Annotated in this window: 71 protein-coding genes; 16 read left to right on the forward strand and 55 right to left on the reverse strand. The window is 67.9% G+C overall.

The window, feature by feature from the left end:
• The 4 genes from AX018_RS11530 to AX018_RS24775 form a co-directional block, all read right to left on the reverse strand.
• On the reverse strand, positions 1-239 hold a 239-nt coding region (locus tag AX018_RS11530), incomplete at its 3' end, for a transposase domain-containing protein (RefSeq protein ID WP_211322416.1).
• Positions 240-273: 34 nt separating this feature from the next.
• Positions 274-1,203 (reverse strand): ATP-grasp domain-containing protein, encoded by a 930-nt coding sequence (locus AX018_RS11535; protein ID WP_111877430.1) that lies wholly within the window; start codon positions 1,201-1,203, stop codon positions 274-276.
• A gap of 6 nt (positions 1,204-1,209) precedes the next feature.
• Positions 1,210-2,436: an MFS transporter gene (locus AX018_RS11540; protein ID WP_111877431.1), complete on the reverse strand. Its 1,227-nt coding sequence runs from the start codon at positions 2,434-2,436 to the stop codon at positions 1,210-1,212.
• 194 nt (positions 2,437-2,630) lie between these two features.
• Positions 2,631-3,512, reverse strand: coding sequence for a LysR family transcriptional regulator (locus tag AX018_RS24775; protein WP_146749292.1), 882 nt, complete (start codon positions 3,510-3,512; stop codon positions 2,631-2,633).
• A 192-nt stretch (positions 3,513-3,704) separates the two neighbouring features.
• Here AX018_RS24775 and AX018_RS11545 point away from each other — a divergent pair, with 192 nt between their 5' ends.
• From AX018_RS11545 to AX018_RS11565, 5 genes are all read left to right on the forward strand, one after another.
• Positions 3,705-4,889, forward strand: coding sequence for a sulfotransferase (locus tag AX018_RS11545; protein WP_170146233.1), 1,185 nt, complete (start codon positions 3,705-3,707; stop codon positions 4,887-4,889).
• Between the two features lie 78 nt (positions 4,890-4,967).
• A complete protein-coding gene (locus AX018_RS11550; RefSeq protein WP_211322417.1) occupies positions 4,968-5,948 on the forward strand; it encodes an SGNH/GDSL hydrolase family protein in 981 nt (326 codons plus the stop codon).
• A gap of 118 nt (positions 5,949-6,066) precedes the next feature.
• Positions 6,067-8,232: an iron-containing redox enzyme family protein gene (locus tag AX018_RS11555; protein WP_170146234.1), complete on the forward strand. Its 2,166-nt coding sequence runs from the start codon at positions 6,067-6,069 to the stop codon at positions 8,230-8,232.
• Entirely contained in the window at positions 8,233-10,056 is a 1,824-nt protein-coding gene (locus AX018_RS11560) for a carbamoyltransferase family protein (protein WP_111877435.1), read from the forward strand.
• A gap of 221 nt (positions 10,057-10,277) precedes the next feature.
• Positions 10,278-11,516, forward strand: a complete 1,239-nt coding sequence (locus tag AX018_RS11565) for a cystathionine gamma-synthase family protein (RefSeq protein ID WP_111877436.1) — start codon at positions 10,278-10,280, stop codon at positions 11,514-11,516.
• A gap of 63 nt (positions 11,517-11,579) precedes the next feature.
• Here AX018_RS11565 and AX018_RS11570 read toward each other — a convergent pair whose 3' ends face one another.
• Positions 11,580-13,412 carry an ABCB family ABC transporter ATP-binding protein/permease gene (locus AX018_RS11570; protein WP_111877437.1) on the reverse strand — a complete coding sequence of 611 codons (1,833 nt, stop codon included), beginning with the start codon at positions 13,410-13,412 and terminating at the stop codon, positions 11,580-11,582.
• A 41-nt stretch (positions 13,413-13,453) separates the two neighbouring features.
• Here AX018_RS11570 and AX018_RS11575 point away from each other — a divergent pair, with 41 nt between their 5' ends.
• Positions 13,454-13,918, forward strand: a complete 465-nt coding sequence (locus tag AX018_RS11575; RefSeq protein WP_111877438.1) for an acyl-CoA thioesterase — start codon at positions 13,454-13,456, stop codon at positions 13,916-13,918.
• Between the two features lie 61 nt (positions 13,919-13,979).
• Here AX018_RS11575 and AX018_RS11580 read toward each other — a convergent pair whose 3' ends face one another.
• The 15 genes from AX018_RS11580 to AX018_RS11650 all read right to left on the reverse strand — a co-directional run bounded on the left by AX018_RS11580 (position 13,980) and on the right by AX018_RS11650 (position 30,665).
• Positions 13,980-14,555, reverse strand: a complete 576-nt coding sequence (locus AX018_RS11580; protein WP_111877492.1) for a bactofilin family protein — start codon at positions 14,553-14,555, stop codon at positions 13,980-13,982.
• Between the two features lie 169 nt (positions 14,556-14,724).
• Positions 14,725-15,726: a tripartite tricarboxylate transporter substrate-binding protein gene (locus tag AX018_RS11585; protein ID WP_245951522.1), complete on the reverse strand. Its 1,002-nt coding sequence runs from the start codon at positions 15,724-15,726 to the stop codon at positions 14,725-14,727.
• Positions 15,727-15,895: 169 nt separating this feature from the next.
• On the reverse strand, positions 15,896-16,669 hold the full coding sequence (locus AX018_RS11590; protein ID WP_111877440.1) for an enoyl-CoA hydratase: 774 nt from the start codon (positions 16,667-16,669) through the stop codon (positions 15,896-15,898).
• A 75-nt stretch (positions 16,670-16,744) separates the two neighbouring features.
• Positions 16,745-17,587: an acyl-CoA thioesterase gene (locus AX018_RS11595; protein ID WP_111877441.1), complete on the reverse strand. Its 843-nt coding sequence runs from the start codon at positions 17,585-17,587 to the stop codon at positions 16,745-16,747.
• Positions 17,588-17,676: 89 nt separating this feature from the next.
• Entirely contained in the window at positions 17,677-18,873 is a 1,197-nt protein-coding gene (locus AX018_RS11600) for an acetyl-CoA C-acyltransferase (protein WP_111877442.1), read from the reverse strand.
• Positions 18,874-18,887: 14 nt separating this feature from the next.
• Positions 18,888-21,287: a 3-hydroxyacyl-CoA dehydrogenase/enoyl-CoA hydratase family protein gene (locus AX018_RS11605; RefSeq protein WP_111877443.1), complete on the reverse strand. Its 2,400-nt coding sequence runs from the start codon at positions 21,285-21,287 to the stop codon at positions 18,888-18,890.
• Positions 21,288-21,309: 22 nt separating this feature from the next.
• The gene (locus tag AX018_RS11610; protein WP_111877444.1) at positions 21,310-21,744 is read right to left on the reverse strand and encodes a DUF2147 domain-containing protein; all 435 of its coding nucleotides are present in this window, start codon (positions 21,742-21,744) and stop codon (positions 21,310-21,312) included.
• 51 nt (positions 21,745-21,795) lie between these two features.
• Positions 21,796-23,592: an acyl-CoA dehydrogenase C-terminal domain-containing protein gene (locus AX018_RS11615; protein WP_111877445.1), complete on the reverse strand. Its 1,797-nt coding sequence runs from the start codon at positions 23,590-23,592 to the stop codon at positions 21,796-21,798.
• A 54-nt stretch (positions 23,593-23,646) separates the two neighbouring features.
• Positions 23,647-24,303, reverse strand: coding sequence for a TetR/AcrR family transcriptional regulator (locus AX018_RS11620; protein ID WP_415842036.1), 657 nt, complete (start codon positions 24,301-24,303; stop codon positions 23,647-23,649).
• 186 nt (positions 24,304-24,489) lie between these two features.
• A complete protein-coding gene (gene slmA, locus AX018_RS11625) occupies positions 24,490-25,161 on the reverse strand; it encodes a nucleoid occlusion factor SlmA (protein ID WP_111877447.1) in 672 nt (223 codons plus the stop codon).
• A gap of 51 nt (positions 25,162-25,212) precedes the next feature.
• Complete coding sequence (locus tag AX018_RS11630) at positions 25,213-26,673, reverse strand: sensor histidine kinase (protein ID WP_111877448.1); 1,461 nt, start codon at positions 26,671-26,673, stop codon at positions 25,213-25,215.
• Between the two features lie 12 nt (positions 26,674-26,685).
• Complete coding sequence (locus AX018_RS11635) at positions 26,686-27,405, reverse strand: response regulator (protein WP_111877449.1); 720 nt, start codon at positions 27,403-27,405, stop codon at positions 26,686-26,688.
• A gap of 120 nt (positions 27,406-27,525) precedes the next feature.
• The gene (gene argB / locus AX018_RS11640; protein ID WP_111877450.1) at positions 27,526-28,416 is read right to left on the reverse strand and encodes an acetylglutamate kinase; all 891 of its coding nucleotides are present in this window, start codon (positions 28,414-28,416) and stop codon (positions 27,526-27,528) included.
• A 363-nt stretch (positions 28,417-28,779) separates the two neighbouring features.
• Positions 28,780-29,883, reverse strand: a complete 1,104-nt coding sequence (locus tag AX018_RS11645) for a glycosyltransferase family 4 protein (protein ID WP_111877451.1) — start codon at positions 29,881-29,883, stop codon at positions 28,780-28,782.
• Complete coding sequence (locus AX018_RS11650) at positions 29,880-30,665, reverse strand: NTP transferase domain-containing protein (protein WP_245951523.1); 786 nt, start codon at positions 30,663-30,665, stop codon at positions 29,880-29,882. The genes AX018_RS11645 and AX018_RS11650 overlap by 4 nt, the downstream gene beginning before the upstream one ends.
• Before the next feature lie 95 nt (positions 30,666-30,760).
• On the opposite strand from AX018_RS11650, the gene AX018_RS11655 reads away from it, so the two are divergent.
• Positions 30,761-34,567 carry a methyltransferase domain-containing protein gene (locus tag AX018_RS11655; protein ID WP_111877453.1) on the forward strand — a complete coding sequence of 1,269 codons (3,807 nt, stop codon included), beginning with the start codon at positions 30,761-30,763 and terminating at the stop codon, positions 34,565-34,567.
• A 54-nt stretch (positions 34,568-34,621) separates the two neighbouring features.
• Here AX018_RS11655 and AX018_RS11660 read toward each other — a convergent pair whose 3' ends face one another.
• From AX018_RS11660 to gspE, 17 genes are all read right to left on the reverse strand, one after another.
• The gene (locus AX018_RS11660) at positions 34,622-35,479 is read right to left on the reverse strand and encodes a methyltransferase domain-containing protein (protein ID WP_415842037.1); all 858 of its coding nucleotides are present in this window, start codon (positions 35,477-35,479) and stop codon (positions 34,622-34,624) included.
• Positions 35,480-35,605: 126 nt separating this feature from the next.
• Positions 35,606-36,493, reverse strand: a complete 888-nt coding sequence (locus tag AX018_RS11665; RefSeq protein WP_111877454.1) for a class I SAM-dependent methyltransferase — start codon at positions 36,491-36,493, stop codon at positions 35,606-35,608.
• A 151-nt stretch (positions 36,494-36,644) separates the two neighbouring features.
• The gene (locus AX018_RS11670; RefSeq protein WP_245951524.1) at positions 36,645-37,997 is read right to left on the reverse strand and encodes an ABC transporter ATP-binding protein; all 1,353 of its coding nucleotides are present in this window, start codon (positions 37,995-37,997) and stop codon (positions 36,645-36,647) included.
• Positions 37,994-38,794 (reverse strand): ABC transporter permease, encoded by an 801-nt coding sequence (locus AX018_RS11675; protein ID WP_111877455.1) that lies wholly within the window; start codon positions 38,792-38,794, stop codon positions 37,994-37,996. The genes AX018_RS11670 and AX018_RS11675 overlap by 4 nt, the downstream gene beginning before the upstream one ends.
• A gap of 210 nt (positions 38,795-39,004) precedes the next feature.
• A complete protein-coding gene (locus tag AX018_RS11680) occupies positions 39,005-39,919 on the reverse strand; it encodes a peptidylprolyl isomerase (protein WP_111877456.1) in 915 nt (304 codons plus the stop codon).
• A gap of 92 nt (positions 39,920-40,011) precedes the next feature.
• Positions 40,012-41,772 (reverse strand): cell surface protein, encoded by a 1,761-nt coding sequence (locus AX018_RS11685; protein WP_111877457.1) that lies wholly within the window; start codon positions 41,770-41,772, stop codon positions 40,012-40,014.
• A 573-nt stretch (positions 41,773-42,345) separates the two neighbouring features.
• Positions 42,346-42,768, reverse strand: a complete 423-nt coding sequence (locus tag AX018_RS11690; RefSeq protein ID WP_111877458.1) for a hypothetical protein — start codon at positions 42,766-42,768, stop codon at positions 42,346-42,348.
• 28 nt (positions 42,769-42,796) lie between these two features.
• Complete coding sequence (gspD, locus tag AX018_RS11695; protein WP_111877459.1) at positions 42,797-45,247, reverse strand: type II secretion system secretin GspD; 2,451 nt, start codon at positions 45,245-45,247, stop codon at positions 42,797-42,799.
• A gap of 668 nt (positions 45,248-45,915) precedes the next feature.
• Entirely contained in the window at positions 45,916-46,467 is a 552-nt protein-coding gene (gene gspM, locus AX018_RS11705) for a type II secretion system protein GspM (RefSeq protein ID WP_245951525.1), read from the reverse strand.
• A gap of 8 nt (positions 46,468-46,475) precedes the next feature.
• Positions 46,476-47,783 carry a PilN domain-containing protein gene (locus AX018_RS11710; protein ID WP_111877461.1) on the reverse strand — a complete coding sequence of 436 codons (1,308 nt, stop codon included), beginning with the start codon at positions 47,781-47,783 and terminating at the stop codon, positions 46,476-46,478.
• Between the two features lie 6 nt (positions 47,784-47,789).
• A complete protein-coding gene (locus tag AX018_RS11715; protein ID WP_170146235.1) occupies positions 47,790-48,605 on the reverse strand; it encodes a type II secretion system protein GspK in 816 nt (271 codons plus the stop codon).
• Between the two features lie 50 nt (positions 48,606-48,655).
• Positions 48,656-49,306 carry a prepilin-type N-terminal cleavage/methylation domain-containing protein gene (locus tag AX018_RS11720; RefSeq protein WP_245951526.1) on the reverse strand — a complete coding sequence of 217 codons (651 nt, stop codon included), beginning with the start codon at positions 49,304-49,306 and terminating at the stop codon, positions 48,656-48,658.
• A 20-nt stretch (positions 49,307-49,326) separates the two neighbouring features.
• A complete protein-coding gene (locus AX018_RS11725; RefSeq protein WP_111877464.1) occupies positions 49,327-49,734 on the reverse strand; it encodes a type IV pilus modification PilV family protein in 408 nt (135 codons plus the stop codon).
• Positions 49,731-50,177: a GspH/FimT family pseudopilin gene (locus AX018_RS11730; protein ID WP_111877465.1), complete on the reverse strand. Its 447-nt coding sequence runs from the start codon at positions 50,175-50,177 to the stop codon at positions 49,731-49,733. The genes AX018_RS11725 and AX018_RS11730 overlap by 4 nt, the downstream gene beginning before the upstream one ends.
• A 26-nt stretch (positions 50,178-50,203) precedes the next feature.
• Positions 50,204-50,659 (reverse strand): type II secretion system major pseudopilin GspG, encoded by a 456-nt coding sequence (gspG, locus tag AX018_RS11735; protein ID WP_111877466.1) that lies wholly within the window; start codon positions 50,657-50,659, stop codon positions 50,204-50,206.
• 28 nt (positions 50,660-50,687) lie between these two features.
• Positions 50,688-51,953 carry a type II secretion system F family protein gene (locus tag AX018_RS11740; protein WP_111877467.1) on the reverse strand — a complete coding sequence of 422 codons (1,266 nt, stop codon included), beginning with the start codon at positions 51,951-51,953 and terminating at the stop codon, positions 50,688-50,690.
• Positions 51,946-53,682 (reverse strand): type II secretion system ATPase GspE, encoded by a 1,737-nt coding sequence (gspE, locus tag AX018_RS11745; protein WP_111877468.1) that lies wholly within the window; start codon positions 53,680-53,682, stop codon positions 51,946-51,948. The genes AX018_RS11740 and gspE overlap by 8 nt, the downstream gene beginning before the upstream one ends.
• Positions 53,683-53,865: 183 nt before the next feature.
• On the opposite strand from gspE, the gene AX018_RS11750 reads away from it, so the two are divergent.
• Positions 53,866-55,752 (forward strand): hypothetical protein, encoded by a 1,887-nt coding sequence (locus AX018_RS11750; RefSeq protein ID WP_245951527.1) that lies wholly within the window; start codon positions 53,866-53,868, stop codon positions 55,750-55,752.
• A 298-nt stretch (positions 55,753-56,050) separates the two neighbouring features.
• Here AX018_RS11750 and rfbC read toward each other — a convergent pair whose 3' ends face one another.
• From rfbC to rfbB, 5 genes are read right to left on the reverse strand one after another with little or no spacing between them, the layout of a single operon-like run.
• On the reverse strand, positions 56,051-56,596 hold the full coding sequence (rfbC, locus tag AX018_RS11755; protein ID WP_111877470.1) for a dTDP-4-dehydrorhamnose 3,5-epimerase: 546 nt from the start codon (positions 56,594-56,596) through the stop codon (positions 56,051-56,053).
• Positions 56,597-56,645: 49 nt separating this feature from the next.
• Positions 56,646-58,457: an O-linked N-acetylglucosamine transferase, SPINDLY family protein gene (locus AX018_RS11760; RefSeq protein ID WP_111877471.1), complete on the reverse strand. Its 1,812-nt coding sequence runs from the start codon at positions 58,455-58,457 to the stop codon at positions 56,646-56,648.
• 6 nt (positions 58,458-58,463) lie between these two features.
• Positions 58,464-59,339: a glucose-1-phosphate thymidylyltransferase RfbA gene (gene rfbA, locus AX018_RS11765; protein ID WP_111877472.1), complete on the reverse strand. Its 876-nt coding sequence runs from the start codon at positions 59,337-59,339 to the stop codon at positions 58,464-58,466.
• Between the two features lie 22 nt (positions 59,340-59,361).
• A complete protein-coding gene (rfbD, locus tag AX018_RS11770) occupies positions 59,362-60,252 on the reverse strand; it encodes a dTDP-4-dehydrorhamnose reductase (protein ID WP_111877473.1) in 891 nt (296 codons plus the stop codon).
• The gene (rfbB, locus tag AX018_RS11775) at positions 60,249-61,331 is read right to left on the reverse strand and encodes a dTDP-glucose 4,6-dehydratase (protein WP_111877474.1); all 1,083 of its coding nucleotides are present in this window, start codon (positions 61,329-61,331) and stop codon (positions 60,249-60,251) included. The genes rfbD and rfbB overlap by 4 nt, the downstream gene beginning before the upstream one ends.
• Before the next feature lie 147 nt (positions 61,332-61,478).
• Here rfbB and AX018_RS11780 point away from each other — a divergent pair, with 147 nt between their 5' ends.
• From AX018_RS11780 to AX018_RS11790, 3 genes are all read left to right on the forward strand, one after another.
• Positions 61,479-62,027 (forward strand): phasin family protein, encoded by a 549-nt coding sequence (locus tag AX018_RS11780; RefSeq protein WP_111877475.1) that lies wholly within the window; start codon positions 61,479-61,481, stop codon positions 62,025-62,027.
• Positions 62,028-62,203: 176 nt separating this feature from the next.
• Positions 62,204-62,869 carry a TetR/AcrR family transcriptional regulator gene (locus tag AX018_RS11785; RefSeq protein ID WP_111877476.1) on the forward strand — a complete coding sequence of 222 codons (666 nt, stop codon included), beginning with the start codon at positions 62,204-62,206 and terminating at the stop codon, positions 62,867-62,869.
• Positions 62,870-62,915: 46 nt separating this feature from the next.
• Positions 62,916-63,692 (forward strand): tetratricopeptide repeat protein, encoded by a 777-nt coding sequence (locus AX018_RS11790; protein WP_111877477.1) that lies wholly within the window; start codon positions 62,916-62,918, stop codon positions 63,690-63,692.
• Positions 63,693-63,838: 146 nt separating this feature from the next.
• On the opposite strand, the gene AX018_RS11795 is transcribed toward AX018_RS11790, so the two are convergent.
• Entirely contained in the window at positions 63,839-64,633 is a 795-nt protein-coding gene (locus AX018_RS11795) for a type III pantothenate kinase (RefSeq protein WP_111877478.1), read from the reverse strand.
• 180 nt (positions 64,634-64,813) lie between these two features.
• Here AX018_RS11795 and lysM point away from each other — a divergent pair, with 180 nt between their 5' ends.
• Positions 64,814-65,299: a peptidoglycan-binding protein LysM gene (gene lysM, locus AX018_RS11800; RefSeq protein ID WP_111877479.1), complete on the forward strand. Its 486-nt coding sequence runs from the start codon at positions 64,814-64,816 to the stop codon at positions 65,297-65,299.
• A 155-nt stretch (positions 65,300-65,454) separates the two neighbouring features.
• Positions 65,455-67,557 (forward strand): OmpA family protein, encoded by a 2,103-nt coding sequence (locus AX018_RS11805; RefSeq protein WP_146749294.1) that lies wholly within the window; start codon positions 65,455-65,457, stop codon positions 67,555-67,557.
• Positions 67,558-67,566: 9 nt separating this feature from the next.
• On the opposite strand, the gene AX018_RS11810 is transcribed toward AX018_RS11805, so the two are convergent.
• The 7 genes from AX018_RS11810 to glyQ form a co-directional block, all read right to left on the reverse strand.
• Positions 67,567-68,013: a rhodanese-like domain-containing protein gene (locus AX018_RS11810; protein ID WP_111877495.1), complete on the reverse strand. Its 447-nt coding sequence runs from the start codon at positions 68,011-68,013 to the stop codon at positions 67,567-67,569.
• 97 nt (positions 68,014-68,110) lie between these two features.
• On the reverse strand, positions 68,111-69,064 hold the full coding sequence (locus AX018_RS11815; protein ID WP_111877496.1) for a M48 family metallopeptidase: 954 nt from the start codon (positions 69,062-69,064) through the stop codon (positions 68,111-68,113).
• The gene (locus AX018_RS11820; protein ID WP_111877481.1) at positions 69,064-69,819 is read right to left on the reverse strand and encodes a lysophospholipid acyltransferase family protein; all 756 of its coding nucleotides are present in this window, start codon (positions 69,817-69,819) and stop codon (positions 69,064-69,066) included. Before AX018_RS11820 ends, AX018_RS11815 begins: the two co-directional genes overlap by 1 nt.
• 99 nt (positions 69,820-69,918) lie before the next feature.
• Positions 69,919-70,476: a D-glycero-beta-D-manno-heptose 1,7-bisphosphate 7-phosphatase gene (gene gmhB, locus AX018_RS11825; protein ID WP_111877482.1), complete on the reverse strand. Its 558-nt coding sequence runs from the start codon at positions 70,474-70,476 to the stop codon at positions 69,919-69,921.
• An 8-nt stretch (positions 70,477-70,484) separates the two neighbouring features.
• Complete coding sequence (locus AX018_RS11830; RefSeq protein ID WP_245951528.1) at positions 70,485-71,144, reverse strand: hypothetical protein; 660 nt, start codon at positions 71,142-71,144, stop codon at positions 70,485-70,487.
• Between the two features lie 6 nt (positions 71,145-71,150).
• Entirely contained in the window at positions 71,151-73,277 is a 2,127-nt protein-coding gene (gene glyS / locus AX018_RS11835) for a glycine--tRNA ligase subunit beta (protein ID WP_111877483.1), read from the reverse strand.
• 39 nt (positions 73,278-73,316) lie between these two features.
• A complete protein-coding gene (gene glyQ, locus AX018_RS11840; protein WP_111877484.1) occupies positions 73,317-74,261 on the reverse strand; it encodes a glycine--tRNA ligase subunit alpha in 945 nt (314 codons plus the stop codon).
• A 304-nt stretch (positions 74,262-74,565) separates the two neighbouring features.
• On the opposite strand from glyQ, the gene AX018_RS11845 reads away from it, so the two are divergent.
• Entirely contained in the window at positions 74,566-75,603 is a 1,038-nt protein-coding gene (locus AX018_RS11845; protein WP_111877485.1) for a c-type cytochrome, read from the forward strand.
• A gap of 109 nt (positions 75,604-75,712) precedes the next feature.
• Here AX018_RS11845 and fabB read toward each other — a convergent pair whose 3' ends face one another.
• From fabB to AX018_RS11860, 3 genes are all read right to left on the reverse strand, one after another.
• Positions 75,713-76,936, reverse strand: a complete 1,224-nt coding sequence (gene fabB, locus AX018_RS11850; RefSeq protein WP_111877486.1) for a beta-ketoacyl-ACP synthase I — start codon at positions 76,934-76,936, stop codon at positions 75,713-75,715.
• A complete protein-coding gene (fabA, locus tag AX018_RS11855; protein WP_111877487.1) occupies positions 76,933-77,478 on the reverse strand; it encodes a 3-hydroxyacyl-[acyl-carrier-protein] dehydratase FabA in 546 nt (181 codons plus the stop codon). The genes fabB and fabA overlap by 4 nt, the downstream gene beginning before the upstream one ends.
• 266 nt (positions 77,479-77,744) lie before the next feature.
• Positions 77,745-78,827: a type II asparaginase gene (locus tag AX018_RS11860; protein WP_111877488.1), complete on the reverse strand. Its 1,083-nt coding sequence runs from the start codon at positions 78,825-78,827 to the stop codon at positions 77,745-77,747.
• 143 nt (positions 78,828-78,970) lie between these two features.
• Here AX018_RS11860 and AX018_RS11865 point away from each other — a divergent pair, with 143 nt between their 5' ends.
• Positions 78,971-79,909, forward strand: coding sequence for a LysR family transcriptional regulator (locus AX018_RS11865; RefSeq protein ID WP_111877489.1), 939 nt, complete (start codon positions 78,971-78,973; stop codon positions 79,907-79,909).
• 9 nt (positions 79,910-79,918) lie between these two features.
• Here the strand turns inward: AX018_RS11865 and lnt are convergent, their stop codons facing one another.
• Together lnt and AX018_RS11875 are read right to left on the reverse strand one after the other, a co-directional pair.
• On the reverse strand, positions 79,919-81,526 hold the full coding sequence (gene lnt / locus AX018_RS11870; protein ID WP_111877490.1) for an apolipoprotein N-acyltransferase: 1,608 nt from the start codon (positions 81,524-81,526) through the stop codon (positions 79,919-79,921).
• 2 nt (positions 81,527-81,528) lie between these two features.
• Complete coding sequence (locus tag AX018_RS11875; protein WP_111877491.1) at positions 81,529-82,419, reverse strand: CorC family transporter; 891 nt, start codon at positions 82,417-82,419, stop codon at positions 81,529-81,531.
• Between the two features lie 214 nt (positions 82,420-82,633).
• On the opposite strand from AX018_RS11875, the gene AX018_RS11880 reads away from it, so the two are divergent.
• Positions 82,634-83,138 (forward strand): type VI secretion system Vgr family protein (locus AX018_RS11880; protein WP_146749295.1); only part of this gene is annotated, 505 nt, incomplete at its 3' end.

The raw sequence follows: 83,138 nt of genomic DNA on the forward strand, positions 1-83,138 counted from the left end.
AGACTTAAGGACAGCTGCTGCACCACCTGCCACATCGGCAGTTGCCGATATAGCGACAAACCGATGACCAGCCAGATGGCGTGCTCGGCTGGAAGCTTGCGCCTGCGGATGCTGGCCTTGCCGCTGGCGGCAAGGGCTTGGGTGATCCACTCGTTGTCGATCAACTGCGCCAGCTCCCCCAGGCTATCGTTGGGGGCTTGTTGCAGGGTTTGGGTCAGGGTGTTTTCGAGCAGGCGCAAAGCAAAAAGGGAACGTGTTGCACACGTTCCCTTTTTAGCTCCCATCAGACTTCCAAGGGCTTATCTGACTGGCATTGCCCATGATCCGGGGGTTCACCTCCACCAGCACCGGGCCGTGCTCCCCCTGGATCAGCTCCACATGGAAGATGCCCAGGTCCAGCCCCAGGCTGCGCACCACGGTCAGCGCATAGTCCTTCAGGCTCTCGGCGGTGGCCTCCCCCACCGGGGCCGGAATCGTCGTGCCCAGTTCGACCGAGGGGTCCACGCTGCAGCGCTTGCGCCAGGACAAAGCCATGGCCCTGTAATCGCCGCCAGCGGCCGCGATCTCCACCGAAAACAGCGGCCCGGTCGCATACCCCTCGATCAGGGTCTGTTCCGACAGGGTCTCGATCACTCCCTCCGGCACGTCCAGATCGCGGTCGAGCGAAGCGAAATAGGCGCGCATCTGTTCCGGCGCCTCGATCTTCGCGGTCAGCAGGCTGGCCGCGCCGCGTTTGGGCTTGGCGATCACCGGGTAGCCGATTTCCGAGGCACGGGCCAGGGCGCTCTCCAGATCGCCGACCAGCGCAAAGGGAACGGAGCGGATGCCCCGCTCGGCGATGTGGGCACGGCAGGCGGCCTTGTCCTGGGCCAACGCCACGGCATCGGGACGGGTGCCCGGTACACCGAGGCGGGCGGCGCAACGCGCCACCACATGCGTGCAGAAATCCAGCACCGTGATCACCGCATCCAGCTGGCCGTTGCGCTTCAACTGCGACAGGGCCCCCATCAGCTCCTCCTCGTCCAGCGACGATTCGATCTGGACCACCTGATCGCAATACTGCGGGTCACCAGTCATCTCGACCCCCTGGATGAACGCAGCGAACCGATTCGAACGCACGAAGGTCACGAAATGCCCCGCCTGCCTGGCTGCGCGCAGCGCCCCCAGGCCGACCATGTTGCTATCGACGAAAACAATGTGCATGGAGTCTCATCCTTCCTGAGGTCTTTCACTGGCTCGCGGCGTGTGCAAACGCAGATTCATCAGATGCACCCATCCGGGCACGGCAAGGGCAGCCACGATGGCAATGGCCACGACGGTGCCAAGGCCCGTGCGATCCACCAGCCAGCTGCCCAGCAACGAGAAAACAACCATGGAACCCACGGCCCATGCATTGGCATCTGCCACGATCCGGGCCATGCGCTCCGAAGGGGCGGCGGTGATGATGTGGCGCAGATGGACGCAGAACGCGATCTCGAACAGGCACGCGAACAGCGCGTAGAGCGCCAGCCCGGGCACCTGTGCCGACATGAAAGGCAGGGGGATCAGGCTGACCAGCACCAGCAGGTGCAGAAACGGGCCGGCGGCGGCATAACGCCCACCGGAGATCACGATCCGCGCGGCCACGAATGCACCTGCAATGTAGGCAAGGTTGGTTAGCATCTGTACCAGGGCAATGCCGGATTCGCGCATTCCCAGTTGCGACACCGGAAAGGCCGATCTGGCAATGTTGTGAAAGCCCTGGTAGAGGCAGACTGCCGCGACGAAGTACACGATGGCCGCGCGTAAGCCCGGATCCAGAGGAAAGGCCCTGCCCTTGGAGCCCTGGGTGGCCGCAGGCTTCGCCCCCGCCGGCAAGGAAAGATAGACCCCCGCCGCCGCCAATTGCATCAGGCCGCACATGAGCAGCACGCCAGGCAAGGACAACCGCTCAAGCAGCAAGGCACCGCAAAGCGCCCCCATCCCTCCGCCCGCCAATGCCGCCGTGTTGTAGTACGAAGCGGCGCGGTCCAACGCCCGCCCCTGGAAATAGCCCTTGAGCGCCACGGTGCGCGAAACCTTGGACAACGCATCGAAGGCGCCCTTGACCAGCAACAGACCGATCAACCACCCCACCTGTTCGAGCCACACGGACACAAGCGGCAGCAGCAGCGTGCCGCCCACCTCACAGAACACCAGCAGCGCGCGTGCGGAGTGGCGTGCCACCGCCGCCTTGATGAGCGGCAAGGCCAGCACCGCCGGCAGCCATTGGGTCAGTACCACCGTGTTGGCCGCAAACGCGGAGCCCGTGCTGGCGAACACTTTCGCCGACAAGGTCATGAGCAGAAAGAACGTGGCCGACGCCGCCAGGAAAATGGCGACCCAGATACGCAGGAACAGCAAGCTGCCCTGGGTCAGGTCCGCGATGCGTGCGTCGTCTGCGCTCGGGTCGTTCATAAGCCATCCATGCAGCCTTGGCGCCGAAGAGGATGGCGCGGCCTGCTGTTTCTTTTGTCATGCGGCACCCGGCAAGTGCTGCCTCCCCCGGCCCGGCCAGCGCCGAACCCCGAGTCCGCTGGAACCAGCGCGAGCGGAACGGAAAAAAGAATAGCACCAGGTCACACGGGAACAGCCCGCAAAAAAGCAGAACCTCAACCGCACATTTGAGACAAGGAACGCTCCTGGACCTGCGCGCCCTCCGGCGTGATGTCGGCGCACACCTGCACCACCCAGTCCATGACCACCCGCACGCGGTCGAGCCTGCGAAGGTCCGAGTGCACCACCAGCCACAGTTCACGGACCAGGGGAGGCCGGTCCACATCGGTGCGCACCAGACCGTCGATACGGTCCCCGACCACGGTGGGCAGCAGCGCACGCCCCAGACCCGCCAGAGCCCCTGCCAGCAGGCCTTCGCCATCGTTGACCCGCACCACGGATCGCGGCGATCCCTCCTGCATCAGGCGCTGCGTCCACTCCACTTGCGGCAGCATGTCCATGCCGGTGCCATAGGTGAGCCAGGGCAAGCTGCGCGCATCGGCGCCCCGCAGGCTATAGACCGCATAGTGCAATTCGCCCACCTTGCGCGTGACGGCCCGGACGCCATCCATGGGCCGCGCCAGCCGCAATGCAATGTCGGTCTCGCGCCGGGCCAGACTCAGCACCCGGGCATCCGCCACGAGATCCACCTCCAGATGCGGGTGCCGCCGCACCAGATCAGGCAGCAAAGGAATGAGCACTCTGTTGACCATGAGCGGCACGGACGTCAGGCGCACCGTGCCTGCGATGCGGCTGTCGGCATCCCGGATGCAGTCGGTAGCGTCCTGAACCACCGACTCGATGCGCTCGGCGCGCTGCACCAGCGCATGCCCTGCCTCGGTCGGCGTGACTCTCCCGTGCTTGCGATCGAAAAGACGCGCACGCAGACGCTGCTCGGCGCAACCCACCTTGCGCACCACGGTGCTTTCGTTGACATGCAGCAGGCGCGCGGCTTGGGCGAAAGAGCCGGCACGGGCCACAGCCAGGACGATTCTCATGTCGTCCCAATCCTCTTTGTTCACCGATCCCTCCTGTCCCGCAAAGCTCCTCTATGCGAATGCATTTTTGCACACCCACTTCCGCAAATCCACAGAGTGGAAAATCAAACAATTCTTCCTATCATCCCGGACCTTCCGGCCTGCATCACTGCAGGGCCGAACGTCAACCGTCTATGGACAGGGAGAAGCAGTTTGGTCACCTTGGTCATTGCCCTGCTGGTTTTCGCGCTGTTGTGCGCCTGTAGCCCCTTCCTCGTCTGGCGCTCTTACTTCGCCGTCGTGAAGGCCGTGGTCACGAGCCCGCACCTCGACGCGCGCAGCCGGTTCAGCATGTTCAGGCATCTGGTTGCAGAACTGCTGGTCCAGCCCCTCTTCACGCTGCTGTGGATTGGCGACGAAATGCTCTGGCATGGCTACCGCAAGGCCCGCGTGGCGCCTCCGGTCTTCGTCATGAGCCAGCCACGCAGCGGCACGACGTTTCTGCTGCGCACGCTGGCCTCCGACGAACAATCGTTCTTCGTGCTCAAGCACCTGGACTGGCGGGCGCCCTTCATCGGTTTCTGGAAACTGATCGATGCACTGGGATTGCGCGAACGCCTGGAGCGCATCGATTACTGGCCCGACACCGAGATCGGTCGCCTCGCATCAAGGATGCACTTCCACAACCTGGGCAGCGTGGAAGGGCATGGCGTCTTCTTCGAGGAGAGGATGTACCACCACTACTTCACCTTCCGGCGCTTCCCCCTGCCCGAAGTGCTGCAGCAAGTCGATGGCGTGGATGCACTGACGGAAGGAGAGCGGCGCAAGCTGGTCCGCGCCCTGAGACAGGCCGTGCAGAAAGCGGCCTACTACCGCGGGGCAGGCCGCTTCTGGCTGACGAAGGAAAACGAGAACGTGGACCTCTTTCGCCTGGTGTACGAGGCCTTTCCCGATGCGCGTTTCCTGACGATCGTGCGCGAGCCCCAGGCCTTCGTCAGCTCCTATATCCGCATGTCCGACTCCTGTACCACGCCCAAGCATGGCCAGGACCCCAACACCATTCCGGGCTGGTACAGCGCCAACATGGCATTTCGCAGAAACCAGTGCGACAAGCACATGCAGTTCTGCCGCGAACTGGAAGCCCGTGGCGCTATCACCTACGTCACGTTCGATCAATTCACGAGCGACGTCGGAAAGGCTGCAGCCGACATCTACGAGCGGCTGCAGATACCGATGGGGGACGCATTCGCGGCACACCTGCAGGAGCTGCAGAAGAAGCAAAACGCTCGGGACCGGGGCTATCTCAACCCCCAGGCCGACGACCGGGATTTCGACGCCTATGCGGACTTCGTCGTGCGGGTGCAGCAGCAGTCCCAGCGCACTGCCTACACCCCTTGAATCATCCAGCCCCTCTCGATCCGCAACGCTTTTCACGTCCCGATACCGATGAGTGCACGTTCCCGACTCACGCCCCAGATGGCCGCCTATGCCGAGAAATTCGCCGACAGCGGCGATGTGCGCTGGATGCCCTACCTGATGTATTTCCACCCGGCCAGCCATCGCAGTCCCGTGGTCAATACCGATGCCAGCGGCTTTCGCCACGCCCCGCAGAAAGGCGAGAACCTGTCGGTGCATGGCTTCGATCGATCCCGGCCGGTGCGCCTCATCGCGGGCAGTTCCACGGTCTTCGGCATCGGCGCCAGTTCGGACCACTGGACGCTGGCCTCCCGGCTCGGGGAAAACGATCACAGGGCCGAGCCATGGCTGAACTTCGGGGGACGCAGCTTCAACTCCACGCAGGAGTTGCTGCTGTTGGTCCTGAATCGCCACCAACTACCTCCGGTCCGGGAAATCGTGCTGTTCTCCGGGTTCAACAACCTCGGGCTGGCGCGGCTGCCCGGGCGGCTGCGCGGCGAGCACGGTGCATTCTTCAATTGCGGCGAGTTCTTCGAGGCACTGCCCCCCGCCAAAACCCCGGGTCTGCGGGGCCTGGGCCAACGCCTCTTCGGAACCCAGCCGGCAGGAGCTGAGGACGACGAAGCCCCTCCATCCCTCGAAGCGCAAGTGGCCTATGCCGCAGAACTCACGGTCCGCCATCTGCACATCTGGAACCTGATCGCGCGTGAACTGCAGGCCCGGCTGACCTATGTCCTGCAGCCGCTGTCGGGTTGGGTGCGATCGCAGGGCTGCACGGAGGAAGAGGCGCTGTTCGCGGAACTGGACGAGGTCGGCCGCTTCACGGAGGTCTATGGAGACATTCTGACTTCCGACGTATGCCACCGTTACGCAGATGCACTCGCAGCCGCCATGGCACCACTCGATGTGCGCTTCATCAACCTCAGCCCCGAACTGTCGAAGAGACTGCCCCCCGACCAGTGGCAGTTCGTGGACCGCATCCATTTCACCGACGAAGGGCACGACATCGTTGCCAGGCTCCTGCTGGAGCTGCTTCACTGACTCCCACCAGAAAGGACCGACACCATGAAGCTACTGAAAAAGCTGTTCTCCCGTTTCCTGCGCCGCAAAACCAAGAAGCGGGATGCATCCATCTACCCCATGTTCTGAGGTCGGATGCATGCCTGAGTTTCGCGAGTGGTATCGCTTGGCTTCCCACTGCGAAGCATTTCTGGAAGAGCACGAGATCATTCGTGTCATGCAGGCGGTCGCACCACCCGCCCCGGGCAGCGGCTCCGTGGAAGTGGCAACGCTGCAGGCATGGAGGCTCGAACGCACTCAGGCCTGGAACGATGCCTGGGCAACGCTGACGCCTCCGTCAGCGCGCGAGCGCTTCGTCCAGGCCCTGCTCCTGCAGTCCGCCCCACTGGGATTGATCCTGGGCGCGTGGCTGCAAGGCATGAGCGCACCGGGCGTCTGCGAAGACCCCGGCCAGTTGGCATTGCTTTCGCTGCTGGCCGACGATCTGGGCGTGGGACGACCGCACGGCGCACGCCGTGATGCGTTCCGCAGTCTGCTGGAAGTCGGCCATCAACCACTTCACGGTGGCTCGGCAGGTGCGCTCCTCCAATGCCATGGCATCGACGACGCCATGTTCGCGTGGCCGGCATCGCTGCTTGCGATGAGCCGGCGCAGCGACGTGTTCCATGCCGAGCTCTGCGCCGTGGACTGGGTGCTGCGCAACGTTGGCATGCTGCCCGCCTGGAGCCCGTTGCGCGCGCACTGGCCCCATCGGATCGACTGGGAGCGGCTGGACCTGGCGTGTTCCGGAGATGGCCGGGTGGTGGCCGATCCGCTCGCCTGCTCGGATCGCGTGGCAGTCGCCATCCAGGCCTCCAGCGACACGGCGGCACGATCCTTCCAGCGAGGAGCGCACTGGACGCTCCAGGCGCTTCAGGCCTGGGACGCGGCCTTGCTGGCCTGGAGCGTGGCCTCGGCGGACATCCACCAATCCATGGCCCGGCTGGTGCAGTGCAAATCCCGCGAGGCAGCGGTTTATCACCAGACCCGCCCCCTGGGGGGCTGTCCGCTGTCGCAGCGCTTCCAGCAGGCCCAGGCCAATCCGTTCCCATTGGTGGAGGATCTGGCCCAAAGCCGTTTCGTGCGACCGGGCCAGCCCGCCAGAAGTCCGCTTGTCACGGGGCTGGTCAGTCCGCGCGGCCCCATGTTCGGTATTTTTCCGCAGCATGAACTGGATCTGCTGCGCGAGTGGGTCAGCAATCTGCCTGCGGCAGCCATATCGGGCACTGCGGATTCTCCGTTGGTGCGCTCCACGCAGCGGGGGCCGGCCCCGCCCTGCCCGGTCGGACCCGATCGCCCACCCCAGGCATTGCGCCTGCACCTGCGCGAGGCCTACTTCCTGCTGCAAGGACGGGCAATGGAGCCAGCCCTTCGCGAATGGGCCGTCGCCTGCGTGCGGGAACGCCTGCACCAGGCCACGCGCAGCCCGCGCCCCGGTGAGAGGGACCTGCCGGCCGCATGGCAGCCCGGCACCCTGCGCCCCTGGCTGCTCGACCAGCATGACCTGCACGGCCGGGCCTATGAGCAATCCAGCAGCAAGGCGGTCACCGTCACCCGGGAGGACGTCATCGAATCCACGCTCCAATTGGCACCGTTGATACTGATCGACGGCGCCTGGCTGCAAGGCTTCACCGACACCGCCCTGGCATGCAGCGAGACCGGAGCGCCGCTGTTCGCCACCTATTGGGACGAATTGGGCAACGGCCAGGTCGCCCTCAATCACCCTCGCATCTACCGCGATTTGCTGGCATCGATGGATGTCCGCCTGGCCCCCACCGGCTCCTGGGAATTCGCCACCGACCCACGCCTGGCCGAGGCGTCCTTCGAACTGCCCGTCTACTGGCTGTGCCTGGGCAAGCTGCCCGCCATGTTCCTTCCCGAGATCCTGGGCATGAACCTGGCAATGGAGTTGTCCGGCGTCGGCGACGGCTATCGCGATGCGCGGCGGTTTCTGGCCGCACATGGCTTCAGCACACAGTTCGTGGACCTGCACAACACCATCGACAACGTCGCCACGGGCCACTCGGCATGGGCCGCGGAAGCCATCGAGCACCATATGCGCAACGCCATGCACACGGGCGACAGCGCATGGATCGCCGCACAGTGGCAACGCGTGCGCGCGGGATATGCCTCGCTGGCGAAGATGCCCGAGTCGCGCAGCCAGCGCCTGCTCCGGGGCCTGGGCTCGCTGTGGGGCCGCTCCAGGCCTCCCATGCAGCCCACCCGGCCGCACCACCACCCGGCCCCCTCTCTGGAGAACGCATAGATGAGCAAGTATGTCCTGGGCGTCTCCGCCTACTACCACGACAGCGCTGCCGCGCTGGTCCGGGATGGCCGCATCGTTGCGGCGGCGCAGGAGGAGCGCTTCACGCGCGTGCGGCACGATGCGGCCTTCCCGGCCCATGCGGTCCGCTACTGTCTGCAGGAGGCGGGCATTTCCCTGGAGGAAGTGGATGAAATCGCCTATTACGAAGATCCCAAGGTCAAGTTCTCGCGGATGCTGGCCTCGTTCGCGGATGGAGGAATGGCGGGGCTCAACGCCTTCATGCGGGTGTTTCCCGAATGGATGCGCTGGAAACGCGACGCGCTCTCGCAGGTACGGCAGGAACTCGATGCCCTCGACCTGGGGTCCGTGGGCCCGCTGACGGCATCGCCCCACCATCGTTCGCACGCGGCCAGCGCGTTCTATCCCTCGCCGTACCCTCATGCTGCGGTGCTCTGCATCGACGGCGTGGGGGAATGGCAGACCACATCGATCTGGCACGGCCGGGACCGGTCGCTGGAGCTCGTCAACTCCATCTCGTATCCGCATTCCCTGGGGCTTCTCTACTCCGCCTTCACCTACTACTGCGGCTTCAAGGTCGACTCCGGCGAATACAAGCTCATGGGCCTCGCGCCCTACGGCCAACCCATTTATGCCGGGCTGATCCGCGACCATCTGATCGACCTGAAGGCCGATGGCTCGTTCTCGCTCAACCTGCGCTACTTCGAATTCCTGCGTGGCCAGCGCATGGTGGGCCATGCCTTCGAGGAACTGTTCGGCATGCCGGTGCGCGACCCGGAAGCACCGCTCGAACAGAGGCACTGCGACCTCGCGGCGTCCGTGCAGAAGATCACCGAAGAGGCCGTGCTCCGGCTGGCGCGCGCCGCAGCCCGCCACACGGGAGAGCGCAGGCTGTGCCTGGCCGGCGGCGTGGCCCTGAACTGCGTGGCCAACGGCGTGCTGAGCCGCAGCGGGTTGTTCGATTCACTGTGGATCCAGCCCGCCGCCGGCGACGCTGGCGGCGCGCTGGGTGCCGCGCTCGACGTCGCCGTCCGCACCTCCGGGCGGCCCCACCTGGCCCAGGGCACCGACGCCATGCACGGAGCGCTCCTCGGCCCGGAGTTCTCCCCCGAGACCATCGGCCGCTATCTGCAAGACCAGGGCTACCCCTTCGAAAAGCTGGAGGGCGATGCGCTCCACGACGCGGTTGCCCGGGAACTGGCCGCCGGTGCCGTGGTCGGCTGGTTCCAGGGGCGCATGGAGTTCGGGCCGCGCGCGCTCGGCGCGCGCTCCATCATCGGAGATCCACGCAACGCACAGATGCAGCGCACGATGAACCTGAAGATCAAGTTCCGCGAGTCGTTCCGCCCGTTCGCGCCCGCCGTGCTGCAGGAAGACGCCGCCACGTACTTCGAAATCGACCAGGAGAGCCCGTACATGCTCCTGGTGGCGCCTGTCTCGCAGCAGATACGCACCGCAGGAGCATCCGACGGAGGCCTGGGCTCCATCAACGAAGTGCGTTCCCAGTTGCCGGCGGTCACGCACGTGGATTTTTCCGCACGCGTGCAGACGGTCACCGATGATGCCAACCCGGTCTTCGCGCGGCTGCTGCGCAGCTTCAAGAAGCGCACGGGTTGCCCCGTGCTGGTGAACACCTCATTCAACGTACGCGGCGAGCCCATCGTCTGTACGCCCGCGCAGGCCTATGCCTGCTTCATGCGCACCGCCATCGATATCCTGGTGCTCGGCCCCTATCTGCTGCGCCGCGGCGAGCAGCCCGAGTTCATCGAGGAAGCCGACTGGCGAGAAGCCATTCCGCTGGACTGAGAAAGCACCGCTCCATCATGCCCCTGAAGATATACGCCCTCATCGTTTTCATTTTCGTGCTGTGGCCGCTGGGCTGGGTACGGAGGACCACCGGTCGGTCTCCCTTCGTCGCGCGCCGGGACCCCCAGTCGGCCTGGGACCAGAGCTTCGGCCCGGACTCCCGCGGTCGATGACCTCCTTCCCGGCCCCATCCCCCCGTTTCACATCTCTGTCTAGCCTCCATGGAACAACAACAAGGCCTCACCACCCGCATCGTCCACGCAGACCGGCATTTCGGCGTGGAACACAGCGCCATCCGGAAGCCCATCCACACCTCCGTTCAGTACGGCTTTGACCGTGTGGAAGACCTGATCGGCGTCTTCCAGGGCACGGTGAAGAATGCCTTCAATTACGCGCGCACCGGAACACCGACCACGGCAGCGCTCGAATCCAAGCTGACCCGGCTGGAGCAAGGTTTCGGCTCGATCTGTTTCGCCTCGGGCATGGGCGCCATCGCAGCCGTTTTTCTGACCCTGCTGCGGGCCGGCGACCACCTGGTATCCAGCCGCTATGTCTTCGCGGGCACGAACAGCCTGTTCGGCACCCTGCGCGACCTGGGGGTTGCCGTCACGACGGTGGACAGTTGCGCGGCCGCCAACGTGGAAGCCGCGCTGCAGCCCACCACGCGCATGGTGTTCGTGGAAACCATCGCCAACCCCGGCACGGAGGTTCCCGATCTGCAGGCCATCGGGGAGCTGTGCCGCCGGCGCGGACTGCTGCTGGTGGTGGACAACACCATCACCTCGCCAGCGCTTTTTCTCCCGCGCAGTATCGGAGCGGGTCTGTCGATCAACTCGCTGAGCAAGACCATCGGCGGCCATGGCGCGGCCTTGGGCGGCGTCGTGACCGATACCGGCGAGTTCAACTGGGAAACCTATCCGAACATCGCGCAGGACTACCGGCGCGGCGACCCCCGCCAGTGGGGCCTGCAGCAGATGCGCAAGAAGGCGCTGCGGGACATGGGGGCCTCGATGTCCTCGGAGGCTGCGCACCAGATCGGCATCGGTGCCGAGACTCTGGCGCTGCGGGTGTCCCAGACCAGCGCCACGGCCTTGACCCTGGCGCGCTATCTGCAGGCCCACCCCGCCGTCAAATGCGTCAAATACCCCTGGCTGGAAGACCATCCGCAGCACGCCATCGCCAAGCGCCATTTCAGCGCGGGCTCCTGGCTCCTGTCCTTCGAGCTGCACGACCTGGACGCCATGCTGCCGGCGCTGAACCGGCTGCAGGTGATCACGCGGGCCACGGGCATGGGAGACACGCGCACGCTGGTCATCCCGGTGGCGCCCACGATCTACTGGGAAGCCGGCCCCGAGGTGCGGGCCTCCATGAACATCGGCGAAGGCCTGGTGCGCATGTCGGTCGGACTGGAGGAGCCGCAGGATCTTCTGGCCGATTTCGAGCAGGCACTACCCCGCTGACGGGCAGCGGCCGGGGACAATTCCACCCAGTGGCGGGAAGCCGAAAAGCGCCGGAGCATTGCTCTACGCGTCCCGCGCGTCTGCGCTTTGCTGAAGCGCCCACATGCCGGCATAGCGGCCGCCCATCGCCAGCAACTGCGCGTGGGTGCCGCGCTCGACGATCCGGCCCGCATCCATGACCAGGATTTCGTGCGCATCCACCACGGTGGACAGGCGGTGCGCTATCACGAGCGCCGTCTTGTTGCGCGCGATGCCTTTCAGCTCGGCCTGGATGGCGCGCTCATTCGCCGAGTCGAGTGCCGAGGTGGCCTCATCGAAAACCAGGATGGGCGGATTCTTGAGCAGGGCGCGCGCAATGGCCACACGCTGCTTTTCCCCGCCCGAGAGCTTCAGGCCGCGCTCTCCCACCTGCGTGGCGTAGCCCTGGGGGCTGCTGGCGATGAAATCGTGGATGCGCGCAGCCTGCGCCGCCGCTTCCACCTCGTCCTGCCCGGCCCCGGGCCGGCCATAGGCGATGTTGTAGGCCATGGTGTCGTTGAACAGCACCGTGTCCTGCGGCACGATGGCGATGGCTTTGCGAACGCTGTCCTGCGTGACGTCGCGCAGGTCTTGCCCCCCGATGGTGATGCGCCCCCGCTGCACGTCGTAGAAGCGGAACAGCAGCCGCGCCAGCGTGGACTTTCCGGAGCCCGATGCGCCCACGATGGCCACGGTCTTTCCGGCGGGGATTTCGAAGTCCACCCCATGCAGAACCGGACGGGCAGGCTCGTAGGCAAAGTGCACGTCCTCGAACCGCACGGCGGGCGGCAGCTCGCGCAGGGCCAGCGCAGGCGCCTGCGGGGCGTCGCGCACTTCGCGCTCGCGGTCCATCAGCGCGAACATCCGGTCCAGGTCCGTCAGGCTCTGCTTGATCTCGCGGTAGATCACGCCGAGGAAATTGAGCGGGATATAGAGCTGGATCATGAAGGCATTGACCATGACCAGATCGCCCAGCGTCATGCGCCCATCGGCCACGCCCTGCGCCGCACGCCACAGCATGGCCACCAGGGCCGTGGCGATGATGAGTTGCTGCCCCGCATTCAGCAGCGACAGGGATGTCTGGCTTTTCACGCGGGCGTGGCGCAGGCGCTCCAGGCTCTCGCCGTAGCGCCGGGCCTCGAAGGCTTCATTGTTGAAGTACTTGACGGTCTCGTAGTTGAGCAATGAATCCACCGCCCGGGTGTGGGCGGCGGAATCGAAGGCGTTGGCTTCGCGGCGGAAGTGCGTGCGCCACTCCGTCAGCAGGACCGTGAAAAGAATGTAGAGCGCCAGGGCGGCCAGGGTGATCCAGGCGAAGCCCATGTCGAAGCGCGTGCCCAGGACGCCCAGCACGAGGAACACTTCGACCAGCGTCGCGCCGATGTTGAACAACGTGAACGAGATCAACGACTCGATGCCGCGCACGCCGCGTTCGATGTCGCGCGTCATGCCCCCGGTCTGCCGCTCCAGGTGGAAGCGCAGACTCAGCGCATGCAGGTGCTCGAACGTCTGCAGGGCGATCCGGCGCGCGGCGCCCTGCGTCGCCTTGGCGAAGACGAGCTCCCGCAGTTCCGTGAATACCGAGGTGCACAGGCGCAACAGGCCATAGGCCGCCAGCAGCGCGACGGGCACCACGATGGCGGTGGATGCATGGCCGGGCGGGAGCGCCATGGAATCGACGATGCGCTTGAGCAGCAGCGGCACCCCGACATTGGACAGCTTGGCGACCACCACGAAGGCCAGGGCCGCGAAGACCCGCCAGCGGTAGTGCAGAAGATAGGGGATGAGACGGCCCAGCGCGGCCCTGTCGCCGCGCGCACTGGCGGCATTTCCGGCGGGATTCGGTGCAATGGAGGGGACATCGCCGTGGGGGCGCATGGGGGAGAATCCCGGTCGTTGTTCTTACCGAGATTGTGCCAATGACCTCCGCTCACGCCGCCCAAAACGCATTGCCCGACGACAAGGAACTGGTCCTGAAGGTGATTCCGATGCCGGCGGACTGCAATGCCAACGGCGACATCTTCGGGGGGTGGGTGATGGCCCAGGTGGATCTGGCGGGCTCGGTCCTGCCCGCACGCCATGTCCAGGGGCGCATGGCCACCGTGGCGGTGAACGAATTCGTCTTCAAGCAACCCGTGCGGGTGGGAGACATCCTGTCGTTCTTCTCCACCATCGCCCGCATCGGGCGCACCTCCGTGACCGTGGAAGTGGAGGTTTACGCTGAACGCTTCGCGGCCCAGGGCCGGTATGTGAAGGTGACGGAAGCGCGGCTGACCTATGTGGCGATCGATGCCTCGGGCCGCCCCCGGCCCATACCGCGCCCCACCGAAGCGCTCCTGCAGGACGCCTCGTCTGCGGCAGCAAGCAGCAGCGCAGCCTCCTGACACCGCAGACAGGGCTGGGCCCCTGCAGGGCCCGGGGCAAATCGCTCTGCCCCGTCTGCTTTCAAGCCGCCAGGGGCTGGGCCTCGCTGCGCGACAGGTTGGCGGCACTGTGCGAACGGGCCGCTCCCGTGGTGCCGGACTCGATTTCGCCCGCCAGTTGGCCGCCTTCTTCGATCACCACCTTGCCGTAGCGGATCTTGCCGTTGACCTTGCCGGTGCTGTAGATCACCAGCTTCTGCCGCACCGTCAGCGTGCCGTCGAACTCGCCATGGATCTCCGCGATGTCGATCTCCGCAGAGCCCCGGAAAGCCCCCTGCTCGGCGATCTGGATGACACGGGAATCCATGGTGGCCTCCACGGTGCCTTCGACCACCAGCGTGTCGCAGTCGGTGATCTCCACGCCCTTGAGTTTGATGTTCGGCCCCACGGTGAGCTTGCTGCCCACGCCGTCGGCGACCGCATTCGCCGTAGCGGCACCGGCCGTGGCCACGGGCTTGCTGCTGCCCAGGGGACTTGCTGCGGTGGTGCTGGAAGCGTTCCCCGCACCCGCCGAGCCTCCACCGAGCACCGAGGCGGGCTGGCGAGGCTGGAAGGATTCGGTTTCACGCTTGCCAAAGAAGGGGTTTTGCACGGCCATCAGTTCTCCTTGGAAAAAGTTCATTGATGCTAGAAGCCGTGCGGCGGCAAAACTCCGCGCGTTACGCAAGAACGGTAACGAAACCCTTCTCTCGTTGCATGCGCTTGCATGGATTGCAGCGTCATACAGCCTCGCCGCGCGGGCAGGCCCGTGCCGGGGCCGATCGCCGTCAGGGCCGGAAGCCGGAGCGCCGGACCACGGGCGCCCACTGGGCACGGTAGGCCGCCAGCATCTTGACCGTCTGCTCGCGCGTACTCACCACGGGCACCATGTCGGCCGTCACGAAGCGGGCCTGCAGCTCCTTGTCGGCCATGGCCTGGGTGGTCGCTTCCGCGATTTGGCGCACACGTGCCACCGGCAGCCACGCCGGTGCATAGAGGACGTTCCAGGCCAGCGCGGAGAGCGGCAACCCGGCTTCCTTGAACGTGGGCACCGCGGGCAGGCGGGGGGAGCGCTGATCGTCCGAGATGGCCAGGATGCGCAGCTTGCCCGCCTTGTGGAGGGGCTCCAGGGTTTCAAGGGTGTCGATGGCCAGGGGCACGTGCCCGCCCATGAGGTCGTTGAGCAGGGGCGCCGATCCGCGGTAGCCCACGACGGGCAGCTTGAGGCCGAGCTGCTCGGCCAGCATCAGCGCGAAGAAATGGGGCAGGCTGCCCGTGGCCGGAACGCCCGCGGCCAGCTTGTCCTGGTTCGCGACCATCCAGGCATGCAGGTGCGCGAACTCCTTGACCGGCACGCCCGAGGACACCGCCACGCCGAAGGCGTAGCGCGTGATCTCGGAGAGCGCCACATAGTCCTTGTCGGGGTCATAGCCGCCTTCCGAGAAAACGAGGGGCGCGACCAGCATCACGGCCGGATTGGCCAGCATCACGACGTTCTGCCCGGGGCCCTCGCGGTGCACCTGCTGCGCGGCCAGCCGGCCGCCCGCGCCGACGCGGTTGTCCACGATCACCGGCACGCCCAGCCGGGGCCCGAGGGCCTCGGCCAGCAACCGGGCCGCCCGGTCGGAGGAGCCACCCGCCGGGTACGGCACCACGATGCGCAACGGGCCGCCATCGAGCGGCGACGTCGAGGCCCGGGCGGTCAGGGCGAAGGCCCCGGCGCTGGCCAGCGACCATTGCAGCCACATCCTGCGGCGAAGGGAGGAAGCGGGGAAGGAGGTACGGGTCATGGCGGCAGGACTCGGCAATGGGACTGTGGCGACTACTGTAGCGCCCACCGGCCCTGCTTGGCACGTAGCGTTATTCCCGAGTGCCCCCCTGCATCTACCGCAGGTTCGTTCGCGTATTCCGCGATCCGGTCGCGCGCGCCGACCCCGGGGCGACCGTCCTGCCCGGGTTTCAGCGCGCGCTGAAATCAGGGCGGCGCTTCTCCATGAACGCGGCGAAAGCCTCCCGGGCGGCGGGCTCCTGGAGCATGCGGCCGAAGCTGGCGCCCTCTTCCGCCATGCGCTCGAGCACCGCGGCGGTCTGGTCCTTATTCATGAGGCGCTTGATCTCGATGAGGGACGGCAGCGGCTTGGCCGCGAGCTTGCGGGCCTGGGTCTGGGCCACCATGTTGCACTCCGTGGGAGGCACGACGCGGTTGACCAGCCCCACTTCGAGCGCGGCCTCGGCCATGAAGGGCTCGCCCAGCAGCAGCGCCTCGGCCGCGCGGTGGTAGCCCATCATGCGCGGCACGAGCAGGCTGGACGCCGCCTCGGGGCACAGTCCCAGGTTGACGAAGGGCATGGAGAAGGCCGCGTTGTCGCCTGCATAGACCAGGTCGCAGTGGAACAGCAGGGTGGTGCCGATGCCCACGGCGGGGCCGCACACGGCCGCGACGACCGGCTTGGGGAAGGTCGCGATGCCGCGCAGGAAGCGGAACACGGGCGAATCCTGCGTGGACGGCGGGTTGTTCAGGAAATCCCCGATGTCGTTGCCGGCGCTGAAGATCGCCACGTCGCCCTGGAGCACCACCACGCGCACGGCGGCATCCTGCGCCGCGGCCTTGAAGGCGTCCGCCAGCGCCGCGTACATGGCGCGGGTGATGGAGTTCTTCTTTTCCACGCGGTTGAAGGTGATGGTCATCACGCCGGATTCGGCGTGCACGAGGATGTCCTGGGATTCGGTCATGGGAAGGCTCCTGCGGGGCGGGAACAAAGAAAAAGAGGAATGGGGCCTGAATAGAGCACGGGAGCACTGCCCCGTTCATTCCTTGTAATAGACGATCTGGTGGCTGCTGGCCAGCATGGTTCCGCCCTGGTTCCAGAGCTGCACCGTCTGGTCGAAGAAGCCGTTGCGGAACTCCTGCGCCCGGGCCTGCCCGAGCAGATGGCCGGTACCCGTCTCCGCGAGCGGGTCCCGGCCGGCATGGAAATACACGGTGAGCGACACGGTTCCGGCCGGCACCTGGCGCGCGCGGCGCAGCCACACGCGCGGGAAGAATACATCCGCCAGCGCCGCGAGCGCGCAGAAATCGAGCGGGCGCTGCGGCTCGTCGCGCATCCAGACCTGGCTCAGGCTGTTGTCGCCGCCGCCATCCCAGCGCTGGGGAATGCCCCCTTTCACCAGGCGCAGGTCATAGCGGTCCAGCCACCGCACGGGCAGGCCGCGGGTGATGCGCTCCAGGCCCTCGGGGCCGGGGGTTTCGGGCATGGGGGTGTCGGGCAGGCTCCAGGTCTCGCGCCGCGCGGCGGTGACGGCCGTCGCGGTCGTGGTCACCACCGGCGCGCCGTCGGGGCCGGCCTGGAGCACCGAGAGCGTCCAGTGCTGGGTGGAGCGGTTGGTGCGCACGGGGTCGGCCTGCACGGTGAATTCGCCCTCGGCGATGGCCCCCGCGTAGTTCACGGTGAGCGAGAGCGGATCGCCGAGCCGGTCCGGATGCCGCATCACGGCCTGCAGCAGGACGGCGGCGGTGACGCCCCCGAACGGCCCGACCATATTCCAGTAAGCCGGCGAGGTGCGCGCGGTGTACCGGCCCGGGGCCGTGACCGAAAGCGCCAGCGCATCGTCCAGCGGATGGAGGGCAGAGGCATGGACAGCAGCGGTCATGGGGTCTCCAATGTGTCGAGGAACGCCGGGAGGCGCCGTCGTGCGCGCGGCGCCCCGCCCGCACACCGGCGGGCGGGCGGGCCGGGCCGTCAGACGCGCTCGAAGATGCCCGCGGCGCCCTGCCCCATGCCCACGCACATGGTGACCATGCCGCGCCGGAGGTTGTGGCGCTTGAGGGCATGCACCACGGTGGCCGCGCGGATGGCACCCGTGGCGCCCAGCGGGTGGCCCAGCGCGATGGCGCCGCCCATGGGATTGACCTTGGCCGGGTCCAGGCCGAGCTGGCGCACCACGGCGAGCGACTGCGCGGCGAAGGCCTCGTTCAGCTCGAACCAGTCGATGTCGTCCTGCTTCAGGCCCGCATAGCGCAGCGCGGCGGGAATGGCTTCGATGGGGCCGATGCCCATGATGGCCGGCGGCACGCCCTTGCTGGCATAGCTCACGAAGCGCGCCAGCGGGGTGAGGCCGAAGCGCTTGACCGCGGCCTCGCTCGCCAGGATCAGCGCACCGGCGCCGTCGCTGGTCTGCGAGCTGTTGCCGGCCGTCACCGTGCCGCGCGCGGCGAACACGGTCTTGAGCTTGGCGAGGCCCTCCAGGCTGGTGTCGGGGCGCGCGCCCTCGTCGAGCGACACGGTGCGCGTCTTCGCCACCGATTCGCCCGTCGCCAGGTCGGCCGTGCGGTCGGTCACTTCGATGGGCGTGATCTCGTCGGTGAATTCGCCGGCCTGCTGCGCCTTGAGCGCCCGCTGGTGCGACTGCAGCGCAAAGGCGTCCTGGTCCTCGCGGCTCACCTTCCACTGCTGCGCCACCTTCTCGGCCGTGAGGCCCATGCCGTAGGCGATGCCCACGTCGCCGTCCCGCGCGAAGATGCTGGGCGAGAGGCTGGGGCTGTTGCCCATCATGGGCACCATGCTCATGCTCTCCACGCCGGCGGCGATCATCACCTCGGCCTCGCCCACGCGGATGCGGTCGGCCGCCATCTGCACGGCCGAGAGGCCCGAGGCGCAGAAGCGGTTCACGGTGATGCCGCCCACGCCCGTAGGCAGGCCCGCCAGCACGGCGGCGATGCGCGCCACGTTCAGGCCCTGCTGGGCCTCGGGGATGGCGCAGCCGCAGACGATGTCCTCGATGGCGGCCGGGTCCAGGCCGGGCACCTGCGCCAGCGCGCTTTTCAGCGTGGTGGCCAGCAGGTCGTCGGGCCGATAGTTGCGGAAGTAGCCGCGGTGCGACTTGCCGATGGGCGTGCGCGTGGCGGCGACGATGTAGGCGTCTTGCAGTTGCTTCATGGTCGTAGCTTCTTTCAATTGCGCAGCGGTTTACCGGTGTTGAGCATGCCCAGGATGCGCTCCTGCGTCTTGGGGTGCTGGATCAGGCTGCAGAACGCCTTGCGCTCCAGCGCCATCAGGTATTCCTCGCTCACCAGCGTGCCGGCATCGACGTCGCCGCCGCAGACGATCTCGGCGATCAGCGTGGCGATGTGCTGGTCGTGGTCGCTGATGAAGCCGCCGTCGCGCATGTTCACCAGTTGCCCGCGGATGGTGGCGATGCCGCTGCGCCCGGCCACGGGAAAGAGCCGCTTGTGCGGCGCGCGCCAGCCGCTGGCGGCCAGGGCGCGGGCTTCGTTGAGCGCGACGAAGAGCACTTCGTCCTTGTGCGGCACGACGATGTCGCTCTCCAGCAGGTAGCCGAGCTTTTTCGATTCGAGCGCGCTGGTGCCCACCTTGGCCATGGCCGCGGCGGTGAAGCCTTCGGTCAGGAAGGGCAGCAGGTCCTTGCCCGTGGAGGCCGCGGCGTTCTCGGCCGCGCGGCGCGCGATGTAGGTCAGGCCCCCGGCGCCCGGCACCAGGCCCACGCCCACTTCGACGAGGCCGATGTAGCTCTCCATGTGGGCCACGCGGCGCGCCGAATACACGGCCAGCTCGCAGCCGCCGCCCAGCGCCATGCCGTGGATGGCCGAGACCACCGGCACCTGGGCGTAGCGCAGGCGCAGCATGAGGTTCTGCAGCTCCTGCTCCACGCTCTCGATGGCCGAGATACCGGCGACCACGAAGGCGGGCATGGTGGCCGCCAGATCGGCCCCCACGCTGAAGGGCGCGTCGCCGGACCAGATCACGAGGCCGTCGTATTCGCGCTCGGCGGTGTCGATGGCCTCGATCAGGCCTTCCATCACGTCGGGGCTGATCGCGTGCATCTTGCTCTGGATGCTGGCGATGAGCACCTTGCCGTCCAGCGTCCAGGTGCGCAGCGCATCGGACTCGCTGACGGTGGTGCCGGCCGTGCGCCAGTCGGGCAGGCTCTCGCCCAGCAGTTTTTCGGGGAAGTGCTGGCGCTCATAGACGGGCAGCTGGCGGCGCGGCACGAACGCCCCCTTCGATGCGCTCCACGAGCCCTCGGCCGTGTGCACGCCGCCGGCCTCGGCCACCGGGCCCTGGAAGACCCACCCGGGCAGCGGCGCCTTGCTGAGGGCCTTGCCGGCATCGATGTCCTCCTGGACCATCTTCGCCACCTCCAGCCAGCCGGCCTCCTGCCAGAGCTCGAAGGGGCCCTGCTTCATGCCGAAGCCCCAGCGCATGGCCTGGTCCACGTCGCGCGCGTTGTCGGCGATGGTGGCGAGGTGCACGGCGGCGTAGTGGAAGCTGTTGCGCAGGATGGCCCAGAGGAACCGGCCCTGCGCGCCCTCGGCATTGCGCAGCAGCTTCAGGCGCTCGGCGGCGGGCTTCTTGAGCATGCGGCCGTACACCTCGTCGCCCTTCTGGCCGCCGGGCACGTAGTCGCCTTCGGCCAGGTCGAAGCGCAGGATGTCGCGGCCCACCTTCTTGTAGAAGCCGGCCTTGGACTTCTGGCCGAGATTCTTCATCTCGATCAGCTTCGTTAAAACTTCCGGCGTGCCGAAGCTGCCGTAGAACGGATCGGTCTCTTCGGTCAGGTTGTCCTGCAGCGTCTTGATGACGTGGGCCATGGTGTCCAGGCCCACCACGTCGGCAGTGCGGAAAGTGCCGCTGGAGGCGCGGCCGAGCTTCTTGCCCGTGAGGTCGTCCACCACGTCGTAGGTGAGGCCGAAGTTCTCCACCTCCTTCATCGTCGCCAGCATGCCGGCGATGCCGACGCGGTTGGCGATGAAGTTGGGCGTGTCGTGCGCGCGCACCACGCCCTTGCCCAGGCCGCTGGTCACGAAGGCTTCGAGTTGGTCGAGCACCTCGGGCTTCGTGGTGGGCGTGTCGATCAGTTCCACCAGCGCCATGTAGCGCGGCGGGTTGAAGAAGTGGATGCCGCAAAAGCGCGGCTTGATCGCGTCGGGCAGCGCTTCACTGAGCTTCGTGATCGACAGGCCCGAGGTGTTCGACGCCACGATGGCGCCCGGCGCGACGAACGGCGCGATCTTCCTGTAGAGGTCGAGCTTCCAGTCCATGCGCTCGGCGATGGCCTCGATGATGAGGTCGCAGCCGCGCAGCTGCTCCAGGTGCTCTTCGTAGTTGGCCTGGCCGATGAGCGCGGCATCCTCGGCCACGCCCAGGGGAGCGGGCTTGAGCTTCTTGAGCCCTTCGATGGCCTGGGTGACGATACCGTTCTTCGGTCCTTCCTTGGCGGGAAGATCGAACAGCACCACGGGCACCTTCACGTTGGCGAGGTGGGCGGCGATCTGCGCGCCCATCACGCCCGCGCCGAGCACGGCGACTTTCTTCACTTGGAATCGGGACATGGTGGATTTCTTGTCGAATGGGTTACTGCACGCGCTGCCAGACCTGGGTGCGCCAGAAGGGGCCGAGGTAGCCGCGCACCTCCAGCTTCTGGCCGCCCTCGATGGGCGTGAAGCTGGCGCGGTATTCCTTGCCGTTCTCGGGGTCGAGGATCTTGCCGCCCTCCCAGACGTCCTTGCCCTCGGCCTTTTTGCCGCCCCGGATGATCTCCAGCCCGGCGATGGGCTGGCCCTTGCGGTCGTCCGTGCATTCGATGCAGGTGGCGCCGGGCTGGGTGTCCTTCTTGAGCGACTTCTCGATGCGGCCCGTCAGCGCGCCCTCCGCCTCGGCGATGCGGATCTCGGCCTTGGCCTCGCCGCTCTTGTCGTCGATGCTGCGCCAGGTTCCCACGGGGGACACCTGGGCCCAGGAAGGCAGCGCAGACGCTACCAGAACAATAGCAAACAACGTAGATTTCATGGCGACTTCCTTCCGTTCCGGGTCAGAAAATGGCGGGGGAGCGCACGGCGCTCAGGCCAGGGCCGCGTCGGTGTCCATGAGCGACCTGGCGCCGGCGCGCGCGGTGCGCATCAGCGTGGCCGTCTCGGGGAACAGCTTGGCGAAGTAGAAACGCGCCGTCTGCAGCTTGGCCTGGTAGAACGGGTCCGCGTTGCCCGCCGCGATCTGGCGCAGCGCCACCTGGGCCATGCGCGCGAACATGTAGCCGAACACGAGGTGGCCCGCCACGCGCAGGTAGTCCACGGCTGCAGCGCCCACTTCGTCAGGGTTCTGGAAACCCTTGAAGCCGATCTCGGTGGTGAACTTAGGTAACTGGTCGCCCAGATAGGCGATGGGGTTGATGAACTCGGCCATCTTCTCGTTCACGCCCTCTTCTTCCACCAGCTTGCCCACCAGCTTGCCGAACTTCTTGAGCGTGGCGCCGTTGTTGCCCAGGATCTTGCGGCCCAGCAGGTCCAGCGACTGGATGGTGTTGGTGCCCTCGTAGATCATGTTGATGCGGTTGTCCCGCACGAACTGCTCCATGCCCCATTCCTTGATGAAGCCGTGGCCGCCGAAGACCTGCATGCAGGCGTTGGTGGCGACGTGGCCGTTGTCGGTGATGAAGGCCTTGACGATGGGCGTGAGCAGCGCGACGAGTTCGTCGCTGTCCTTGCGCACCTTTTCGTCGGGGTGGCTGTGCGCCTTGTCCAGCAGCAGCGTGCAGTAGATCTGCAGGGCGCGCGCGCCCTCGGCATAGGCCTTGGCGGTGAGCAGCATCTTGCGCACGTCGGGGTGCACGATGATGGGGTCGGCATCCTTGTCCTTGGCCTTGGTGCCCGAGAGACTGCGCATCTGCACGCGGTCCTTGGCATAGGCCAGCGCATTCTGGAAGGCGACTTCCGTGAGGCCCAGCGACTGGTTGCCCACGCCCAGACGCGCGGCGTTCATCATCACGAACATGGCCTGCAGGCCCTTGTGCGGCTGGCCCACCAGCGTGCCGATGGCGCCGTCGATGGCGATCTGCGCGGTGGCGTTGCCGTGGATGCCCATCTTGTGCTCCAGGCCCGCGCAGTAGATCGGGTTGCGCTCGCCCAGGGAGCCGTCGGCGTTCACCTTGAACTTGGGCACCACGAACAGGCTGATGCCCTTGCTGCCCTTAGGCGCATCGGGCAGGCGCGCGAGCACCAGGTGCACGATGTTCTCGGTGAAGTCGTGCTCGCCCGCGCTGATGAAGATCTTGTTGCCGGTGATCTTGTAGCTGCCGTCCGCCTGCGGCTCGGCCTTGGTGCGCAGCAGGCCCAGGTCGGTGCCGCAGTGGGGTTCGGTCAGGCACATGGTGCCGGTCCACTCGCCGCTCGTGAGCTTGGGCAGGTAGAGCTTCTTCTGCTCCTCGGTGCCGTGCGCGTGCAGGGCCTCGTAGGCGCCGTGCGAGAGGCCGGGGTACATGGTCCAGGCCTGGTTGGCGCTGTTGAGCATCTCGTAGAGGCACTGGTTGAGCACGAAGGGCAGGCCCTGGCCGCCGTACTCGGGCTCGCACGACAGGGCCGCCCAGCCGCCCTCCACGTACTGCGCGTAGGCCTCCTTGAAGCCCTTGGGCGTGGCGACCTCGTGGGTGGCCTTGTCGAGCGTGCAGCCTTCCTCGTCGCCGCTGATGTTGAGCGGGAACGCCACGCCGGCCGCGAACTTGCCGGCCTCTTCGAGCACCGCGTTGACCGTGTCGGCATCCACCTCGGCGTGGCGCGGAATCGCCTTGAACTCTTCCGTGACCTGGAAGACCTCATGGAGGACGAATTGCATGTCGCGCAGGGGGGGCGTGTAGGTCGGCATGAAGGCTCCTTGGAACGGTGCTTGGTATGGGTGGAAAAACGGATGTCGTGGAAATCAACCCGCCGGCGGGACGGCATGGCGGGCGAGCAGGTTGTCGAAGCCGGCATTGGCCCGGTCAATGGAGCCGGGCGAGCGCAGGAAGCGCGCCTCGTAGTGCAGCGCGAGGATGAGGCCGTGGATCTCGAACAGCATCTGCTCGGCATCCACTCCGGCGCGCACCTCGCCCAGTTCCTTGCATTGCTCGATGGCGCGCTTCATCGCCGCGTGCCAGGTGAGCACCGAGCTGGCGAGCGCGTCGCGCACCGGGCCCGTGCGGTCGTCGAACTCCACGGCGCCGCTGATGTAGATGCAGCCGGAGTCGATTTCGATGGAGGTGCGCTTCATCCAGTTATCGAACAGCGCGCGCAGGCGGTCCAGCCCGCGCGGCGCGGACATGGCGGGATAGAACACTTCCTGCTCGAAGCGCGCGTGGTATTCGCGGATCACCGAGATCTGCAGCTCCTCGCGCGAACCGAAGTGCGCGAAGACGCCGGACTTGCTCATCCCCGTCACGTCGGCCAGCGCGCCGATGGACAACCCCTCCAGCCCGATGTGCGTGGCCAGCCCGAGCGCCGCATCGACGATGGCGGCCTTGGTCTGCTGCCCCTTCTGGAGCGCGCGGCCCTCCCGGGCGGCGATCGCACGGGATGTCTTGGGGGAAATGGTGGGCACGGATGGCAAGAAATAAAACGAACGATCGTTCTATTTTGCAGCAAAAGCGCCGCCGCGCGCCAGCCCGTCCGGGCCATGGAAGGAACATTCAGGGTAAACCCCGAGCGCGCACGGGGCCGCGCCGCCACGAGGGCGACGGGGTACTCAAGCCGGTGGAAGAGGCCCGCCGCGCGGGCCGGGCGGGACCTACAGCAGCAGCGCCAGGGTGGCCTCGACGTGCTCGGTGGGCGGGCGGCGCAGGCCGCTGCGCGCGCAGCGCTGGAGCCGTCCGCGCACGAGGTCGCAGAGGGCCGCGGCCCGCACCTGCGCGTCGGCCGAGGGGGTGGCCGATCCGGCCGCCTCGGCGGCGGGCCGCAGGCACTGGCGCAGCGTGGCCTCGATCTTGTCGAAGAACTGGTTCATGCGCTGCTGCAGGCGCTCGTGCTCCAGGACGAGGGCATCGCCCACCATCACGCGCACCATGCCCGGATTGCGCTCGCCGAACTGCAGCACCATGGCGACCACGCGGGCGGCGCGGCGCGCGCCCTCCATGGCGGGGTCGGCCGCATCGCCGCCCGCGCCTTCGCGGTCCATGATCTGGTTCACGAGGGAGAAGACCGACTGCTCGATGAACTCGATCAGGCCCTCGAACATCTGCGCCTTGCTGGCGAAGTGGCGGTAGAGCGCCGCCTCGCTCACCTCCAGGCGGGCCGCCAGCGCGGCCGTGGTGACGCGCTCCCCGCCGGGCTGCTCCAGCATGGAGGCCAGCGTCTGCAGGATCTGCACGCGCCGCTCCCCGGGCTTGGGCCTGCGCCGCACGGCCGGAGCGGCCTCGGCCACGGCGCCGTTGTCTGAAGAGGGGGGAACGGTGTCTTGCATGGCGCAACAGCTGTGTGCAATTGATTCTCGCACACGGCCATGACGCCCCTTCTACCCCTGCCCGGCGGGAATCGCCACGGCCACCAGCAGCCCCCGCCCCCGGGCGCCGGCGCCGAGCTGCAGCGACGCGCCATGCACGCGCGCGATTTCGTCGGCGATGGCCAGCCCCAGGCCCGTGCCCTCGCCGGCCGCGCCCGGCACGCGGTAGAAGCGCTGCAGCACCCGCGCCCGCTCGGACTCCGCGATGCCCGGCCCGTCGTCCTCCACCTGCAGGAAGGCCTGCGCCCCGGCGCCGCTGGCCGCCATGCCGCAGCGCAGCGTCACGCTGCCGCCCTCGGGCGTGTACTTGATGGCGTTGTCCACGAGGTTGGAGAGCAGCTCGCGCAGCAGCCACCCATGGCCCAGGGCCTGGGCGGGGCCCACCTCCAGGCCCAGGTCCAGGCCCTTGACGGTGGCCGCGTCCAGGAAGGCCTCCAGCAGGCTCTCGCACAGGGCCTTGAGGTCCACGCGCTGCATGGGCTGGCCGTCGAGGCTGCCGGCATCGGCGCGCGACAGCGCCAGGAGCTGGTGCGCGAGCTTGGAGGTGCGGCGCGCGGCGTGGCGGAGCTTTTCGATTTCTTCCGCTCCCAAAAGAATAGCACTCCGCCCAATATCGACGACGACACGGAGCGGATTCTTCCCCACATCTCCCATGGGATGGCCCGGAGCGCGCCCCGTGGCGCGCGCCGAGAGCGCCCAGGCCTCCACCTGCGCCTGCAGGCCCGCGAGCGGCGTGCGCAGCTGGTGGGCGGCGTCGGCCACGAAGCGCCGCTGCCCCTCCGCCTGCGCATTCACCAGGCCGAACAGGCGGTTGAGCGATCGCACGAGCGGCCGCACCTCGGCGGGAGAGGCCGCCTCCGGGATCGGGCTCAGGTCGCGCGGCGAGCGGCGCTCCACGGCCTCGGCCAGGTCCACCAGCGGCTTGAAGGCGCGCCGCACGGCCCAGTGGATCGCCAGCCCGGCCGCCGCCACCAGCACCAGGTTGGGCAGCAGCACGCGCACCAGCATCTGCCGGCCCCACTGCTGCCGGGGGTCGGAGCCGTCGGCCAGTGCCACCACCAGCTCGCCCGCGCCGGTGTAGCTCCGGTTCACCGCGATGCGGTAGGTGGCGCCGTCGTGCTCGATGCTGTGGAACTCGGGCTCGTGCGTGGCGGGCACGGCGCCGCGCACCCACGGGTCGCCCAGCAGCACGCGGCCCGAGAGATCCTGCACGCTGTAGCCCGCGAAGCCGGCGTTCTGCCGCAGGAATTCCTCCACCGGCGGGGCGAGCAGCAACAGGGGCGGATCGCCGTCGCGCAAGGGCGGCGCCACCACCGAGTCCGCCAGCGCGGGCAGCAGGCGCATCAGGCGCTGGTCGTGGTGGCCCGCGGCCTCGTCGGCCGAGCGGTAGTCCAGCCACGCGCCGACCAGCGCGAGCACGCACAGCGGCAGCACCAGCAGCAGCAGCAGGCGGTTGCGCAGCGCGGAGGTCATCGCGCGGCGGCGTCAGCCCGGCGCCGGCGGGCGCAGCTCCAGCCGGTAGCCGAAGCCCCGGATGGAGCGCAGCGCCACGCCGCCGGGCTCCAGCTTGCCGCGCAGGCGGGACACATACACCTCCACCGCATTGGGCGTGATCTCCTTGTCCCAGCCGGTGAGGGCCTGCACCAGCTTGTCCTTGCTGGTGGGCTTGGGGGCGTGGATGAGCAGGTATTCGAGCACCGTCCACTCCCGCGGGCCCAGCTCGATCGTGTGGCGCACGGGCAGCCCGCCGCCGGCCGGCGGCATCTGCAGGCTCGCGCAGCGGCCGGCCGTGTCCAGCTCCAGCGGCCCGAAGCTCAGCACCGCCGTGGTGGCGGCCTGGGAGCGGCGCAGCAGCGCGCGCAGGCGCGCGAGCAGCTCGGGCAGTTCGTAGGGCTTGACCATGTAGTCGTCGGCCCCCAGGTCCAGCCCCTGCACGCGGTCGTGCAGCGCATCGCGGGCCGTGAGGATCAGCACCGGCATGGCGGGGTGGGCCATGCCCGGGCGGCGCAGGCAGCGCGTGAGTTCGAGCCCGTCCATGCCGGGCAGGCCGATGTCGATGATCGCGGCGTCGAACGACTCCCCGCGCAGCACCTCCTCCGCACGCTCGCCGCTGCCCACCCAGTCCACCGCGTAGCCGGCGTCGGTGAGCCCCAGCTTGATGCCGCTGGCCAGCATCACGTCGTCCTCGACCAGCAGGATGCGCATGTCCTCGCGCGCCCTACCCGAGAAATCGGGGAGGTTTCGCCACCGGGCCGCCCCAAGGCAAAACGCGGCCCCCCCGGGGGGCAGGGAACCACACGCAGCGGGTGACCGTGGGGGCCATGTTCAGTGGCTGCGGATCATCGTGCCGTAGGCCTGGTCCGTCAGGATCTCCAGCAGCATGGAATGCGGCACGCGGCCATCGACGATGTGCACCGCGTTCACGCCGCTCTTGGCCGCGTCGATAGCGCCGGCCAGCTTGGGCAGCATGCCGCCGGAGATAGTGCCGTCGGCCACCAGCTCGTCGATCTCGCGGGCGGTGAGCTCGGTGATGAGCTGGCCCGCCTTGTCGAGCACGCCGGGGATGTTGGTGAGCATCATCAGCTTCTCGGCCTTGAGCACCGTCGCCAGCTTGCTGGCCACCACGTCGGCGTTGATGTTGTAGCTCTCGTTCTCCTCGCCGAAGCCCAGCGGGCTGATCACGGGGATGAAGGCATCGTCCTGCAGCGCCTTGACCACGCTGGGGTCGATGGCGACGATGTCGCCCACCTGGCCGATGTCGTGCTCCCGGGTGGGGTCGTCCTTGTCGGCCAGCTTGAGCTTGCGCGCGCGGATCAGGCCGCCGTCGCGCCCCGTGAGGCCCACGGCCTTGCCGCCGGCCTGGTTGATCAGGCCCACGATGTCCTGCTGCACCTCGCCGGCCAGCACCCATTCGACCACTTCCATGGTCTCGGCATCGGTCACCCGCATGCCCTGGATGAAGTGGCCCTGCTTGCCCAGGCGCTTGAGCGCGGTCTCGATCTGCGGGCCGCCGCCGTGCACCACCACGGGGTTCATCCCCACCAGCTTGAGCAGCACCACGTCCTCGGCGAAGTCGGCCTGCAGCGCCGGATCGGTCATGGCGTTGCCGCCGTACTTGATGACGATGGTCTTGCCGTGGAACTTGCGGATGTAGGGCAGAGCCTGGGCCAGGATCTCGGCCTTGTCCCGGGGGGCGATGGATTGCAGATCGGTCATGGAGCGCTCGACGTGAAAAGCAGGGGCTGCACGGGGGGTGGAAAAGTGCGCATTGTGCCCGCTCGCGGCCCCGACCCGCCCTGCCGCGGCGGGCGGACCTCTGGCGTGGAGAGTCACCCGCGACGCATGAAACCGGCGCTGCGCCCCCCGTCCGATGGCCGCGGAGCAGGCCACGCCAGCAGACGCCGTGGAGCGGGCTTCGCCCGGCCACCGGCGTCGTCCCCCTTCCCGCGCGCAGCGCGAGAGAAGGGGCTGAAGGCCGCGGCTCCAAGCCTGCCTGCGCAGGCTTGGACGGCCCTGAAGAGCTGCCGCCTCTGGCGGCCGCACCGAGGCGCGAAGCGCCACAGGGGGTTGTTCTCTATTTCAATGGCGCAGCCAGCTAGGCACCTTGAACCGCACGATCGCCAGGTAGGCGGTCACGTAGGCCAGTCCGAAGAGGCCGCAGAAGGCCATGAGCACCGGCGTGTTGCTCCAGAAGAGCACCGCCGGCACCACGGTGAGCATGGTGAAGCCCCACAGGTACGGGGAGGTGCGGTTGTTGCGCATGAGCACGCGCCGGGATTCGTCGTCGTGGAACACGCCGCGCACGATGCGGCGGTAGATCAGCTGGTGAAAATGCAGCGCGTCCGCCACGCCCGGCGAGACGCCCCGCGCCAGCTTGCGGTAGCTGGAGAACAGCGTCTCCCACACCGGATACATCATCAGCAGCATCGGGAACCAGGGCGAGACCTCATGGTTGCGCTGCACCAGCGCGATGCTGCTGAGGGCGATCATCACCCCCCAGATGTACGAGCCGCCATCGCCGGCGAAAAGCATGCCCCGGGGGTAGTTCCAGACCAGGAAGCCCATGGTGGCCGCGGCGGTGCAGATCAGCAGGGACGCGAGGGCGCGGTCCCCCACCTGCAGGCTCACGTGGGCCAGCGCCAGGCAGGCGATCAGCGCCACCATGCCGGCCAGCCCGTTGTAGCCGTCGATGATGTTGAACGCATGGGGCAGGCCGGCCACGGCCACCACGACGATCGCCATCCCCAGCCAGGGCGTCTCCACCAGATAGGCGTCCAGCCACGGCAGGCCCAGCCGGGGCAGGTTCATGTTGAGCACCATCAGGGCCACGCCGCCCGAGAGCGCCGTGAGCAGCAGCCGGTAGCGCACGGTGAGCCGCTGGGTCATGTCCTCGGCGATGCCGCCGACGGCCGCGGGCAGCAGCGACGCCAGCCACCAGCCGACCCACGTGCCCAGGCGCAGCGATCCCGGATCGCCCATCCAGAGCGACTGCAGGGCGCCCAGGGCCCAGCTCGCGCCCATGCCGCACAGCAGCGCGATACCGCCCAGGCGCGGCACGTCGCCGAGGTGGAAGCGCTGCGGCATCGTCTCGCCGTAGTTGGCGGCATGGCCGCGCCCCCAACGCACGATCACCGCCGCCGTCAGCGCCGACACCAGAAAACTGACCAAGGACAACCAAATCATGAAGCACCGATCGTACGCGGCCCTTTTGTATCCGCCCGCAACAAAGATTGCGCCTTCCGATACACGGGCGACCGCCAGAGCCGCCACAGGCTCCGCACATGCCATGCCAGATGCGCCCCGCGCCGGTGGCTGGCCCGCTGCCCCGCGTGCACCACGCGCACCGGCGCCTTCGCCAGGGACAGGCCCTCCAGGCGCAGGCGCAGGCACAGGTCCACGTCCTCGCAGTACATGAAATAGCCCTCGTCGAAGCCGCCCACCGCCTGCCAGGCCGCCAGCGGGAAGACCAGGCAGGCCGCGTTCACCCAGTCCACCCGGCGCTCGGGGCGCCGCAGCACGCGGCGGCGCCACAGGGCGGCGGGGGTGGGAAGCTCGCGCTCGGCGTCCTGCGGGGCGCCGCGTCCGTCCACCTGCACGGGATAGGCGCAGCCCACGCCCGGCGCGGCGGCGGCCTCCCGCAGCAGCGGGAAGGGGTCGCCGTCCAGCAGCGCGACGTCGGGATTGAGCACGCAGACGAACGGCTCGCGCGCGTCCCGCAGCGCCCGGTTGTGGTTGGCGCCGAACCCGAGCGGGCGCGGATTGCGGCGGATGTCCAGCACGAAGGGCCAGCCGCCCTCGGGCGCGGCGGGCTCCGCCTCGGGCACGTTGAGCGTCAGCACGACGCGCGCCACGCTGGCGCGGCAGCGCTGCGCCATGGCATGCAGCAAGGCCTGCACCAGGGGGCCGTGGCCGTGGCTGACCACCGAGACGGCCAGGCCTTGGTGCATGTCGGAATTCGTCATCATGGGTCGCGTATTGTCGTCTGTGGCGCCGAGCCCCCCGCGCCGGCGCCCGTTACGCCTGCTACAAGCGGTCTTCACGCGGCCGTCATAATCCCGGGATGACCCAAACAATCGAGGATTTGCACGTATATCTGCGCAACATCCGGCCCGATGAGCGCACTTCCCTCTCCGTCCTGGCGGAACAGATCCACGAAGGCGCCAGCGTGCTGGACCTGGGCTGCGGCAGCGGGGCCCTGGGCCAGTACCTCTCCGAAACCCGCGGCACCACCAGCGACGGCGTGACCTGGAGCGAGGCCGAAGCGGCCCACGCCCGCCCCCACTACCGCCGCGTGGTGGTCGATGACCTCGAAACCTGCGACCTGGTTACCGTTTTTACCGGCCAGCGGTACGACTACATCGTCTGCGCCGACGTGCTGGAGCACCTGCGGCGCCCCGAGCATGTGCTTGACCTGTGCCGGGAGCTGCTCGTGCCCGGCGGCCGCCTGCTGATCTCGGTGCCCAACGCCGGCTACTGCGGGCTGGTGGCCGAGCTGCTGCAGGGCGAATTCCGCTACCGCGAGGAAGGGCTGCTGGACCGCACCCACCTGCGCTTCTTCACCCGCCGCTCGCTCGCACGCTTCCTGGGCGAACACGGCTGGGCGCTGGACGGCATCGACACCATCCGGCGCGAGGTGCCCGAGTCCGAGTTCGACGACGCGTTCGACACCCTGCCCCCCGCCGTGGCCCGGCACCTGCTGGTCACGCCGGACGCCATGGCCTACCAGTTCATCGGCGTGGCCCGGCCCGCCGCCGGCGCGGTCGCCAACGACCCGGGGCCGGAAACCGATACCCAGCCCCCCCAGGCCCTGTTCACCGCCCAGCTCTACTGGGGCACCGCGCAGGGCTATGCCGAGGACCAGAAGCTCACGGCCCGGGGCGCCATCGGCGAGCCCCGCCAGACCCTGCGCTTCGCGCTGCCCGCCTCCGGGGCCCCCGTCACCCAGTTGCGGCTCGACCCCGCCGACCGGCCCGGCTTCCTGCACCTGCACGGCATCACGCTGCGCGCGCCGGATGGCTCCGCCGCGTGGTCGTGGCGTGCCGACGCCGAATCGCGCACCCAGCTCGCCCGCATGCCCCACCAGCAGATCGCCTGGGACCTGCAGGCCCTGCCGGCGGCGGCGGCCTCCAGCCTGCTGCTGCTGACCGGGGACGACCCGTGGATGCAGCTGCCGGTCCCGGCCGAGGCGCTCGCCGCGCACGCCCGCGAGGGCGCCAGCCTGGAGGTCGATCTGGGCTGGCCCATGTCGGCCGACTACCTCGCTCTCTCGGGCGCCGTGCGCCCCCTGCAGGACCGGATCGCGCGCCTGGAGCACGACAGCGCCGAGGCACGCCAGCGCCTGGCCGAGACGCGTGGCGCGCTGGAGCAGGAGCAGCAGTCGCTGGACAACGAGAAGCGCGCGCACGAGGCGCTCAAGGAAAGCGCCACCGGCCTGCTGAGGCAGCGCGCCGACCTGCAGCAGGAATCGGCGCAGTTCCAGCGCAACGCCCGGCAACTGCAGCACGAGCTGGCCCAGTTGCAGCACCACCTGAAAACCATCGAAAACTCCACCGTGTTCCGAGCGACCCGCCCCATCGTCCATGCCAAGATGCGCATCGACCGCCTGCTCGGGCGCGGCCCGCGCCCCGCCGAGGTCGCGCAGCGCGTGCCGACGCCCGTGCCCCCGACGCCGCACCCGGTGGACGTCATCGTGCCCGTGTACCGGGGACTTGCCGACACGCAGCTGTGCGTGGAATCGGTGCTCGCGAGCCCCTGCCAGACGCCCTACCGGCTCGTCGTCATCAACGACGCCAGCCCCGAGCCCGAGGTCACGGCCTGGCTGCGCGAGCGCGCCGCCCGGGACGATCGCATCCTCCTGCTCGAAAACGAAGAGAACCTGGGCTTCGTCGGCACCGTCAACCGCGGCATGGCGCTGAGCGAGCACCACGACGTGCTGCTGCTCAACAGCGACACCGAGGTGGCCAACGACTGGCTCGACCGCATCCGGCGCGCCGCCTACGGCGATGCCCGGGTGGCCTCGGTCACGCCCTTCTCCAACAACGCCACCATCTGCAGCTACCCGCGCTTTTGCAAGGACAACGACCTGCCGCCCGGCTACGACACGGCGCGCCTCGACGCCCTGTGCGCGCAGACCCACCCCGGCGCCGTGGTGGACGTGCCCACGGGCGTGGGCTTTTGCATGTACATCCGGCGCGACTGCCTGCAACAGCTCGGGCTCTTCGACACGGAGCACTTCGGCAAGGGCTACGGCGAGGAAAACGATTTCTGCCAGCGCGCCCAGGCGGCGGGATGGCGCAACCTGCACCTGCTCGACACCTTCGTGCTGCACACGGGCGGGGTGAGCTTCGGCGACAGCAAGAGCCCCCGCGAGCTGGCGGCCATGGAGACCCTGCGCCGCCTGCACCCCCACTACGAGCGCGACGTGCACGCCTTCGTGCAGGACGACCCCGCGCGCGCGCATCGCCTCGCGCTGGACGTGGCCCGCATCGCCGCCGCCGGGCTGCCGGCCGTGCTGGCCGTGCTGCACGACCGCGCGGGTGGCACGGTGCGCCACGTGCGCGAGCTGGCCGCCCACCTGGCGGGCCAGGCCGTGTTCCTCACGCTCGCCCCCGCGGCGGGCCAGGGCGTGCGCCTGCGGCTCGCCGGCGAGGACGAGGCCTTCGAGCTGGCCTTCCGGCTGCCCGAGCAGTTCGACGACCTGCTGGCCGTGCTGCGCCAGCTCGGCGTGCGGCACCTGCACTACCACCACCTCCTCGGCCACGGCCCGGAGGTGCGCGACATCCCGCACCTGCTGGGCGTCTCGTACGACTTCACGGCGCACGACTACTACAGCTACTGCACCCACATCTCGATGACCGACAGCACCAACCGCTACGCCGGCGAGACCGGCCCGGGACAGTGCAAGTGCTGCGATCCCGCGATGGCCTCACCGCTGGCCGGCAGCACCGTGGCGCAGTGGCGCGGCGCCAATGCCCGGCTGCTGTCGGGCGCGCGGCGCGTGATCGCGCCCAGCCACGACACCGCCCGGCGCATCGCCGGCTTCGCGCCGGTCGCGCGCGTGCACGCCGTGCCGCACACCGACATGCCGGACGCCTCGCTCCTGCCCGCACCCGCGCCGCGCCCGCTGCCGCCCGGACGGCGCCTGAAGGTGGTGGTGATCGGTGCCCTGAGCGCCATCAAGGGCGCCGACGTGCTCGAAGCCGTGGCGCTGGAGGCCGCGCGGCGCGATGCCCCGGTGGACTTCCACCTCATCGGCTACGGCTACCGCAGCCTGCAGACCCAGCCCCGCGCGCGCCTCACGGTGCACGGCGAATACCAGGAAAAAGACCTGCCCGGCCTACTGCAATGGCTGGAGCCCGACCTCGTCTGGTTCCCCGCGCAGTGGCCCGAGACCTACAGCTACACGCTGAGCGCCGCGCTGCTCGCGGGCCTGCCCGTCGCCGTGCCCGACCTGGGCGCGTTCGCCGAGCGGCTCGCGGGGCGCCCCTGGAGCTGGGTGCGCCCCTGGGACGCCACCGGGGCCCAGTGGCTGGCCTGGTTCTGCGACGTGCGGGAGCGGCATTTCGCCACCGGCGCCGCGCCGGCCCTGCAGGAGGCCCAGCCCCAACCCGCGGCGGAACACCCCGCGCCCGAGCCCTTCCGCTACCAGACCGACTACCTGGCGGGCATCGCCCTGCCCGCGCCCATCGAGGGCGTGCCGATGGCCGAGCTGGCGCGCTACGTGCCGGCCGAGACGCCCGCGGCGGCGGCCCGCTCCGGGGTGCTCTCCGCCGTGGTGTACCTGCGCTCCCTGCCCGTGCTGCGCGGCGTGGCGCGGCGCATTCCGGCGCACTGGCAGCGCCGCGTCAAGAACTGGCTGACGGCCTGACCACGGGGGGCGGCCCGGGCCGCCCCCGGCCCCGACCGCAGCGCCGCCGGGCCCCTACTTGGCCAGCAGCAGGAAGATCTCGTTGTTGAGCAGTAGCTCGTCCGGGTACTTCCCGCGCAGCGCCTGCGGGATCTCCATCTGCACGCTGCGGCGCTCCTGCCGCGCGACGCGGAAACCCACGCGCTCCATCAGCGCCACCAGCTCGTCGGCCGTCAGGCGGTTGAGCGTCCGGTATTCGTTGAAGACGAATTTCTTGTAGCCCTCCACCCCGAAGTCGTCGAAGCCGAAATCGCGCTCCGCGCCGTCGATCGGCCCTTCGTGCGCCTGGATGATGGACCACAGCTCGTCGTCGCTGGCCAGCAGGTGGTGCCACGGCACATCGTCGTAGCGGCGCAGGTGCGAGCCGAAGGGCGAGTAATACAGCGGCTCGATCTGCAGGAAGAAGAAGCCGCCGGGGTTGAGCGCCTCGTACAGGTCGCGCGCGATGGGTTCGAGCTGCTCGCGCGACACATGCTCGAAGGTGGACCAGCTGAAGATGCCGTCCACCGGGCGGCGCCCCGCCAGCGGCTGGGCCGGCCGGATGGTCTCGAAGCCCAGCGCCTTCGGCACCCGGCGCAGCCCCAGTTGCTCGCGCGCGATGCGCGGCAGCTTCGCGTATTCCTGGCGGATGTCGATGCCGTGGATGGACGTTGCGCCGTGCCGCAGCACCAGCGCCAGATCGGTGATGCCGTCGCCGCAGCCGAAATTCAGCAGCCGCGCCGTGCGCAGGTCCATCGCCGACCCGAGCCAGTGCTGCACCACGTCGGCGGCATAGTGGAAATGCGCGCGGAACCACTCGTCGGTAATGGCTGCCGCGTCCCACTGCGGCGGCCCCCAGAAACGCTGCTGGATACGGTCGAGCAGGGAAATCATGCGGTCAAATCCTTCGGCACGGTCGAAAACGAAAGCGGCAAGCATACCCGGGCACCCTTTGCGCCCACCGCCATCCAGGACACCCGGTGCCGGAGCGCCCCAGGCGTGGTCAGGGCCGGGGCCACGTCACGGCTTGCGCAGCACGTAGGCGTCCTGGTGGTTCCAGAAATGCATGGGCACGCTGTGGATCAGCGCGTCCGCGCCCACCGTCTCGGCGATGCGCGCGCGCACGAAGGCCTCCGACGTGAAGGCCGTGCCGTACTCCTGCACGTCGATCGCCTGCGACTCGCTGGACGCGGCGAAGAAGAAGCCCTCCTCGTCCAGCGCCACGCTGTCGTGCGCCGCCGCCTTGAGGCCGTGGGTGGAGAACACCAGCACGCCGCCCGGCTCCACCCCGTCGTAGAGGCACTGCAGCCAGCGCGACCACGTGCGCCGGGGCAGGTGGCTGAACAGCGAAAGCACGAAGACCACGTCGTACCGCTGCGGCCACGCCAGCCTCTCGGGCTCGATCGACGACAGCATGCTGCGCACGCCGAAGGTCGCGCTCGCGAAATCCATGGCGTCGGGCACCACGTCCGACACCGTGACCCGCTCCGGGCCCAGCGCCTTCACCAGATGGCGGGTGAAACGGCCGTGCCCGCTGGCGAACTCCATGAACCACCGGGTCTTGAGCAGGGGCCGGTCCACGGTCTCCAGCAGCACCATCAACTCCGACAGCGTGCGCCAGCCGTCCGCGAGGTAGTCCCGCAGGGGGTTCGTGCTGGACGGATGCCCCTCGAAGAACCGGAAGATGTCGTCGGCCGGGGCGATCCGGCAGTCCAGCCCCATCATCTGGGCGAACGCGCCCGGCAAGCCGTGCGCCTCGATCAGGTTGTGGGCCTCCAGGCGCGTGGCCCGGTCCGCCAGGGCGCGCCGCAGGGCCTCGGCGGCGGGCGCGTGCTCGCCCCGGGCCAGGTGCTGCCGGCCTTCCGCCAGCCATTGCGCGCAGGTCTTGTCGTGGGAAATGTCAGTCATGTGGGAAGGAGTGCAGGAAACGCCACGCACGGGTGGCCGGCAAGGTTTTCAAGGTCGAAAGCGCTCCATGTCGCCGAGAAATCTACGTATTCAGCTATTAAATCAATAGCACATGGATCGCTGGGTGCCAGTGGCTGCCATGCAGGCGGCATCAGCCCCAGTGGTGCGGCAGCTTCACCAGCCCCGGCATCAGCGTGTGCCGCACCCAGTTGAAGTTCAGGAACTGGAACCATTCGTCGTAGACCACCAGCCCGCTCTCGTCGAAGAGAAACGCGCTGATCACGTAGTCGCCGGAATGCAGCGGCAGATCCGGGAAGGTCAGGACCGACTGCCAGCGCCCATCGCCGAGCGGCACGGGCTGCGCGCCTTCCTCGTGCGTCGCCAGCGACGTGATGCCCACGCCCCGTGACTGCTCGATCATGAAGCCGATGTTCGGGCGCTCCTGGCCCCGGCCCCGCACCACGATGCGCACCACGAGATCGGAGCCCTCCAGGCGGCCGAACTGCTCGCCCTCGGGTTCGCCCAGGCCGTCGATGTCCACCGACAGGATGCGGGCCGAGCCGTCGTCGCGCGCCGGTGTGTTGCCGCTGCGGGCGCGCCGCCCGGCCGGCGGTGCGGCGGCCGGATCGGCGCCATCGCCCAGCGGCGCGCCGCTGTCCGGCGCCGCATCGCCTCCGGCATGCGCTGCCGTGCCGTCGGCCCCGGCCGGATGGGCCGGGCCGGCGCCGGGCAGCGCCGCGTTGCGCAGGCGGGAATGCACGTCATAGGCCCCCAGCACCGGCTCGGTCGCGCCGAACTGCTTCACCTGCCCGCCATCCAGCCAGAGGGCCAGATCGCACAGGTGGCGGATGTGGTAAGGGCTGTGCGAGCAGAACAGGATGGTGCAGCCCGCGTCTCGGAACGCCATGATGCGGTCCACGCACTTCTTCTGGAAATGCTGGTCGCCCACGGCGAGGGCCTCGTCGATGATGAGCATGTCGGGCTGCACCGCCGTCACGAGCGCGAACGCCAGCCGCACCGACATGCCCGACGAATAGGTCTTGACGGGGCGGTCCAGCGCCTCGCCCAGCTCGCAGAACTCCACGATCTCCGGTTCGAGCCGCGCCATCTCCTCGCGGTCGATGCCGATCAGGCTGCCGCCGAAGTAGAGGTTGTCGCGCCCGCTGAAATCCGGGTGGAAGCCCGCGCCCAGCTCCAGGATCGCCGTGACCCGCCCCACCCGCTCGATCGTGCCCGTGGACGGCTGCAGCGTGCCCGCCAGCAGCTTCAGCAGCGAACTCTTGCCCGCGCCGTTGTCGCCGATCACCCCGATGCACTGCCCGCGCCGCAACTCGAACGACACGTCGCGCAGCGCCCAGTGGCTGCGGTGCGTCGAGCGGCCCGTGATCAGCGATTTCAGCCGCTGCCGTGGCGAGGCGTAGAGCCGGTATTCCTTGCCCACGTTCTTCACCGTCAGCACGGTATCGCCCATCGCCGCCGTGCCGTCCACCAGGGTCCCGCTCATAGCCAATCCACCAACTGATCACGGCTGCGTGCCGCCACGACATTCAGGGCCACGGCCACCACGGCCGCCCAGCCAAGCGCCGCGCACCATACGCTCAGCGGAGGCCAGGCCCCTTGCAGCAGCACCTGCTGGTACCCGATGACCAGCGCCGTCATGGGATTCAGCCACAGCACCCAGCGCCAGTTCTCGGGAAACAGCGTGAGCGGAAACAGGATGGGCGTGAGGTAGATCCCCACCGAAAGCAGGAAGCCGACCAGCTGCACCGTATCGCGCAATGCCGCCGCCAGGATCGCCAGCAGATAGCCGATCAGCACGCTCAGCAGCAGTTGCAGCGCCAGCAACGCGGGAAACGCCAGCAGGGCTCCGCGGAATCCGTGTAGCGGGCTGTAGATGGCGGCGACCAGCAGCAGCAGCGGCCCGTAGATCATCGCGCTCGCCAGCACCGAGCGGGCCGCGAACAGAACCGGGGGCAAGGGATTCTTCTGGAGCAGGCCACCGGACTCGATCAGGCTGTTCATGCCCCTCGAAACCGCGTCGCAGAACGCCATCCAGGGCAAGGCGCCCACCACGAGGAAGGTCCCCACCGCGCGCGTGGGCGCACCGTCCCCGAGGCGCATGGAGAACACCACGTCGAAGACCAGGTAGTAGGCCGCCACGGTGAGCAGGGGCTGCAGGTACGGCCACAGCACCCCGACCGCGGTGCCCGCATGGCGGGCTGCCACCTCGCGCCGGGTGAGCACCCACACCAGGGAACGCGCAGTCCACAACGCGCGCAGTTCATTGCATAACGTCTGCATCCAACAATTCAACTCACAACAACGGGCAGGAAAAAGCGGCGTTCAGACCGACCGCCGCCTGGCTTTCGCTACGGGCTTGCCATCCCTGCGAAACCGGGATTGGGCACGGGAGCGAGGCGTGAAGCCACAGGCGATGCCGCCGAGCAGCGCCGGAGCAAGGCGCCGTGGCAGCCGCCGCGATGGCCAACCCGTACCCAGGCGCTCACGTTGTCAAGGGGCAGGCTTGGCAGCGGCAGCCGGCGCGGCGTGGCTGGCCGCGTAGGCGTCGATGGCTTCCTGGTTGACCTTGAGATTCTTCTGGAGCTTGTTCACCTCGGCCATGCGCGCTTCATCCTGGGTGGTCTTGCGCACCTCGGCCAACAGTTCGTCGCGCACTTCCTCGAAAGGCTTCAGGCCTGCCGGGCGCCGCGCTTCCAGCTTCACGACGTGGTAGCCGAACTGGGTCTTCACCACACCACTGAGTTCACCGGGTTTCTGCAGGGCGAAGGCCGCCTGATCGAATTCGGGCACGGTGCGCCCCTTGGCCAGAAAACCGAGATCGCCGCCGCGTTCCGCGCTACCCTTGTCTGCGGAGCGCTCCTTGGCCAGGGTGGCGAAGTCCGCGCCCCCCTTGAGATCCGCCAGCAGCTTCTCGGCCTGCGCCTGCGCTTCAGGCGTCGTGCCAGCAATCAGGATGTGCCGCACCCGCACCTGCTCGGGGGCCTGGAATCGCTCGGGCTTAGCCTTGTAGAGCGTGCGCGCCAGCGGCTCGGCCTTGGCGTCGCTGAGCGTGTTGGCCTGGTCCATGCGCTGCATCAGAGCGTCTGCCAGCACCTGATCACGCGCGATGCGCAGGGCAGCGGCCACTGCGGGGTCTTTGTCCAGGGATTGGGTCTGCGCCTCTTGCGCGAGGGCACGACGGGTATAGAGATTGGTTGCGATCTGCCGCACGGTTTGGGGCTTGCTCAGCACGGTGCCACGCATCTCCGGGGGCATGCGCAGCGAGTCCGCCTGCATGTCTGCCGTGCTGATCGACACGGAATCATTTTGGATCAACACGGGGTCTGCAGCCCAGACGGTCGAAGTCAGACCACCCAGCGAAGCCGCCATGGCCCAGGAAACAAACCGGAGAGAAAAACGCTTCATCGTTTACAGCATCCAACAGGTGTAACAGTCAAAAAAAAGGCGGGGGTAAACCCCCGCCTTTTTGGTTTCGCGTTGCCGCGAAAAGTGCCCTATTACTGAGCAGCCGTGAAACGGTGGGGCCACGTGATGCCGTAGGTGCCCACGGTGCCTGCAGAAGCTTGGGGGTTCGTCAGCTTGATGAACGAAGCGCCCAGGATCGGCAGACCAGCTTGCGAGTTGTACTGCACAGCGTTGGCCGTACCAGCGGTAGCACCATAGACAGGACCCAGGGTCGTCTGGAAGCTGTTGGTGGTACGCACCACGCTCCAGCCGTTCACGAAGGAACCGGATGCCACGTTCTGACGTGCCACGGAAGCGCCCAGCACCGAGGTGTTGGCGTCAGCGAAGCTCAGAACGCTGGTCTCGCCGCAGAAGCGGGTCTGCGACACAGTGGTGGGCGAGAACACGGCGCCGCTCGTCGTCGTCGTTTCTTCACGATCGAAGAAGGACTGGCCGGTGGAGTTCACGCAGATCAGGCCGCCTTGCAGGGCGGTGTTTTCCGGAGCGAACCATGCAGCGTAGTTGGTGGCCAGCGTGTTCGTTGCGGAACCCGTATCGAGCACCGTGAACAGGCGGTAGTTGGCAGCCGTCGTAGCACCTGCGTTGTAGTTGGCGGCAACGCTGTAACGACGGGTGGGCATGGAGAACACCCAGTCGGTTTTGGCCGTGATCGTCGGATCATTGGCGTACTGGTTCGTGATGGAGGTCACGGCCAGAGCGCGCGTCAGGTTGTAGGCTTGGACACGGGTGTCCACCACAGCCGTGCCACCAGCGTTCAGCGTATAAGGCGTGGACAGGTCAGGCAGATCGTAGTTGGCGGCGACCAGAGCGGCCGTCGTCACTTCAGCGTTCGCGCCGGTACGGGTGTATGCCACGCGGAACAGCGGGTCAGCCGTGAACGTTTCAGGCGTAGGCGCCTGGAGTTCGCTTTGCGGGAAGTGTACGAAGTTGCCACGGCCAGCGCCAGCACCCGTACCACCCGTAGCCGTCACAGCCGTAGCAGCGCCGGAGAAGGTCGTGGATTGGGCCACGTTGATGATGTACCAGTCACCCAGCAGACCAGCCGTCGGCGTGTCCAGACCCAGTTGACGGGCTTGCGCTTCGGTCGTGACGTTGGCCAGCGTTGCGCTCAGGGCGGTTGCCGTGCAAGGAGCCGTGCCGCTCACGTGCTTGATAGCCGTGTACAGAGCGCTGTTGGCGTTGCGGTTCGCACCGTAGATGGCGTTGGAGTCGATGTTGGCCATGTTGAAGATTTCAACGTAGCCTTCACGCGTTTGGTTGGCGATGTCGCCAGCCAGCGTGCTCAGACGACCCGTATTGAAAGTTTGCGCCACATTGCGGGTGATCGTAGGCAGCGTGCAGGTGCCGTCGCCGGTCGTCAGGCGGGCAATGCCGTTGGCATCAGCCGTCACAGCAGCGGTCCACACGTCGCCAGGCGACAGGAACACTTGGAAGTCCAGAATATCGTCGGAGTTGGCAGCGCTGCGGAAACGCACCTTGGCCAGCTTGCCGTGCACGGTGTCGGTGTTCACCACGTGCAGAACGGTCATGTTGCCGTTCTGAGCATTGAAGTAAGGCACCACCAGCGAGTGGCCGTTGCCGCCTTGCGACAGCTGGAGACCCGTTGCGCCCGTGGCCGTGAGACGCCAGTTGGCAGGAGCCGTACCAGCGTCGGGAATCCACACACCGTTGGTGATGGTACCGCCGTCGCCGCCCACGCCCGTGCCACGCACCACATCAGCAGATGCAGCGCCGGCGAAGCCCAGGCCACCAATCATGGCAGCAATGCTCAGGGCCAGAACATTTTTCTTCATATCGAGAACTCCAGTTAAAAAGTTGGTAAGCGCAACTACCACGATTGATTACGCCAAAGAATAGTAGCACAGCGCATTCAAGCCCTGTACTACGGAACACCTGCCGAACCTTCGCCTGTTGATGAAATGCAACAGTGGATGAGAGGCGTGCCGCATACGGAGCCATCCCAGCAAGGCGGGGATGAGCCCGACCATTTTTTGGGCGGGGCCTGTCGAAGCGGAAGAACCCGAACCAAGCACCCTCGCTCAGCGGGTTTGCGACCTCCATACCTCCACAAGCCTCGGGGGCGAACAATACCAAAAGAAATGTGCATTCCCAAGCAAAAAATCCTAAATTTGCACACTTTTCCCCTGCCGTCACACCCCATGGCTCGCCAGCACAGAGACGGGCTGACTCCCCCCAAGACGTTCAATCACAAACAACCATCCACGGTGGTTGTCAGACGTAACAACGCCCAGCCGCGTAAGCGAACTGGGCGCAACCCGCTGGGCACAAGATGACGAGCACTTCCATCCACGAACGGGGTGAAGCGACTTATCAAGCCACCCCCATTGATGGAAGAGCCGAAGGACTCAGAGGTCTTGGTACCTCCACCACTGTCCATCTTCCGATATCCAGACCTCGTCCAGATAGGTATCAATGGCGTCCAGTTTGATCCCGATGATGGCGGGCTTGGCCATCAACTTCATCCGGGCAGTGCACTTTTCCGCCTCGCATTTCACACCGACCACCTCGGCTGACAACACGGATGCCGCATTACCAAACTGCCGGGCAAATTGCTCCTTGGTGTGAGCCTTCCTGTACGACGGAGGTGTCAGTGCATAAGATTTTTCGGACTGCCCGGCAATCCGAGCCTGCCAATATTCATTGGCGCGCTGTTTTACCTGCTGCTCAGGAGTCGTTGGCTGCATGGCGGCACAGCCAGCCAGAACGAGAACACCCAAGGTAACAGCGGCAGGTCGAATTGCTTTCCGGTAAATAGTATTGAAGCGCATAGAAATGATGATAGAAGAAGAACCAACCTCACTGAGGCGGCAAGGGCTGGACCGTTGGCTGCGTGCCCCCTGGCGCAGGATTGACTCGACCGGACTCTCTGAGTTCAATAACCTGAAGACCCTTGAGACGATCGCGCAATTCATCGCTGACCTCGCGAATATCGATATCCGTGCGCACAACCTTGGGAGTGATCACCACCAGCAACTCGGTACGATTACCGGTTTTTCCGTTATTGCTGAAAAGATTCCCCACCAATGGGATTTCCTGCAGGAATGGCACGCCCGACTTCGAATTATTGCTCGTATCCCTGATCAAACCACCAAGCACGATGGCCTCACCCGAGCGGACCGCCACCTTACTGGTGATCTGGCGCTGCTGGAACACGGGTTGCAAAGATACGCTGCCCGAACTATCTGCCAAGACGTCTGTGACCGTCTGGTCTATTTGCATCGTGACCAGATTGCCAGCGTTCACCGACGGCGTGACGGAAAGACTCACACCCGTGTCACGGTATTGAATCGTGCTGGTCTGGGCATTCGTGTTGTCGACAAACGTGGTGCTGGCAGTTTGAACAGGCTGCTGGTTACCCACGCTCATCATGGCCGTATGGTTATCCAGCACCATCAATGATGGGCTTGAAATGACCTTCAACAACCTCTTCGTAGCCAATGCATTGAGGACGACGCGCACCCTGCCCAGAGGATTTGCCAAGGAGTAGGTGAATCCAGCACGCGCAGAGCTTGGCAACGACCCTGTACTGTTGTCACTATTCAGCAACGACCCCGTCCCCGTGTAGTCGGACGGGCCGCCTGCGCTGAAAGACCATTGGAGACCATATTGAAGCGTGTCATCCAATGTCACCTCCACGATGGAAGCCTCGATCAACACCTGCGTCGGGGGCAGATCAAGCCGCTTCAGCGTGGCCTCGATCTTCGTATATTCTGACTTGGTTCCCCAGATCAATACGGAGTTGTTCAACTCATCGGCCATGACGCGCACCGTACCTATATTGGTACCGACAACGCCCTGCGTGCTACCACTCTGGTTTTGGTTGTTGCGATTGGTTTGCATGGAGCCGAAGCCACTGCTACCCGACCCGCCTCCACGGCTGCTGAATGCGCTGGATGACCCAAATCCGGTACTGCTGAACGCGGAATTGCCAAACCCCGTGTTGCCGAACGCATTATTTGACCCGAACTGCCCAAAAGAATTGGACGATGTCCCCCCGAGCCCTGGAGCCACACCACTGTTGGCGGTGGCTCCACTGCCTTGGGTGCCACCAAAAATGCCGCTCAACACACCCGCCAAATGCTTGGCATTGCCATTCTGGACGTGATAGATGAACAGTTGCGGCTCGGAACCGTTGTCATTGGGTTGGTCCAGCTTCTCGATCCAGCGGCGAGCCTCATCCAGATAGGCAGCTCGCGGCGTAACGACAAGAATGCTGTTGATCCGCTCGATCGGCATGATGCGCAATGCACCAAACAATGGATTGGCCTCCCCCAGAGCTGCCGCCCCGGCATTGGCCTGATTGGCTGCACCGGCAGTCCCTGCAGCGATGGCGGATCCCGTGGCTGCACCCGCAGCAGGCGTGGCAGGCGCCGCCCCACCGCTCACGACACGCAGCGCAGCCTCCACCTCTTTGATGGATGCATACTTGAGCGGGAAGACCCCCACGGACATGCCCTTGAGAAGATCGACGTCAAAGGTGTTGACCAGATCCAGCCACCCTTCAGCCTGCGTGCGCGTTCCGGACAAAACCAGCAAATTGCGGACATTGTCCACACGAACGATCGCATCTGGAGCCACCATGGGCCGCAGAATGGACGCCATTTCAGCAGCGCCGATGTATTGCAACGGCACGATGATGGCGCCATAGCCTGGGGGAAGAGGCTCTCCACTCTTCACCTGCCGAAGCGTTCCCCCGATGGCCCGCAGTGCGTCTGGGCGGCCGACGTGGTATGTCCCGCGGGCATCCCTCAACATTGCCAAGCCGTTTGCCTGCAAAGCACTCTCCAGCAGGAACATGGCCTGATCAGGCGGAATGGGATTGCGCGTGGAAAGCGTTACCGTTCCATTCAGGGGGGGATGCAGCACGTAGTTCGCCTTGGCAATGTCACCCAAGATCGTGCGCACGACCTCCGAGACTGGAGCCTCCTCGAAATTGAATGCCATGGGAGCACCAGTGATCGGCGGCACTGCTTTGGGTTCACCCAGGATGATGTCGTTGCCGCGCAAAAGACGAGGCTGACTGCCCTTGTCTTCACGGCTGCCCTCACCCGCGCCATCACCACCGGGCTTTGCGATGGAACCATCATTGGCTGTCGTACCCACTGCAACAGCCGGTCGATTCCCCCCAGCAGACTCGGTGACCACGTTGGTTGCAGCCGCAGCTTCGGGCTTTTGCTGCACTTGCGCAGCAGCCAACTGGCATACGGCCAATGCAACGGATGAAAAAGCGTATCGATAAGAAATCATGACTACGTGCCCAGAAAACGGGAAGAGCGCGTCGGCGCGCAAAACTCAAGGAACTCGTGTTCCACCGAAGGTGGCACGGCGTGAAGGTGGCAGGGGCTCCCCCACTCCTCCGGGTGGTGGTGCAGGCGGCTGCGCGGCCCCTCTCGGAGCACCAGCCGACGCAGGCAGCGGCGCGCCGGAATAAACGGTGACCGCCGCACGGGGGAGCAGCAGCGTCCGCACCTCGCCACCCCGGCCGAAAGTCACGACACGATCCTGTATGGAGGTCAGCACCCAGCCGTCGACGTTGTCGTTCAAGCGCAGGCGCCTTTGCTTACCCGCCACTTGAATGATCACCCCTCCCTGTCCTTCGCCAGAGTAGACCCCTGACAACCGAGCCGAGGAGAGATTGTCCGGAGGAGGTTCGTTCGCTGCCGGGGGGGGCGGTGGGGGCGGAGGCCGGCGAGTACCCGAAAAAAGCGGTCGGTCCAACATGGCCACAAAGGCCCGGGTATCCGTCGATCCTACGGCAGGCACGACTGGCACCAGACCTTCCAGATCCACTTTACGGGGCTCAGGGGGTTGCCAGTGGATATTGCGGATCGCCCCATCCGGGGACACCCACATCCACAGCAGCAGCAAAGCGAGTCCGGCATTCAGCAGCAAAAGAACACGCAGGGCATGGCGCTTCATGACCGCTCCCGCAGCACGCTCAGTCCGAACGTAATGGACAAACGGGGAACGATCTTGGGATCCAGACTGCCAAAAGCCCCCAGGACCTGCACTTCCAACTCATTGATCACGATGATGGGAAGTTGCCCATTCAATACAGCGAGAGCACTTTGCATGGCAAGCATGTCGCCTTCCGCGCGTACATTGAGTGGAATGCGGTCAAAACCCTTTTCCTCTTTAGCAGGCAAGACTTGGCTGCTGCTCACCTGCAACCCCGCTGCACTGAAGATATCCCGCACCTTCTGCTGCGCCACGTTCCCCGTCTGATTGGCATCCTGGCTGGCGGGATAGACGTACTGTGCACGCGCTTGGGTGGCGCTGTTCAAGGCAGCATCGATGTCTGCCTTCTGGGCCTCAAGGCCCAGCAACCTGGCATAGCGCGGCTCCAGTTGCTCAAGCCGTTCTTGCGCGGCCATGTGCCGCTGCGCGACATACCAGCCCATGAATGCCAGGGGCAGAAGGCCCAGGACCAGAGTACCAGCGAGAACCGCGATCTCGCGTGAGGGCATGCGTTTCATTATTTGTTGCGGACCACAGAAGCAGAAGAAGACGCAGCACCTTTGGGCCCCGCATCGCCAGGAGCCGTGGCGACTCCACCAAAGGTCGCCCCCCCAGGAGACACCGCCGCACGAGCCGCTACGGGAGGAGTGGCCGGAGTCGATACGGGCGCTACCGAAGTAGCGCTTCCCGCTGCTGCAGATGGCAAAACAGCACTGCCCGGAGTGGATCCGTTTGACGCGGGCGCCACGCTCGCAGAAGCCACCGCCGGCTTCAACGGCGTGCTGACGGGAGCACCAAATACCTGAGGGTCCAGCGTGAACTCGATGGAGAAAGTCTCTTTGCCCGTATTGCCCATCCGCATTGCGGCGGAAGGTGCGCGAACCTCCCGGAAACCGGACTCATTGCCCAGCAGTTGCATCAAGGAAGATGCATTGCCGGTCATGCCGACGATGGTGACTTTGGTGCCTTGCAATCTGAAGCTCTGCAAAGCCGTGTCGTCTGGCAACAGTTGCGTGAGCTTATCGAGCACTTTCAGGGGTTCAAGGCGAGTGGCCAATACCTCCGAGAGCATGGTGAGCTTTTCCGACGATTGCATGAGCGATTCGCGCTGGCGAACAATCTCAGCGGTCCGTGTTGCCACATCCGTATACGACTGCGCCGCCTCCAGAGCGCGAGAGCGCAGTTGCAGGCTGGGCGTCAATGCGATGGCCACCAGCAGCATCCCCGCCACTCCCATCAATCCGTACCCCGTGCGACGCCATTTCACGGCATGGGCCTTGCGCAAGCCTTCGCCATATCCGCCCAATACGATTGGCTTGCCTTCGCTGGACAGCACCCAGACTTCAGGGTCCGAGCCAGCAGCCAAACGCCCGGACTTGGACATCAGATATTGGGCGATTTGCTTGCGTGATGCCAGCACCAGCTCCACGCGGGCATTCCCTTGGGAGAGGGTATGGGGCCGATGCCCCCACACCAAATCCTGCGCACCAAAGGGGCTGATGGCACGAGCTTCCAGCGCACTGGCCTGCGCCACATCCGCAGCCCCCACCGGAGGCAGGGTGAACGAGCGGCGCAATACAAGATCTTCGGGAAGCTCGATGGCGGTGAAGCGAGTCTTCCCCAAGTTTTCAGCCCGCGCCTTCCGCTCCTCTCCCAGCCAGACCGTTTGCTGTCCATTGGGATGGAGAACGACAACCGGCATGGCAGGCGTCAGCCATGAAAAGACCGGCCAGTCATGCATGTGCACCCACGACTGGTAAATCTCGCGGCCCAACACACGCAGGTCGATTCCCAGAAAACGGGCCTCGGATGAAATAGATGGCATGGCTTCTCAAGGATTGCGAACCACCGGCTCCACACTGGAGCCCGTGCGAAAGGAAAACCACGGCGCCCCATCACGGGCTCGCGCAGTCAAATCGACGCTACGGGAAACACGCAGCCAAGTGCCGTCCAACATCGGCACACGCGCCTCCATGCGCAACCGACGCACCGCAGAACTGTCAAGGAAAGCAGCATCCAGAGCCGTGGTGTCTACTCCACTGGCCCCCGCGTCACGCTTGGCCGCAACACTGATGGCTGCGCTTGGATTCCCACCTGCCAGAACGGACAAAACCTCCACTGGAGCAGCCATGGGATTCACGAGCCCACGCCCTCGCAAGTCGGCAGTGATAAGAGGAAAAAGTCTAGCATACAGGCTGTAATCGACCCCCGGCACTCTCAACAGGTCCTCCTCCGCCTCGAAGCGCTCCTGCAGCCCGGTCACACCCCTTTGCTCCCGCATCTGCACCGTAGCTTGGGCAAGGGCTTCCGCGTCACCCGGATTGAGCCCTCCAGCGACTGCATACAGGCGTGCCAGCAAAGGAATGGGCGCCGCATTGATGTCGATCAGCCCGTTCAGCGGCACGGCACGGACCTGCATGGCCACACCGCGATATCTGATGTCTGCTTGCACCAGGCGATCGATGGGGGAGTTGTTCGCAACGATCGCCTGCAGTGCAAGCTGTATGGCCGCATCCCCCAAGGCCTGCGCCTGGACGCTCTGACGCGCCAGCGTCATCATGCGAGCTTCTTCGCGGATGGAGCGCGTAACTCCGGTAACGATGATGCTGAGAGCCGCCACCATCCAGAGAACAGCGATCAATGCCATGCCCATGGAGCCCCGTCGCTGTCGCTGACGTGAATATCGCAAACCCATGGTCACCGACTCCCCCCGAAGGTCGCGCCGCCAATTGAGGCATCACTGCCCGGCAGAACACGCAAGGGCACGACGATCTCCGGCCACGCATCCAAGGTCGTCTGCAGATTGATCGCCACGCGTTGCGGCAATCTGTCGATGGGGGTCCACGGCGCCCCCCATTGCGGAGGCTCCTGGGAAGGATCTTCATACCGCAGGACGAAGCTGGTGACGAAAGGCACCAGCACGTAGCTGTCTGCAGCACCCCAATCCGGCGCCGCTCCCGTATCCATGAACGGCAGGAACCTGAGCACCAGGGCCTTCCCGTTCACCCGGTCTTCCAGGCCCAGACGGAAATAATGGCGCCCTCCGGCTCCATAACGCGCAGGCATGACACCCACCCACACCATTTCCTGCGGTCCCCCCAGGAAAAAATACGGGCTCTCATCCATCGAGACGGGCGTCAGCTTCTTGCGCATGGACACCCGGCCCAGTATCGATCGCAGGAAACTGTCGGTCACGCGCAATTCATCGACACGCTGGAGACGCGCATCCACACGCTCTTCCGTCTGCGCCGTGGTGCGCAATGCCGACCCCATCGCCAGCATCACCAGGGACAGCAGCGAGATCACCACCAGCAGTTCCACCAGCGTGAAACCATATTCACGGCGCATCGGGCCCAGCCTTGCACTCATCAGCTTCGCCCCGGCTCTGGCGGCTTGCGTTGGGGCCGCAGCGTGCTCAATTCAAAATTGCGAATCTGGGTACCATCCGACCAGGAAATGACGATGCTGACCTCATGCAGCGGCGGGACAGCGGGGCCATTGAACTCGGTGGCATAGGGCGCACTGACAATCCGCCACTGATAGCCTGCGGATTCGCCGCTCTGCGTCAAGCCTTGCTCGGGCACGGTATCCCGCAGCGACAAAAGCGACTGCGCCAGGACGACCGCGCGCTGATAGCGATCCACATCCGCCACGCTGCGGGCACTTCCGCCAATGGCCCGGTACAGCATGCCCAATGACAGCGCCATGATGGCAAAAGCGACCAGCAACTCCAGCAAGGTCAAGCCTCGCTGCCCGCGATGCGCGCGCGGCGTCATTGCGTCAATGCCTCTTGGGTCACACGCCCAGAGAGCCAATCCACCCGCAGACGCGTACCCACACCGGGCGCACGGAGTATTTCGATGCTGCCGCCCGTGGCGCCGCCACTGGGCAGGAACCGGATGGATGCCTGGTTCTGCGCGGTCAATTCGGTCCCCGCGACGATGGCACGCAGTTGCAACGGCTGCGGCAAGGATCTCATGGCCGCATCCGTGCCATACAGGCGATTTCTCAGGTCAACCGAAAAGCGGACCTCGCGCCCCTCGACCATCGCCGTAAACCGCGCGGAGCGCATCTGGTTCAGCATGGTGCGAACGGTGTCGCGATAGTGCGATGAATCGCGCAGCCGATCGAACGCCATGGGAGCGAGCCCCACCACCAGCGCCATGATGGCAAACACCACCAGTAATTCGACCAGCGTGAAACCGCGCTCGCGCCGCATGACGGAACGACAGGAAAACGAGGGAATCAGGGCCTGTTGCGGATGTCGGCCGCCTCACCCTCGCCGCCAGGCGCACCATCGGAGCCCAGCGAGAGGATCTCGATGCCGCCATTCGGGCCCGGATTGGCGTAGCGGTATGGATGGCCCCAGGGGTCCGTGGGCACGCCGCCCTTGAGGTAAGGCCCCGTCCAGCCATTCACGGAACCGGGGCGCTTGACCAGCGCATCCAGCCCTTCCTCAGTGGTGGGGTAGCGCCCCACGTCCAGCTTGAACAGCTCCAGCGACTTATCGAGATCGGCGATCTGCACGCCGGCGGTCTTGGACTTCGCACCGCCGAGCTGGTTCAGCACGCGCGGGCCGACCAGACCTGCCAGCAGCGTGAGGATGGCCAGCACGACCAGCAGTTCGATCAGGGTGAAGCCGCGAGCGGATTTGCGTTGCATAGGGATGCCACAGGAGCGGCCAGCACGGGAATGCGCCATGGGAGAGGACTCCTTGGACAAACGAAAATTATACGGCGAGGTCATTGATGGACAGGATCCCCAGGAGGATGGAAACAATGATGGCGGCGATCAGGACACCAAGCACGAGGATGAGCACGGGCTCCACCAGCGTGAGCAGGCGTTTGATACCCGTTTCCACCTCGCGGTTCAATATATTGGACAGCTCCAGCATCATCTGGCCGATGCGCCCCGTCTCCTCGCCCACGCGGATCAGGTTGATGGCGATCGGCTCGAAGATGCCCGTGGCGGAAATGGCCTGGACCACCTTCCCGCCCTCCTTGACGACCGGAGCGACACGCTCCAGGGCCTGCCGCAAGACGGTATTGCCCACCGTTTCGGTGGCAATGTGCAGCGCGGTGAGCATCGGCACGCCGTTGCCGAGAAGCGTGCCCAGCGAGCGGGAGAAAAGCGTCAACTGGTACTTGAGCGCGAGCCGCCCCATGAGCGGCAGTTTCAGCAGGCGGGCCTGCCACCACAGCCGCCCCGCAGGCGACATGGCCCAGCGGCGGACCAGCAGCCCCACGCCCAGCGCGCCGATGCCTATCAGCAGGCCATAGCGCGTGAAGGCATGCCCGAGCGCCATGACCATCTGCGTGGGCATGGGCAGTGCATCCCCCATGTCGGTGAAGAGCTTCTCGAACTGCGGCACGACGAAGCCCAGCATGACGATGAGCGACAGCACGGCAACCCCCAGCAGGATGGCCGGATAGATGGTGGCCGAGATCACGCTGTCGCGCAGGGCGCGCTGGCGCTCCATGTGATCGACGAGGCGCTCGAGCACGGCCGACATTTGGCCACTGGCCTCGCCCGAGCGCACCATGTTGATGTAGAAATCGCCAAACAGGTCCCGATGCTGCGACAACGCCCGGCTGAGTGGCGTGCCCCCTTTGACCGCATCCAGGATGCCGTGCAGCAGCGTGGCCATGCTGGGCTTGTGGCTCATGTCGATGAGCACCCGCAGGGCATTGTCCAGCGCCAGGCCGGCCCGCAGCATGATGGACAGCTCGGAGGTAAGCGCCAGCACGTCGGCGGCCTTCACGGGCCCTTTGCCCGCACGCCCCTTGGAAACGCCCGCGATGCCGGCGACCTCTCCGGTGGACCCGCCGCGCGGTGCCGGGGCTGCCACCGGCGCACCGGCCGCGTCGCCGATGCTCAGGGGCGTGAGCCCCTGAGCCCGCAGTTGCTTGAGAGCCTGGGCCTCGCTGGGAGCGCCCAGCCGGCCCTCGACGATCTTGCCGGTCGTCGCGACGGCGCGCCAGATGAAATCAGGCATCGCCCTGGTCCTGTGTCACCCGGGCAAGCTCGTCCAGGGTGGTCATGCCCGCGGCAACCTTGCGCAAACCGTCCTCGTACAGGTTGAGCATGCCTCCCTGGGCGGCAAGTGCATTGAGGGCATTGGCATCCTTGCCTTCGATGATCGCGCGGCGCATGGGCTCATCGAGCACGAAAAGCTCATGGATCCCCGTGCGCCCCCGGTATCCGGAGCCCCGGCAATGCTCGCACCCCACGGCGCGGTAGATGGCCTGCCCGAACGTGCTGAAACGCGCCAGGCCCGTGCTGCGCCGGACCTCCTCGCCCGGCTCGTAGGGCTCCTTGCAATGCTTGCACAGTGTCCGCACCAGGCGCTGGGCGAGCACGCCATTGACCGACGAGGTGATCAGGTACCCCTCCACCCCCATGTCCTTCATGCGGATGACCGCGCCTGCCGCGGTGTTGGTGTGCAGGGTGGAAAGCACCAGGTGGCCGGTAAGGGCCGACTGCACGGCGATCTGCGCGGTTTCGCCATCGCGCATTTCACCGATCATGATGATGTCGGGATCCTGGCGAAGGATGGAGCGCAGGGCGTTGGCGAAGGTCAGGTTGATCTGGGGATGCACCTGGATCTGGTTGATGCCCTCCAGCTGGTACTCCACCGGATCTTCCACGGTGATGATCTTGTTGGAGGTCGCGTCGATCTTCGACAGCGCCGCATACAGCGTGGTGGTCTTCCCCGAGCCGGTCGGCCCCGTGACCAGCAGGATGCCGTGCGGCTTGGCCAGGAGCATGTTGAAGCGCTCCAGCGTGTCCTTCTCGAAACCCATGGTTTCCAGTTGCAGCCGCACGCTGGCACGGTCCAGCACCCGCATGACCACGCTCTCGCCGTGCACCGTGGGCACGGTCGAGACCCGCAGATCCAGTTCGCGCCCCTTGACGCGCGTCTTGATGCGGCCATCCTGCGGCAAGCGCCGCTCGGCGATGTCCAGGTGGGCCAGCAGCTTGACGCGCGAATTCACGGCAGCGCTCAGGCGCGGAGGCACCAGCTCCCCCAGCTGGATCACACCGTCCACCCGGTAGCGGACGTGCAGGCCGTCATCGAAGGGCTCCAGGTGGATGTCCGAGGCACGCAGGTCGATGACGCGGCCGATGATGGTGTTCACCAGGCGGATGACCGGCGCTTCGCTGGCCAGGTCCTTCAAGTGCTCGACGAAGTCGCCGCCATCGGAGCCATCGCCGAAGCCGTCATCAGCTTCGTCCTCGCCCCTCTGCTCCACGGGTTCCGCCAGGGCCTTCTCGATGTCGCTGTCCAGCGCCAGATGGGGTGCCACGGCATAGCCCGTGGCCAGTTGCAGCGCTTTGACGACGAACTGATCCTGCGGCACCGCCATGGCCACATGCAGCCGGTCGTCGCTGACATACAGCGGATAGACGCTGTTGGCCTGCAGGAATTCAGGCAGCAGCCCCTCCACTTCCGGCATCAATTCCGGGAAGTCGCTGGCGGAAATCAGCGGGATGTCGAGCTGGCGCGAGAGCGCCTGGATGACATCCAGCTCGGAGACCAGCCCCAGCCGTACCAGCACGCGGCCGATCAGCCCTCCCATTTCCTGCTGGGCGGACAAAGCGCGCTCCAAATCGCGCGCGCTCAGCTTGCCCGACTGGACCAGCAACTCGCCCAAAGGGGCGCGCTGCGCGGTGGGCACTTCAGCTATCGGCTCTGTACGTTCGGGAAGGGTGTTCGTCGTCATGAAAATGCTGGGAATGCCCGCGAAGGGACGGCGCAGCGGGGAGAGGATGAGAGGAAGAAAACCGGGCGCCCTGCGCGGGCCCAAGTGTAGCCGGGGCGTGCTCCATGCCCGCCACAGTCCTCCAAGCGTCGCTTACAGTCGCAGGCCACGCGCACAGCGCTTCCGGCGCACCTTCTCCACGCAATGGCCCATCCCTTCCGCCCGACTTTCCTGCACTCCGCGATGATGCTCGCCGCCGCCAGCGTTCTTCTGGCCGGCGCGGGGGGCGCGCATCTCTTCCATCGGCTCGCCCCTGCCCCGCAGGCCCCACACGCGCCCAAGCTGCTGCTGGCGCCGATGATCGGGGTGATCGAGCCCTGCGTGCTGTCCACCGCAGACCTGCCGGCATCGATGGACGACCTGGGGCCGCTGTGCCGGGGGCCCCAGGGCTCCGCGGCAGCGCTGGTGGAGTCCACGCTGAAAGCCCTGCAGCCCGCAGCGCGCCCGGACGCCGGCGTGGAGCTTGGCTACACGCTGCCGGTCCCGCTGCTGCGACTTTTCCGGCAGGGCGAAGATGGCGGCTGGCGCATCGACGACGACATGGTCGGCCGGCTGGTACGCACCCTGATGGATGCGCCGCGCCCGGCCATCCTGTATCTGTTTTCCACCCATTTCTCGTCCCAGGCACCGATCGAGGAAACGCTGGCCGCCGACCCCTCGAACATGGGCCAGACCCGCGACGGCCCCCTGGGCATGGACGACTACTACGACTCGAAGGTCTTCAACTGGACCTTTGCCACCACGCGCAACACGCTCACCGAACGGCGCGTGCAGGCCGTCCAGGCCGTGCTGGACGCGGCCTGCCGGATGGCGCCGCAGGACCGCGCCAAGATTCGCGGGGTCACGCTGCTGGGAGAGCTGCACCACCTGTTCCCGAACTTCCAGGCCGGCATGGGCTTCGACGGCCCGTACCGTGTGACCGACTACAGCGCGGACTCGGTAGCGGGATTCCGTCGCTACCTGCGACAGGCCTTCGGCCGCATCGAGCAGCTCAACCGCGTGGTCGGCGCCGACTACGCCTCGTTCGACGAGGTGGTTCCGCCGTCGCGCGACATCCGCTTCGAGCCCCTTCGCCGCTATACGGAGCACATCGACGCGTTCGCGCAGGGCACTCTTCCAGTCTCGGGCTGGGCCCATGTGGAAGGGGCCACGGCACGGCACCCCGCATGGGTGCACGTTTACCGCAACGGAGATTTCGTGGGCAGGACCGCCGTGCGGTGGGGCCGCCAGGACGTGCTGGCGGCCAAGCCCGAATTCGGCGATGCCAATACCGGCTGGCGCATCGATCTGGATTTCAAGCGCCTGCCTGCCGGCCTGCACCGGCTGGATGTCTTCCTGGAAGCATCGCCCGGAGCGCTCACGCACCTGGGCACGCGCGACATCGCCATCATGGACCGCCAGCAAAGCACGCCACGGCTGCTGCCGCAGCACCCGCTGCCTGCCGCTACCCCACCCGGCGCCGCCGTGCAGGCGCACATCGATTCGCCGCAACCCAACGCGTCGTACTACTACAACCCCCTGGTCCCCCTGTGGCATGCGTTCCGGGCCCAGCAGGTGGTGGACTATCTGCGCTTCTTCGATGCACAGGTGGCCCGCTCCTGCCTGCGCGACGTCCCGCGCTACACGCACCAGATCATTCCCTTCACCAATCCGAGCTGGGATGCCAACAAGTTCGCGATCCAGGCATCGCTGCGCCCGCTGGACGGCATCCGCCTGGGCGTGAGCCTCTACGGCGAGCCGACCTATGGGCAGTCCTATTTCGACTGGCTGGCCCGCAGCGGGCAATCGCGCTACGGCATCACCGAATTTCACCCGCTGAAGGCCATGGACACGGCAGCCATGCAGCAGGTCTTCGAGCGGCATGCGCGGCATGGCGCGGAGTTTCTGTCGTTCTTCGTGGAGCCCCGCTGGCAGGGCGCCCTCGTGCCCCGGGGCCACAACATGTTCTCGTTCGACCCGGACAACGCGCAGTTCGGCTCCGACCGGCTCTACCGCTCCGTGCAGCGGGCGCTCGCGCCGCCAGCACGCTGAACACGGTCGGCCTGCACCTCGGTTTTCCATCGCGCTGCGCGCCACCCGCAACGCATAAAACCAGCGCCGCGCCTCTTGTCCGGAGGCCGCGGAGCAGGCCATGCCAGCGGACGCCGTGGAGCGGGCTTGGCCCGGCCACCGGCGTCGTCCCCCTTCCCGCCGCGCTTAGCGCGGCGAGAGAAGGGGCTGAAGGCCGCGGCTCCAAGCCTGCCTGCGCAGGCTTGGACGGCCCTGAAGAGCTGCCGCCTCTGGCGGCTGCACCGAGGCGCGCAGCGCCACAGGGGGTTGTGGCTTCATTTCAGGCAAAGACGTCGGCCTCGCGCAGGGCCGTGCCTTTCAGGTCCTTGGCGGACAGGCTGGGCTGGCCGTCGAAGCGCCAGTCGATCGCGAGGTCTGGATCGTCCCAGGCGATGCAGCGTTCATGCTCGGGCGCGTAGTAGTCGGTGGTCTTGTAGAGAAAGTCGGCGCTCTCGCTCAGCACCACGAATCCGTGGCCGAAGCCCGGGGGCACCCACATCTGGCGCTGGTTGTCCTCGCTCAGCTCCTCGCCAACCCACTGCCCGAACGTGGGCGAACTCTTGCGCAAGTCCACCGCCACGTCGAACACGGTGCCATGCACCACGCGCACCAGCTTGCCCTGCGGCTGCTGGAGCTGGTAGTGCAGCCCCCGCAGCACGCCACGGGCGCTGCGGCTGTGGTTGTCCTGCACGAAGGCATGGCGCGTGCCGGTGGCCTCGTCGAAGGCACGCTGGTTGAAGCTCTCAAAAAAGAAGCCGCGCGCATCACCGAACACCTTGGGCTCGATGACGACGACGTCGGGAATGCGGGTACGGATGACGTTCATGGAAAGGCGCCAATGAAAAGACGAAAAAAGTTCAAGGGGACGGCGGCAGTCAATGCGATGCGGCGGCTTCTTCACGCATGGCGATGTGTTCCGGCGGCAGGCCGGCCCGCCAACGCTCATGCATCTGCTCGAAAGCCGATTCGAGATGCGCAGCGAAACGGCGCGCGTCGAAGAGCGGACTGCCCTCGCGCGCACCCGCCAGCCGGGCCCGCAGCGCCGCCAGCACCTTCGGTTCTTGCGCCAGCCGCAATGCCATGGACTCATAAGCCTGCACATCGTTCACGACGAGTTCCGGCATCTGCAGTGCCGTGAGCAGGCTGGCGGCGACGCGCCCGGCAAAGGATTCGCCGATGCAGGTCAGCACGGGCAGTCCGGCCCACAGTGCGTCGCTGGCCGTGGTGTGGGCATTGACGGGGAGGTTGTCCAGGAACAGGTCGGCGAGCGCGTGGCGCGCCAGATGGTCGGGCAGCGGCTTGCGCCGCGCGAAGACCAGGCGCTGCGGCGCCACGCCGCGCCGCTGCGCCTCGTGCCGCAGGTTCGCCTGCGCGGCGGCATGCTCGCCCAGCAGCCACAGGACGCTGCCCGGCACGGCGGCCAGAAGGCGCATCCAGGCATCGAAGAACTGCGGCGTGATCTTGTAGCTGCTGTTGAATGCGGCGAACACGAACCCGGTCTCGGGCAGCCCCTCCTGCGCGCGCGATGGCGCAGCGGCAGCGATCGGCCGCCGCCCATCGTTGACCTGGTAGCAGTGGGGCAGCTGCACGATGCGCTCGGCGTAATACCGGGCATGCTCCAGCGGAGTCACCACGGGGTCTCCGATGATGTAGTCGAACACGTCCGTGCCCAGCGTGCCGGGGTAACCCAGGAAGTTGACCTGGATGGGCGCGGGCCGGTGCAGGAAGATGCCCGGCCGGCCGTCCCGGGTGTAGCCCTTGAGGTCGACCGCGATGTCCACCTGCTCGCCGGCCATCACCCGGGCAATGGCGGCGGCCGTCATGTCGCGGGCCTCGATGAAGCGGTCGAATGCCCGCCGCAGCCGTGCGCGCATCGCGGACTGGTCCTCGCGCCCCAGCGAGACGGCGATGATTTCGAAGCGCGATCGATCGTGCCGCTCGAAAAGCTCGGCCGCCAGGTAGGCGGTCGCATGCTCGTGGAAGTCGGCCGATACGTAGGCGATCCTGAGCCGCGGCGGGCGCCGCCGCGCATGCGCCATGGGCCGGATGTCCTCGCGGGCCCGGATCTCGTCGATGAACGCCTGCGCGCAACGGCGGTGGAGCGCCGCATCGTCGCTGAAGGTGAGCGCCTCGAAGGGCAGCAGGCAAGGCCGTCCCTGCGCCAGCCCCTGGAGGATGCGCTGGCGCAAGGCGTCCAGGCCCGGCCAGTCGCAGGATTCGAGCTTGGCGCGCCACAGCCCCCCCAGCGCCGCGGCATGGTCGGGGTCTTGCTGCAGCACCGCCTCGAACGCCTGCACGGCCTCCGCGTGCCGCGATTGCGCCATCAGCAGGGTCGCGCGGGTGTGCAGCGCCGCCACATAGGCCGGCGCCCGGCCCAGGGCGTTGTCGCAGGCCGCCAGCGCGGCCTCGATCTCTCCCACGTCCTTGAGCGCATTGGCCAGGTTGTTCCAGGCGACGGGATCGGCGGGATGGATGCCCACGCTCTGCTGCAGCAGTTGCACGGCCTCCAGGGGCCGGCCGAGCTGCCCCGCCACGATGCCTGCGAGGTGCAGGGCCACCGGGTGGCGCGGCTGGCGCTGCAACACGCCGCGATAGACCGCCTCGGCCTGCACATGCCGGCCGGAGCGCTGCAGTTGCAGCCCGGAAAGCAGCTGGGCGTGGAAGGGATCGGGTGGGGCCGACGACATGCGCGCTCAGGCGCCCAGCAGGCGCAACAGATAGGCGCCGTAGCCGCTCTTGGCCAGGGGCGTGGCGAGGCGCTTCAACTGATCGTCGTCGATGAGCCCGTTGCGCCACGCGATCTCTTCGGGACAGGCGATCTTCAGGCCCTGCCGGTGCTCCAGCGTGGCGATGAACTGCCCGGCCTCCAGCAGGCTCTCGTGCGTGCCGGTATCGAGCCAGGCATAGCCCCGGCCCATGATCTCGACGTGCAAGGCCTCGCGCTCCAGGTAGAGGCGGTTGAGGTCGGTGATTTCGAGTTCGCCGCGCGCGGAGGGCTTCAGGCTGGCGGCCAATTCCGTCACCCGCTCGTCGTAGAAATACAGCCCGGTGACGGCATAGCTGGATTTGGGTGCCTTGGGCTTTTCCTCGATGGAGAGCACCTTGCCCCGGTCGTCGAATTCGGCCACGCCGTAGCGCTCGGGATCGTGCACGTGGTAGGCGAACACGCTCGCGCCCTGATCGCGCTGCATGGCGCTGCGCAGCAGGTCCTCGAAATCGTGCCCATGGAAGATGTTGTCGCCCAGCACCAGGGCGCTGGGGCTGCCGTCCAGGAAGTCCTTGCCTATCAGGAATGCCTGGGCCAGCCCGTCGGGGCTGGGCTGGACGGCATAGCTCAGCTCGACACCCCATTGGCTGCCATCGCCCAGCAGTTGCTGGAAGCGGGGCGTGTCCTGCGGCGTGCTGATGACGAGGATCTCCCGGATGCCCGCCAGCATCAGCGTGCTCAGGGGGTAGTAGATCATCGGCTTGTCATACACCGGCAGGAGCTGCTTGCTGATGGCCAGCGTCGCGGGGTGCAGACGGGTGCCAGAACCTCCGGCGAGGATGATGCCCTTGCGTGCGGTCATGGTGCTGTGTGGGGGTTGCGTCTCAAAGGATTTCCGCGAGCATGCGGGCGATGCCCGCCTGCCAGTGCGGCAGCGTCAGGCCGAAAGTGGTCTGGAAGCGGCGCGTGTCCAGCCGCGAGTTGTGCGGGCGCACGGCGGGCGTGGGAAACGCGCTGGTGGGCACGGCGGCCACGTCCCGGGCCGCGATTTTCAGGCCCGGCTGCAGGCGCTGCGCCTGCTCGATCACATAGCTGGCGTATGCGTGCCAGTGGGTTTCGCCGGCTGCCACGAGGTGGTAGAGGCCGGCGTCCCCGGGCCGCTGGTGCAGGTGGCGGATGGCGTGGGCCGTGGCATCGGCCAGCAGGTCGGCTCCCGTCGGGGCGCCCCACTGGTCGTCGATGACGGTGAGCCGCTCGCGCTCCTGCGCCAGCCGCAGCATGGTCTTGGCGAAATTGCCGCCGCGCGCCGCATAGACCCAGCTCGTGCGCAGGATGAGGTGGCGTGCGCCGCTGGCCTGGATGAGCTGCTCGCCTTCGAGCTTGGTGCGGCCATAGACCGAGAGGGGCGCGGGCGTGTCGGTCTCCGCCCAGGGGCGGGTGCCGCTGCCATCGAAGACGTAGTCGGTGCTGTAGTGCACCAGCCAGGCGCCCAGGCGGGCGGCCTCTTCGGCCAGCACGCCGGGCGTGGTGGCGTTGAGCATGCGCGCCAGATCGGGCTCGCTCTCGGCCTTGTCCACCGCGGTGTGGGCGGCGGCATTCACGATGACGTCGGGCCGCAGGGCGCGCACGGTGGCGGCCACGTCGGCGGGGCGGGAGAAATCCCCGCAGTGCCCGGTGCTGTCGAAGTCGAGCGCCGTGACGGTGCCCAGCACGGACAGGCTGCGCTGCAGTTCCCAGCCGACCTGCCCGCCCTTGCCGAAGAGCAGGATGTTCATGCGGCGGCTTCCGTGGCGGCGGCCTGCCGGTAGTGCAGGTCCACCCAATCGCGGTAGGCGCCGCTGGTCACGGCCTCGGCCCAGTCACCGTGGGCGAGGTACCACTCCACGGTCTTGCGGATGCCGGTTTCGAAGGTTTCCGCGGGCTTCCAGCCCAGTTCGCGCTCGATCTTGCGTGCATCGATGGCGTAGCGCCGGTCGTGCCCCGGGCGGTCCTTCACGTAGGTGATCTGGCTGGCATAGCGCTGGCCGCCGGCGCGGGGGCGCAGCTCGTCCAGCAGCGCGCAGATGGTCTGCACGATTTCGATGTTGGGCTTCTCGTTCCAGCCGCCCACGTTGTAGGTCTCGCCGGGCCGGCCCGCCTGGAGCACGCGCCGGATCGCGCTGCAGTGGTCGCGCACATAGAGCCAGTCGCGGATCTGCATGCCGTCGCCGTACACGGGCAGGGGCTTGCCGGCCAGCGCGTTCACGATCATCAGCGGGATGAGCTTCTCGGGGAAGTGGAAGGGCCCGTAGTTGTTGCTGCAATTGGTGGTGAGCACCGGCAGGCCGTAGGTGTGGTGCCAGGCGCGCACGAGGTGGTCGCTGGCCGCCTTGCTGGCCGAGTACGGGCTGTTGGGCTCGTAGGCGTGGGCTTCGGTGAACGCCGGGGCCTGCGGCCCGAGCGTGCCGTACACCTCGTCGGTGGACACGTGCAGGAAGCGAAAGGCGGCGCGCTCGCCCTCGGGCAGGGACTGCCAGTGCTGCCGCACCGCCTCCAGGAGCCGGAACGTGCCGACCACGTTCGTCTGGATGAAGTCCTCCGGCCCGTGGATGGAGCGGTCCACGTGCGATTCGGCCGCGAAGTTCACGACGGCGCGCGGCCGGTGCCCGGCCAGCAGCCGCGCGACGAGGTCCTTGTCGCCGATGTCGCCCTGCACGAAGACGTGGCGGCCATCGCCTTGCAGGGAGGCGAGGTTCTGCAGGTTGCCCGCGTAGGTGAGTTTGTCCAGATTGACCACGGGCTCGTCGCCAGAAGCCAGCCAGTCGAGAACGAAATTGGCGCCGATGAAGCCCGCGCCGCCAGTGACCAGAATCATGGAGTTGTCGCTTGGAAAGAGCCGGTGTGGCAGAACACGGCATTATCCCATTGCGTTACAAACCGCCGTAACGAGGCGCAAGCGAGCGGCGTAGAGTGTCGGACAGGCCCGCCCCGGGCCCCCGGCACGCAGGAAAGGAGACACGCGATGATTCCCCGTTCACCCCACGACGCACCCCCCGATTCCGGCCCCGGCAGCGATGCCGGCGGCGAGAGCGCCTCCGCGACGGCACGCGCCGCGCGGGACTCCGCGCAGCAGGTCTGGCTCGCGGGCCTGGGCGCCTTCGCGAAGGCCCAGCAGGAGGGCGGCAAGGTGTTCGAAGCCCTGGTGCAGGAAGGCCTGGCGCTGCAGCGGCGCACCCAGTCGGCGGCGCAGCAGCACCTGGCGGAAGCCGCATCGCGCGTGGGCAGCGCCGCGAGCGAGCTGGGCGCCCGGGCGGCGGGCTCCTGGAGCCAGCTGGAATCGGTCTTCGAGGACCGCGTCGCCACGGCGCTCTCGCGCCTGGGCGTGCCGACCTCGCGGGACATCCAGGCACTGCACGAGCGCATCGACGCCCTCACCCGGGCACTGGAGAAGGCCCAGGAATCCCCTCGGGAAACGCCCCGGGCCCGGCGTGCCGCGGCCGCACAGCCGCCACGCAGCCCCCGCCCATCGGCGCGCGCTACGCGGCCCGGCAAGCCCCCGGCCGGCACTTGACGCCCCTCGGGCGACCCCGGCGAGACAACGCGGCGGCAGGCTGCGACACCAAGCCTTCAAGACCCCGCATGGTGCACTGCAAAACGGTCTGAGCCCCACCGTCGGTTAGAGTGGCCTCGGGAGAGAGGGAACATGAATCCCGAGGCAATCACCACCCACGAGACAAGGGGGCAGAGATGGCAAAGAAAGCGCCGCGCCGCACCGCCGAGCGCATCCTGGAGACAACGCTGGAGCTGTTCAACCGCTTCGGCGAGCCCAACGTGTCCACCACGGCCATCTCCGCGGAACTGCGCATCAGCCCGGGCAATTTCTACTACCACTACGCGGCCAAGGACGAGCTAGTCGTCGCGCTCTATGCGCGCTACGAGGCCGAGCTGTCCGAGCTGCTGGGCGCCGCCGATGGCGTGCGCGACGTCGAAGACGCGTGGTTCCTGCTGCATTCGCTGTTCGAGCGCATCTGGCAGTACCGCTTCCTCTATCGCGACCTGAACGACCTGCTGTCGCGCAACCGGCACCTGGAAACGCATTTCCAGGGCCTGCTGGCGCGCAAGGAGCGCGCCGTGCGCGCGATGCTCTCGGGCATGGAGCGCTCGGGGGCCTTGCGCATCGGCGCGCGCGACCTGGACACGGTGGCCGACAGCACGATGGTGGTGGTCACCTACTGGCTCAGCTTCGAATACGTGCGCGATCCCCGTCATGCGCTGGAGCCCGAGAACGCCCAGGCGGCGCTGCTGCGCGGCGCGCAGCACGTGCTGGGGCTGCTGGTGCCCTACCTTGGCGAGGGCCAGCGCGCCCACCTCAAGGCGCTTTCCGAAGGCTATGGAACACCCACCGTAACGTGATGCGGCGCGCGGTGCAGGCCCCGCCGGCACCCCGCAGGAGAACCCCATGGAACCCTGGTCCCCCTTTCCCCACACCGACGAATATCCGTTCACCCCGGACGACGTGCGCCGCCAATGGGAACGCCTGCACCGGGGAGACGCGGAGCCCTGCCCCAAGGACCCGGCCGTGCTGAAGGCCTGGGCGCTCTTCCACGGCGGGGAGTTCCATGCCGCGATGCGGGCAGGCCTCGCCGCCGGCGGCGCGGGGGTCACCGTCGCCAACAAGGCCGCCGTCGTGTACGCCACCTACCTGGAGCCCAGCGAGACCACGCGGCTCGCGCTGCTGAGCCAGGCATCGCAGCGGTCCCGCGCCCAGGCCGCCGCGGAGCCCGGCAATGCGAATGCCTGGTTCTGGCATGCCTACGCGCTCGGGCGCTACAGCCAGGGCATCAGCGTGGCCAAGGCGCTCGCGCAGGGGCTGCCCCGCGAGGTGCGCGGCGCGCTGGGCCGGGCGATCGACCTCAGCGACCGGCATGCCGATGCGCGGCTGGCGCTCGCGGTGTTCCATGCCGAGGTGATCGACAAGGTGGGCGAGATGGTGGGCAGCATCACCCACGGCGCGCGAAAGCAGGAGAGCCTGCGCCTGTTCGACGAGGCCTTCGCGCTCGACCCGCACTCGGTGATCGGGCGCATCGAATACGCCAACGCGCTGGTGATGCTGGATGGCGCCGACCGCGAGCCCGATGCCACGCGGCTCTATGAAGACGCCGCCAACGCCGATGCGGCCGATGCCTGCGAGCGGCTGGCGGTGGAGCTGGCGCGGCTCGAACTGGCCGACGGCTGAGCACGGCCGGGGCTCAGAAGGTGTGAATGCATCCGGCGTGGGCCGATCGGCCATGGCGGGTTCTTGCACACCTTCTCAGCCCATACCGATGGCGATCCACGCGATAAAAGGCATTGATCCGAGGCGGCCGGGCCGCCGCGGCGCGGTCACCACCGGGACGGCGCGTGGACCTCGGTCTCGGCGAAACGCTCGGCCGCGATGGCCAGCAGGCCCTCGAAGATCAGGTTCTCGATGAGGTCGAAGGGCCGCGTCATGCTGGGCGCCATCTTCCAGCCCGCGCCGCCGGTCATCATGCACGCGGGCTCCTCGCCGCAGTGCTGGATCACGTGCTGCACCATGCGCTCCACGGCGCCCGCGATGGCGTAGGTGCCGCCGCTCGTGAGCGCGTCGCTGGTGTTGGTGGGAAAGAGCTTCACCTCGCCCGTGGGCACGTGCAGGCCCGCGGTGCCGGACTCCAGCGCGCGCAGCATGATGCCGTGCCCCGGCAGGATGAGGCCGCCCAGGAATCGGCCCTGCGCGTCGATGGCCTCCACGGTCACCGCCGTGCCGACCATCACCACCACCAGCGGCCGCGCGGGCCCCTGCCGCAGCAGGCGATGGCGCGCCCCGATCATGGCCACCCAGCGGTCGGAGCCCAGGCGCGTGGGATGGTCGTAGCCGTTGACGAGTCCGGCCTCCTGCGCCGAGGGCACGACCCAGTGCGCGGGCACGTCCCACCACTCCATCTGCTCCATGACGCGGCGGCGCACGGCATCGCCCGCCACCACGCAGCCCAGCATGCGCGTGGGCGCGGGCAGACCGGCCCAGGCGCTGTCGGCCAGGCGTTCGATGTGATCGAGGAATTCGGCGCCATGCGCCAGGACGGCGGCGCCTGGCTGGGGAGCGTCGTACAGGGCCCACTTGAGGCGCGTGTTGCCGACGTCGATGGCCAGAAAAGTCATGCGGCGCATTATCACGAGTTTTACCGCCCCGCCCGGCCCGGGCCGACGCGCGCGGGACAAGCGCCTGCGGGCCCCGGTTCGGGCCGCCGTCCGACAGGAGCGGCACGCCCGCGAGGGCTACAGTGGGCCGCCCGGCCGGCCCCCTGCCCGACCGGCATCCATCGAAAAAGGAGCAATGCCATGGGATTTTTCAGCTTCGTCAAGGAAGCGGGCGAGAAGCTGTTCGGCGGCAAGGAAGCGCACGCCGCGCCGGCCGCCACGGCGCCAAGCCAGGAGGAACTCAACGCCGCCGCGGCCAAGGCGATCGAGACCTACATCGCCTCGCAGAACCTCGGCGCGCGCGACGTGCGCGTCGCGTTCGCGGGCCCGGAGGGCAAGGTGACCGTGCAGGGCGAGGCACCGTCGCAGGCGGCCAAGGAAAAGATCACGCTGTGCTGCGGCAACGTGGCGGGCGTGACCAGCGTGGACAACCAGATGTCCGTGGAAGCCCCCGAGCCCGAGGCGCAGTACCACGACGTGGTGCGCGGCGACACGCTCTCGGCCATCGCGAAGAAGTACTACGGCGACGCCAACAAGTACCCCCGCATCTTCGAGGCCAACCAGCCCATGCTGACGCACCCGGACAAGATCTATCCGGGGCAGAAGCTGCGGATTCCGCCGCTCTGAGGGCGGCACGCGCCAGGATCGAGGGGCCTTTCATGGGCCCCTTTTTTCTTGGCTGCACGAATGGCTTGCAGGCGCCGCAAGATCGCCCGGCTACATTCCTGCCCGGCCGTTCGCACGTGGACGGCACGAAAAAACCATACGAGAGGGAGGAATGCATGTTTCAGCGCATCAGGGCATGGTTGCGCGCCGCGCCTGGCGAAACCACGCCATCCGCCGCGCCGCAGTCCGAGGCCATCGGCAGGCTTCGCGAGGCCCGGATCGCCAACCAGTTGGCCGAGACGGCGCTGCGCAAGGCCAGCGCCGAGAAGGAGCGGCGGCAGGCGCTGGAGAGCCACTCGAAAAGGCTGACGGGCTACATCGACACCGCGAAGACGGCCATCCCGCTCATTGCCGCAGGCTACGGCGTGCTGGCCACATTCCTGTACTGCTTCGTGGTCATCAAGTTCTTCCCCTCGGGGCTGTCGGTGGGGGACAACCTGCTGTTCGTGTTCGTGGCGCTGGGATTCGGGCTGCTGACCTTCCTGCTGCTCGTGCTGGGATGCGCCGCTTTCGTGCCCCTCATGACGCTCATGGATGCCGCGAAAAAGAATCCCGCGACGGAAACCCGGCAAGTCCATTTGGGGTTCTGGATCGTCGCCCTCCCGCTCATCAAGATTTCTTCGATCCTGGCCTTGTGGACTCTGTACGACGGATTGCCGTCGCCCTCCAACGCCGCAGCCGACCTCCTCATCAACGGGCATGCGGCAACTGCCGCGGTGCTGGGCGGTTTCATTGCCTGGCGTGCGTGGAAAAACGGGACGGCAGCAAGCAGTCGGGAGGGATTCGAATGGATCTTCCTGGGTTGCTGCTACGGAGTCATCGAGCTGTGCCTTCTCCCCTGGATCACGGTACTGTTCCCGCAGTACGCAGGCCACATCCTCGTTCTTCCCTGGATTGCCGGCCTTCCAGCGTGGATGGTCATTTCGAGCTGGATGGCTGCCCCCAGCCTCCGGCGACTGGATGCCAATATCGAAAAGAAGGACCTTCTGAACTCGTTTGCCATAGGGCTTGTGATACTGGCAGCGGTACTGATGGGGGTGGTCGCGATGATGGAATGGCCGTTCGAGCGACGGCCTGCCACCTGCCTCGCCATCACCACGTTCTTGGCACTCATGGCGCTCATGGCGCTGCTTGTGGCGATCTTCCTCCAATCACGCCATCGGCCCGCGACATGTGCATCTCCCGATCGCCAGCCCCTTGAAAGACAGGTGCGTCCCGAAGACGATCAACCCCGACCCGCCACCAGCGAGCCGACCGAACCGCCCAGCATCCAGAGCGCCTATGCGCTGGAATCACGCATCTATTTCTCCCTGCTGTTCCTTCTGGCGATCTACGGGACCGCGCTCTACGTGGATTTCCAGATCCAGGGCAAACTCAGCTCGGGCATCTTCCGCAGCCTGGGGCTGCGCGCCGAGCAGCAGACCATGCGCCTCAAAGGCGATGCGCTCGCACTCGTACGCACTCAGGCACGCAACGCAGGCGTCCCGCTCAGCTTCTGCGCGGAACCCGATGGCGCGGCCCTCGTGGCCCCGGTGGATGCGCTATGGCACGGCATGGGCACGCGGTCGCTGCTGCGGATTGGAGTGGCGCCGGAGGATACGAAAGACACGGACCACAGCACCGCCATCGAGGTCAACAGCGACGAGGTGAAGATCGTGCGCAACGCGCAGGCCCGGTGCCACGACATCGGTCACTCCGTCTATTTCCGCTCGAACTCGACCGCCCCCGTCAACGGCACGCAGCCGCTCGCCGATGAAATCGAGCATGTGCTGAAGGACATGTTCCCAGCGCCCCTGACGGCGGGTGAAAGCCCTCGGCCGCACTGGCGGCTGGACAAGGTGATCGTCACCGGCCACTCGGACCCGATGCCGCTGTCCGATGCCGGCAACCAGTCGCTCTCCCAGCGCCGCGCCGAGTGCGTGGCGGACTGGCTGGCCGGAAAGCCGCTGCGCGGCACCCAGCTCCAAGGGGCCTACCAGCTCGATGTGTCCGGCGAAGGCGGGCGTGAACTCTCGGCCGCGCAATGCCCCCATGAAGGCCGCACCGACAACCTGAGGGAATGCCATGAAAGGAACCGCAGGGTGACGGTGCGGCTGGTCTTCATCAAAAAGCCTCTCCTCTCCGCCGAGGAACAGGATGCGCTGTTCTGGCAAGGCTGGCACGCGCCATCGGGCATCGCGCCAGCGTGCGCGGCCCCGGGCCGCCTATCCCGGCCCTGAAGCGTCAGCTCACCCCTGCCGCCAGGGCAGCCCGCGCAGCCGCCAGCCCCCGATGCGGTTGCGGTGCCCCTCGGCATCCGCATCGCCCTCGAAGCCTTCGAGGATGTTGTAGGCCGTGATGCCCAGCTCGGTCGCGCGCCGTGCGGCGGCCACCGAGCGCACGCCGCTGCGGCACAGCAGCACGACCTGTCCGCCTTCGGGCACGGCGGCGCGCAGGGCCTCGTCGAAGCCGGGGTTCGGGGCCATGCCGGGATAGACCTTCCACGGAATGGCCACGGCGCCGGGCACGAAGCCGACCCAGTCGCGCTCGGCATCGGTGCGCACGTCCACGAGCACGGCGCGGCCGCCCTGCACCCACTCCCAGGCGAGCTGGGGCGGGACGTCGCCGGCATAACCCTCGGCGGGAAGGGCGGCGGAGGGGGAAGAAGAAGAAGAGGTTGAGGGAGCAGCAGTCATGGGCCGCATTCTGTGCCAGCGCGGCGCCGCGGAGCAACGAAGTGTTTCCCCGGCCTGCACGGCCCGGCCCCGGCAGCCGGCGGGGCCTCCCCTGCCCTCACCACCTCGGCGCGGGCTCGTCGCGCAGGCGGTCGCGCAGCGCGGCGTAGTCGGGCACCACGGTGGCCACCGTGTCCCAGAAGCGCGGGCTGTGGTCCATGTGGCGCAGGTGCGAGAGTTCGTGGGCCACCACGTAGTCGATGATGGCCGGCCGGTAGTGCAGCAGGCGCCAGTTGAGGCGGATGGAGCCGTCGCTGCGCGCGCTGCCCCAGCGCGTGTGGGCGCTGGACAGGCGCAGGCTGCGCCACTGCACGCCCAGCAGCGGCGCGAAGTGGTCCAGCCGCGCGATGAAGTGGCGGCGCGCGTCGCGCATGAGCCAGGCCTGCACGGCATCGCGCACCTGGGCGGGCTCGGCCGCGCGGGGCAGGCCGACGTGCAGCCGGTGCCCGCCCTCCGGCGCGGGCGCCAGCGCCCCGCCCTGGCCGCGAAAGCCGTGCGTGGGGTCGAGCACCACGGTGAGCGGCTCGCCCAGGTAGGGCAGCACGGCGCCGTCGCCCCAGGCGATGCGGGCATCGTCCTGGCGGCGCTGGCGCTCCTGCGCCTCGCCGAGCTTGCGCAGGATCCAGGCGGATTTCTCGCGCACGGCGTCGTCCACCGCCGCGAGCGACACCCAGCCGGGCGCGCGCACCGCGAGCCCGTCGGGCCCCACGGTGAAGCCGATGGTGCGGCGCCGCGAGCGCTGCAGCGCATAGGCGACAAGCGCGTCGCCCAGCCGCAGTTCGCGGTTGGCGCGGGGGTGCCGGAATTGCACCGGCGCCAGCCCGCGGCCCGGCGGCCCGGCCGGGGCCGCCGGGCCGGGCGGCGTCTTTACTATCAAATCAGGAGCATGCTTTGCAGAAAAATCGCCGACATGCGGGCGATTCCGCTCCGAATCGGCTGGAGCGTTGGCCGGCGCGGGGCGGTCGGCCGCTCCGCCGAAGAAGTCCAGCGCGAGCTGCACCAGCCGCTGCATCACCGCTCCGTGCCGGGGGGGCCGTAGGCCTCGGGGTCCAGGCGGCGCATCTCGCCCTCGATCCAGGCCTCGACCTCCCTCATCAGCTCGTCGGGCTTGCGGCCGGTGCTGGGAATCGGCCGACCGATGGAGACATCGACGGTGCCGGGCCGCTTGACGAAGGCCTTGCGCGGCCAGACGCGGGCCGACGTGACGGCGACGGGCACCACGGGCACGCCGGCCTCGATGGCCAGCCGCGTGCCGCCGCTCTTGTACTCGCCCTTCTCGCCGCGCTCCACGCGCGTGCCCTCGGGGAACATGATGACCCAGGTGCCCTTGGCCAGCAGCGCGCGGCCCTGCTGCAGCACCTTCACGAAGGCGCGCGCGCGCTGGCTGCGGTCGATGTGGATCATGTCCAGGCTGCCGATGGACCAGCCGAAGAACGGGATGTGCAGCAGCTCCTTCTTGAACACGTAGGCCAGCGGGCGCGGCATGATCGCCGGCATCAGGAAGGTCTCGTAGGTGGACTGGTGCTTGACCAGCAGCACCACGCCCTGGCCCGCGTCCGTGGGCAGGTGCTCCATGCCGGTGATGCGCGTGCGGATGCCCATGATGACGCGCGCGGCGTCGGTGCTGAGCTTGAGCCAGGCGCGGGCGATGCGGTAGCGCGCGAGGGTGGGGGCGCCCAGGACGCGGGCCACGAGGATGGCGAGCGTGTAGGGCACCACGGTGAGGGCCATCCAGAGCAGGTGGGCGATGGAGCGGAGCAGGGCCATGCGGATCGGGAAAAAGGGGATTTCAGGGTCTTTGGGCCGCCATGTCGCCGTATTCGTTCGACATGTAGCTACAAAATAAATAGCAAACGCCGGGCGGCGTCAGCTTCCGGCCGGCGGTGGATCGCCGTCCTTGGCCAGCACGTGGTCGGCGAAGTCCGCCAGGCTGGCATGCAGGTGCACGCCGGGCGGCCAGGCGCCCGGGGCCTGGGCGGACACCGCCGGGCCCACGGCATGCAGCCGGGCGCCGATGGCGGCGCCGGCCTGCAGGTGCTCGGGGCAGTTGCCCGCCACGAGGATGTCCCCGCCCTCCATGCCATAGCGGTCGCGGATCTGCTCCAGCAGGCCGGGCGCGGGCTTGCGGCAGGCGCAGCCCTCGTCGGGCGCGTGGGGGCAGTAGAAGACCGCGTCGATGCGCCCGCCCACCGCCGCCAGCAGGCGGTGCATGCGCGCGTGCACGGCGTTGAGCGCGAGCACGTCGAACAGGCCCCGGCCCAGGCCCGGCTGGTTGGTGGCCACGGCCACGTGCCAGCCGGCATGGTTGAGCCGCGCGACGGCTTCCAGCGCGCCGGGCACGGGCACCCATTCGTCGGGCGTGGAGATGAAGCCCTCGCCGGGAGCGTTGAGCGTGCCGTCGCGGTCGAGGATGGCGAGTTTCATGCGCGCGATTATGGAAGATGCGGCGCGGGCGCCGGAACGCCGCCCGGCGGCAATGCATCCCAGCCCGTGGCGTAGAGGCCGCCGAAGCGCCCCCGCGCCCACTGCAGGCGCAGCGCCTGCCCGGGGCGCCACGCGGCGGCGGCCTCGGCAGGCAGCGTCGCCTGCCGCAGCACCGGCACATCGCCGCCGCCCGGGCCAGCCTCCCAGCGCAGCACGACCTGCGTGCCGCCCGGCCCGCGCAGGCTCGGGGGCTGCGCGCGGCTGCCGGCCACGGCCACGCGGGTCTCGGGCAGCGGCTGGAGCCAGCGCGCGTCCCAGTGGCGCGCGGCCATCGCCAACGCGCCGGCCGCGCAGGCCAGCCCCCACAGCCCGGCCGCCACGCGCCGCGCAGGCCCGCGGCCCCGGTGGCGGGCGACCCGGCGCAGCAGCACGCCCACCACCGCGAGGCCGGCGGCACCGGCGCCGAGCGCGGCCAGCAGCCCCGGACCCAGATCGCGCGTGCCGGCGAACGGCGCCAACGCCCAGGCCGCGGGGCCGGGCCAGCGGTCGTCATGCCACTGCAGCAGCCAGCGCAGGCCCACCACGGCGGCGGGCGGCGCGAACAGCCACCACGCGGTGCGGGTGGCGCCCTCCGGGGCGCCGTGCGCAGGCAGGGCGGGCGGGCTCACACGCGCTCAGCCCACGGCCAGGCGCGAGAGATCGGCCACGCGGTTCATCGCCCCGTGCAGGCTCTGCAGCAGGCCCTGGCGGTTGAGGCGCAGGTCCAGTTCCTCGGCGTTGACCATCACGTCGTCGAAGAAGGCATCCACGGGCGCGCGCAGCACGGCCAGCGTCTGCAGGCTGCCCGTGTAGTCGCCGGCCGCGAAGAGCGCGTCGGCCTCGGGCGCGAAGCGCTGCAGGGCCGCGTACAGGTCCTTCTCGGCCTGCTCGCGCAGCAGGTCGGGGTTGACGTGGGCATCCACGTCGCCGGCCTTCTTGAGGATGTTGGTGACGCGCTTGTTGGCCGCCGCGAGCGCGGGTGCCTCGGGCAGCGCGGCGAAGGCGCGCACGGCCGCGAGCTGCTTCTCGACGAGGGCGAGGCGCTGCGGGCGCAGGGCCAGCACGGCATCGACCTCCTGGGCGCTGTAGCCCTGCTCGCGCAGGCTGCCGGCGAGGCGGTCGTAGATGAAGTCGGCCAGCGCCGCGGTCGCGTCCTGGACCTTGTCGCCGAAGGCCGGGAGGGCGCTGTGCAGCAGGGTTTCCAGGTCGAGGGGCAGCTCCTTCTCGACCAGCATGCGGATCACGCCGAGCGCGTGGCGGCGCAGCGCGAACGGGTCGCGGTCGCCCGTGGGCAGGTTGCCGATGCCGAACATGCCCACCAGGGTTTCGAGCTTGTCGGCCAGGGCCACGACCACGCCCACGTCGCCGCGCGGCAGCGTGTCGCCCGCGAAGCGCGGCTTGTAGTGGTCCTCGATGGCATCGGCCACGGCAGCCAGCAGGCCGTCGGCCTGGGCGTAGTAGCGGCCCATGGTGCCCTGCAGTTCGGGGAACTCGCCCACCATGTCGGTCACGAGGTCGGCCTTGGCGAGCTGCGCGGCCTGGTCGGCCTGGCGGGCCAGTTCCACGTCGCCGATCTGCTGCGCGATGGCGCGGGCGATGGCCCGCACGCGCTCCACGCGCTCGCCCTGCGTGCCGAGCTGGTTGTGGTAGACCACCTTGGCCAGCGAGGCCACGCGCGATTCGAGCGGCTTCTTGCGGTCCTGGTCGAAGAAGAACTTGGCGTCGGCCAGGCGCGGGCGCACCACGCGCTCGTTGCCGCCGGTGACGGCGCTCGCGTCGGCGGGGCGGATGTTGCTCACCACCAGGAAGCGGTGCGTGAGCCGGCCCTCGGCATCGAGCAGCGGGAAGTATTTCTGGTTGGCCTTCATCGTGAGGATGAGGCACTCCTGCGGCACATCGAGGAACTGCTTCTCGAACTCGCACACCAGCACGTTGGGCCGCTCGACCAGGGCCGTCACTTCGTCGAGCAGCGCATCGTCTTCGATGGGCCGCACGCCGCCGCCCACGCGCTCCGCGGCCGCCTGCAACTGGCGCACGATCTCGGCGCGGCGCTCGGCGAAGCCGGCGATCACGGCGCCCTCCTCGGCCAGTTGCTGCGCATAGCTGTCGGCGCTGCGGATCACCACCGGGTCCACGGCCGCCTCGAAGCGGTGGCCGTGCGTGGCATTGCCCGCCGTGAGGCCCAGCACCGAAACGGACAGCAGCACCTCGGTGCCGTGCAGCGCCACGAGGCCGTGCGCGGGGCGCACGAAGCTCACGCTGGTCCAGCCCGGCTGCTCGCAGCCCGATTCGAGCTGGTAGCGCATGACCTTGGGGATCGGCAGTTTGGCCACCGATTCCTGCAGCGCCTTCTGCAGCCCCTCGGCCAGCGTGGCGCCGCGCACGGTGCTGTCGTGGAACAGCGCCTCGGCCTTGCCGTCGGCCGCGCGGCGCAGGCCGGGCACGGCGGAGGCATCGGCGCCCAGCGCGGCGAGCTTCTTGAGCAGCGCGGGCGTGGCGTTGCCGCCCGCGTCCAGGCCCACGGTCACGGGCATGAGCTTTTGCGAGACGGCCTTGTCGGCGGCCCGCGGCGCGACCTCGGTGATGTGGGCGGCCAGGCGCCGGGGCGAGGCATAGGCCGTCACGCGCGAGGCGGCGGAGGCGAGGCCCAGGGCCTGCAGCTGCGCCAGCAGCACGCCGGCGAAGGCGTCGCCGAGCTTTTGCAGGGCCTTCGGGGGCAGCTCTTCGACGAACAGTTCAACGAGAAGATTCGGATGGGTCATGGTGGTGTGTCTCTCGGTCCGCGGCGGCGCCGTGCGGGCTCAGGCGGCTTCCTTCTTCTGCTGCTGTTGCTGCTCGGCCTTGGCGATGTCGGCCAGCACTTCGTCGGCCCAGGCCTTGGGCGCCATGGGAAAGCCCAGGCGCGCGCGGCTGTCGAGGTAGCTGCGGGCCACGGCCCGCGCGAGGTTGCGGATGCGGCCGATGTAGGCGGCGCGCTCGGTCACGCTGATGGCGCCGCGCGCGTCCAGCAGGTTGAAGCTGTGCGCGGCCTTGAGCACCTGCTCGTAGGCCGGCAGCGCGAGCTGCTGCTCCATGAGGTATTTGGCCTGCTTCTCGTGCGCCGCGAAGGCGGTGAAGAGGAAGTCGGCGTCCGAGTGCTCGAAGTTGTAGGTGGACTGCTCCACCTCGTTCTGGTGGTAGACGTCACCGTACTTCAGCGTGTCGGTCCAGGCGAGGTTGTAGACGTTGTCCACGCCCTGCAGGTACATCGCGAGGCGCTCCAGGCCGTAGGTGATCTCGCCCGTGGCGGGCTTGCAGTCGATGCCGCCCACCTGCTGGAAATACGTGAACTGCGTCACCTCCATGCCGTTGAGCCAGACCTCCCACCCCAGGCCCCAGGCGCCGAGCGTGGGGTTCTCCCAGTCGTCCTCGACGAAGCGGATGTCGTTCTTCTTCAGGTCGAAGCCCAGCGCTTCCAGGCTGCCGAGGTACAGCTCCAGGATGTTGGCCGGCGCGGGCTTGAGCACCACCTGGTACTGGTAGTAGTGCTGCAGGCGGTTGGGGTTCTCGCCGTAGCGGCCGTCCTTGGGGCGGCGGCTGGGCTGCACGTAGGCGGCCTTCCACGGCTCCGGGCCCAGCGCGCGCAGGAAGGTGGCGGTGTGCGAGGTGCCCGCGCCCACTTCCATGTCGTAGGGCTGCAGGAGCGCGCAGCCCTGGGCGTCCCAGTACGACTGCAGCTTCAGGATGATTTGCTGGAAGGTCAACATGCGTGTGTGTGTCCTGGCGCCCGGGGCTCCGCGGGCCAGGGGCCCGGACGCGGTCAAGAGAATGGGCCGCGCTCAAGCGCGGGACCGCAGATTCTACGGGCGCGGGCCACGGCCCCTGGCAGCCCGTGGCGGCGCGGCCCTCCCGGCCCGGCCGACAGGGCCGATGGCGCACCGTGGTATTTGCGCGTCGGCACCGCCCACCCGACATTCCGCAGTGCAGAATCCACGCTCCGGCATGGAAGCCCGCCCCGAGGGCGCCATGCGGGGCCCAGCCTTTCTCGAAAAAAACAGGACCACGACACGCATGAAACGGGTGGAAGCGCTTTCACTTTTCCTCGGCCTCTGGGCCTTCGCCGGCTCCGCGCAGGCCTTCGACATCGCGCCGCACCAGGTCGGCGACACCCTGCCCACCCCGCAGGCGCGCGCCATGCTGGAGCGCTATGCGGCGCGCCCGCCCCAGCCCTGGCGCGAGCCCGACGCGGCGCGCATCCCGGCAGGCCCCGAGGGCGATGCGGTCCGCGAGGGCATCAATCTGCTGCGCAACACCTCGCCCCGCGTCGGCAAGCTCGCGCCCGACGCATCGAAGCGCATGGGCTGGAACAGCCTGAACTGCGTGCACTGCCACCAGGCGGGCCCGTCCGGCCTGCCCGGCACCAAGCCCTACGCGCTGCCGCTGGTGAACGCCGTCAACGACTACCCGAAGTTCGACATCAAGTCCGGCAAGATCATCTCGCTGGAGCAGCGCGTGATCGGCATGTTCGGCCCCGGCAGCGTGCCGGTCACGCCGGAGTCGCCCGAGGTGAAATCCATCGTCGCCTATCTGCGCTGGCTGGCGCAGGGCACGCCGCCCCACTCGGCCATGGAGCGCACGGGCCTGATGCCCCTGCCGCCCACCCGGCGGGCGGCCGACCCGCGGCGCGGCGCGAAGCTCTACGCCGCGCTGTGCAGCAGCTGCCACGGCACGGACGCCGCCGGCCAGCGCCGCCCCGATTTCGACGCCGGGGGCGGATACCTGTTCCCGCCGATCGCGGGCAGCGACACCTACGACAACGCGGGCCACATGTTCGCGGTGCCGCTGCTCGCGCGCTACATCCGCGCCTCGATGCCCCTGGGCGCCACGCACGACCGGCCCCAGCTCACGCCGGAGCAGGCACTCGACATCGCGGCCTTCCTGAACGACGACGCAACGCCCCGCCTGCAGAACCCGAACCGCCAGCGCCTCTACCCGGACCCCGCGCTGCGCCCGCAGGGCTTCGCGATCCCGGAACACTTCCCCGGGCAGCCCGAGGCCTACCGCCGGGCGAAGTTCGGGCCGTTCCGCGATGTCAACGAGAACTATTGAGCCGGTGCCCGCCCGCCGCCGCACCGGGGCGGGCGCAGCCCCAGGCGGGCGGGCCATCGAAGCAGGAAACCGGCGAAAACACCGCGACCGCTTCGATGGCGGAGCCGCGTCAGCCTTCCCAGCGGCGCAGTACCAGGCAGGCGTTGGTGCCGCCGAAGCCGAAGCTGTTGGACAGCGCCGTGCGCAGCGGGGCTTCGCGCGTGGCGGTCACGAGGGGCATGCCCTCCACGGCGGGGTCGGGCGCCTCGACGTTGGCCGAGCCGGCGATGAAGCCCTTCTGGAGCATGATCAGGCAGTAGATCGCCTCCTGCACGCCGGTCGCGCCCAGCGAGTGGCCGGTGAGCGATTTGGTGGAGGAGAACGGCGGCACGGCGTCGCCGAACACCTCGCGGATGGCGCGCAGCTCGGGCACGTCGCCCACGGGGGTAGAGGTGCCGTGGGTGTTGATGTAGTCGATGGGCCCGTCCAGGCCCTCGATCGCCTGGCGCATGCAGGCGATGGCGCCGTCGCCCGAGGGCGCGACCATGTCGGCGCCGTCGGAGGTGGCGCCAAAGCCGACCACCTCGCCGAGGATGGTGGCGCCGCGCGCCTGCGCATGCTCCAGGCTCTCCAGCACCACGGCGCCGCCGCCGCCCGAGAGCACGAAGCCGTCGCGGTTCGCGTCGTAGGCGCGCGAGGCCTGCTCGGGCGTGTCGTTGTACTTGCTGGACATGGCGCCCATGGCGTCGAACAGCAGGCCCATGCCCCAGGTGACCTCTTCGCCGCCACCCGCGAACATCACGTCCTGCATGCCCCAGGCGATCTGCTGCGCGGCCGCGCCGATGCAGTGCGCCGAGGTGCTGCAGGCCGAGGTGATGGAGTAGTTGATGCCCTTGATGCCGTAGTTGGTCGAGAGGCAGGCCGACACGGTCGAGCTCATGCAGCGCGTGACCTGGTACGGCCCCACGCGGCGAATGCCCTTGGAGCGCAGGATGTCGGCGGATTCGATCTGGTTCTCGGGCGAGCCGCCGCCCGAGCCCATGATGAGGCCGGTGCGTGGGTGCGAGACCTGGCTTGGCGTGAGCCCGGCCTGGGCGATGGCGTCGGCCAGGGCGAGGTGGGCATAGGCCGCCGCGTCGCCCATGAAGCGCAGTTGCTTGCGGTCGATGCGCGCCTCCAGGTCGATCTCGGGCACGCCTGCCACCTGGCTGCGCATGCCCAGCTCGGCGAATCGCGGCATGGCGCGGATGCCCGGACGGCTCTCGCGCAGCGCGGCCTCCACGGTGGCGAGGTCGTTGCCGATGCACGAGACGATGCCCGCGCCGGTGATGACGACACGCTTTTTCATGCTCATGCCCCCGCTCCCTCCTGCGCCGGAGCCGCCGCGCCGGCCGCATCCTCGCGCTTGAACAGGCCCACGCGCAGGTCGGAGGCCGCGTAGATCTCCTGGCCGTCGGCCAGCAGGCGGGCATCGCCGATGGCCATGACCAGCTTGCGCTTGATGACGCGCTTGATGTCGATTTCGTAGGTGACGAGCTTCACGCCCGGGCCCACCTCGCCCGTGAACTTGACCTCGCCCGCACCCAGGGCGCGGCCCCGGCCGGGCAGTTGCAGCCAGGTGAGGTAGAAGCCGATGAGCTGCCACATGGCGTCCAGGCCCAGGCAGCCGGGCATGACGGGATCGCCCTGGAAGTGGCAGTCGAAGAACCAGAGGTCGGGGCGCACGTCGAGTTCGGCGCGAATCTTTCCCAGCCCGTGCGCGCCACCGTCGGCGTCGATGTGCGTGATGCGGTCGAACATCAGCATGGGCGGCAGCGGCAGTCGCCCGCTGTCAGGGGTGAACAGCCTGCCTTCACCCGAGGCGATCAGTTGTTCATAGGAAAAGGATTCAGCCATTGTCAGTCGTGCTCCAGATGGGCGCGGGCGCCGCGTTTCGTGTGCGAGCGAGCCGGCGGACCGGCGGTCGCAAACACGTATTATCCAGTCTGCGGAGCGTCCGGGCCCCTTGCGGACGCGACAAACCACGCGCCGGCGCACCGTGGCCGATTCATGCGATGCAGAAAAAAAGGCCGCATGAAGCGGCCTGGTGGGGGTGGAAGCAGCGCCCGGCCCCGGGAAGGCGGCCATGGAAGCCCCCCACCCGCGGCCATGGCCGCAACCGATCAGTACTGCCAGAAGATGCGCTGCAGTTCCTTGCTGGTCTGCGGCTTGGTCAGGGCCACGGCCGCCAGGATGCGGGCCTTCTGGGGGTTCAGGTCGTGCGCCACCACCCAGTCGTACTTGTCGTCGGGCTGCTCGGCGTTGCGCAGCACGAAGCCGTCGGCCACGCGCGAGGAGCGCACGATCTGCACGCCCTTGCCGCGCAGCTCCTGCAGGGAGGGCACGATGCGGTCGGCCACCGAGCCATTGCCCGTGCCGGCGTGGATCAGGGCCTTCACGCCCGAATTGCCCACGGCATCGGAGATCGAGCGGGGCACGTTGCCGTAGCCGTAGACGATGTCCACGGGCGCCAGGGCGGTGATCTCGTCGATGTTGAACTCCGACTGCATCGTGTGGCGCTTGACGGGGGCGCGGAACCAGTAGGTCTGGCCTTCCACGACCATGCCCAGCGGGCCCCACTGGCTGCGGAACGCCTGGGTCTTGATGTTCACGCCCTTGATCACGTCGCGGCCGCTCTGGATCTCGTCGCTCATGGTCACGAGCACGCCCTTGCCCACGGCGTCCTTGCTGGCGGCCACCGTGACGGCCTCCAGCAGGTTCAGCGCGCCGTCGGCCGAGAGGGCCGTGCCGGGGCGCATGGAGCCCACCACCACGATGGGCTTGCTGGTGTGCACGACCAGGTTCAGGAAGTAGGCGGTCTCTTCCAGCGTGTCGGTGCCGTGGGTGACGACGATGCCGTCCACGTCGGACTGCTTGGAGAGCGCGGAGACGCGCTTGCCCAGTTGCACCAGGTGGTCATTGGTGAAGCTCTCGGAGGCGATCTGGAAGACCTGCTCGCCCTTCACCGAGGCCACGTTGGCCAGCTCGGGCAGCCCGGCCAGCAGCTTGTCCACCGGCACCTTGGCCGCTGCGTAGGACGCGCTGTTGGCCGCGGTGGCGCCCGCGCCGGCGATGGTGCCGCCGGTGGCCAGCACCACGACATTCGGCTTGGCGGGAGGCTGTGCGGTCTGCGCGCCGGCCACGAGGCCCCAGGCAGCGAAGGCGGCGCCGGCCAGCAGGCGCTTGAAACTCTGTTGCGAGAACATGACTTGCTTATCTCCTAGATTAATTGTTACACCCCGTTGCGGGGGTGCCGTATGGTAGGAAAGCGCGGGCCCTGCGGTGCGGAATAATCCACCGCGAGGTGTGAGTGAAATTCACACCCTTTCCGATCCGCCTCTCCCATGCCATGAATCTCCGGCAACTCGAAGTCTTCCAGGCCGTCATGCAGACGGGCAACATGAGCGCCGCCGCCCGACTGGTCAGCATCACGCCCTCAGCCGTCAGCAAAACCATCGCCCACGCCGAACTGCAGCTCGGCTACCCGCTCTTCAGCCGCGTGCGCGGCGCGCTCGTGCCCACGCCCGAGGCCCAGGCGCTGTTCGCGGCCTCGGGCCAGATCCACCGCCAGCTCGACGAACTGCGCCGCACCGCCCTCAACCTGCGCCAGCCCGAGGGCGGGCAGGTGCGGCTGGGCGCGGTCCCCTCGGTCACGCACACCTTCCTGCCCATCGTGCTGGAACTGCACGCGCGCGAATCGCCGCGCGTGAAGGTGGAGGTGCGCACGCTGCACCCCGACCAGATGGCGCAGGCGCTCACGACGCGCACGGTGGATTTCGCGCTGGGCTTCTACCCGCACCCGCACCCGCAGGTGGTCAGCGGCATGCTGGTGAGCGGGCCGCTGTCGATCGCGGTGGGCCGCGACATCTGGCAGCGCGCCGTGCGCGTGAGCCGCAACGACCCGATCTCGTTCCTGGCCAACACGCCCATGATCCAGCTGCTGGGCGACGATCCCATGCGCGCGCCCATGACCGAGCTGGCCCGCAGCCTGGGCGTGCACACCGAGCTCGGCATCCAGGTGCAGACCTCGCAGCTCGCGGTGGAACTGGTGCGGCGCGGCCTGGGCTGGACGGTGGTGGACTTTCTTACCGCCGGCAACCTGGACCCGGCCGCCGTGGTGGCCGTGCCGCTGCGCGACCTGGCCCCCATCCCGCTCTATGCCTACCATGCCGAGCACCGCCCGCCCGACCGGCACGCGGCGCGCATGCTGGGCCTGCTGCCGGGGCTGCTGCACGGCGTGCTGGCGGGGCCGCACCACGCGGACGCGGTGGGCACGGCCACCGCCTGACGCGGCCCGTCAGCGCGGGCGCCGCCCGGCCGCCACGATCGCGGCCACGGCCCCGGCCACCCCCAGCAGCCACAGCGGCCACAGCCCCGCGCGGGCCGCCCACCACGCGAACGGCGTGGGCGGGCCGTCGCGGCCTTCCACTTCGCCCTCCAGGATGCCGCGCTGCTGCGTCGGCAGGCGCCGCACGACCACGCCGCGGTGGTCGATCAGCGCCGTGGCGCCGGTGTTGGTGGCCCGCGCCATGGGCCGCTCGAACTCCAGCGCGCGCATGCGGCTGATGGACAGGTGCTGGTCGATGGCCACCGAGTCGCCGAACCACGCGATGTTGCTCATGTTCACGAAGAGGGTGGGCGCGGCCGAGGGGTCGGCGAAGCGCGCCGCCAGCTCCTCGCCGAACAGATCCTCGTAGCAGATGTTGGGCGCGATGCGCTGGCCCGCCCACGCGAAAGGCGCCTGGCCCACCGCGCCCCGGTTGAAGTCGCCCAGGGGGATGTTCATCAGCTCGGTGAACCAGCGGAAGAACGGCGGCACGAACTCGCCGAAGGGCACGAGGTGGTGCTTGTCGTAGCGGTAGCGCTCCGCCTGCCCGGGCGCGAAGCCGACGACCGAGTTGGTGTAGCCCTGCTCCGGGTCGCCCAGCGGGATGCCCAGCAGCGCGGCGCGGGCGTCCGCGCCGGTGCTGGCGGTGTAGCGCCGGTCGATGGATTCCAGGTAGCCCGGCACGAGCTGCTGGGGCAGCAGCGGGATGGCCGTCTCCGGCGCCACCACCAGCGATGCCCGGGTGCCGCGCAGCGCGTCGCCGTACCACTGCAGGGCCAGGGGGACGCCGCTGCCGGGCTGGAACTTCTCGTCCTGCGGGATATTGCCCTGCAGCAGCGCCACGGACAGCTTCGCGGGCGCGCGCATCGGGGTGTGGCACAGCTCCACCGCGCAGTGGCGGTGCGCGGCCAGGCCCGCCCACGCGGCGGCCGCCACGGCGGCCAGGGCCCAGCACCCGGGACGGCGCAGATCGGACGCGCGCATCTGGGCCGCGAGCATCGCCGCCACCGCCGCCACCGCGCCGATGCCGTACACCCCCACCCAGCGCGCCAGCACGGCCAGCGGGCCTTCCACATGCGCGTAGCCGCCCGCGCCCCAGGGGAAGCCCGTCCACCAGACGCCGCGCGCCAGTTCCGCCAGCAGCCAGAGTGCTCCAAAAAGCATAGCAGCCCATGTCCGTTTCTCGCCGACATGGGGGCCGAAAGCCTTGAAAACCGCCGCCGCGGCCGCGTAATAGCTGCCCAGGAAGGCCGCCAGCGCCAGCACGGCCAGCACGGCCAGCGGCGCGGCCAGCCCGCCATAGGTGTGCATGGAGATGAACAGCCACCAGAAGGTGCCGGCGAGCCACGCCGTGGCGAAGGCGGCGCCCAGGCCGGCCGCCTGCCGCACGCTGCGCGCGCCGAGCAGCACGCGCGCGAAGGCCGCCAGCGACGCGAGCTGCAGCCACCACAGCGGCTCCCCGCCCCAGGGCCAGGCGATGGAGGCCGCCTGGGCCAGGCCGGCGATCAGCGCGGCCGGCCACAGGACCGCCGCGGGCGCCGCGGCAGCGCGCCCGCCGGATGGGAACGGCGCGGGCATGCTCAGCCCGCGTCCGCGCCGGCGCCCGCCTCGGGCGGCACGGGCGCGACCTTGAACCAGCGCACCGCCCCGCCCTTGGTGTGCAGCACCACGAAGCGCAGGCCGGCCAGCTCCAGCGCCTCGCCCCGGCGCGGCGCGTGGCCCAGCTCGTGGGCGATCAGGCCGCCGATGGTCTCGAACTGCTCGTCCCGGTCGCTGCCCTCGATGGCGGCGATGCCGAAGGCCTCGGCCACGCGCTCCACGGGCGTGTCGCCGCTCACGCGGTAGGTGCGGTCGGCCAGGGCGAAGATGTCGCCCTCGTCCTCGGGGATGTCGAACTCGTCCTCGATCTCGCCCACGATCTGCTCCAGCACGTCCTCGATGGTGACCAGCCCGGCCATGCGGCCGAACTCGTCGATCACCACCGCCATGTGGATGCGGTTGGCGCGGAACTCGCGCAGCAGGTCGTTCAGGCCCTTGCTCTCGGGCACGTAGACCACCGGGCGCAGCAGCGCGCGGATGTTCAGCCCGGGCGCCCGCTGCAGCTTGAGCAGATCCTTGGCCATGAGGATGCCGATGATGTTCTCGCGCTCGCCCTGGTAGACGGGGAAGCGCGAGTGCGCCGTGTCGATCACCTGGTGGAGCAGCGGCTCGAACGGCGAATCGATGTCGATCAGATCGATGCGCGGGGCCGGCACCATCACGTCGCTGGCCGTCATCTCGGCCATGCGCAGCACGCGTTCGAGCATCACGCGGGCATCGGCGTTGATGACGTCGTTGTCCTCGGCCTCGGCCAGGGTGGCGATGAGCTCGTCCTTGGAATCGGGCCCGGGATGGATGAATTCGATGAGCCGCTGCAGGAACGTGCGCTTGTCCTCTCGGTCGGACGGGCGCGCGGGGTGGGGATCGGACACGGTCTTGGGGTGCAGGACGTGCGGTGGTTGACAGGGCTCCTAGGATAGCGGATGCCCGTGGAGGGCTCCCCGGCGGCGCCACGGCCACCGGGCGCGCCCCTCACATTCAGACACAAAGTTCCGAAGCGGGATGGATGCCGATTTCCGGCATAACTGCCTATCATCCCGCCCTTCTCGACTCCAACAAACAGGTCCAGGGGAGGTTCTGCAGACCATGTCACGCCGCGTCACCATCCAGACCCCTCTGGGCGAGCAGCTCCAGTTCCGGCGATTGCGCGGCCGGGAGGACATCAGCCAGCTCTTCTCGCTGGACATCGAGCTCCAGAGCGAGGACAAGGACATCGACCCCAAGGCCCTGCTGGGCAAGAACGCCACGGTGGTCATCGAGACCCAGGACGGCGGCAAGCGGTACATCGACGGCATCGTCACCCGCTTCGGCATGCAGGGCCAGGACCACCGCTTCTACGCCTACCGCCTGCGCCTGCAGCCCTGGCTGTGGCTCGCCTCGCGCAAGAGCGATTTCAAGATCTTCCAGAACAAGACCGTGCCCCAGATCATCGAGGAGGTGCTGGGCACGTATGGCTTCCCGATGGAGCAGAAGCTCACGCGCGGCTACCGCACCTGGGACTACTGCGTGCAGTACGACGAGAGCGACTTCCAGTTCGTGTCGCGGCTGATGGAGCACGAGGGCATCTATTACTACCACCAGCATGCCGCCG

Origin of the sequence: Paracidovorax anthurii (assembly GCF_003269065.1) — a bacterium.
Classification (GTDB): Bacteria; Pseudomonadota; Gammaproteobacteria; order Burkholderiales; family Burkholderiaceae_C; genus Paracidovorax; species Paracidovorax anthurii.

What these genes read in the sequence shown, in the direction of transcription:
- AX018_RS11645 (WP_111877451.1), bottom strand. Translation starts at nt 29,883, where the DNA reads ATGATTTGGTTGTCCTTGGTCAGTTTTCTGGTGTCGGCGCTGACGGCG.
- AX018_RS11670 (WP_245951524.1), bottom strand. Translation starts at nt 37,997, where the DNA reads ATGAGCGGGACCCTGGTGGACGGCACGGCGGCGATGGGCGATACCGTG.
- gmhB (WP_111877482.1), bottom strand. Translation starts at nt 70,476, where the DNA reads ATGAAACTCGCCATCCTCGACCGCGACGGCACGCTCAACGCTCCCGGC.
- glyQ (WP_111877484.1), bottom strand. Translation starts at nt 74,261, where the DNA reads ATGTTGACCTTCCAGCAAATCATCCTGAAGCTGCAGTCGTACTGGGAC.
- slmA (WP_111877447.1), bottom strand. Translation starts at nt 25,161, where the DNA reads ATGCAAGACACCGTTCCCCCCTCTTCAGACAACGGCGCCGTGGCCGAG.
- AX018_RS11605 (WP_111877443.1), bottom strand. Translation starts at nt 21,287, where the DNA reads ATGTCCCGATTCCAAGTGAAGAAAGTCGCCGTGCTCGGCGCGGGCGTG.
- AX018_RS11785 (WP_111877476.1), top strand. Translation starts at nt 62,204, where the DNA reads ATGGCAAAGAAAGCGCCGCGCCGCACCGCCGAGCGCATCCTGGAGACA.
- AX018_RS11635 (WP_111877449.1), bottom strand. Translation starts at nt 27,405, where the DNA reads ATGCGCATCCTGCTGGTCGAGGACGACGTGATGCTGGCCAGCGGCATC.
- AX018_RS11650 (WP_245951523.1), bottom strand. Translation starts at nt 30,665, where the DNA reads ATGATGACGAATTCCGACATGCACCAAGGCCTGGCCGTCTCGGTGGTC.
- glyS (WP_111877483.1), bottom strand. Translation starts at nt 73,277, where the DNA reads ATGACCCATCCGAATCTTCTCGTTGAACTGTTCGTCGAAGAGCTGCCC.
- rfbB (WP_111877474.1), bottom strand. Translation starts at nt 61,331, where the DNA reads ATGATTCTGGTCACTGGCGGCGCGGGCTTCATCGGCGCCAATTTCGTT.
- AX018_RS11690 (WP_111877458.1), bottom strand. Translation starts at nt 42,768, where the DNA reads ATGCGCTTCAATACTATTTACCGGAAAGCAATTCGACCTGCCGCTGTT.
- AX018_RS11615 (WP_111877445.1), bottom strand. Translation starts at nt 23,592, where the DNA reads ATGCCGACCTACACGCCCCCCCTGCGCGACATGCAATTCGTCCTCCAT.
- AX018_RS11660 (WP_415842037.1), bottom strand. Translation starts at nt 35,479, where the DNA reads ATGATTTCCCTGCTCGACCGTATCCAGCAGCGTTTCTGGGGGCCGCCG.
- AX018_RS11675 (WP_111877455.1), bottom strand. Translation starts at nt 38,794, where the DNA reads ATGCAGACGTTATGCAATGAACTGCGCGCGTTGTGGACTGCGCGTTCC.
- AX018_RS11720 (WP_245951526.1), bottom strand. Translation starts at nt 49,306, where the DNA reads ATGCGCCGTGAATATGGTTTCACGCTGGTGGAACTGCTGGTGGTGATC.
- AX018_RS11780 (WP_111877475.1), top strand. Translation starts at nt 61,479, where the DNA reads ATGATTCCCCGTTCACCCCACGACGCACCCCCCGATTCCGGCCCCGGC.
- rfbC (WP_111877470.1), bottom strand. Translation starts at nt 56,596, where the DNA reads ATGAACGTCATCCGTACCCGCATTCCCGACGTCGTCGTCATCGAGCCC.
- AX018_RS11540 (WP_111877431.1), bottom strand. Translation starts at nt 2,436, where the DNA reads ATGAACGACCCGAGCGCAGACGACGCACGCATCGCGGACCTGACCCAG.
- lysM (WP_111877479.1), top strand. Translation starts at nt 64,814, where the DNA reads ATGGGATTTTTCAGCTTCGTCAAGGAAGCGGGCGAGAAGCTGTTCGGC.
- AX018_RS11725 (WP_111877464.1), bottom strand. Translation starts at nt 49,734, where the DNA reads ATGACGCCGCGCGCGCATCGCGGGCAGCGAGGCTTGACCTTGCTGGAG.
- gspE (WP_111877468.1), bottom strand. Translation starts at nt 53,682, where the DNA reads ATGACGACGAACACCCTTCCCGAACGTACAGAGCCGATAGCTGAAGTG.
- lnt (WP_111877490.1), bottom strand. Translation starts at nt 81,526, where the DNA reads ATGCCCGCGCCGTTCCCATCCGGCGGGCGCGCTGCCGCGGCGCCCGCG.
- AX018_RS11600 (WP_111877442.1), bottom strand. Translation starts at nt 18,873, where the DNA reads ATGAAGCAACTGCAAGACGCCTACATCGTCGCCGCCACGCGCACGCCC.
- AX018_RS11580 (WP_111877492.1), bottom strand. Translation starts at nt 14,555, where the DNA reads ATGGCCGTGCAAAACCCCTTCTTTGGCAAGCGTGAAACCGAATCCTTC.
- AX018_RS11750 (WP_245951527.1), top strand. Translation starts at nt 53,866, where the DNA reads ATGGCCCATCCCTTCCGCCCGACTTTCCTGCACTCCGCGATGATGCTC.
- rfbD (WP_111877473.1), bottom strand. Translation starts at nt 60,252, where the DNA reads ATGAACATCCTGCTCTTCGGCAAGGGCGGGCAGGTCGGCTGGGAACTG.
- AX018_RS11585 (WP_245951522.1), bottom strand. Translation starts at nt 15,726, where the DNA reads ATGACCCGTACCTCCTTCCCCGCTTCCTCCCTTCGCCGCAGGATGTGG.
- AX018_RS11610 (WP_111877444.1), bottom strand. Translation starts at nt 21,744, where the DNA reads ATGAAATCTACGTTGTTTGCTATTGTTCTGGTAGCGTCTGCGCTGCCT.
- AX018_RS11590 (WP_111877440.1), bottom strand. Translation starts at nt 16,669, where the DNA reads ATGACCGAATCCCAGGACATCCTCGTGCACGCCGAATCCGGCGTGATG.
- AX018_RS24775 (WP_146749292.1), bottom strand. Translation starts at nt 3,512, where the DNA reads ATGAGAATCGTCCTGGCTGTGGCCCGTGCCGGCTCTTTCGCCCAAGCC.
- AX018_RS11730 (WP_111877465.1), bottom strand. Translation starts at nt 50,177, where the DNA reads ATGCGGCGCGAGCGCGGTTTCACGCTGGTCGAATTACTGGTGGTGTTT.
- AX018_RS11740 (WP_111877467.1), bottom strand. Translation starts at nt 51,953, where the DNA reads ATGCCTGATTTCATCTGGCGCGCCGTCGCGACGACCGGCAAGATCGTC.
- AX018_RS11570 (WP_111877437.1), bottom strand. Translation starts at nt 13,412, where the DNA reads ATGCGCCCCCACGGCGATGTCCCCTCCATTGCACCGAATCCCGCCGGA.
- AX018_RS11680 (WP_111877456.1), bottom strand. Translation starts at nt 39,919, where the DNA reads ATGAAGCGTTTTTCTCTCCGGTTTGTTTCCTGGGCCATGGCGGCTTCG.
- AX018_RS11860 (WP_111877488.1), bottom strand. Translation starts at nt 78,827, where the DNA reads ATGTTCTCGCAACAGAGTTTCAAGCGCCTGCTGGCCGGCGCCGCCTTC.
- fabB (WP_111877486.1), bottom strand. Translation starts at nt 76,936, where the DNA reads ATGAGCATGAAAAAGCGTGTCGTCATCACCGGCGCGGGCATCGTCTCG.
- rfbA (WP_111877472.1), bottom strand. Translation starts at nt 59,339, where the DNA reads ATGACCGCACGCAAGGGCATCATCCTCGCCGGAGGTTCTGGCACCCGT.
- AX018_RS11655 (WP_111877453.1), top strand. Translation starts at nt 30,761, where the DNA reads ATGACCCAAACAATCGAGGATTTGCACGTATATCTGCGCAACATCCGG.
- gspM (WP_245951525.1), bottom strand. Translation starts at nt 46,467, where the DNA reads ATGCCCTCACGCGAGATCGCGGTTCTCGCTGGTACTCTGGTCCTGGGC.
- AX018_RS11715 (WP_170146235.1), bottom strand. Translation starts at nt 48,605, where the DNA reads ATGGCATTGATCGCTGTTCTCTGGATGGTGGCGGCTCTCAGCATCATC.
- AX018_RS11565 (WP_111877436.1), top strand. Translation starts at nt 10,278, where the DNA reads ATGGAACAACAACAAGGCCTCACCACCCGCATCGTCCACGCAGACCGG.
- AX018_RS11795 (WP_111877478.1), bottom strand. Translation starts at nt 64,633, where the DNA reads ATGACTTTTCTGGCCATCGACGTCGGCAACACGCGCCTCAAGTGGGCC.
- AX018_RS11790 (WP_111877477.1), top strand. Translation starts at nt 62,916, where the DNA reads ATGGAACCCTGGTCCCCCTTTCCCCACACCGACGAATATCCGTTCACC.
- AX018_RS11810 (WP_111877495.1), bottom strand. Translation starts at nt 68,013, where the DNA reads ATGACTGCTGCTCCCTCAACCTCTTCTTCTTCTTCCCCCTCCGCCGCC.
- AX018_RS11575 (WP_111877438.1), top strand. Translation starts at nt 13,454, where the DNA reads ATGACCTCCGCTCACGCCGCCCAAAACGCATTGCCCGACGACAAGGAA.
- AX018_RS11820 (WP_111877481.1), bottom strand. Translation starts at nt 69,819, where the DNA reads ATGGCCCTGCTCCGCTCCATCGCCCACCTGCTCTGGATGGCCCTCACC.
- gspD (WP_111877459.1), bottom strand. Translation starts at nt 45,247, where the DNA reads ATGATTTCTTATCGATACGCTTTTTCATCCGTTGCATTGGCCGTATGC.
- AX018_RS11535 (WP_111877430.1), bottom strand. Translation starts at nt 1,203, where the DNA reads ATGCACATTGTTTTCGTCGATAGCAACATGGTCGGCCTGGGGGCGCTG.
- AX018_RS11805 (WP_146749294.1), top strand. Translation starts at nt 65,455, where the DNA reads ATGTTTCAGCGCATCAGGGCATGGTTGCGCGCCGCGCCTGGCGAAACC.
- AX018_RS11550 (WP_211322417.1), top strand. Translation starts at nt 4,968, where the DNA reads ATGGCCGCCTATGCCGAGAAATTCGCCGACAGCGGCGATGTGCGCTGG.
- AX018_RS11710 (WP_111877461.1), bottom strand. Translation starts at nt 47,783, where the DNA reads ATGCCATCTATTTCATCCGAGGCCCGTTTTCTGGGAATCGACCTGCGT.
- argB (WP_111877450.1), bottom strand. Translation starts at nt 28,416, where the DNA reads ATGACCGATCTGCAATCCATCGCCCCCCGGGACAAGGCCGAGATCCTG.
- AX018_RS11665 (WP_111877454.1), bottom strand. Translation starts at nt 36,493, where the DNA reads ATGACTGACATTTCCCACGACAAGACCTGCGCGCAATGGCTGGCGGAA.
- AX018_RS11865 (WP_111877489.1), top strand. Translation starts at nt 78,971, where the DNA reads ATGAATCTCCGGCAACTCGAAGTCTTCCAGGCCGTCATGCAGACGGGC.
- AX018_RS11760 (WP_111877471.1), bottom strand. Translation starts at nt 58,457, where the DNA reads ATGTCGTCGGCCCCACCCGATCCCTTCCACGCCCAGCTGCTTTCCGGG.
- AX018_RS11555 (WP_170146234.1), top strand. Translation starts at nt 6,067, where the DNA reads ATGCCTGAGTTTCGCGAGTGGTATCGCTTGGCTTCCCACTGCGAAGCA.
- fabA (WP_111877487.1), bottom strand. Translation starts at nt 77,478, where the DNA reads ATGGCTGAATCCTTTTCCTATGAACAACTGATCGCCTCGGGTGAAGGC.
- AX018_RS11815 (WP_111877496.1), bottom strand. Translation starts at nt 69,064, where the DNA reads ATGCAGCGGCTGGTGCAGCTCGCGCTGGACTTCTTCGGCGGAGCGGCC.
- AX018_RS11630 (WP_111877448.1), bottom strand. Translation starts at nt 26,673, where the DNA reads ATGACCTCCGCGCTGCGCAACCGCCTGCTGCTGCTGCTGGTGCTGCCG.
- AX018_RS11560 (WP_111877435.1), top strand. Translation starts at nt 8,233, where the DNA reads ATGAGCAAGTATGTCCTGGGCGTCTCCGCCTACTACCACGACAGCGCT.
- AX018_RS11595 (WP_111877441.1), bottom strand. Translation starts at nt 17,587, where the DNA reads ATGACCGCTGCTGTCCATGCCTCTGCCCTCCATCCGCTGGACGATGCG.
- AX018_RS11685 (WP_111877457.1), bottom strand. Translation starts at nt 41,772, where the DNA reads ATGAAGAAAAATGTTCTGGCCCTGAGCATTGCTGCCATGATTGGTGGC.
- gspG (WP_111877466.1), bottom strand. Translation starts at nt 50,659, where the DNA reads ATGGCGCATTCCCGTGCTGGCCGCTCCTGTGGCATCCCTATGCAACGC.
- AX018_RS11845 (WP_111877485.1), top strand. Translation starts at nt 74,566, where the DNA reads ATGAAACGGGTGGAAGCGCTTTCACTTTTCCTCGGCCTCTGGGCCTTC.